This window comes from Sphingomonas sp., from assembly GCF_003248515.1.
Classification (GTDB): Bacteria; Pseudomonadota; Alphaproteobacteria; order Sphingomonadales; family Sphingomonadaceae; genus Sphingomonas_I.
On record NZ_QFOB01000003.1, the window covers coordinates 1 to 114,888 of the forward strand.

The following is a 114,888-nucleotide window of genomic DNA, read 5'->3' on the forward strand; positions in this document are numbered from 1 at the left end:
CGTCAGTATCTTGTGCGGATACGCCTGGTGACCAACATCCCAGATCAAACGATCCCGCGGCGTCTCAAACACATAGTGCAGCGCTACCGTCAGCTCCACTACACCAAGACCGGACCCGAGGTGGCCTCCGGTAACGGAAACGGCCGAGATCATTTCCTCGCGCAGCGCATCCGCCACGCCCTGAAGATCCGATTGCTTGAGGCGCCTCAGATCGGCCGGTGCATCGATGCCGTCCAGCAGCGCACTATCACGATTCGTCATCGGTCAATCCACTCGGCCCGGATACGGGGCCGCGTCAACCATCAATCCGGCCTGTCATCCTTTGTGCCACCATTCGGCCCGGAGCGGCGCCGCGTGCCCGCCCTTTGCGCGGGCAAAGGTGGTTAACGCATCGAAAACACGGTCGGATCGTCTTGCCGCCGCCCCGCGCTTGCGTCATCCTCGCCCCAGCAGGCTTGGCCGGGGGGCCCAACAAGCGTGGCGTCGGACTGTTCGAGAGAGGATCGCACCGCTTTCGCCACCGGCGGCGAGGAAACGGTCGCGGGTTGCTACGAAGAGATGCGCCGCATCGCGCGCCGCCTGCTCGCCTCCGAGAGCGACCGCCGCCTGTTTCAGCCCACCGAACTGGCGCACGAGGCCGCGATCCGTCTGCTGATGCTGGAGCCCGATCGCTTCCAGACCCGCGCCCACATGCTGGCCACCGCCGCCCGCATCACCCGCCGCGCCCTGCTGGACGAGGTGCGCAGCCGCCGCGCGGCGAAGCGCACGCCCGTGCTGCTCACCATCTGGCCCGAGCGCGAGCAGCCCGCCCGGCTGGACGAACTGGACAGCGCGCTGGAGGAACTGGCGGCGATGTCGCCCGACCATGCGCGCATCATCGAACTGCGTTTCTCGCTGGGGATGGACGTGGAGGAGGTGGCCGCCTCCGAACAGATTTCCCCGCGCACCGTGAAGCGGCGCTGGGCGGCGGCGCGCGCCTGGCTACAAACGCGGATCGAAAGCGGTGAGTGAAGCCCAGGCCAGCGATGCCGGCATCCAGCTGCGCGCCTTGCTGCTGTTCGAACGATTGTTCGAGGAGCCCGCCGCGCGCGAACGGCTGCTGAGCCGGGAGCCACCGGCTGTGCGCGATGCCGTGCTCACGCTGGAGGCCGCGTCCTCGCGCTCGCGCTCTTCCTTTCCCACCGTCGATGGCGAGCAGCCCGCGCGCACGCTGATGGCCATTCCCCGCAGCGTGGGCGACTATCGGCTGGGCGAGCTGATCGGCGAGGGCGGCATGGCACTCGTCTTCGCGGCCGATCGCGGCGATGGCCTGTTCGAGCATCGCGTGGCGGTGAAGCTGATCCACCCCGATTGCTTCACGCCCTCCGCCCTCACGCGCTTCGCGGAAGAGCGGCGCATCCTCGCGCGGATCGAGCATCCGGGCGTCGCGCGGCTGATCGACGGCGGAATCGCAGAGGGCTGGCCCTATATCCTGATGGAGCGGGTGGATGGCCTGCCCATCACCCGCTTCGCACAGGATCATGGGCTTTCCCCGCAGGATCGTGTGCGGCTGATCGTGGAGGTCTGTGCCGCCGTTTCCGCCGCCCACGGCGCGCTGATCGCGCATGGCGACATCAAGCCGGATAATGTGCTGGTCGAACAAAGCGGGCGCGTGCGGCTGCTCGATTTCGGCGTGGCGCGCCTGATCGAGGGCGATGGCGCGGGACAGAGCAGCCCGCTCACGCCCGCCTTCGCCAGCCCCGAGCGGCGCGCCGGCGGACTGCCCTCCGTCTCCGACGATCTCTATGCGCTCGGTCTGCTGCTGGCGGCCACGCTCGGCTCCGCCCCCTATCCCGCCGATCTCGCCGCGATCATCGCTCGGGCGGCCGCGCCGGATATCACCGCGCGCTATTCCGGCGCCGATGCGCTGCGCGCCGATCTGCTCCGCTGGCTGGAGCGTCGCCCGGTCGAGGCGCGGCGACACCGGCCCGCTTATGTGACGAGGCTGTTCGTCGCGCGGAACCGCCGCACCCTGGCAATCCTCGCGATGGCGCTGCTGCTCGTGGCGGGCGCGGGCGCGCTGGCCTATCGCGGCTGGAGCGAGGCGCGGATGCGATCCGAGCAGGCCGATGCCAATGCCGCCGGGCTGCGCCGCCTTTCCCGATATCTGCTGGGTGATCTCTACGATCGTCTCGCCGCACAGCCCGGCACGGCGCAGCGCCGTGCGGAGATCGCCGCCCAGGCCGCCGCCTATCTTTCCGATCTCCACGTCTCGCCCGATGCCGATCCCGGCCTGCGGCTGGAGACGGCGCGCGCCTATCGCCGGCTCGCCGCGGTACAGGGCCTGCCGAGCGTGACCAACCTCGGCCTGCCCGGTGCGGCGCGCGCCTCGATCGCGAGCGCGCAGCACCTGCTGGCGGGCGCCGGCGACGATCGGCGCGCGGAAATGCTCTCCGAGCGCGGCTGGCTGGCGATCGATCGCTGGGCGCTGGACGGCGAAGGGCGAGCGTCGATCGCGCTGACGCACGAAGCCCGGCAGGATTTCTCGGCCGCACGGGCGATCGATCCGCGCGACGATGCAAGCCGGCTGGGCCTGATCGCCGCCGCCGCCAACGAAGCCTATGATCTGATCTGGACGCTCGATCGCCCGGCCGAGGCGCGCCGCATGCTGGAAGCTTCGCTCGGCGCGGTGCGCGACCATACATGGCCTGCCCCGCTCGCGCGGCAGGCGGCCCTGCTGGAGATGCGGATGCTCGCGCGGCTGGGCGATGCCGAATATCAGGCGGGCCGGGTCGCGGAATCGCTGGACCATTTCGTCGCGGCCGATCGCCGGCTGGATGCCGCGATCGCGCTTTACGGCACGACGCCCCAGTTCGTGATCCTCAAGGGCGAATATGCGTTCGACATCGCCGGCACGCTGGAGGAGTTTCCGACGCGGCTGGAGGAGGCGATCGGCGTGGCGGATCGCGGCATCGCGGCGCTGCGGGCGCTGCTCGCGCAGGGCACGGATGCGGCCGCCGAGAAGAAGCTGCTCGTGCTGCTCGCCGAAAAGGCCGTGCTGCTGCGCAGGCAGGGGCGGATCGTCGCCGCGATCACGCCCTCGGCCGCCAGCGTGGCGCTGCGCGAGGCGCGGCTGGCAGGCACGCCCGCCGATCCGCAGCGCATGCGCGATCTCGCCATCGGCCTCGCCCCCCATGCCGAATTGCTGGGCGAGGCGGGCCGCCATGCCGACGCCTGCGCGGCTGCGGAGCGCGCGGTCGCCATGTGGGCCAGGATCGACGCGGCCGGCCATCTCGGCGCGCTCGACAAAAGGAAGAATCAGCCGAACGCAAAGGCGCTGCAAGGGCGTTTCTGCCGGCCCTGAACCGCTGCCGGAAGCGGCCACCCGGCCCCTCGCGCCATCCCGCTGAATTTTTTGTTAACCCGCTGGCCCCGCCGGCCGCGCGATCGCGCATTCCTCCATGAAACCTAATGCCGGCCCTTTCCGGGGCGGCTTTGAACGAGGGGCAGGTTCATGGTGACGATCGGCTTATCTGCGTTACATTCTTCCCGCCGGCGGGGGCTCGGGCTGGCGATGGCGGGCGCGATCCTGCTCGGCAGCCCGGCGACGGCGACCAATCTCGCCTTCACCGATTTCGCGGATACCAGCGCGCTGGCGCTGAACGGCAGCACCGCCACCGCAACCGATGCGCAGGGCCGCACCGTGCTGCGGCTGACCCCCGCTCTCGAGGGGCAGGCCGGATCCGCCTACAGCCTGAACCCGATCCTGCTGACGGGCAGCTATGCGTTCAGCACGCGCTTTACCTTCAACATCAACGATCCGGGCGGCCTCGCGCCCGCCGATGGCTTCGTCTTCACGATCCAGCCCGTCTCCAATTCAGTCGGCACCGGCGGATCGGGCATCGGCATCGCCGGCATCGCCAAGAGCTTCGGCGTGGAATTCGATACCTTCCCCGCCTTCGGCAACGATCCCGCGACCGATCATGTCGCGGTGGATTTCGGTGAGGCGCTGGATATCAATGGCGATCTCGCCTCGGTCGCCACGGCCGAGCTTGCCGCCGGCTATCTCTCCTCCGGCACCGATCTCACCGCCTGGATCGATTATGACGGCGCCACGCTGGAGGTGCGGCTGGGTGCGGCGGTGGAGCCTCGCCCGCTTTCGGCGCTGCTCTCCTACCAGCTGGATCTCGCCTCGGTGATCGGCGGCGATGCGGCCTATGTCGGCTTCACCTCCGCCACCGGCTCCGGCTACGAAAATCACGATATCGTGAGCTGGCAGTTCAACGACAGCTTCTCGCCCATCTCGGACGTGCCGGAGCCGGCCACCTGGGCCATGTTCATCGGCGGTTTCGGTCTGGTCGGCGGGGCGATGCGCCGCCGCCAGCGTGTGTCGGTAAGCGTCGCGTGAGCTGCCCGCCCCCGCTCGACTCCACAGGAGCGGGGGCGGGACTTTTCCTCCGCCCCCGATCCGCGACGAGACCGGGGCGGAAGATGCCGGACGAAGGCGATTCACGGCCACCGCCAGTCTGATGTCCGGATCGGCGCCACCGCCCGTCCCTTGGGTCCAGAGTCATACCGATCGCCGCCCGCTGGGGAGCCTTCGCCGCTGTCGCGCATTCGAGCAGTCAGGCGTAAGACGACGCAAGCGCATCAAGGGGCGGACGGGCGACCGAGATCCATGGCAGACAATGGCCCGCACGATCGCGAAGCGGCGCGCCTAGAGGCGCTCGATCGCTACGATATTCTCGATACCCCGCGGGAAAACGCGCTGGACGAGGTGGCGCGGCTGGCGGCGGACATTTGCGGCGCGCCGATCGGCGTGGTGAACCTGATCGGAAAGGAGCGGCAATTCTTCAAGGCCGAGGTCGGGCTCGGAGTGCGCGAATCGCCGCTCGAAACGTCCTTCTGCGCGCAGGCGATCCTGGAGGAGGATTTCCTGCTGATCCCCGATGCCACGCGGGATCCCCGCTTCGCGGGCAACCCGCTTGTCACAGGCAAGCCCGGCTTTCGCTTCTACGCAGGGGCGCTGCTGAAAACGCACGATGGCCACGCGATCGGCACGCTCTGCGTGCTCGATATGGCCCCCAAGGATCTCACTGAACTGCAGCAGCGCACGCTGAAGGTGCTGGCCCGCCAGGTGATGGACCAGTTCGAGCTGCGCCTCGCGGCCCGCATGCGGGGCGAGCAGGATGATCGCTATCGCACGCTTTTCGAGGCGATGGACGAAGGCTTCTGCATCATCGAATTCCTCGATGGCCCTCATGGCCCGCTGAGCGACTATATCCATATCGAGGCGAACGCCGCCTACGCCGTCAATGCCGGTATCCCGAACGTCGTGGGCCAGAAGGTGCGGGAAATGGTTCCCGAAGAGGCCGGCGACTGGGTGGAGCGCTATGGCACGGTGCTCGCCACAGGCATCCCGATCCGCTTCGAGCGCGAGCTGGAAGCCACGGGCCGCTATCTCTCCCTTTCGGCCTTCCGCATCGAGCCGCCGAGCCGGCGCCAGGTGGCCGTGCTGTTTCAGGATATTACGGCGCGCCGCCGCGTCGAGCTGGAACTGGTGCGGCTCAACGAAACGCTGGAGGCCCGCGTCGCCGTCGCGCTGGCTGAACGCAAGGTTCTGGCCGATATCGTGGATGGGGCGGACGCACACGTTCATGTGCTCGCGCCGGATTATCGGTGGCTCGCGATCAACGGCGCGGCGGCGGCCGCCTTCGAGACGTTTTGCGGAACCAGGCCCAAGGTCGGCGACAACATGCTGGATCTGCTCAAGGGCAAGACCGAGCAGATCGAGATGATCCGCGCGCTATGGGCGCGCACCTTCGCCGGCGAGGAATTCACGCAGATCATCGAAGTGTACGATCCCATTCTCGGCCCGCGACAGCTGGAAATACGCGCGAGCGTGCTGCGTGACGCGCGGGCAAGCCAGATCGGCGCCTACCATTTCTCCTATGACGTGACGGATCGGCTGCGCGAACAGGAAACCCTTCGCGAAACGGAGGAGGCGCTGCGTCAGGCGCAGAAGATGGAGGCTGTCGGCCAGCTCACAGGCGGCCTTGCCCATGATTTCAACAATCTTCTTGCCGGCATATCGGGCGCGTTCGAAATGATCGCGGCGCGGGTGGCGCAGGGGCGGATGGCCGATGCGGAACGCTATGTCTCGGCCGGCCAGGGCGCGGCGCGCCGCGCGGCGGCCCTTACCCACCGTCTTCTCGCTTTCTCACGCCGCCAGACGCTTTCGCCCAAGGCGATCGTCGTCAATCGGCTGATGGCCGAGTTGCTGGAACTGGTGCAGCGCTCGGTCGGTCCGTCGATCGAGGTGGAGACGATCGCGTCGGCCGGCCTGTGGCCCGCGCTGGTGGACGCCAACCAGCTGGAAAATGCGATCCTCAACCTTTGCATCAACGCGCGCGATGCGATGCCCACCGGTGGGCAGATCACGATCGAGACGGGCAACAAATGGCTCGACGAGCATGGCGCGCGCGAGCGCGGGCTGGATCCCGGCCAATATGTCACGATCTGCGTCAGCGATACCGGAACGGGCATCCCGAAAGAGGATCTCGGGCGCGTCTTCGATCCCTTCTTCACCACCAAGCCGATCGGCCAGGGCACGGGCCTGGGCCTGTCCATGGTCTATGGGTTCGCGCGCCAGTCGAACGGCCATGTGCGCATCTATTCGGAACTCGACCGGGGCACGATGGTCTGCATCTATCTGCCCCGTCATTTCGGCGAGGAAGATGCGATCCCGATCGAGGAGAAGCAGGATGCGGCCATCCCGGCGGACGCGGGCGAGACGGTGCTGGTCGTGGATGACGAGCCCACGGTGCGCATGCTGATCGTCGATACGCTGGAAGAACTGGGCTATGCCTGTATCGAGGCGGGGGATGGCCCCGCCGGCCTGCGCATCCTTCAGGGATCCGAGCGGATCGATCTTTTGATTACGGACGTGGGTCTGCCCGGCGGCCTCAACGGGCGGCAGGTGGCGGATGCGGCGCGCGCGATCCGGCCGGATCTGAAGGTGCTCTTCATCACCGGCTATGCCGAAAATGCCGTGTTGAACCACGGCCATATCGAGCGCGGCATGGAAGTGCTCACCAAGCCCTTCCGCGTCGCCGACCTGTCCGGCCGCATCGAGCGGCTGTTGCGCCAGCGGGATTAGATGCTCGATCCGCTCGCGCCGATGCGGCCGGCGCGGGGCGGAAACCGGCGGCCGCCCGTCACATCGCCGCGCGCAGCCATGCGCACAGCGCCTGCACCTGATTGGCATCCGGCCTTTTCGCGCTGGCCAGATCGGGCTGTTTCGGCCAGCCCGCATCGGCCACCGTCAGCCCCGCCTCGCTCCGCTCGCCCGCATAGCGCGGCAGGATGTGGAAATGGACGTGTGGATCGACCATCATCAGCATCAGATAGTTGATCTTCGCAGGCGCCACGGTGGCGCGCAGCGCGGCCTCGATCCGGCCCACCATCCGTCCGAAATCGGCGAAGGCGGCGGGTGGCAGATCGCCAAAGGCGGTGAAGGTTCCCTTGGCGGCAAGGATCATGCTGCCCAGCGTCGGCTGATCCGGCCGTAGCAGCAGCACCCAGGCGTCGGTTTCCGCGATCAGGGTGGCGGGATGGCCGAATCGGCGGATCGTTTCGTTCGGGCCATCGGCATCCATCCCGGCCTTCTGCCTTGCACGGCCCGCCACGCCAACCCATCTCGCCGGTATCGCGGGCCATCGCGGCGGCCGGCACCGAAATCCGATGTTTCCGGCTTGTTCAAATCGGGCGACAAGATGCGACAACTCCATTATGCCTCCGTTCATGGGCGCGATCGGCATCTCCCGACAGGAATCGCACCTCCGCCACATCGCGGCGGGGAAGAGCGACGCCCTTTTCCAGACGCACGGCCCCTCCGAGTGATCGAAGCGGGGGGGCGGGCAGCGTTGATTCTCTCCTTCCGGGACAGCGGAGCCTTGGGCTCGCGCGCCGCCCGGATCCATTCCCATCTCCAGGACGCCACGAATGTCTCTCACGCCTGAGCGGACGCGCGCGATCATCCTCGCGGCGGGCCGTGGCTCCCGCCTCGGCGATCTCACCAGGGATCGGCCGAAATGCCTGCTGGAGTTTGGCGGCCGGCCGCTGATCGACTGGCAGCTGAGCGCGCTGGCGGCCAATGGCGTGACGGACGTCGTGGTGATCGTCGGCTTCGGCGCCAAGCGCGTGGCCCATTATCTGGGCGAGCACTGGCCCTCGGTGAAGCTGCTGCACAATCCCTTCTACGATGTTTCCGACAATCTCGCCTCGCTGTGGCTCGCGCGTGAGCAGATGGCGGGCGACATGATCGTGCTGAACGGGGATACGCTCGTGTCGCCCGAAATCGTCAGCCGCGCGCTTGCGGGGGCCAGCGCGCCGATCACGGTGACGATCGATCGCAAGCCGGCTTATGACGCGGACGATATGAAGGTGCGGCTGGATGGCACGCGCCTGCTCGCCATCGGCAAGACGCTGTCGCCCGATCATGCGAATGCCGAATCGATCGGCATGCTGCTGTTCCGCGATGGCGGCACCTTCCTGTTCCGCCAGGCGATCGAGGAGGCGATGTTCGATCCCGCCACGGTCCGCCGCTGGTTCCTGAGCATCATCGACAGCCTCGCCGGCCGTGCCGAGATCCGTGCCTTCTCGATCGAGGGACTGGGCTGGGCCGAAGTGGATTTCCCGGCCGATATCGTGGCTGCCGAACTGCTCGTCTCCGGCTGGCAGCGCGCCGCCGATCCCGCGATCAGCAGCCTCACCGCCTGATCCGGCGGACAATCGCCGCACACCGGCGCTGACCGCGCTTGTGATCGTCGTGCGCCTTCCATATGCGCTGGGCAAATGACCGACGCCGCATTGCCTTTCGATCCCGTCGAGCTGCTGGCCAGGGGGCGGTCCGGACACCTGGTGGCGCTGGGTGCCGAATATGTCGGCCATGGCGAGGACTGGTGCGAACTGGCGCTCCCTTATGATCGCCGGCTGATCTCCGATCTGGCGACGGGCACGCTCGCCTCCGGCCCGATCGTGTCGCTGATGGATTCGGCCGCCGGAATGGCCGTGTGGCTGAAGCGCGGGCAGTTGCAGCCGGTGGTGACGCTGGATCTGCGCGTCGATTATCTCCGCCCCGCGCGGCCGGGCCGCCGTGTGATCGGCCGCTGCCACTGCTACAGGCTCACCCGGCGCGTGGGCTTCGTGGAAGGCGCAGCACATGATGGCGACGGCGAGGACCCGATCGCGCGTGTGGCCGGCAGCTTCCTGCTCGTCACCGATCCCGCATCGGCGGAGCGCCGCGCATGAGCGATGTGCAACTGCTCCCCTATGCCGATTTCCTCGGCATCACGGTCGTCCATCAGGATGGCGGCTCGCCGCTGCTTTCGATGCCCTATTCCGAAGGGCTGAGCGGCATGCCCGGCCGGCTGCACGGCGGCGCCATAGCCGGCCTGCTGGAAATCGCCGCCATCGCCGCGATCGATGCGACGCTGGAAGAGCCGGACGATCCCCGCCAGCGCTTCAAGCCGATCAACGTGACCGTCGATTATATGCGCCCCGGCCGGCCGGTGGAAACGTTCGCGCGCGGCGTGGCGGTGCGCGTCGGCTCGCACATCGGCAGCGTCCATGTCGAGGCGTGGCAGGAAAGCCCGGACAAGCCGATTGCGGCGGCGCGGATGAAATTGCTGATCGCCACCAAAGCCGAAGGGCAGGAGAAGAAATGATGCGCCACTGGCTGCTGCGATCGGAGCCGGACGCCTATAGCTGGGACGATCTGGTGCGCGACGGCGGAACCGAGTGGAATGGTGTGCGCAACTATACCGCGCGCAATTTCCTGAAAGAGATGCAGCCCGGCGATCGCGCGCTTTTCTATCATTCCAACACGCAGAAGGCCGCCGTCGGCGTGATGGAGATCACGCGCGCCTGGCAGCCGGATGGAGATGACGGCAAGTGGGCGTCGGTCGCGGTGAAACCGCTGGCCCCGCTCGCCAGGCCCGTGCCGCTGGAGGCGATCAAGGCGGAGCCCCGCCTCAAGACGCTGGAAATGCTCCGCCAGTCCCGCCTTTCCGTCACACCGGTGCGCGAGGACGAATGGGCCGTCCTGCTGGAGATGGGGGCGGGCTGACGCAGGAACCCCCGAGCAACCGGGTTCCTCCTTTCGGGCGCGCCACGAAATCCGCTGTCAGAACTGGCGGACGAGGCGCAATCCGGCGGTCGGCCGCAGAGCCTCGTGCCGCTGTTTCTCGAATCCGGCCGCGATCTGCACGTTGATTGCGGCCGATAGACGGCGATGGATCTGCGGGCTCACCTTGAGGCTCCGGTCCGCGCCGCCCGCCATATTGAGCTCCGCGCCCAGCACCGTATCCGCATTCGCATCGTAAAAGGCGGCGTGGTTGAACAACAATGCATTGCGCCCCGATCCGCCATCCAGGCTGATCCGGTCAACGCCCAGCATGGTCATCGAGCTCCAGCGCGACGAATAGCGATGGCCGAGCAGATAGAGCAGGCTGCTGGAATAATGGCGCGCGTCGCGATCATGGATGCCGAGATACTGGATGCCGTGCGCCGTCCGTCCATCTCCGGATACGCCGAGGCTCGATTGCAACCCAATCTTGAGCGCGGCGAGCCGCGCGCCGTCGAACGGCAGCTCGAATTCGATCGCATGGCCGTCCGCATAGGCATATTCCAGCTCCGGCGCCCATTCGGCCGAACGCGGGCGGAAGGGCGATACGGTCTGCGCGAGCGCGTTGATCTCCAGTTCGCCCTTCGCCGCGCAGAGCGGGCGCATCATGTCGAAGATCATCGGCTCGGGGATGGCCGGATAGGCAGCGCCTGCCCGCGCGGGCGTCGCCACGAGGACAAGAAGCGACAGGGCGCAAGGCAGGCGCATCGAATTTCCCGGAAAATTGAGCTTTTGCCAAGGCTAGCCCCCTCCCCGCTTCCGCTTCGCGCCCCGATCATTTCATTTGATTGCCGCCGTGCGGCACCGCCATCGCGCCCAGACAACGGCACGCAGCCCGGCGGGCCACAGATCGCCGCAACAAAAAAGCCGGGCATTTCCCTCAGGAAACGCCCGGCTCTTTCGTGCCGAAATGGCTTGCGCCTTACGCCGCCTTGGCGCGGCTCATGCGCTTGCGCTCGTTCGGATCGAGATAGCGCTTGCGCAGGCGGATGTTCTTCGGCGTCACCTCGACGAGTTCGTCATCGTCGATATAGGCGATGGCCTGTTCCAGCGTCATCCGCTTGGGCGGGGTGAGCCGGATCGCATCGTCCTTGCCGCCGCTCGCGCGGAAGTTGGTCAGCTGCTTGGCCTTCATCGGATTGACCTCGAGGTCGTCCGTCTTGGCATTCTCGCCGATGATCATGCCCTCATACAGGGCTTCGCCATGCGCCACGAACAGGATACCGCGCTCCTCGAGCGGCCCCAGCGCGTAGGACTGGGCCTCGCCCGCACCGTTCGAGATCAGCACGCCGTTCTTGCGGCCCTCGATATTGCCCTTGTGGGGGCCATATTTCTCGAACAGCCGGTTCATGATGCCGGTGCCGCGCGTGTCGGACAGGAATTCGCCATGATAGCCGATCAGGCCGCGCGAAGGGGCGGAGAAGGTGATGCGGGTCTTGCCGCCGCCGGACGGGCGCATGTCCGTCATCTCGGCCTTGCGCAGGTTCATCTTCTCGACAACCGTGCCCGAATGCTCCTCGTCCACGTCGATCACGACGGTCTCGTAGGGCTCGGTCTTCTTGCCGTCCTCATCCTCGCCGAACAGCACGCGCGGGCGGCTGATCGAAAGCTCGAAGCCTTCGCGGCGCATCGTCTCGATGAGCACGCCCAGCTGAAGCTCGCCACGGCCGGCCACCTCGAAACTGTCCTTGTCGGCGCTCTCGGTCACCTTGATCGCCACGTTCGATTCGGCTTCGCGGGCCAGGCGGTCGCGGATCATGCGGCTCGTCACCTTGGTGCCCTCGCGGCCCGCCATCGGCGAATCGTTCACGGCAAAGCGCATGGAGAGCGTCGGCGGATCGATCGGCTGCGACTTGAGCGGCTCGGAAACCGAGGTGTCGGCGATCGTGTGCGCCACGGTCGCTTCCGTCAGGCCCGCGATCGAGATGATGTCGCCCGCCTGCGCCTCTTCGGTCGGCACGCGCTCCAGGCCGCGGAAGGCGAGGATCTTGGAGGCGCGGCCCGCCTCGATCACCTTGCCATCCGCATCCAGCGCATGGATCTGCTGGTTGGTCTTCACGGTGCCGGAATAGATGCGGCCCGTGAGGATGCGGCCGAGGAAATTGTCGCGATCCAGCAGCGTCACGAGGAATTTGAAGGGCCCGTCCGCATCGGCGGTCGGCGCCGGCACATGATCGACGATCTTCTGGAAGAGCGGGCGCAGCGTGCCCTCGCGCAGGCTCGGATCCTCATTGGCATAGCCGTTGCGGCCCGATGCGTAGAGAACCGGGAAGTCCAGCTGCTCATCGGTCGCGTCCAGGCTCACGAACAGGTCGAACACCTCGTCCAGCACTTCCTGGATGCGTTCGTCCGGGCGATCGACCTTGTTGACGACGACTATCGGGCGCAGGCCCAGCGCCAGCGCCTTGCCGGTCACGAACTTCGTCTGCGGCATCGCGCCCTCGGACGAATCGACCAGCAGGATCACACCGTCGACCATGCTCAGGATGCGCTCCACCTCGCCGCCGAAGTCGGCGTGGCCGGGCGTGTCGACGATGTTGATGCGCGTGCCTTCCCACTCCACCGAGGTGGGCTTGGCGAGGATGGTGATCCCGCGTTCCTTTTCGAGATCGTTCGAGTCCATGGCGCGCTCTTCGACGCGCTGATTGTCGCGGAAGGTGCCGGACTGGCGGAAGAGCTGGTCAACCAGGGTCGTCTTGCCATGATCGACGTGCGCGATGATGGCCACGTTGCGGAGGCGCATGGTGGTCTTTCGTTGTTCGGTTTTCGGATCGAGGGCGCCCATAGCCGAAGTGCCGCGCCGCAACAAGGCGCCGTCGCGGCCGTCTATCGCGCCGGCCTGCCGCCGCTTATGCTCCCGCCTCCCGAAACCCGCAGGAGACGGCCGCCCGTGAACCCCTTTCCCGAGGATATCTTCACCGAGCCCAGCGATGTCGATCCCGATACGCTCGCCAATCTCGGCCCGCTCGCCCGGCTGGCGGGGCGGTGGGAAGCGCGCAAGGGCGTCGACATCAATCCCAAGGCCGAGGGGCCCGAACGCCGCACCTTCATCGAACGGATCGCCTTCGACGCGATCGATCCGCAGGCTAACGGCCCGCAATTGCTCTACGGGCTGCGCTATCACATTCACATCACGACCGAGGAAGAGGATATCACCTTCCACGATCAGGTGGGCTATTGGCTGTGGGAGCCTGCCACGGGCGTGATCCTGCAGACGCTGGCGATCCCGCGTGGCCAGGTGGCGCTCGCATCGGGCCACGGAAAGCCAGGCGACGATCACATCCGCGTCACGGCGGCGCGCGGCCAGACCGATTATGGCATCTGCTCCACCGCCTTCCTGGAATATGGTTTCCGGACGGACAGCTACGACATCGACATCTCGTTCGATGGGGACGATGCCTGGAGCTACGACATCCGCACGATGCTCCTCGTCCACGGGCGGACCGAGCCGTTCGAGCATCACGATACCAATCGGCTGCGTCGCACGGCGCCGGGAAAGCCCAACCCCCTCAAACAGATATTGGATCGGAGGAAAGCCGCGTCCTGACGCGATGCGAAGGCACTCCGATCCGGCCGATCGGCAACGTGCCCGATGACCGATGGTGACACCGGCCCGCCCCCCTGCCCACCCAGACACACTCGGGGCGAGGGCGCGGCCGGTGCCGCTTCAGGAAGGCACCCTTCCGCGCACGCCCGAACGCGCCCTCAAGCGCCCGGCACCACCAGATTCATGAACAGCAAGGCCGCCTCGATCGCGACGCCGCCGAACACCACCGTTTCCATCACCATTCCGAAAATACGCATCTTGCTTCTCCCTCATGTCGTGGGGAGCCTTCTGGACGCGCAAAGCCCTTTGGCGATCTCACCGCTGATCCGTGAAAATTCTTTTGTGAAATATCGTGTCGCCGTGCTCGCGAAGCCCTGCGAACGCCTCTCAGTGTTGCACTTGAGCGAGACGGACTAAACCGGGCGTCACGCCTTCGGTCTTCCGGGGTTGGTTGGTGGCGAGCCGCACGACGCTGTCGAGCGAGCTATCGACGACGATCTCGTTGACGCCCTTGGACACCGGCGTGACCGTCACGGAGCGGATCAGCGAGCGGATCTCGTAGGATTCCGCGTCCAGCGCATCGCCGGCCGGCAGCGCGCCGGCGACGAGCGCCTCTATCCGCGCGCGATAGGCTTCCACGATCTGCGGATGCAGGACGATGACGGGCGTCGCCGCGATCTCCGCCAGCTCGGCCTGCAGATCCACGCGCTCCTCGCGATGATCGCGCAGCGCCTTCACGATTTCGGGCACATCGGCCAGACCGCCCGCGATCGCCGCGACGAGGCGCTCTATCGCGCGATCGATCGTTGCGACGCGGCGCTCGATCGTCGCCCGCCGATCGGCCGCCGCACGCACGCCCTGCTCCCGGCCGCGATGATATTCGCGCACCATCAGCGAGAGCGCCTCGGCCGAAAGCAGCTCCGACTTCAGTCCTTCGAGCACGCGCTCGTTGAGCTCTCGCTCCCGGATCGTCTGCGAGTTGGCGCACATGCCGCCATCGGCATTGTTCCGGCAGCCGATCAGGCGATGGGTGCGCACGCCGAAATTGCCGCCGCACACGCCGCACCGCACGAGGCCGGACAATAGCCGGCGCGGCCGTATGCGCTGCCGGAGCGGGATGGTCGCGCGTTCGTCGAGCTGGCGCTGCACGCGATCCCAAGTGTCGCGATCGATGATCGCCAGATCGGGCATCTCGCCGGCGATGCGCGCGCTTTGCGGCGTCGTGCTGACAACGGCCCGACCGGTCTCCGGATCGCGGCGATGCTTGCGGCGGCCATGGACGAAGATCCCGACGTACATCGCGCAGCGCAGGATCCCGTCACCCCGGCTCGCTGTGCCGTTGATCGTCGCGCCACGCCAGGGCGCGCCGGTGAAGGAAGACACCCCCTCCTCGTTCAGCGCACGCGCGATACGATAGGCGCTCTGCCCGGCGAGATAATCGCGGAAGATCCGGCGCACGACCGCCGCCTGCGGCTCATTGATCGTGCGCAGCCCCCGCTCGAGCTGGCCGTTGCTTCCGATACGACGCACGACGTCATAGCCATATTTGTGGCCGCCCGGGATCTTGCCGCGCTGGAGTGTGCCGATCTTGCCGCGCATCACCTTGTCGGCATGATCCTTCAGGTGCAGCGCCGCCATCGTGCCCTTAAGGCCGATATGGAGCTCGTTCACCTCGCCTTCGGACAAGGTCACGAAGCGGACGTCGTGAAACTGGAGCCGCTGGTAGATGGTGGCGATATCGGCCTGATTGCGGGCGACGCGATCGATCGCCTCGGCCAATACGATATCGAAGCGGCCTTCACCGACATCCGCGAGCAGCCGCGTCATTTGTGGCCGTCGCCTGGTGGCGCCGGAAATGGCGATGTCGGCATAGACGCCGGCGACCTGCCATCCTTCGGCCTCGGCACGGGCCCGGCAGACGCGTTCCTGATCCTCGGCCGAGGAGGCGGATTGGCGATCGGTAGAGAAGCGGGCGTAGATGGCGCAACGGAGCACGCGGACCTCCTGGAATCGGGGCGGGATGCGGCGTCAGCATCCTCGCGCGCCATCTGGTGGGCAATGAGGGTCACGATCGACGCGACGGCGGGGTGAAGGCCCATCAGAAATATTCCTCCTCGAGGAGAGGAAGGGCCGCGATGCCTTCGAATCCCTTCGCCTCGGCGAAGGCGATCATCGCCTCAGCCCCGACGTCGGAACCGCAGCCACTCACCTGCCAGCGCTTACGATCCCCATCCGCCGAGGATGCGCGCCGCGTGAAATGGCCGGACAGGTTCAGAAACCGCATGGCGCTGATCGCCCGCCATTCCAGCCAGGCGCCGGCCGTGAGCTCCTCGGGCCGCACGGAATACAGCTCCATCAGCTCGAATGCCTTGTCGTGAGCCGCCCTCGCCTCGATCGCTATCGGGCTGGTCGAAAGCTCGATGAGGCTCTCGATCGTCCGGATCGCACGCGCACGACGCTGGCCATCGCTCATGCCGGCACACCATCGTGCTGGACGCCATCGAGCAGGCGGCCGGAGCGGCGCTTGCCCACCGCGTACATCGACATGGCGCGCTTGCCCTGGAGGAAGGCCCCGAATTCGTAAGCGCGCTTGCCGTCGAACCGCTCGCCGTCCGCATGCAGCACGGTTCGACCGACCCTCGGAAGGCGGGTGGCCTCCGGATGGTGCGCCGGCGCCGGATGATAGCAGGAGTCGACCAGCTCCTCGGACATCTCCGAGATCGGCGCCCACTCGCCCCACTGCTTGAAGAGGAAGGGGACCTCGGCGGCCGCGCATTGATCGCGCAGACTCCGCGCCCAATGCGGGTGCATCGGCCGCGCGCCAGGCCCGCTCTCACCGCCTACGATGATCCAGTCGATTGAGCGCATCGGCGTAGCCGGGGTGCCGAATTTCGGATCAGTGCTGATAGCCGGGATGCAGCCACGCCCATGACAATGGTGGCACCGCCCCTTCGGCCAGCGCGCGAGGGTTCCAGTGCCTCCACAAAGGTCGCAATGGAAATCCACGCGGGGAAGCTCGATGCCGCTCAACAACGGCTCGATGGAGAGGAACCGCCTCGCCGCCGGCGTTGCCAGCAGTTTCGGGATATCGCGATCCGCCTCCTCCTGGTTCACCACCGTGATCCCGAGCCAGACGTTCGCCGGCATGCCCATGATCGGCGTGCGGCCGCCGACATTGCCGATCCGCTTCGTCAGCAGCAGCCAGTCGAGGTGCGGCGTGTCGAGGATCAGGCGCCACAGATCGTCGCGCCATTGCGGATCCACGGCATTGTCGAACACGTCCGCCAGGCTCGCGCAGAACACGCGATAGCGGATGCCCTTCGCGGCCGCCTCGGCATTCCAGCGCAAGGGCTTCGCCCAATTGGCCGCGCTGGTGCGCCGGCGCGGCGCGCCCGGGCCCCAATTGATCGCCACGCCACCGGCGAAGCGGGCGTTGCGCGTCTCGGCATAGCAATTCTCGCAGCCGGGCCCGCATTTCTGGCAGCCCTCCCACGGATTGAAGGTGTGGTGCGCCCACTCGATCGTGGTGTTTTCACCCACGGGCCGCCCTCCAGTCCCGGTAGGCGGCGGCGTGTGTCCGGCACAGATCCTTGCCCGGCGCCGGCGACGTGGCGCAATCGGCGCAGATCGGGGCATCGCAGGTGCCGCCCGGCGTCTTCCAGTCGCACAGGAGCGGCGCCGGGCGGCCGCAGGCGCAGCGGGCGCGCCGGCGCGATCCGCAGACGATCGCCGAACCGCCGCCTGGCAGGGTGACGTGCTGGCAGGTCATCAGCCGGCACCGCCAACGGGCACATGTTTCGCGGCGGGCCCGACGGGGGATCCGTCGTCAGGGCCCGCCGCGCCCCCCCCGACGCCGCCGGGGGGCGGCTGTGTGTCGGTTCCGGCGTTGCCGCGGCCGAGGGCTTGAAGCGCCCGTAGAGTATCAAGCCGGAACCATCGTCCGCCAACCGATAGACTGCCGTCGATTCCTTCTTCAGCTCCTTGGGAAGGGCGGTGCGATCGAGGCCATAGTCATAGGCGCGCTCCATGCCGGCCGGAGCCTTGGGCCACGCAGGATATTGACCGAAGCCGGCGGCGGGCAGCGCCGACGCAAACCCGTCCTTCTTGGCCAGCTTCGGCAATTCCGCCGCGATCTTCTCGCGCGCGAGCTTATCGAGCAGCGACGGATCCACGATCCGCTCACCGCCCTCCGAGCCCAGGAACATTTCTAGCTCGATCCGGCCGCCGGCTTGGCGATAGACCTCGATCCCGACATAGACGGCCTGGGCGCACGCCACGGACAATGTCTTCAACTTCAGGGCGTCGCGGACCGAGCGAGGCTCATGCTTGACGCCCCAGGTCTTCTTTTCCTCGGCCGTGAAGACCGTTATCTGCAGCTTGTGGTCGGCCAGGCTGGCATAGGCCTTCGCGCTTTCGACGTTCAACTTTCCGTCGCGCATGGCGTCGAGGATATCCGGCGCGAGGCTCGCGAGGCGCAGACGCCCTTCGACATGAGCCCGGGAAACGCCGAAGCGGCGCGAGCAATAGGCGACCGGGTCAGGCTCGTCGGCATGCTCCTCGACGATCGTGCGATAAGCGATGAACTCGTCGGCCGGGTTCATGGCAACGCGATGCAGGTTTTCGGACAGGCTCGTCGGTCGCCCCTCGTCACGCGCCTCGACGCGCACCGGGATCGGGGCATCGAAAGGCAGACGCCCTTCGTCGACCAGGTGCATGAGGGCGTGAAGCCGCCGCCCGCCGGCGACAACCTCGTACCGGCCGTCGACAAGAGAGGGGACAACGACGAGATTCTGCTTCAGACCATGGGCATCGATATCGGCGGCCAGCGCCTTGATGTCCTCGTCCAGGTTGGTCTTCCGGACGTTCAGGGGAGAAACGGTCAGGGATTTCAGCGCGACTTCGGTCAGCGTAAGAACGGTCTCCATGGGGTTCGCTCCGGTGCTCGTGGTGAAGCGCCGCGGGCGATCGGTTCCGATCGGGGCGGCGCGAGCCGATCCCGGCGCCGGCGGGCTTGCCGGCGCGGATCGGGACGGGTTCGGGGAGCGGCGGGCTTGCCGCTCCCCGGTCTTCGCCGCGGCCCTCTGCGCGACGGAGATGCTGCTGGAGGTGGGCGGCATCATGCCTTCCACCCCATGAATGTCTTGAGAACGTCAGCCATCCGGGCCGCGACGGCACAGTGTTCAGCGGACACGCCGTATGTCGTCAGGTGCTCACCGTGCGGATCAGGATCCGCGCCGACCTTCCGGCCATAGATCACCACCTGGTCATAGCCGTAATCCTCGGCGATGCGCCGCGCGGCCGAGATCGGGATCGGCTTCATGCCGCCACCTCGAGATCGAGCTCGCCCGGAAAGGCGATGGGCAGCGGGATCTGCGGCGGATCCAGCGGGAAGGCGCGCGACCCGCTCCGGCAATCGGAGCAATGGCACGGCGGATTGGTCGCCAGCTCGCGCAGGCGCAGCTCGAGCCGGCCGACGATCTCGGCCAGATCCCGATCGGCTTCGGCGAGCGCGCTTATGCGATCGCGGGCGTGATAGACGGTGGAGTGATCGCGTCCGCCGAAGAAGCGGCCGATATCCGGGATCGAGCGATGAGTGAGCCGCGTCGCCAGATACATCGCGATCTGGCGCGGCCGCGAGATCGTCCGCCGGCGGGACGGCCCGAGCAGATCCGCCGGCCTGATCCGATACTGACGGCAGACGGCCGCCTGGATATCGGCCAGGCGCGGCGCGCGCGGGGTGGCGACGGCGGTCATGCGCCGAGCGCCTTCAATTCCTGGTGCGCGCGCACGCAGGCGATCACAAGCGCTCGCGCGCCTCGGACGATGACGACGACGACCAGACCAAGGGCAAGAAGTCGAAGGCGTCGGACGACGACGATGACGACGATCACGGCGACGATCAGCAACGGCGCCGCGAAGCTGGGTGCCATTACCGCAAGCGGCGTGTCCGCCGCCACGGTGAGCACGACGGGCAACGTGAGTGTGGGTGGCAACCTCTCGGCCAGTTCGGGCACCGGAACGTTCAACGCCGTTACCGCGATCGGGAACGTGGCAGGCGCGACAGTTACATCCTCGTCCGATGCGTCGGTCGGCCGCGATCTGGGTGTGACGCGAAACTTCTCCGCCGGGTCGATCGCCACCAGCGGAAATGTTTATGCCCCGAGTGGCCTGGCCACGTTGGGGAACATCACAACGCCGGGTTATCTCCAGGTATTTGGAACCGCAAGCTTTGGAGATCTCAGCTATTACGCGCAACTGCTGTCCGGAAATCCGCTGCTGAACTTCTCACCCGGAAATTACCTGCTCTACGACCGGACGACCAACGCCGCGTCCATCAACATCGGCAGCGCGCCCAGGCTTAGCGTCACCGCGACGGGTGTAAGCATCCCGGGCGATCTGGCGTTTCAGACGACAAGCAGCAATATCAACGGCGCGACGTCGCAGCTCGCCGATGCAGGTAGTGTCGTGCGCACGCTGCAGGCACGCATCGGCGAGCGGACCAGCGTCCTCGATTTCTGCCCTTCGACGATCGGCGCGGGCAGCACCGACGCGACGAGCTGCATTCAGGCGGCCATCACAGCCCTGTGCGCTCGCTCGAACAAGGGGGGCATCTTGTTCTTTCCCCCCGGTGCATATCTGATCAACGGGACGGTTCTGCTTCCATGCGCCGGTCTGACGATCGAAGGCGCTGGCGTCGGCAACCCGTACGGTGGCCAGGGCACGCAGATCATCGCCGGGCATCGCACGGATAGCGCACCCGTCATCCGGGCCTTGGTGACGAGTTATACCAGCGCGGCCGGTGAAGCGAACGCACCATCATCGCAGGCCGGCACGCAGCGCTTCTCATTCGGGCCAGTGATCCGCAACCTGAGCTTCGCCAATCTGAACGGAAGTGTCCCAAACGGGCGTCCGGGGCCGTTCGTCGAGCTTAACTACACGACCTATAGCTTGCTCGATCATGTGACGATGTATGCCGCGTGTACCGGTCTGAAGATATATGGCGGCTTTTTCGTGGGTGTGAGGGATTCTCAGATCGAAGGTTTCGCGGGAAACTGCAATGTGATCGATCTGCATGGAGATAGGTCAAAGACCTACTCTACTCTAGACGCAGTGTACTTTGATAAAGTTGAGATTACCAATTTCGGCGGTGCAGGATCTTGCTATAATATTTCCGATAGAGTCCAAACGGTATGGTGGACGAATACCACCTGTCAAACAGGAGGATTTGCTATCAATTCCGCCTGCCCCGGCATGTCATCGCTTCAGGATTGCCCAGGATTTTTTACACTGAGCGACTTTGAGGCTGAAAGCAACGGTACATCTGCTTCATTGATTAACATAACTGAACTTGCAGATGGCTTCACGATGACAGGAAGTTGGCTCAGAGGGTATTATAGCGGCGACGCGGCCAACACACTCATCTCGATTACACCCGGCCTGTTCCCATCGGCGCAGCGAGGCTTGCCGATAACCATCAGCAATAATTGGCTCAAGCACGCGGGTGGATCGTGCCTCTACATTCAAAACGAACAAGCAACGATCTCTGGCAACCACATCTACGGTTGCGGCCGCCGAGCGGATGGACCGAGCTACGCTGCTGTTGAGATCAGGGCGAACTATGCCACTATAAGTAATAACATTCTTTGCGGTGGAGATTACCTCAACGACTCAAGTTCTTTCGCTACCGGTGTGCTCTTAGCCAATAACGCGAACTATATATCGATTACGGGGAATATCATTGGCAGTGCCTGCACGAGCATCTACCTGAACCCCGGCACGGGGACATCAATTGCCTCGGCCGGGAATGCGGGGCCGTAAAGCCTAATAGCGGAACGATCCGAGATAGTGATCCGGGCCGCCGCTCCAGCATGGCATGTCGAGGGGGCCGGGGAATGTCTCATCAGTGTCGACGAGATCGTACACCGCCCGATTGGCCCAACTCACTTCCAGAACGTTAGCCACAGGTACACCAGCTATTACGCCAAAATCAGCGAAATTGTTGGCGTGTACGTGAACGGGGGCATAGTTCAGACTTAACTTCCGGAGCGCGCGATAAAAACCTTGTCGCCACTCAGATCGGACGAAATTCTCAAACCCGTGCATCTCGCACGTAATTTGAGTGAAACGTCCGAGATGCTCCTGCGGAGTGGCCTCGATGACCGACCACTCCGAATCTTCAATGTCCATCTTCAGGAATATGTTGGGCTTGGCCAGTCCCTTATCGTGCTCGTGCACGAGTGACTCCAATGTGGTGCAGCCCGTGGCAGGCTGAGCGGCAATCATGGTTTTGCTAAAAACCATGCGATGATCCTCGGGGGCTGGATCATCGACCGTGTGATCAAACTGGTAGATCCGTAAGCCACGATTGGCGGCATCCAGATCCCACGAAATGTCGTCCCGAATCCCCAGTGAAAGTGCAACATTGACACCGGAAAAATCGTCGAGGTGGGTATACCCGCCATCGTTGGGACGACCGAAACGCGCCTTGCGTTGGCCAAGGGCGCGTTGCGGCTTCATCAGGCGCAAGACGGTACGTATCTGCTCGCCCAGCTCAATTTCGTTCGAAGCGTTGAGCCCGCCAATCTCTTCAAGAGTAGGAATCCCAACGAGTCCTCTATCGGAAAAATGATCGACAACTGCAGACTGCATATTAAGAATCCTATTCCTCGAAGAGTTTGAGCCGTATGATGACAGCCTGCCCTGCGGTAGCGCATTCGAAGGCGCTAATTGAAGCAAGGGGTCATGGACATCTTCGCCCAGGGAACGAGCTCATACGGGTCACGTCGGCGCCATCCCAAGGTTAAGCAGAGAAAACCTCTCGCGGACAGAACTTTTCTCATGGGCCCGACGCGCCAATTTTGGCTTGTGCATAGCTAATCATGGCTAAGTGATACGCCCGCCACGATTCCCCGGCAACGGCTTATCGCACGCCGTGTGTACGGGGGCTTAAGCGGAGCCCCCTCCTCCACCAAGCCGCGGATGGCAAACATCGCGCAATCAGACACCGCCAGCCGCGCCGATCTGCGCAAGCAGCCTGGTTAACCGCAACTGCGAGTAGGCCGCCCGACGGCCGCCGCCACCTTCCACAAGGAGAAAATCGATGAAGATGCTCGCAAGGGCAGCCTTCTGGCTGTCCGTGATGATCGGATTGGCGGGGATCCCGTCGCAGACCGCGCTCGCGCAGGACGTCCAGACCCTGCCCAAATCGTTCACGCTCCCGATCACCGGATCCGAGGTCACATCGGTCGGCGTTCGATCCGGCACCGGATATTCGCTCCAGGCCGTCACGCTGAACCAGCTCGACAGCAACAGCGCGAAGCTGCGTCGCGCCGCCAGCCGCGCCGCCGCGAACAATGCGGAGGATGGCGCCACCTCCTCCTTCACGGTCTCGCTCGCGACGTCCGAGGATTCGTCGACCTATTCGAAGGTCTATAATTCGACGAGCACTCCCAAGCTTCCGGACGTGATGCGGGTGTCGGGCGCCGTCCCGTACCTCTACACCAACGGCACCTATTTCATGCCGTCGACCAACGTGTCTCCGGGCACCGTCGGCAATCTGTCGGGCTTCTTCACCGCCGGCACCTTCGACGCCGGCCGGGAGGCGACGGTGTGGCGCGCCTCGATCCAGACGGACACGGAGGCGGCGCTTCAGATCCGGGTGACCGGAACGAGCAGCACGCATTATTACCGGCTCGCGGTCGACGGCCTCTGGGTCAACAAGACACCCCAAGCCTTCGTCGGCACCGGCAATGCGGACACGATCACCGTGACGCTCGACGGCAAGCCGCATGTCGTGACGCTGGAAAGCTCGCAGACGGTTGCGATCCTGCGCATCCGCGTGGCGCCGACCGGGACCCTCTCCAAGCCCGTCCGTTCGCCGGACAGCATCGTCGCCCTCGTGACCGGTGACAGCTATTCCGAGGGCTTCGGCAGCGAATATCGCTTTCTCGGTGCATGGCCGACCACGGTGGCAACCCTGCTGGGCATCGACGACATGCGCATCGTTGCCCTTGGCGGCACCGGCTATATCCAGACCAACACCACGACGGGCGCGCCGAAGATCGCGGATCAGATCCCGGTCTGGAAGCTCTCCAACCCGGATCTCGTCGCCTCGGACGGCACGATGCCTTCCGTCGCCATGTTGCTCAATGGCGGCGGCTATAACGACTGGTCGAACACGTCCGCTGCCATCGCCGCCGCCGCCCTGGATGCATGGAAGAAGGAGCGGGCCACCGCACCGAATGCTCTCGTCGTTGTCCTGGAGCCGTGGGCCGGCGTCCATGGCGAGGCGGACACGAAGACGCTCGCGGACGGGGCGGCGCTGAAGGCGGCCTTCCTGGGCTGGGGCGATCCGAACTCGCTGTTCATCCCGATCAACAGCGATGCGGCGCCGTGGATCACGGGCACCGGAAAGGTCGGCAGCACGACCGGCGACGGCAATGCCGATATCTTCATGGCCAACGAAAGCCCGCGCGTGCATCCCAGCTTCGCCGGTCACCAGTGGATCGCCCGGCGCGTGGCCGCCGCGATCCGGGCCTATCTGGCGTCGCCCGTGCCGATCTCGTTCGGGCTCGACCTGCCGTCCATCCCCGCGGCCGCGAACGACAACACGCCCGACCGGATGGCGGCGTGACGACTGCATGGCGGCGGGCATCGCCCCGCCGCCATGCTCCCTCTTCCGGGAGAAACATGATGACCTGGCTTGAAGAGGCCGGCGGCCGCTATGGCCCGATCGCCGTCGGCCTGGCCGCCGGCACCGCCGCGAAATATGCGCGCGCGCTCAACGACGGACGGCCCATCAGCCGCAGGCAGGTGATCGCGGATCTCCTGCGCCTCGGCATCCTCGGGATCGTGGCGGCCACGATCTCGGGCAAGCTGGGCCTGAGCGGCAACTGGCAGGCGCTCGCCTCCGCCTATCTCGCCCTGGGATCGGATCGCCTGATCCAGCTGATCGCCGACCGGTTCGATCGCCGCTTGGTTGCAATGGTCGATGCGATGTTCGGGGGCCGGGATGGCGGCGCCTGACGAAGAGCCTTTTGATCTGGTGGGCGCGGTGACCAACGCGCTGCGCGATCTTTATCGCGAGGAGGTGGATCGTCCGCTCGAGCCGCTCCGCGACGACGAGCCGGCGCCGCGTCTCGCACCCATCGAACAACCCTAGCCTCTCGAGCCCAGGCGGAAAAGCGCCCCGCTGGCGTGAGGATCAGCGGGGCGCGCGGTTACCCTCGTAGTTTCCGCAGGTTTCTCCTGCCTCGCCGGCCTCGCGCCCGGCAACGGCACAATCATCAACAATCGTCACCATCTCCGGAGGGAATCCATGACCACCGAACCGGCGTGGCTCGCCCACGCACGGGCGACGCGAACGCGCGCGCTGCAAACGCTTCTGGCAAAGGAAGGGCTCTACAGCGGCGCGATCGACGGCGCCGACGGGCCGAAGACGAATGCGGCCCTGATCGCGCTCCAGATCAAGCGCGGTGGCTGCGCGCGCCGCATCAACCGGATCGTGCTCCATTGCACCGCGACCCGCGAGGGGCAGTTCGTGGACGCGGCTGAGATCCGCCGCTGGCATCAGGCCAAGGGCTGGAAGGATATCGGCTATCACCATGTCCATCTGCTCGACGGAACGGTGCAGCCCGGCCGCCCGGAGGTCCAGATCGGCGCCCACGCCGAAGGGTTTAACGCGGACTCGATCGGCGTCGTCTATGTCGGCGGCGTCGCCGCGAACGGGCAGACGCCGAAAGACACGCGCACGGCAGCGCAGAAGATGAGCCTTGGGCAGCAGCTTCTCGCGCTCTCCTATCGCTACCCAGGTGCTGACATCTGCGGCCACCGCGACCTTTCCCCCGATCGCAATGGCGACGGGAGGATCACGCCCGACGAGTGGATGAAGGCGTGCCCCAGCTTCGACGCGGCCGGCTTCGTGCGTGAAATCGGCCTGCAGGTGCTGGCATGAGCCTCTTCAACGCACTTCGCGGGATCGGCGGCGAGTACGAGATCCAGCGCCTGCTCGGCGCCCTTGGGACGGTGGTGTATATCGTCATGGCGCCGGCGCTGGTCTGGTTCCGGATGGTGACTGTTACCTTCGACACCTTCTGCATCGCCTATCCGGCAGGCCTTGCCGCGTGCATCGGCGCGTCGGCCGGCGCGATCGTTCTGAAGGATCGCGGAGTCGCCAAGGCCAAGGTGATTGAGCAGGGCACCCCGCAATGATCTCGACCTCGGGCACCACCCGCCTGGTCGCGCTCGGCGCGGCCGTGCTGGCCGCGATCGCGCTCGCCGCATTCCTCACCTGGTGGTTTCTCGTCCGCCCGCGCCAGGCGCAAACGCAGGCGGCAACATCGACCGCGTCTGCCGTCATCGCCGGCCATGGCGAGAAGGCGGCCGTGGAAGCGATGGGGATCCAGCAGGACGTAAACCAGCGGCGCGACGCCCGGCGCGCGCTCACCTCGGAGAATGACCATGCGCTCAAATCGGCCGCGGGCGCGTCGTCGCCTGTCGATCCTGCTTTCGCTCGCGCCTTTCACAATGCCGTCTGCCTGCGCGACGCCTATCGTGCTGAACCTGACTGCGAGGCCGTGCAAGCCGCTGGTGGACGCATCGGGGCTGCTGAAGCGGACGCCGGGAGCGACGCGGCCGACCGATGACACGATCGGCGAACTCGGCGCCTTTGCCGATCGGCAAACGGGCCAGCTCGACAGCGCCAACGCCGACAAGGATGGCGCCGATCGGATCCTCGCCACCTGCGAGGCGCAGAACGCGGCCGCGGCCGAGGAGTTGAAGAAGAAGCGCGGCTGGCGTTGATTGTGCTGCGGGCGACCGTCGCGCGCCAACGGCCCGTGCCGGGTTTCAATCCGCCGGGCTGATCATGGGTATGGAGTGATCGGTGTCGCCATCCCCGGCGGCAGCGTCACGAACTTGGGACCGGTGCAAACGCCGGGCCATGAAAACCGGAACTCATCTTGCCACCGATCCGCCATGCTCTTTTCGAAGTGGGATCGGTTATTGCCGGTCGTGTAGGTGATGCACCCTGCAGTGGATACCGAGCCGATCTGTTCGTCCAACACGGCTTTCAGTGCTTTCGGATCGATAATCCGCACGCAGCTTTCTTTGCCCATCCTTCGGCGGGTCATTCGAAGGTGACTGAGCGAATAGCACTCGATGTAGGAATCTTCATCGATGATGTTGGATATGCCGAAACCGATCGCCTCACCGTTGATCGTGCAATTATGCATAACCACTGTCCCCGCGCCCGCTCCGAAATAGCCTTGCATCGTCGCAAGCTGATCAGGTCGGACGCCGAACATTTGGGTCTGTCGCACTTCGTCAGGGGTGAACACGCCTTCGCGAAGTTCGGAGCGGTAATAGCTCGCCGGATTGACCGGAACGGTCCCGCCCTCGATCCAGGCGGCGGCAAACTCTCGCTTCGTCAGATATTTGAATAGAGAGGCTCCCTCGGGGAGAGGGCGAGGCGGGCGCGGATACACCCGCCGATCAGCGATGGTGGCGACCAGCTCCTTCTTGCCGTCTGGGGACGTGAGATAGATCGGATCGCTCACAATCCCACAGCCTTTCGCAGCGCCTCGTTCATGCGCGACTGCCAGCCCGCGCCGCCTGCACGGAAGCGCTCGATCACGTCGTTATCGACACGCAGCGCCACCTGCGTCTTGGCGGACGTGGTCGATCCGGCCGGACGACCAGGCTTGCGCCTCACCAGCGCCGCCATGGCATGAGGAGGCAACACCTCGCTCGCCGGTCGCGCGCGGGCGGTCGTCTCGTCGGTCCATTCCGGGTTTTCATCGAAGCCCTCGGGGGGCGGCCCCTTACTCATTGGATCAAGCCGCCTGCAGCGCCGGGATCTGCGCAAGCTCCCGCTCCATCTTCGGGGCTAATGTCGCCAGATCGTAGGCCTGCTGCATCCGAAGCCAGAGACCGGGCGAGCCACCGAGCATCTTCGCAAGCCGGAGCGCCATCTGCGAGGTTACCGGCTTCTCCTCGTTGAGGATATCGTACAGCGTCTGACGCGATACCCCGAGAAGGCGGGCGATCTCCGCCTTCGGCCGCCCCAGCGCCGGCAGGACATCTTCCCGGAGAATCGCGCCGGGATGCACATGAATGCTGGGATGCACCTTGATAGCCATCAGTGATAATCCTCGAGATCGAGATCGACGATCGCGCCGTCCTCGTTGACCTTAAATGTCATCCGCCAGTTCCGGGTGACGATCAGCGACCAAGTGCCCGCCCGATCACCTGCGAGCATGTGCGCGCCGAAATTGGGCGGAACCCGGAAATCATCTTCCGTTTCGGCCGCGAGAAGGAACGCGATCATGCGGCGGACACGGATCAATTCGGGCACGCCGCGCTCATTCCCGGTTTCCACGAACCGGCGCAGCGCCTTGTGAGAAATGGCCTCGATGTCCACGCAGCAATTGTAAGCTAGAAGCTTACAATTGTCAATCATCAGCTTACAGATCACGCCCAACCGCCGCGACCAGCGCCGGCAAGCTCATCATCACCGGCGGCGCAAATAGGTTGTACCCACAAAATGTTGAGTACAGCGCTTTTCGAGCCTGCGAAAATTCACGCCGTTTCAGCAGCTTAGGTTTTGGGTGGCGGAGGGTTCCTCCGCCATTCTCAGGCTACTCACCGCCCCTAACGCTTCAGCAGCGACGATGGAGCGGCTTTCGCCGAACCGCCAAATGGCCGAACGTTGAGATAAAAGTCAACGCGCCCGGGCGGCGCCATACCGGACTAGAGCGACAAGATGCTCCGCCTCCTCGTCCGTCCAACGTTGGCCTAGCAGAGCGCTCTCCGCCTGCCGGAACGGCGATGGTGGCGGCGCTCGGTGCGCTGAGTGTTCTGCGAGATGGCGATCGAGACTAGCCTGGCCGAAAAATATCGAGCTACATCGCCAGCACGCCTTCACGGTTGAAGAGCGGCGTCGATCGACCGCGCCCACACTTCCTGCTGCGAACAGGGTAGATCGCCGCATGACGCGATCATCGTGACCGTGGGCTCGCGCATCGCGGCGATCGCGGCGCGAGCGTATGTCATCCACTTTTCGCGGTCTTCCTGGGAGCCCGTCTCCCAGTCTGCCCACGGCGCCACAGCCGCGAGCAGGGCAACGGCCACTCGCTCGATTATGGTCTGCTCACTCATGAAGAATGGGTATCATGCCCGTTCCTCGGAGGGGAGGGTGGCGGAGGGCGCCTCCGCCACCCGCTGAGCGAATGTCCGCAACTGGTGGTTAGCGGTCGTTCTTCACGGCGAGTTCGGACATCTCTTTGTTGAAAGTCTCCGCGTATCGCTGCGCGTTCGTCCGAAGGTTCGAGCAAGCCAAGGGTTCAGTGTCGCTGGTGCCGGCTAACATCCGGCTTGGGATATTCGAGTTCTCGGCGCCGGGAATGGTCCCCACTATGCCGCCCATCATCAACAGCCGACGATCCCCTTGAGTGAATGCCTTGCGGGCGTCTACTGTCGGATCGCGTCCATTTAGAGACTCGATCGCGGGACAACTCGTAAGCGCCGGCCGACTTCCACAGCCACCCAAGACGATAATTACCAAGCCGAAGAGATGCTTCAACGTCATGCGAGTGCATAACGCAGTCGGCGGACGTCCGCTATTGGGGCGATTGCCGACGTCCCTCTTACCGTATTGAGGCTCCATCGACTTTACCCCCAAAAGGCGAGGGTACAATTGGGATGCCAGGGCTGGAGCGTGGCGGAGGGCATCTCCGCCACGGCTAAGGGAATTCGGGCAGAAAATCGCGAGCACCACCCGGAAGCGGCGCCCAAGCCTGGGGCGTCGCCCCACAATAAAGCCGGCGATATTCATCGCCGTCGCTGAAGTGCGAGGTCCAATCACCTTCCGCATTATCGGGGTCGTATGAGCCCCATCCCGCCTGGCTTTTGTAGAAGTTGGGCACCCTCACATCCCAACAGCCCTCGATCGCGCCGAAGTCCGAAGTGAGCAGCAGGATCCGGGTGCCGTCGCGCGGAGCGGTGTCCAGATCCTGCCACACGAAGACCGCCTCGCTCATAGCGCCCATCTACCCCATCTCGATCAAAACCGGATCAAGAAATATGCTGACAGCTGCCCGCATCCGCGCGGCCGCGCCGACGGCGCGCGCCTACAAGCTCGCCGACGCCGGCGGGCTGCATCTGCATGTCGCGCCGTCCGGACGGCGCACCTGGCGCTGGTCGTTTCGCCTGGGCGGCAAGCCGCAGCTGCTCACCCTGGGCGCATTTCCCGACGTGAGCCTGGCCGACGCGCGCGAGCTCCGCGACGAGGCCCGCCGGCGCCTCCGCGCCGGCGAGGATCCGCGCCGGGGGAAAGCCCCCGATCAACCTGTGGCCGACAACAATTTCGAGACGATCGCCCGCCGCTGGCATGCCGCGAAGCGGTCGAGCTGGTCGACGGCGCACGCCGGCGACGTGCTCGCCAGCCTCGAGACGCATGTCTTCCCCGCGATCGGCGCCATGCCGATCACCGCGATCAACGCGCCCGTCGTGCTCCAGCTGCTGCAGCGCATCGAGGAGCGCGGCTCGATCGAGACCGCGCGCCGCGTCTGCCAGCGCATCTCCGCCATCTTCGTGCGCGCGATCGCGGAAGCGATCGCCACCCATGATCCCGCCGCGATCGTGCGGCGCGCGCTCGCCGATCGGCCGGACACCCGCCGCCAGGCGGCGCTGACCGATATCGACCAGGTGCGCGGAGCCTTCGCCGCGATCGGCGCGGCCAGCGCGCCGGCGCCGGCGATCATGGCCGCCCAGCTGGTGGCGCTCACCGCCGTGCGATGCGGATCCGCGCGCGGCGCGCGCTGGGAGGAATTCGAGGGCATCGCGGCGGATCGTATAATTTTCACTTCCTCGGATGAGGCGGCGAAAATTAAACCCACCTGGCGCATCCCCGCGGCGCGCATGAAGCTGAAGCGATCGCGCAAGGCGGACGCCGCCTATGATCATATCGTCCAGCTGGCGCCGGCGGCGGTGGAGCTGCTGCGCCGGGCCCGGGCGGCCGCCGGCGGATCACCCTTCGTCTTCCCGCGCCGCGCCGGCGCCATATCGCCGATCGGCGAGAATGCCATTCTCGATGTCCATGCCGCAGCCGGCCTGGCCGGCCGCCATTCGCCGCACGGCTGGCGCGCCGCTTTCTCCACCATCCTGAACGAGCGCCGGCCGGCGGACCGCGCCGCGATCGATCTGACCCTGGCGCATGCGCCGAAGGACAAGGTGGAGGCCGCCTATAACCGCGCGCAGCACCATGCGACGCGGCGATCGCTGTTCGAGGAATGGGCGGAGATCCTCACGGCCCCGACGATCGAGCCGCCGGCGGCCGAATGATCGCGCTCCGCGACGGCTGATCCGGGCGGGCGGGCACGATAGGAGTGGCACGGATCGTGCTCGTCCCCCTCGCATAGCCCATGGGCGGCGCAAGCCGCCCCTGCCCCGAAAGCACGCCTGAGCGTGCGGGTGATCTGGCTGAGCCATTTCGGTGGGGGGACAATCAAATCAGCGCGACGCGAAGCGTCTCCTTATGCTCTTTTCGTCCGGGTAGAGCCTCTATTTGGGACCCTCGTTCTCGATTTCGTCGAGACTGCGGCCGAAGGCATTGCGCGCCGTCCGCTCGAGAATGGCCCGCAGGGCGGCGCTGGGCTGGCCAGGGGCGGGCGTCGGCGCCTCGGCCTCGATGTTGGCCGGGCGGCCGGGACGGGCCTCCACGGGCATCCTGGCGGGCTGCGGGGGCACCTCGCGGCGGGCACGCGCAACGAGGCGATGGACCTTGGGCTCGCGCGGCGAAGGCGCGGCGTCGCCGTTGAAGGTCGAGAGGATCCGCCGGGCGCGGGATTTGAACCAGCGGCCGAACTTCGCCAGCTCGGCCAGATAATGCTTCCACCAGGACGCATAGATGTCGGGCGCCATGCGGCGCTGCAGATCGAAATAGATCGCGGATGACGTCTGCTTGCGCTGGGGACGGCGCTGCCCCTCGGCGCCGTCGATCTTCACCGATCGGCGGACGTGGCCGAACAGGCCGTGACGTTCGCCCGCCTCGAGCGCGCGATCGACGGTCCCGCGCCCGCGGCCGCTCGCGTCGGCCAGCCTCTCCCAGGATGGATCCAGCTGGCCCGTCTTGTGGTCGAGGAAGTCGACCATCTTCTTCAGCACGATCGCGCGATCGGCGGTGATGCGATAGGCGCCGCGATGGCCGCCCTTGGTGTGCGCCATCTCGAGCTCATCGATGACGCGCTTCATCGCCTTCCGAAAGGCGATCCCCTCCTGGATCAGGCCGCCCCCGATTCTGCGCCACGGCTGCGCGCGTCGATCGTCGACGTCGTAGCTGTAGGACCGCACCGGATCGGTGGGATTGTCCGCGCTGCCGCGCTGTTTGCGCGCACCGATCGCGGCGCCGATGGGGAGGGCCGCGCTCACAGCGCAGCTCCGGAAAACGATGTGCAGAAGGTCATGCTCGGCCTCCCGGCTCTTCGGCCGGATCGAGGGACGACGGACGCACGAAATCGCCGGCTGAAACGCAGGTCTCAGCCGCCGATCAGGCGCGCCAGCGATGTGATGGAGATCAGCGCGCCCTATGGCGGCGCACGGACGCGCGAAGGCGGACCGCGCGCGCGCAGCCCCCTCTCACCTTCGTTATGCTGGCGAGCGCCCCCCGACGCCCGCAGGGTCACGCTTTAAACCGCGCGCCCGGTTCAGTCCGTCTCACTTGCACCATACAGCTTGAACGTCCATTTTGCGGGCATGACGAGTGGAGCTTCCTGACGATGGCGACGACGGCGACCGAGACCGAAACCGATCTGGTGCTGACCCCACCGACGCCGGTGCAGGCGATCGCGCCCGCCAGGGCGGCGGGCCTCGTTCCATTGAAGGACGAGCAGAAGAGCCAGCTGGAGGAGAAGGCCGAGGGCTTCGTCGAGGATCTCGCCGCGCTCGATGCCAATTCGCCCGAATTCGGCAAGAAGGTGGATCAGATCACCAATATGGGCCGGCGCGAGATTGCCGAGGCCGCCGGCCAGTCCAACCGTTTCCTCGATCGCCCGGTGCGCGCGATGGATGGGGAGAGCGGCGTCGGCGCGGACCTTGCAGAACTGCGCCGCACGATCGAGGATCTTGATCCCGGCCGGAAGGGCAATCTGCTCGCGCCCAAGAAGCTGTTCGGCGTGATTCCGTTCGGCAACAAGCTGCGCAATTATTTCGACAGCTACAAATCGGCCCAGACCCACATTTCCTCGATTCTCTCCTCGCTCTCCTCGGGCAAGGACGAACTCATCAAGGACAATGCCGCGATCGATGTGGAGCGGCAGAATATGTGGGCGGCGATGGGCCGGCTGGAGCAGATGATCCATGTCGCCAAGGCGCTGGATACGAAGCTGGAGGCCAAGGCGCTGGATCTCGACAGCACCGATCCCGTGAAGGCCAAGGCGATCCGCGAGACGGCGCTCTTCTATGTCCGCCAGCGAGCGCAGGATCTGTTGACGCAAATGGCGGTGACCGTGCAGGGCTATCTGGCGCTGGATCTCGTCAAGAAGAACAATGTGGAGCTGGTGAAGGGCGTCGATCGCGCCTCCACCACCACTGTTTCCGCGCTGCGCACGGCCGTCACGGTCGCGCAGGCGCTGACCAATCAGAAGCTGGTGCTCCAGCAGATCACGCAGCTGAACACCACCACCGCCAACATCATCGACAGCACGGGTGAGCTTCTGCGCAGCCAGACGGGCGAGATCCACAAGCAGGCGGCCGCCTCCACCATCCCGCTCGAAACGCTGCAACGCGCCTTCCAGAACATCTACGACACGATGGATTCGATCGATCGCTTCAAGCTGGAGGCGCTGGATTCGATGAAGACCACCGTGAACAGCCTGACGAGCGAGGTGGAAAAATCGCGCGGCTATATCGCGCGGGCGGAAGGCGCCGCGCAGGCGCGCTTGACGGGCGGGGGCACGACGCCCGAAGATCCGTTCAAGCCGGTCGGCTGAGGCAGGAACAGAGCAAGATGCCCGATCCCCATCGCGTGGTCGCCGATGCAGAGGCGCTGCTGCGCCGCGTTTCCGACGAGGGCCGCGTCCAGGCCCGCCGCGAACGCCGCAAGCGCAATGCCGCGGCGATACGCACGCTGCGCCGGCTGGCGGTCGCCACGGCCGCCGTCTTCGCCGCCGCGATCGTCTGGGCCATGGCGATCGGGCCGATCGGCATGATCGGCTTCACCGGCGCGCTGCTCGCGCTCGTCGCGGCATGGGCGATCATCCTCTTCTCGTCCCGCAGCATCGAGGAAACGCCCGAACGCCTTGTCCAGAGCGATCTCGCCCGCCTCGCCCCCCGCACCGAGACGTGGCTTCAGGCGCAGCGCCCGCTGCTGCCCCCGCCCGCCGCGCGCCTGATTGACGGGATCGGCGTGAAGCTGGATGCGCTGGGCCCGCAGCTCGCCGCGCTCGATCCCAACGAACCCGCCGCCGCCGGCATCCGCAAGTTGCTGGCCGAGGAGCTGCCGGAGCTGATCCAGGGCTATGCGCGCGTGCCCCTGTCGCTGCGCAAGGCGCGCGACGGCATCGGGCCGGACGTGCAGCTGATGCAGGGGCTGAGCGCGGTGGATGACGAGCTCGCCCGGATGAGCGAGGATCTGGCAGCCGGCGACATGCGCGCGCTGGCCACGCAGGGCCGCTATCTCGAGCTGAAATATAAGGACGAAACCGAAGGCTGACACCGCCCTTGCGTCGAATGGCTCGATCGATGCTCCGCGCCGGATTCATGAGTCTGTCGATCATGCAGGCGGCACTGCTGATGGCGTGCACCGACCAGCGCCCGCACGCCCCCGTCTCTTCGGACACCCCTCTGCCCCAGCGTCTTGCTGCCGCCGATCCCACCAACGGGGCACGTCTGTTCCGCCAGTGCGCCGCCTGTCACAGCCTCGGCGTCGGCACCGGGGATCGGGACGGGCCGAACCTGTGGGCCGTTCTCGGAGCCGCCGTTGCAACGAACAGTCCGCGCTTCGCCTATACGGCCGCGTTGAAGCGCGCCGGAGGGCGCTGGACGTGCGAGCGGATGGATGCGTGGCTGGCCGATCCGGGGCGTTTCGCGCCGGGCAGCGCGATGGCCTTTCCCGGGCTGAGCGATGGGGCCGATCGGGCCGACGTGATCGCCCTGCTGGCCCAAAGCGGAGGCACGATCACGGATGCCAGTTGTCGCGCCCTCGCCGTGGGGCCGGATGCCCGAACGGGAATGTGACGGCGAGATCCGGCGCAGCCGAAATGCTCACGGCTCGGCCACGTCCCGCGCCTCCACGCGTAGCCGCCCGTCCTTTACCCTCAGTTCGTTGAACGAAGGCGCGCTGGTGCGCGTGCGCTCCGATAGCGTGCCCGCGCCGATCAGGCGCACGCGCCGCCCGCCCGCATCCCGCGCCACATCGAAGGCGTCGTGCACATGGCCGGAAAGCACCGCATCCGCCCCGGCCTCCGCCAGCAGCGCCAGAGCGCCCTCGCCGCCCAGCGTATCGCCATGGCCCGCGAAATCGGTGCGGACGAGCGGATGGTGACAGGTCACCAGCGCAATCGCCCCCGCCGGCTTTTCCGCCAGCAGCGCCAGCGCGCGGATCAGCCCCGATCGCGAGACGCGCCCCCAGGACAGGCGGCGCGGCTGGATGCGCGCGGTTGTCTTCAGGGGCACGATCATCACGCCCGGCAGATCCACCGGGCGATCCATGGCGGCGGCAAGCCGCGCGAAACGCTTATAGGGATCCAGCAGGCGTTGGACCGGGTTGAAGTACGGCAGATCGTGATTGCCGGGCTCGATCGTCACCGGCACGCCCAGTGATTTCAGCCACTCCGTCGCGGCCGCGAATTCGTGGGAGCGCGCACGCATCGTGAGATCGCCGGTGCAGATCACGGCATCGGGCTTCTCCGTGCGCACGATCTCCGCGAAGCGCGCCACCGCGGCTTCATCCTCGCGGCCGAAATGCAGATCGGAAACATGGAACAGGCGGATCGTCATGCCCGGGGGGACGCGCGGGGCGCGATCGCGGTTCCCCCGGCGCCAGTCTGCCGTTCGCGTCACAGCTCCTTCAGGAAACAGCAAACGCTGTCCTACGAATAACCATATGGGTTATATTCTGCGTTTCTCTCAACCGGAGTCGCCCATGTCCACGCAGATCCAGGCCGAGCTTCCCGTGCCGTTTCCGCCCGAAGCCGCCGCCGATGGCTTCACGCGCCGCGCCCGCCCCACCTTCCTCTACGTGATGTATGTCCTGCTGCTTGCCGCCATGCCAGTCGGCCTGCTCGCCGCTTTCCGACCCGCCGCCGCGCAGGCGATCGCCGCGGGCATGCGCGCCTATTTCGCGGCGATTCCGGAGCCGCTCTATGCACTCTTCGGCACCGGCTATCTCGGCTATACGGTAGCCCGCGAATGGGGAAAGGCGCGTGCGCGATAGGCCCGGCCGCCGCAGGCGCGCATATGATCGCAAGCGGGTGCACACCTGCCGGGGAGGTGCCATTTCCGTGTGACTTTCCGTTTCCGGCGGGCTTGCGGATCGGCCCGCATTGCAGCCCCCGCGCCGCGCCACCATATCCGCCCCGCAACGAACCGGAACGGACATGAGCGAAGACAAGATTGGCTGGCACGGCACGACGATCCTCTCCGTGCGCAGGAACGGCAAGGTGGTGGTGGCCGGAGACGGCCAGGTTTCGATGGGCAACACGGTGATGAAGCCCAATGCGCGCAAGGTGCGCCGGCTGGGCGAGGGCGGCCACGTCATCGCCGGCTTCGCGGGCGCCACGGCGGACGCCTTCACCCTGTTCGAACGGCTGGAACGCAAGCTGGAGCAATATCGCGGCGCGCTCCTCCGCGCGGCGGTGGAACTGGCCAAGGACTGGCGCACCGACAAATATCTGCGCAATCTCGAAGCACTGATGATCGTGGCCGACAAGGACGTGACCCTGATCCTTACCGGCAATGGCGACGTGCTGGAGCCCGAGAACGGCATCGCCGCGATCGGTTCGGGCGGCAATTACGCGCTCTCCGCCGCCCGCGCTCTGGTCGATTACGAACAGGATCCAGAGACGATCTGCCGCAAGGCGATGGGAATCGCCGCCGATCTCTGCGTGTTCACCAACGGCAATCTCACGATCGAAACGATCGAGGAACCGAAGTCCGACGACTGAACCCGTCCCTGGAAGGAAGGGGTTGGGGCGGGTCGCCGCCTCGCGCGCCCTCTCCTTCTCTTCCACCCTCCCCCCGGCCCCTCCCTTTTCGGGAGGGGAGAAGGATGCAAATGAACCAGTCCCTTACCCCCAAGGCCATTGTCGCGGCGCTCGACGCGCATATCGTGGGCCAGACCGATGCCAAGCGCGCCGTCGCCGTCGCCCTCCGCAATCGCTGGCGGCGCCAGCGCCTGCCGGAGGATCTGCGCGACGAGGTCTCGCCGAAGAACATCCTGATGATCGGGCCCACTGGCTGCGGCAAGACGGAGATCAGCCGCCGCCTCGCGAAGCTGGCCGATGCGCCCTTCGTGAAGGTGGAGGCCACCAAGTTCACCGAGGTCGGCTATGTCGGCCGCGATGTGGAACAGATCGCGCGCGATCTGGTGGAGGAGGCGATCCGTCTCGAAAAGGAGCGCCGCCGCGCCGCCGTGAAGGACAAGGCGGAGGACGCCGCTATGTCCCGCCTGCTGGATGCGCTCGTCGGCAAGGATGCGTCCGAAGCCACGCGCACCGCCTTCCGCCAGCGTTTCCAGGACGGCCATCTCGACCAGTCCGAGATCGAGATCGAGCTGGAGGATACGGGCGGCGCGCAGATGGAGATACCGGGCATGCCCGGCCAGATGAGCATGATCAATCTGGGCGACATCATGGGCAAGCTCGGCGGATCGAAGCTCAAGAAGCGCAAGCTGCCCGTGCGCGCAGCCTGGGCCAAGCTGGTGGACGAGGAGGCCGACAAGCGGCTGGATCAGGACGAGGTGAGCCGGCAGGCGCTGGCCGATGCCGAAGCCAATGGCATCGTCTTCCTCGATGAGGTGGACAAGATCGCCGTGTCCGATGTGCGCGGCGGCTCCGTCAGCCGCGAGGGCGTCCAGCGCGATCTGCTGCCGCTGATCGAGGGCACCACCGTCGCCACGAAATATGGCCCGATGAAAACCGATCACGTCCTCTTCATCGCATCGGGCGCCTTTCATGTCGCCAAACCCAGCGATCTGCTGCCCGAGCTTCAGGGGCGCCTCCCGATCCGCGTCGAGCTGAAGGCGCTCACCGAGGCTGATTTCGTGCGCATCCTTTCGGACACGCGCGCCAGCCTCACCGAGCAATATCGCGCGCTGATCGCCACGGAGGGCGTGGAGATCGCCTTCACCGACGATGGCATCGCCGCCATCGCGCGCATCGCCGCGCAGGTGAACGATCAGATCGAGAATATCGGCGCCCGCCGTCTCCAGACCGTGATGGAGAAATTGCTGGAGGAAGTGAGCTTCGACGCGGAGGATCGCCAGGGCACGACGATCACCGTCGACGCCGCCTATGTCGAGGCCCAGCTCTCGGCCGTGGCGCGCGATACGGATCTGTCGAAATATGTGCTGTAGCGCCGCCGTGGTAGCGGAACGCTTCCGTTCCGGTTAAGTCTTCCCCTCGGTCGGGGGGCTGAAATTGGCGACAAAGGCGGATCTGTTTCGGGCGGCGTTCTACGCCTGGGCTCACAATAGCCGAGAGATCGATAGCACCGCAGTCCTCGCCCACCTCAACCACGGGCAACGTGCACGATTGCTGGAGATCCGGGAGGCGCTGAATGAGGTTGTCGAGACGGTCGACATCCACCGCCAGAACGGAACCTACACGCGGGACCGGCTGAAGCTGCATCAGACGATCATAAGCCGCATCCTCGATGTCGAAACGCTCGTCCGATCGACACCGAGGCCGGGCCGTCGGCCTATCATGATGATGCTGGGCGGCCGCGGAGGATCAGGGAAGAGTTGGTTTCGGAATCGGGTCTATGACGAGGCGTTTCTCGTCATAGACCCGGATGCCGTGAAAGCCGAACTGCCGGGCTATGAAGGCTGGAATGCCTTCGCCTTTCATGAGGAGAGCAGCGACATAGTCGAGGTTCTCGTGCGGACCGCCGCCGCGCTCGGCCTTAACGTCGTCCTCGACGTGACGATGAAGAGTCGAGCCGGCGCGCTTCAGAAACTATCCATGTTCGCTGGGACTCATGATATCTTCATCCATTACATGTTTCTTCCAAGAATAGATGCCGCCGTTCGGGCATCGATTCGCGCCGCTGCCCCAGGAGGGCGCTACGTTCCGATCGAAGTCATTCTCGATAACCGCGACAATGAGGCCGTATTCGACGAAGCGAGAAACGAAAAGAGCGGATGGTCGTTCAGGGACAACCTTGTTTCCATGGGCGAACATCCGAAACTCATTTCGGAATACTCCAAAAATACGCTTGACCCCCAAATCAGGAAGCCTAGATAAAGCTTATGGATGATCGGATCAGTCGGCTGATCGCTCAGCGCCCCGAAGCCGGGGATGCGGTCGAATGCCGGGAGATCGCCGCAAATTACCTTCTGGACGTCCTGCCCGCGCACGTTCTTCGAAAACTGGCCAAGAAGGTCACGGACAAGACCCTGGCCGCCAGGCCCGTGCCCGCCTCCACGGTCAGGAAGGCCACGGTGTCGGCCGCGACCCTGCGACGGCGGGTAGATGAGGTCAACGCGCGCAAGGCGGCGAAAAAGGTGGTCATTTCCCTTCAGGAGCAGGTAATCGCCGGGGAGGAATAGTCCTCGGGAAAACTTGCCACATGTCGATTGTCGAACGCATCCTCGCGCCCGTCGCCGCCTGGATCATCTCCGTCATCTCGGCGGGCGGCTATCTGGGCATCGTCGGGCTGATGGCGATCGAAAGCGCCTGCATTCCCCTGCCTTCCGAGATCATCATGCCGTTCGCCGGCTATCTCGTCTCCACCGGGCGCTTTTCGTTGCTCTGGGCGGCCACCGCCGGCGCCATCGGCTGCAATCTCGGCTCGATCGTCGCCTATGAGGTCGGCAAGCGCGGCGGGCGGCCGTTCGTGGAGCGCTGGGGCAAATATGTGCTGCTCAACATGCACGATCTGGAATTGGCCGAGCGCTTCTTCGCCCGCTGGGGCAGCGCGACCGTGCTGATCTGCCGGCTGCTGCCCTTCGTCCGCTCCTTCATCGCCTTCCCGGCCGGTGTGGCGCGGATGCCGCTCGTGAAGTTCCATATCTATACGTTCGTGGGATCCTGGCCGTGGTGCTTCGGGCTGGCCTGGGTCGGCATGAAACTGGGCGCGGCCTGGCACACCGATCCGCGGCTCGGCCGGATCCTCCACAGCGCAGACGCCGCGGTCGTGGCGGTGCTCGCGATCGGCATCGTCTTCATCCTCTGGCACAAGCTGAAGAAACCGGCGCGCTGAGACGCGTCCGCCCTTCCCTTCGTCCGCGCTGAGCCCGGGGCGGCACAAAAAAAGGGCGCTCCCGAAGGAGCGCCCCGTTCCGTTCAGCGACCGCCGGTGCGGCGAACCGCGCCCTTGTGGGCGCCGACCCCGCCGCCACCGCCGCCGGGGCGACGACGACGGTGCGAGGGGCCGCCTGCGGGACGCTCGCCGCCGGCACGCTCGGCTCCGCCTCGCTCGCCATCATGGCGGCGCTGATCGGGCCGGCGCTGGCCCTGCGGACGCGCCGGGCGCTCCTCCGCCTTGGGCTTGGGGAGACGCGCCATCTCCTGCATGAAATTCTCCGGCAGCGGATCGATCGTCGGCTTCACCCGGGTAAGCTTCTCGATCGAGCGCATGTAGGGCCGCTCGTCATCGGCGATGAACGAGATGGCAACGCCGTCCGCGCCGGCCCGCGCCGTACGGCCGATGCGGTGGACATATTGCTCCGGCACGTTCGGCAGTTCGAAATTATAGACGTGGCTCACGCCGCCCACGTCGATGCCGCGCGCCGCAATGTCGGTCGCCACCAGGATCGGCGACTGGCCCGAGCGGAACTCGGCCAGCGCGCGTTCGCGCTGCGGCTGGCTCTTGTTGCCGTGGATCGCATTGGCCGAGATGCCGGCGGCCGCCAGATGCTTCACCACGCGATCCGCGCCATGCTTGGTGCGGGTGAAGACCAGCGCGCGATCGATCGGATCGCTCTTCAGGCGCATCGTCAGCAGCGCCTGCTTCTCGGACTGATTGACGAAGATGGCGCGCTGTTCGACGCGCTCGGCGGTCGTCGAGGGCGGCGCGACCGAAACCTTGATCGGATCGGTCAGGAAGCTATCGCCCAGATCGGCGATCGTCTTCGGCATCGTGGCCGAGAAGAACAGGGTCTGACGCTTGGTCGGCAGCAGGCGATGGATCCGCTTCAGCGCATGGATGAAGCCGAGGTCCAGCATCTGATCCGCCTCGTCGAGAACGAGGATCTCGACATCGCGAAGCGACAGCGCATGCTGGTCGATCAGGTCGAGCAGGCGGCCGGGGGTGGCGACGACGATGTCGATGCCGGTCGCCAGCATCTTGATCTGGCGCGGGATCGGCACGCCGCCGAAGATGGTCGCGACCGAGAGCTTCAGGTTCTTGCCGTAAAGCGTGAAGCTGTCGGCGATCTGGCTGGCCAGTTCGCGGGTTGGCGAGAGAACGAGCATGCGGCACGCCTTCGGGCGGCGCGGCTTCATGTTTGCGGCGAGGCGGTGGAGCGAGGGCAGCGCGAAGGCCGCCGTCTTGCCCGTGCCGGTCTGCGCGATGCCGCACAGGTCGCGCCCCTCGATGACGACCGGAATCGCCTTCTGCTGGATCGGGGTGGGCGTGGTGTAGCCCTTGGCGGCGAGCGCATCGAGAATCGGCGCGGCAAGGCCGAGGGACGTAAAATCAGTCATGAAAAACTTTCGCGTAATCGCGTGGGGGCCGGCCGGTTTGGCGCGGTCCGCAAGCGGGTTCGTTAAGAGACGACCCGCGTGAAAGGGGAGCCTGTGGCTTGCGCCCAGGGACCGGACACGACCGCGGCCGAAGCCTTTCGCGGAGTTCACGCTGTCCGGACGAACGCTCCACCCATGGAATTGGGGGAACATCGGCGCTGCCCACGCATATCGTTCATCCGAGCCCAACTATCAAGCGATGATATTGTCCGACTTATCGATGGCACCCGACACACCCCCTCGCCCGGAACCCGTGCCCGAAAGCGCGGAGGGCCGGCCGCTCACGATCCGGGTCGGCCGCCGCCTGCGATCGCGGCTGGATGGCGCGATCGCCAGATCCTCCCTGATCCCGAACGATCCCGTGCTGGATCCGGATCTGTTCGACTGGGCGGCGATGCTGCGCGCCGAATGGGAAACGATTCGTGACGAGGCCGTGGTCGTGCTCCGGCGCCCGGACTCCGTCCCGCTGCTCGACGAGGTTTCGCCCGATCACCAGGATATCGCTCCGCCGGGCAAGTGGCGCTCCTTCTTCCTGCATGGCTATGGCTTTCCGGTGCCGGCCAATCTCGCCCGTTGCCCGCGCACGGCGGAGATCGTCGGGCGGATACCGGATCTCAACACCGCCTTCTTTTCGATCCTCGCGCCGGGCGCCCACATCCCCGCGCATCGCGGCGTGACCAAGGGGCTGCTCACCTGCCATCTCGGGCTGATCGTGCCGGAGGGGCGGCTGGAAATGGCGGTCGGGCCGGAGAGGGTGCGCTGGGCGCCGGGCAAGACGATCCTGTTCGACGACAGTTGGCCCCACGAAGTGTGGAACGACACGGCCGAGACGCGCGTGATCCTGCTCCTGCAGATCCGCCGGCCGCTGCGCGCGCCGGGCAGATGGCTGGCAAACGCCTTCCTGTGGGCGATCCGCAAATCCCCGTTCGTGGCGGAGGCCCGCCGGAACGTGGACCTGTGGAATGCGAGCCTCGACGGGATCGAGCGGGAGCACGGGCTGGACGCATATTAGGCTTCGGCCTCCGCAGCGCGTCGGTGCTTCAAATCCGCCATTTCCGCCTCTAGGCTCGCGCCATGCGCACCTTGCCCCTCCTCGCCGCCCTGCTTCTTTCCTCCCCCGCCCTCGCCGCGCTGACCGCGCCCGAAAAGGCGATGGTCGCCAGCGTCGACCGTCATGCCGATGGCGATGTCGCGCTGCTGGAGAAGATGGTCGATCTGAACAGCGGCAGCCGCAATTTCGCCGGCGTGAAGGCGATGGCCGATATCATGAAGGCCGAACTGGAGCCGCTGGGCTTCACGGTCGGCTGGACGCCGATGGAGCAGGTGACCGGCCGGGCGGGGCATCTGGTGGCCGAGCACAAGGGATCCGGCCGGGGCAGCCGCATGCTGCTGATCGGCCATCTCGATACGGTGTTCGAAAAGGACAGTCCGTTCCAGACGATGACGCGCAAGGGCGATATCGTGACCGGCCCCGGCGTGGACGACATGAAGGGGGGCCTCGTCGTGATGATCGCCGCCTTGCGGGCGATGAAGGAGGCCGGCACGCTGAAGCCCGCAGACATCCGCATCGTGCTTTCCGGCGACGAGGAGAGCGTGGGCAATCCGAAGGAGAAAGCCCGCGCCGCGATGATCGAGGCAGCCAGATGGGCCGATACCGCCTTCGAATTCGAAGGGCTGGCGCAGGAGGACGGGCGCGACGTGGGATCGATCGCGCGACGCGGATCGATCAGCTGGCGGCTTTCGACGAGCGCGAAGAGCGGGCACAGTTCGGGCGTGTTTTCCGACGGCGCCGGCTATGGCGCCAATTACGAGCTGGCGCGGATCGTCGACGCCTTCCGCCGCGACCTGCGCGAGCCGAACCTCACCTACAATGTCGGGCTGATCCTGGGCGGCGTGGACGTGACGGCGGATCCCAGGGATACGATCGCGGGATCGGCGCGCGGCAAATCGAACATCATCGCGGCGCAGGGCGTGGCGACCGGCGACATACGCGCCCTGAGCAACGAACAGGCGGATCGCATCATGCAGAAGATGCGCGCGATCGTGGCGCAACATCTGACGGGCACGTCGGCCGAAATCGTCTTCAGCGAAGGCTATCCGGCCATGCCGCCGACCGACGGCAGCCGCGCCCTGCTCGGCAAGCTCAACGCCGTGAATGCCGATCTCGGCCTGCCCGCCATGGCCGAACTCGATCCGATGAAGCGCGGCGCGGGCGATATCGCGTTCGCGGCGCCCTATACGGATGGGCTGGTGGGCACCGGCATCGGTGGCGCCGGCGCCCATGCGGAGGGTGAGACGGCATCGCTCTCCAGCATGATCCGGCAGGCGAAGCGCAATGCCATCCTGTTCAGCCGCCTCGCCGTAATGCCGCGCGAGGCCAAATGAATCCCGGCGCCGCGCAATCCGATGCGTGGCGCCCGATAGGAAAGCTTTTGCCGCCGGAATCGCGTCGCCCTTGATCGGCACCCGGCTTCGGCCCACATCGCCATCATGCTGATCGAAACCGAATCCACGCCGAACCCGGCGACCGTGAAATTCCTGCCCGGCCGCACCGTGATGGAGGCGGGCACCCGCGATTTCGCGGATCCGGAAGCGGCCGAAGCCTCGCCGCTGGCGCAGGGCCTGTTCGATCTGGGCGATGTTTCCAGCGTCTTCTTCGGGCGCGACTTCGTTTCGGTCACGGCGGGCGAGGGCGTGGACTGGGGCGACCTGAAGCCCCGCGTGCTGGGCGTTCTGCTCGATCATTTCTCGGCGCAGGCGCCGCTGTTCCGCCCGGGCAGCGCGGGCGACATCCTGATCGACGACGATGTGCCGACGGATGATCCCGCCGATGCGGACATCATCGCGCAGATCAAGGATCTGATCGAAACGCGTGTGCGCCCGGCCGTGGCGCGTGACGGCGGCGACATCGTTTATCGCGGCTTCGATCGCGGCACCGTCTATCTCGCGATGCACGGCGCCTGCTCGGGCTGCCCCTCCTCGACGGCGACGCTGAAGCAGGGCATCGAGCAACTGCTGAAGCATTATGTGCCGGAAGTGACGGACGTTCGCGCCGCCTGATCCTTCGGCTCCGCATTCCCCAGGGAGACAATGATGATCGATCCGCTCGACGATGCCGCGCTGGACCGCGTGTTCCGCACGGCACGCACCTATAATGGCTATACGGACGAGCCCGTCGCCGAAGAAGAACTGCGCCAGCTCTACGATCTGCTGAAATGGGGGCCGACATCGGCCAACCAATCGCCCCTGCGGATCGTGTGGTGCACGAGCGCGGAAGCGAAGGAGAAGCTCGCCTCCGCCTGTTCCGCGCAGAATGCGCCCAAGGTGCTGAAGGCGCCGGTGACGGCGATCCTGGGCATGGATACGGAATTTTACGAGAAACTGCCGGCGCTGTTTCCGCATACCGATGCCCGCGCCTGGTTCGTGGGCAATGAGGCGCTGATCGAGGAATCGGCCTTCCGGAATTCCACGCTGCAAGGCGCCTATTTCATCATCGCCGCCCGGCTTCTGGGGCTGGATACCGGGCCGATGTCCGGCTTCGACCGGAAGAAGGTGGACGAACTCTTCTTCGCGGGAACGCCGGTGAAGACCAATTTCATCGCCACCCTGGGCCATGGCGATCCCGCCTCGATCTTCGGCCGCCTGCCCCGGCTGGACTTTGCGGACGCGACGCGCTTCGCCTGAGACGTGAGCATCCTTGTCATCGAAACCGCCACCGCCGCCTGCTCCGCCGCTCTGGTGGCAGGCGATGAGGTGCTGGCGGCCGCGCATGAAGTGGTCGGGCGCGGCCACGCCGAACGGCTGGTGCCGATGATCGCGGAACTGATCGAACGACGCGCCCGGCCCGATGCGGTGCTGGTCGATTGCGGGCCGGGCAGCTTCACCGGCGTTCGCGTCGGCCTGGCCGCCGCGCGCGCCTTCGCGCTCGGCTGGGGCGTGCCGGTGACGGGCTTCTCGTCGCTGGCCCTGCTGGCGGCGATGGCCCGGGAAGAGGAGGCCGTTGGTGTCGCCATTCCCGGCGGGCACGGCGAATTGTTTTTCCAATCCTATGCGCCTTCGCTCGAAGCGCTTTCCCCGCTCCGATCCATGAAGCCGGACGAGGCCGCCGCCGCACTGCCGGAGCGCATCGTGATCGGCCCCGGCGCGCCGGCCCTGATCGAGGCGCGCGGCTGGGGTGAGGCGCGAGAGACGCTGCCCGACGCGCGCGACGCGGTGCTGCTGACCGAAGCGCTTGCCACGTTGCCGCCGACGCCGATCTACGGCCGCGCGCCGGATGCGAAGCTGCCGGCATGACGCGGACCACCATCTCCAGCGGCGCCATCGCCGATATCGAGGCGGTGATGCGCGTCATGGATGCAGCCTTCGATCCCGTTTATGGCGAAGCCTGGAATCGCGGTCAGGTGCTCGGTATCCTGTCGCTGAGCGATGTGTGGCTCATCCTCGCGACGCCCGAAGGCGAGGAACTGCCCGAAGGCTTCGCGCTCGCGCGGCGCACTCTGGACGAGGCCGAGCTTCTGCTGCTCGCCGTGCGCCCCGAAGCCCGCAGCCGGGGCATAGGCCGCGCACTGGTGGAGGCGATCGCGGATCAGGCGCGGGAACGCGGCGCGATCCGGCTGATGCTGGAGATGCGGGACGGCAATCCCGCACTGGCGCTCTATTCCAGCGCCCGCTTCACCCAGATCGGACGTCGCCGCGATTATTATCGCGGGCGGGATCATGTGCTCCACGACGCGATCACGCTGGCCCGCTCGCTGGCGGCGGATCCCCATCTTGTCGCGTGAGCACCCTTCCGTCCCGCGACAAAGATCATTAGGCTGAGCGCATGCCAAACATTGGAAGATCGGAATGAACCGCAAGATCGATGTCGAAGCGCTGTGCGCGGAGAAGGGTCTGCGGATCACGGACCAGCGACGCACCATCGCCCGCGTCCTCTCCGAATCGGAGGATCATCCCGACGTGGAGGCGCTGCACGAGCGCGCCGCCGCGATTGACGCGGGCATCTCGATCGCGACCGTCTATCGCACGGTGCGCCTGTTCGAGGAGGCCGGCATTCTCGAGCGGCACGAATTCGGCGATGGGCGCGCCCGCTATGAGGCGGCCGCCGATGGCCATCACGATCATCTGATCGATGTCGAAACCGGCCGGGTGATCGAATTCGTCGATGCCGAGATCGAGCTTCTCCAGCGCAAGATCGCCGAGAAGTTGGGCTTCCGCCTCGTGGATCACCGGATGGAACTTTACGGCGTGCCGATCGACCGACCGGCCTGACGGGCGGCGATGACGATACGCGCCTGGCTCCGCCTGATCGCGGCGGGCTTCATTCTCCTGTTCTGCTTCATCGGCTTTTCGATCGCGCGCCTCTATGGCGGTGAGGTGCGCTGGGTGCGGCGCTTCCTGCGCGCGATCGGCCGGCTGCTGGGCCTGCGGGTCACGATCGAGGGCCAGCAGATCACGGGCGATGTGCTCTATGTCGCGAACCATATTTCCTGGCTCGATATCCTGGCCGTGGGCGGCACGGCGCCGGTGCGATTCATCGCCAAGTCGGAGATTTCGAACTGGCCGCTGGTCGGCAAGCTGGCGGCGCTGGGCGGCACCGTCTTCGTCAGCCGCGACAAGCGTGGCGCCACGCGGGAACAGGCCGATGCGGTGGTGACGGCGCTGCACGGCAGCCGGCCGGTGATGCTCTTCGCCGAAGGCGGCACAGGCGACGGCAGCATCGTGCGCCCCTTCCGTCCCGCTTTGTTCGCCTCGGCGGTGGAAGCCGGCAAGCCGGTGCAGCCGGTGGCGATCGATTATGGCCTCAATCGGATGCGCTATGCCTGGCCGCCGGGCATGAGCTTCGCGAACGAGGCCAGGCGGATGCTCAATCGTGCGGAGCCCGTGCCCGTCACGCTCCGTTTCCTGCAACCGCTGGATCCGCATATGCTCGATCGCAAGGCGCTCGCCGCCCGATCGCAGCAGGAGATTGCGGAAGCCCTGGTCTAGGAAGCCCGTCCAGGAAACCGCAGGCCCCTGTTATCTCGCGGGAGCGATACGAGGCGGGTTCGGGCCGCCTCAGATGCCCGCATACCAGGCGTAATCGCCCACATCCTCCCACGTCCCGCCCCCGCCCCGGCCGATCCCGTCGAGGCTGGCGACGGCCTCCACCGCGCGCAGGAACTTGGCATGCTTGTAGCCCAGTTGCCGCTCCACCCGAAGGCGCAGGGGGGCACCATTGGGCACGGGCAGGCGATGCCCGTTGAGGCCCCAGGCGAGGATCGTCTGCGGATGAAGCGCATCGACCATGTCGATGCTCTCATAATATGGCGCGCCGCCGAACGAATCGTAGCAGTGAAAGACGATGTAGCGCGTCGAGGGGCGCAGGCCCGCGCGGGCGAGCACGAAACGCAGCGGGACGCCAGTCCAGCGGCCGATCGCGCTCCAGCCCTCGACGCAATCGTGGCGCGTGGTCTGGGTGCGGCGGGGCATGGCCTGCAAATCATCCAGCGACAGGAATTGGGGCTGGGCGACCAGACCAGTCACCTCCAGCCGCCAATCCCGAAAATCGTCGGCGAGCAACCGCGCATAATCCGGCGAGCCGGGCATGGCATTGCCGTTCGAGCGGAAGACGGGCGAAATATCCCCGGCGCCGAATTCGGGCGCCAGTGCCGCCCGATCCGTTATCAGGCGCTGGGCGCCCATCGTCAGCGACTCGGCCCCCTTGAAGGTCTTCTTCGCGACCGCGCTCGCCCCGATCCGATCGCATCCCGCCAGCAGCGCGCCACCGGCCCCCACGATCAGGCCGCGCCGGGTGAGCGCCGAGGATGGAAGCCCGTCGCTCATCGAGCGCGCAGCCGAAACCAGCCGGTTATCATCGATCGCAATTCATTGAACGGCCCCGCGAGCACGACCATCACGAGATGGACGCAGATGAAGCCGAGCAGGCCGAAGGCGCAGAGGAAATGGATCGAGCGTGCCGACTGGCGACCGCCGAACAGATCGAGCAGCCATGGCATGGCCGCATCGAAGCCCGGCCCCATCGTGAGCCCGGTGAGGATCATCAGCGGGATCAGCCCGAAGATCACCACGACATAAGAGAGCTTCTGGAGGATATTGTAGCGCGCCGCCGCCTCGCCCGACGGAAAGCGCAGGCGGGCATGATCCTTGATGTCCTGCCAGATATGGCGTGGCGAAAGCTCCGCCCGCCGGGGGCGCAGATCGCGCAGGAAATGGCGATTGAACAGGCTGGCGATCACGAAGGCGAAGCCCCCGCCCACCAGCAGCCCGGCGAAGGTGAAATGCCAGCGGCGGGCACCGGCCAGGCTGTAGCGGGAGGGGATCGTGGCCCAATAGGGAAAGGCGCGGCGCTGGATGCGTCCCTCCCTGTCCTTCCAGTGGCCCAGCACACCCGTCGCGGGAATGACCGTCCGGCCCACGATCAGCAGGCCGCGATCCTGCGTGCCGCCGATGGCAAGCCATGCCCGATCCCGATTCGCGCCATATTTCCCCCAATAGAGGCGCGGATGCGCGTTGAAGATCATCAGCCCGCTCATCAGCAGGATGAAGATGCTGAGCGCGTTGGCCCAATGCCAGAGGCGCGTCGGCAGCCTGTGGCGATAGACCAGCTTGCCGCGCGCGTTGCTCATCCGAACGAACGTAACCCGAAATCGCGCCCGCCGACACCGATGTTTGCACGAAACCCGGAACGATGCTCTCCCCGGCCCATCCGCGCCGATCCAAGGCAAATGCGATGAACCGAGCGCACCGCCTGATTCAATGATACATTATATCATTGCATTCTCGCCCCCGTGCTGCCATTTGGCCACCACGATGGCAAAACGATCCGATCTTGTGGAAAGCATGGCGATCGCGGCGGCGGCGGCGTGCCTCGCTCATTGCGTGGCTCTTCCCGTTTTGGTGGCGGCGCTGCCCGCGCTGGCAAGCGTGATCCCGATCCCGACCAGCTTCCATATCGCGGCATTGATCTTCGCCGTGCCGACGACGCTGTTCGCCCTGTGGATCGGCTATCGCCACCATCGGCGCGCCCTTCCGCTGCTGGCGGGGCTTGCCGGCCTCGCGCTGCTGGTGATCGCGGTGGTCGTTTATGAGCGGACGCCGGGCGAAGCGCCGGTGACGATCGCGGGCAGCCTGCTGATCGTGGCCGCGCACCTTTCCAACTGGCGGCTGCGCAAGCAGCCGGCCTAAGCCGGGCGGATCGGCACGATCCGCTTCCCCACCTCCGCTGCCCGGAAAGATGGGGGGCCGAAGCCCGCCCCCATCAATGGCGGAAGTGGCGCATGCCCGTGAACAGCATTGCCAGGCCGGCGGCATCGGCCGCCTCGATCACCTCGGCATCGCGGATCGAGCCGCCGGGCTGGATCACCGCCGTGGCGCCCGCCTCCACCGCCGCGAGCAGGCCATCGGCGAAGGGGAAGAAAGCATCGGAGGCGACGGCCGAACCGATCGTGCGAGGTTCACCCCAGCCTGCCTTGTCGGCGGCGTCCCTGGCCTTCCACGCGGCGATGCGCGCGCTTTCGAGGCGATTCATCTGGCCCGCGCCGATGCCCGCGGTAGAGCCGCCCTTGGCATAGACGATCGCGTTGGATTTCACATGCTTGGCCACCGTCCAGGCGAACAGGCAGTCCGCCATTTCGGCCTCGGTGGGCGCGCGCTTGGTGACGATCTTCAGATCGTCTTTGGAAACCATGCCGAAATCACGTGACTGGACGAGGAAGCCGCCCGCGATCGACTTCATCGCCTTGCCCTTGCGCGCGGGATCGGGAAGCGGCCCCGTGAGCAGCAGGCGCAGATTCTTCTTCCTCGCGAACACTGCCTTTGCCGCATCATCCGCATCGGGGGCCGCGACGACTTCGGTGAAGATGCCGGAGATCGCCTCGGCGGTGGGGCCATCGAGCGGCCGATTGACGGCGATGATGCCGCCGAAGGCGGAGACGCTGTCGCAGGCAAGCGCCGCCTCATACGCCTCGGCCAAAGTCGCGCCGGTGGCGACGCCGCAAGGGTTGGCATGCTTGACGATGACGACGGTGGGCGGCCCGTCACGGAATTCGGAAACAAGCTCCAATGCCGCATCGGCATCATTATAATTGTTGTAGCTCAGTTCCTTGCCCTGAAGCTGCACGGCGGCGGCGATGCCGCCCACCTGCACGCCCGCCGGCACGTAGAGCGCGCCCATCTGGTGCGGATTCTCGCCATAGCGGACCTCCGCCTTCTTGGTCATCGGGATCGAAACGGAGGCCGGGAAGCGCTCGCCCTGATCGACATGGGCGAACCAGCCGGCGATGGCCGCATCATAAGCGGCGGTGGAGGCAAAGGCCTTGGCGGCCAGCTTCCTGCGATCCTCGATCGTGGTGGAGCCACCGGCGACCAGTTCGTAATCGGCCGGATCGGTGACGATCGCGACATAGGCATGGTTCTTCGCCGCCGACCGCACCATCGACGGGCCGCCAATGTCGATATTCTCGATCACCTCATCCCGCTCCGCGCCCTTCGCGACGGTCGCCTGGAAGGGATAGAGATTGACGACGACGAGATCGATCGCGCCGATGCCGTGATCGGCCATCGCCTTCGCATGATCGGCATCGTCGCGCACCGCGAGCAGGCCGCCATGGACCATCGGATGCAGGGTCTTCACGCGGCCGTCCATCATCTCCGGGAAGCCGGTGAGATCGGAGACGTCGCGCACCTCCAGCCCCGCCTCGCGCAGCGCCTTCGCGGTGCCGCCGGTCGAGGCAAGCTCAACCCCCCTGGCGGCGAGAGCCTTGCCGAGATCGGCGAGGCCGGTCTTGTCGGAAACGGAAAGGAGCGCGCGGCGGATGGTGATGTCGGTCATGCGCGGAGCCCTTGGAGGAAGTGGGAAGGATTCGCCACCCGAGAATCGACCGGCGGCCTGCCCGGCAAGGGCAGAGAGACCGTGCCGGGTGTGGCCGAAGAAGGCAGAGCGGAGGCTCCCGATAGAAAGCCCGCAGCCCGTCCTAGTTCCGTCACGACTTTTAACATGCGCCCCCCTCCCCGGGGAGGATGCTTCCGTTCAGAGCTCGGCCCAGCGCCTCAGCAGATTGTGATAGACGCCCGTCAGCCGGATCACGGCATCGTCATCATGCCCGCGATCGGCGGCGACCGTCTGGATCGCACCATCGAGATCGAACAGCGTCGTGCGCGCGGAATCGTCGCGGATCATCGACTGGATCCAGAAGAAGGAGGCCCGCCGCTCGCCGCGCGTGATCGGCGTGACATGATGAAGGCTGGAGGCGGGATAGAGGATCATGTCGCCCGCAGGCAGCTTCACCTGATGGGCGCCATAGGTATCCTCCACCGTCAGCTCGCCGCCGTCATAATCGGCCGGATCGTTGAGGAAGACGGTGGCCGAAAGATCGCTGCGCACGCGGAAATCGTCCGAACGGCGGATGCGCACCGCATTGTCGACATGCGTGCCGAACGTATCGCCCACGCCATAGGCGTTGATGAGCGGCGGGAAGACCCGCGCCGGCAGGGCCGCCGCGATGAAAAGCGGGCTGCGGCCGAGCGCATCGAGGATCATGCCGCCAATCTCGTTCGCGGCGGGCGAACCCTCGGCCAGCTGCCGATTGCGCTTGGCCAGCGCGGACTGGTGGCCGGACGTCATGTTGCCATCCACCCAGGCCGCTTCATCCAGCAGCGTGCGGCAACGGGCAAGCGCGGCGCCATCGAGGACGCCCGGAACCACGATCATCATGTGCGAAACTCAGGTCAGGCGGAAGGGAATGCTGAGGAAGCCGACCGCCTCCACCGCGACGCCGGCCTGCTTGCCCGGCACGAAGCGCCATTTGCGCACCGTATCGAGCGCGGCCTTGTCGAGACTGTCGAAACCGCTGGAGCGGGCGATGCCGATTTCCTTGACATGCCCCTCCGGCGTGATGACGACACGCAGCCGCACCGTGCCCTCCCAATGATTGCGGCGGGCATCCAGCGGATATCGGGGCGAGGGATTGCCGAGATTCTTGGCCGAGCCATCGGGCGCGCTGATCGGCGCCGCCGCTTCCGAGACGACCGCCGATGGCGGGGCGGCGGAAACGACCGGCGGCGGCGGCGGCACAGCGACAGGCGTGGTCACGACCGGCGACGGCAGCGCGATCGTCTGCACGACAGGCGGAGGCGCCACGATCGGCTGCTCCACCGGCGGCGGCGGATCCTTGGAGGCCTGCGGCGGCGCGGGCGGTGTTTCGGGCACGATCGGCTCCGGCTGGATCTCCACCACCGTGAGCCGGGGCTTCGCCTTGTGCGAAATATGGATGACGTCGAAATAGCCGAGCAGCACGAAGCCGACGACATGGAGCGCGATGATGGCGAGCATCGCTTCCCAGCGGGGGCGATGCTGCTGATCGCAGAAGCCGCCACCAGCGCGCGCAAGCACCTCCGGCTCCGGCGAGGGCATGGCAACCGTGGCCGGGCGGATCGCACGGCGCTCGGTGGTACGGACATAGCCGGCCTGGATCATTCCCATCCGTCCAAAAAACATTTCCGGGAGGTTGCGACTCCCCGCTCCGCTCGTAGCGGCGCGCATACTGATAATCAATCGCATTAGCGCCGGGTTCGCGGGGCGATATGCCCGCGAACCCGGCGCCGCTACGGCATCAGAAGCTGTAGAAGAGGCTCAATATGGCCTGCCGCCCCTCGCCGGGCGTTGCCCAGCCATTGTTGCGGATGCCGGTATAATATTTCTTGTTGGTGAAGTTCTGGATGTTCACCTGCGCGGTAAGGCCGCCCATGATCGGGTAGGACAGCATCGCGCGATGGATCAGATAATCCTTCGACTTGTAGATGGTGCCGGTATTGTTGAGATTATAGTCACCCTGATAGGTGGCACCATACCCCAGTTGCAGACCGAAGGGCAAAGTGTAGGTGGTGAACAGGCTGCCCGAATTCTTGGGCGTCTGGTTGATCGCGGCACCAGACTGGGCATCGATCGAGCAACCCGCCGTGCTCGGCGTATCCTTGCAGATATCCGAGATGCTCTGGATGATCTTCGTGCTCAGATAGGAATAATTGGCGAAGATCGTCCAGTTCGGCGTGATCTTACCGGACGCGCCGAGCGTCACACCGTTCACGCGGCTGCGCCCATCATTCACCTGCAGCGTCGGGAAAGACGGATCGAAGCTCTGCACGGGGAAGTTCGTGCGCTCGTTGCGGAAGACGGAGGCGGTAAGCTGCAGCTTGGCATCCATCAGATCGATCTTGCCGCCGATCTCGTAATTCACCGCCGTCTGCGGCTTCGCCTGGCAGGGATCGACATTCGGTGCGCCCGCCGCGATCGTGCCGCAGCCCGAACGGACGGTGGACGATACCGGGGTCTTCGAATTGCCATAGGCGATGTACAGGCTGGCGTTCGTCACCGGCTTGTAAACGAGGCCGACGCGATAGGAGAAGAGGTTGTCCTCGCTACGCTGGTTCGCGCCGCGCGTGACCTGCCCGAACGTGGCGCCGGGGGCCGAGACGACCGTATCCGAGCGGAACTTGTTGTCGAAATTCTCGTAGCGGACGCCGCCGTTGATCTCGAAATGATCGCTCAGCTTGATCGCATCGAAGAGATAGACAGCCTTCGTGACGAGCTTGCCTTCCGAAGCGCCGCTCTGGACGAAGTTGACCGGGCCGCCATAGACCGGATCGGGATTGGCGATGTTGATCGGCGGCAGAGTCGGGTTCGGCGTCGCGCCGCCGATGTTGCGCAGGACATTGCCGTTGGCCAGGTCATAAGTCTCCCGCCCGATCGAGGCGCCGAGATTGATCGTGTGCTCGAGACCGCCCGTATCGAACACGCCGCGCAGATCGAATTGCGTGAAGAGATTGCGATTTTCGGACAGGCGCGTCGTGCCGCGTGGGCCCGAAGGATAATAGAAGCCGGGCGTCTGGCTGGATGAGCAGGCCGCTCCCGTCTGCGTCACGCCGCCGGCGAGGCAATAGGTGCCCTGCGGCGGATTGACATAGACATCCTGCTCCACGCGCTGCCAGCGGGTGAGATTGCGGATGGAGATCTTGTCCGTGAAATCATGCTCGAAAATCGCGGTCGCGACGTCCGTCTGCTGCTTCTGCCGGTCGACATCCTTGTAGCCATAATAGCCGCTGTAGCTGGCCCCCGGCAGCAGGCCGCCGAGCGAGGCATAATAGGGAATGCCGTACACCGGGATGTTGTTGTCTTCCTGGTGCGAATACAGAAGCGTGAAGCGCGTCGCCGTGTTGAGCCCCACCGTGATCGAGGGCGCCACGCCATAGCGGTGCATATATTCGACATCGCGGCGCGGAATATCGTTCTGGTGCGCCATCACGTTCAGGCGGAAGGCCACCGTGTCGCTGAGCTTGATGTTGCTGTCGACGGTGCCGCGGAAATAATTGTCGGTGCCAACGGCCCCCTGCACCACCGTGAGCGTCGTATCCTTCGGCCGCTTGGTGACGAGGTTGATCGTGCCGCTGATCGATCCGCCGCCGCCATAAACGGAGTTGGCGCCCTGCACGACCTCGATCTGCTCGAGATTGAACGTGTCGGAACGGCTATATTGCGCGCTGTCGCGCACGCCATCGATCTGAAGATCGTTGTTCACGGTCTGGCCGCGCAGATTGATGCTGTCGCCATAACCGCCGCCGCCTTCGCCGGCCCCGAAGGTGATGCCCGGAATGGTGGCCAGCGCATCACGCAGGGAAAGCAGGTTCTGCTGGCGGATCGTGGTGTTGCCGATCACGGTGATGGTCTGCGGGAGATTCAGCAGCTCACGCGTATATTTCGGGCTCTCGAGCTTGCTGACCTTCACCTCATCGGTGACGGCTGTATCGGTGACGGTGACGCCTTCCAGCTCGGTGCCATTCTCTTCGGACGGGCTCTTCTGCTGCGCGCTTGCGGGGGCCGCGATCAGCCCGACGCACGACAAAGCGAGGAAGGCCGATGCTGGCCGGGCAAGGTGGTGCGAACGCATTATCTGTCGATCCCCTTCAATTGCGAGTCATTCTCAATCTCAAGTTGATCGGGCTAATGCGAATCAATCGCATATTAGTCAATGATGTTTCGCCGTTGCAATGTTGTTGCAGCAACGACCGATATTTTAATCGTTTTTAATCAGATGCTTATAGAAGAAGAAAAATGCAGCCCAACGGCTTGCGTCGCGCGGAGGCGCGGTTTTGCGCCATTCCTTGATGGAGAGCGGCGGCCGGGTCTTCAGGCCGGGCGCGCGATGGGCGGCGCCGGCATCGCTCCAAAATCAGGTCAGGAGTGGCCCATGGCCCTGCGGAACAGCCAGACGCGGATCGCGCTGGCCAGATTGACGCCGGCTGCCCCCCCGGTGCGCTCCGCATCGATGCGGGCGACAAGGGCGCTCAGGGGAAGATGCTCGGACGCCGCGGCATCGCGCAGCGCCTCCCAGAATATCGGTTCGAGCGTAACCGACGTGGCATGACCGGCGATCATCACCGATCGCTTGACCGGGCCCTGCCCGATCGAGGCAGGGCCCGGCCGCGTCATCAGTACATGTGCTGGCCGCCGTTGATCGACAGGGTCGAACCCGTCACGAAGCCGCCATCCTCCGAGCAGAGGAAGGTTACGCCACGGGCGATTTCATGCGCCTTGCCGAGACGGCCGACAGGGATCTTGGCGACGATCTTGGCGAGCACGTCGGCCGGCACGGCTGCGACCATATCGGTATCGATATAGCCCGGCGCGATCGCGTTGACGGTGACGCCGAAGCGCGCGCCTTCCTGCGCCAGCGCCTTGGTGAAGCCGTGAATGCCCGATTTCGCGGCGGCATAATTGACCTGGCCATATTGCCCGGCCTGGCCGTTGATCGAACCGATATTGACGAAACGGCCCCAGCCACGATCCTTCATGCCCTTGAACGTGGCCTTCGCCATGTTGAAGCAGCCACCCAGATTGGTATCGATGACGGCCTTCCACTCGTCATAGCTCTGCTTCAGCATCGTGGCGTCACGGGTGATGCCCGCATTGTTGACGACGATATCGACAGGGCCAACCTCGGCCTCGACCGCAGCGACGCCCGCCGCGCAGGCCTCCGGATCGGCAACGTCCCACTTGAAGACGGGGATGCCGGTGCGGTCGGAAAATTCCTTCGCTCGCTCGTCATTGCCGGCATAGTTGGCGGCGACGAGCACACCCTGATCCTTCAGCGCGACGCTGATGGCCTCACCGATACCACGCGTCCCACCGGTTACGATCGCCACCCGCGCCATCAATAATCTCCCAACTTCCGGTCTTTGTTATGTTCCAGCCTAGGAAGCCGCGAGCCAGCCTGCAAGCTCCCGCAGGACCAGCATCTCAATCATTTTGTTTCCGGCTTCCGATGCATTGAGGCACGGCAAATAAGCGAAGTCGCGTCCGCCGGCACCTCGGAAAGTTTCGCGTCCCCGGATCGCCAGTTCCTCCAGCGTTTCCAGGCAATCCGCCGAGAAGCCGGGCGCGACGATGGCGACCTTCCGCCCGGCGCTGCCGAGATCCGCCAGCCTCACATCCGTGGCTGGCTCCAGCCACTTCGCCTTGCCGAACCGGGACTGGAAGGAGACGATCAGCTCGTGATCCAGCGCTTCCGACAGAAGGCGTGCCGTCTTCACGCACTGGCAATGATAGGGATCGCCCAGATCCAGCGTGCGCCGGGGCATGCCGTGGAAGCTCGCGACGATGGCATCCGGCACGAAATCGAGCCCCGCCAGCCCCGCCTTCACGCTCTCCGCAAGCGCACAGATATAAGCGGGATCGTCATGATAAGGCGGCAGGGTGCGAATGGCCGGCTGCCAGCGCATCGCCGCCAGCCCCGCGAAGGCCGCGTCATGGGCGGTCGCGGTCGTGGCGCCGGAATATTGGGGATAGAGGGGCGCCAGCAGAATGCGCTCGCACCCCGCCGCCTTCATCGCCGCGATGCGTTCGGCGATGGCGGGTCGCCCGTAGCGCATCGCATGATCGACGAGCACGCCCCGCTCCTCCAGCCGGCCCGCCAGCGCCTTCGCCTGCGCGCGCGTGATCGCCGCGAGCGGGGAGCCTTCTTCGCTCCACACCTGCTGATAGGCATGGGCCGACTTTCTCGGCCGGGTGGTGAGCACCACGCCGCGCAGGATCGGTTGCCACAGCCAGGGCGGCAGCTCCACCACGCGGCGATCGGACAGGAATTCCTTCAGGTAGCGCCGCACCGATCCCGTATCCGGCGCATCGGGCGTGCCGAGATTGACGAGCAGCACGCCGATCCGGGGCGACGGGATCGCGGGATGATCCGCCGGCCGCGTCATGCGAGATCCAGCGGCAGGGTGCGCAGCCGCTTGCCGGTGGCGGAGGCGATCGCATTGGCGATGGCCGGTGCCGTCACCGGCACGGCCAGTTCCGCCACCCCGCCCGGCGCCTCGCGGCTTTCGACCAGTTCGATCGCGATTTCGGGCGTTTCGATCAGCATCGGCAGCCGCAGATCCGCGAGCATGCGCTGATCCACCACCCCGCCCGTATAGCTGACGGCATCGCCCAGCGCCGCCGCCAGCCCCCAGACCAGCCCGCCCTCGATCTGCTGGCGCACGATGTCCGGATTGACGACGCGCCCGCAATCCACCGCCGCGACGAGGCGCGAAACCCTGATCGCCCCATCCTCCACATTTGCCTCGGCCAGCAGCGCGACATGGCTGCCGAAGGCCGAATGGATGGCGAGCCCCTGCCCCGATCCCGCCTCGCCCGACCAGCCGCCCGCCGCCGTCACCCGCGTAAGGCAACGCGCGAGGCGTGGATTGCCGCTCAGATGCGCCATGCGGAAGGACAGGGCATCGCTGTTGGTGGCCCCCGCCAGTTCATCCATGAAGCATTCGCCGAAGAAGGCGGTGTAGCTGTGCGCGACAGAGCGCCACATGCCCGTCTCGATCCCGATATCGGCGGGCGCATGCGCGATCGCGAAAGCGGGGATCGCATAAGGTGGCCGGCCGCCGTCGATCGCGCCCAGCTCCGCCCCGCCCCCGCCGCCATGGCCGAAGAGGCGCTGGCCCATTTCCCCCATGGTGGATGGCGCAGCGACGGTGGCGGCCCAGGCGGCGATGCGCCCGTCCGCCAGCCTGGCGCGCAGCCGTGCCTTCGCCGCCGGGCGATGGCGAGCGCGTTGCAATTCCTCGCCCCGGCTCCACATCAGCTGGACGGGGCGCTTCATCTCCTGTGACAGCAGCGCCGCCTCGATCGCCGCCTCATTTTCCACCTTGCGGCCAAAGCCCCCACCGACCGGCATCGGATAGACGGTGACGGATTCCTCGGACACGCCCGCCGCCTTCGCCACCGCCCGCCGGGTAAGCCCCTGCGCCTGGGTCGGCACCCAGATCTCGATCCGTCCGCCGGACGCGCGCGCCGTGGCGACAAGTGGCTCGATCGCCGCATGGGCCGCGAGCGGCACCGCATATTCGGCCACCAGCGTGGGCGCGGGGCCGAGTGCGGCATCGGCATCGCCCTGCTCGATCAGCCTGTCACCCCCGGCCGCCAGAGCGCGATCGAGCGCCCCCTTCACGTGTACGGCGCCCGGCAGCGTGCCCCTGGTCGCGAATTTCACGGAAAGCGCATCCACGGCGCGATCCGCCGCCCACCAATTGTCCGCCAGCGCGGCGACCCAGCCGGGACGACGCACCACGCCGAGCACGCCGGGCATGGCGCGCGCGGCCTTCTCGTCGATCGAAGCGACGCTGGTATCGCCCAGCGGCCCGTGGCGGATCGAGGCATAGACCATCTTGGGCAGGCGCACGTCGGCGGCGAAGCGGATGCTGCCATCCACCTTGGACGGCAGATCGGTGCGCGGCACGGAACGGCCGGAAAGCTTGCCCTCGCCGGGATTGCGCAGCGGCAGCGGGCTGGGCGGCGTGAAGGCGGCCGCCTCCGCCGCCAGTTCGCCGAAGCGCAGGCGATCCTCGCCCCGCGTGACGAAGCCGTCTTCGGTGTCGCACGCCCGCCAGTCCGCGCCGAGCCGCGCGCCCGCCGCCATGCACAGCAGGGCGCGGGCTGCGGCCCCCGCCTCGCGGAAGCGCTGCTCGAAGCCCCGTATCGAGCTGGAGCCGGCCGTCATCATCAGCGCATTGCGCGTGGCGAATTCGCGTGCTGCCCAGCGCACGGGGCCGCCGAGGAAGGCGGGCGCCTGCTCGCCGGCGGCCTCCTCGATCAGCAGGGTGTTTGCATAGAGCGGATTGATCGGCGCGGGCTCCACGCCGATCTGCCGCCAGTCCGCTCCCAGCTCGTCGGCCAGGATCTGCGGCAGCGCGGTCCACACGCCCTGCCCCATCTCCGCCTGCGGCACGATGACGGTGACGCGGCCGTCCGTGCCGATCTTGAGGAAGGCGTTGATGATCGTCTCGCCCGGCGCGGCGACGAGATTGGGCGCATAACTGCGCGGCCACACGCCCCATGCAAGCGCCAGCCCCACGCCCGCCCCGCCGCCGACCAGGAAGGTGCGGCGGGACAATCCCTTGCGCTTCGGGGTCGTGGAAGAAGGGGGCGGCGGCGCCATCCGGGCCTGATAAGGGGGGCGAAGGCCTGCGTCCACGGGGCGACGCAGCGGCCATGACGAAAGAGGCAAGGGAGTTTGGCCTCCATCGCGACACCTGCGCGACTGCGGCCCTCTACCGCCCCGGCGGGAATGCCGCGCTTCGCCGCACGCATCTTCCTGCTGCCCGCCATACCGGCTAAGCCGCGCCCGTAATGAGCCTTCTCGCCCTCGCCGCCGCGACCGCGGCCACCGCCGCCGAGCCGATCCGCTATGCGGACCTGCACCTGTCGCCGATCGCGCTCGATCTCGGTTTCTTCCAGATACGCTGGTATTCGCTCGGCTATATCGCCGGCATCCTGCTGGGCTGGTGGTGGCTGACGAAATTGATCGCGCAGCCGGGCGCGCCGATGGCGCGACGCCATGCCGACGATTTCGTTTTCTATGCCACGCTCGGCATCATCCTTGGCGGGCGGATCGCCTTTGTGATCTTCTACGATCCGTGGATGCTGAAGCAGGATCCGCTGCAGGCCTTCCGACTCTGGGACGGGGGCATGTCCTTCCACGGCGGCGCGTTCGGCACGCTCGTCGCCGTCTGGTGGCTGGCGTGGCGCAACAGGCTCTCGCCATTGCGGATGATCGATTATGTCGCCTGCTGCGCGGGCTTCGGCCTCTTTCTCGTGCGACTCGCCAATTTCGCCAATGGGGAATTGTGGGGGCGCATCACGGACGTGCCATGGGCGGTCGTCTTCCCCGGCGCGGATGCCGGCCCCTATCCCCGCCACCCGAGCCAGATCTACGAGGCTTTCCTCGAAGGGCTCGTCCTGTGGCTGGTCCTCAACTATTTCTTCTGGAAGACGCGCGCGCGCTACTGGCCGGGCTTCCTGCTGGGCGTGTTCCTCACCGGTTACGGCATCGCCCGTTTCCTCGTGGAATTCGTGCGCGAGCCGGATGTGCAGCTTGGCATCCTTCCCTGGGGGCTGAGCATGGGGCAGACGCTCTCCGCGCCGATGATCGCGGTGGGCATCTATTTCATGGCGACCGCCAAGGGGCGCCGCATCCGCACCGAGCCGATTGCGGGCAGTGACAGCATCTCCTGATCTGAGCACCGAAATCGCGGCGCTGATCGCGGCGGAAGGCCCGATCCCGCTCGCCCGTTTCATGGGGCTCGCCAACGCGCATTATTATGCGACGCGCGATCCCTTCGGCGTGGGCGGCGACTTCATCACCGCACCGGAAATCAGCCAGATGTTCGGGGAGTTGATCGGCCTGGCGCTGGTGGACATCTGGCAGCGCGCGGGCGGCGGGCCGGCCGCCTATGTCGAGCTGGGGCCGGGCCGGGGCACTCTTGCGGCAGACGCGCTGCGGGCGATGGGCAAGGCGGATCTCGCCCCGCCCGTGCACCTTGTGGAAACAAGCCCGCGCCTGCGCGAGATGCAGGCCGAACGCGCGCCGCAGGCAAGCTGGCACGATGCGATCGACACGCTGCCCACGGATATGCCCCTGCTGATCGTGGCGAACGAATTTTTCGATGCGCTGCCGATCCGCCAGCTGATCTCCACCGTGGCGGGCTGGCGCGAGCAGATGGTGAAAATCGACGATGCGGACGGCGGCGGCTTCGCACTGGTGCCCGATACCAAGCTGATGGATAGCCTGATCCCGCATCATCTGCTCGATGCGGCGCCGGGCAGCATCGTCGAGCAAAATCCGGACGCGCTGAAGATCGCCGCCGCGCTCGCCCGCCGGCTGGAGGCGCAGGGCGGCGCGATGCTGATCGTGGATTATGGCCATGACGGCAGCCGCCACGGCGATACGTTGCAGGCGGTGCGCGCCCATGCCTATGCCGATCCGCTGGCCTATCCCGGATCGAGCGACCTGACCGCGCATGTCGATTTCCTGGCGCTGGAGGCGGCTGCCACCGCCGCCGGCGCGCGCGTGGCCGGGCCAGTGGAACAGGGCCAGTGGCTGATCGCGCTGGGCATATCCGATCGCGCCGCATCGCTCGGACGGGGCGCGCCCGGGCGAAGCGGCGAGATCGCCTCCGCCTATCGCCGGCTCACCCATCCGGACGAGATGGGCAGCCTGTTCAAGGCATTGGCCGTAACGGCCTCGCGCTGGCCGGACATGGCGGGCTTCGCCTGAGCCGGCAGGCGGCCCGGGCGATCCGCGTTCGTGCCCCGGTCGCCGCTACGGGCGGCCCATCATCCGGCCCATCCCGGCCCGGCGCTCCTCCGGCGTCAGCGTGCCATCATGATCGGCATCCATCGCGGAGAAACGCGCGGCTTCGGCCGCTTCGAACTCGGCGATCGTCGCCTTGCCGTCACCATCCGTGTCGATCATCCGGAACATCATGTCGAGCCGCTCGGGCGGCGGCGCCTCGCCCATCCGGGCGGCCATCTGCGCGCTCATTTCATCCCGGGTGAGGATGCCGTCATGATTGGCGTCCATCGCATCGAAACGCGCCTTCTGCATCGCCAGATAGGCATCACGCGTAACCGGCCCCTGCGACCCCCGCTGCGCGAGCACCGGCGCTGTAAGGCCTGCCGCCAGCAGGCTCGTGGCCAACAGAATCACCTTCACCGCCCTCTCCTCGCACAATCCGGTCTGCGGTCTAGCGCGGGAGACTGTCGCAATACCTCAGCGCTGAAACAATCGACCGGTGACACGAAAAAGTGCGCAGATCCGGATCGCAAGAGCGTCCGGCATTCGACCTGCGGTGCGGACCGCATTAAGGCCGCGCGATGACCGATTTTCCCACGCCTGTCCGCGCGCGCATGCTGGGCGCGTTGCCCCATGCCTTTCTCGGCCGCGAGGGGGGCGTTTCCACCGGCATCCATGCCGGCCTGAACGTGGGGCTGGGATCGGACGATGATCGCGCCGCGATCGCGGAAAACCGGCGGCGGGCGGTGGATGCCGTGCTGCCCGGTGCGGGGCTGGTGACGCTGCATCAGGTGCACTCGGCCAATGCCGTGATCGTCGAGGCGCCCTTTGCGGACGAGGCACGCCCAAGGGCCGACGCGCTGGTGACGAACCGGCCCGGACTGCTGCTGGGCATCCTGACCGCCGATTGCGCGCCGATCCTGTTCGCGGACGAGGTGGCGGGCGTGGTGGGCGCGGCCCATGCGGGCTGGAAGGGCGCGATCGGCGGCGTAACCGATGCGACGATCATGGCGATGGAGAAGCTGGGCGCCGACAGGAGCAGGATCGTCGCCGCGATCGGCCCCTGCATCGCGCGCGCCTCCTATGAGGTGGACGAGGCCTTTCTCGTCCGCTTCTGCGAGGCGGATCCCGAGAATGAACGCTTCTTCGTCGACGGCAAGGCCGGCCACCACCAGTTCGATCTGGAGGGCTATGTCGCCGCGCGGCTGGCGGGGGCGGGTATCGCGCGGATCGAGGCGCTCGGGCTGGATACCTATGCGGACGAGGCACGCTTCTTCAGCTATCGCCGGGCCACGCATCGCGGCGAGCCCGGCTATGGGCGCGAAATCAGCCTGATCGGCCTGGGATCATAGGGCGAAGAACCGCATTCGCCCGGGCCGCCGCTGCCTCAGAAGGGCAGCCAGCGTGATTTCTCGCTGAAGCGCATGTAGCCGACATTGGCGCCGAGCCGCCAGCCAACGCCGAGCCGGATCGGTACCAGCACCACATCCTTGTACCGCATATAGCTCGCCGCGAAGCCACCGATCACGAACACGTTGCCCTCCACCGCACCGAAGCGGTGGAACAGATCCTGCGTGTCATAGAGCTTGTAGACGAGCACGAAGGTCTTGCCGCCATTCGCGCCGAGATCCAGCCCCAGCGAGGGTCCGGTCCAGTAAACGGGGCGCTGGCCCTCCACCTTGTGGAAGAGCGTGCCCGATCCGTAGCGGACGCCGACCGCTACCGCCGCGCCCGCCTCACGCCCGGCAATATATCCGTTGGGACGGCCATATTGCTTGAACGTCTTCTCGATGATCTTGGCGAGCCCCTCCGCGCCCTTGCCGAACACGCCCTCGGCGGCGGCGAGCACGTCATTCTCCTGATAGGTTCCCTGCTCGGAAGCCTGCGCGGCCTGCTGCTCGGTCGAGACAGCCGCCGGCGCCGCGGCGGGTGGCGCGTAGGGCGCGGGCTCCGGCTCGCTGACAGGCGCCGGCTCCGTTTGCACGGACTGGGCCGGCGCACGGCCGGCGCGCGTGGCGGCCTGATTGGGATCGATCGTCTCGACCTGGGCGAAGGCCGGAACAGTGGCCAGCCCCATCGCCGCCAGCGCTCCGATCCGCATCATGCCCGTCACCATCACCTCATCCCCTCTCGAAATGCGGGGCGAAATAGCCCTCCCCGCCCTTGCCTCACGATGAACGCGGACCTGCATTGATCCTGACGAATGTGCCCGCTATAGCCCGCGCCAGCCGCCGGTCAGGAGACGTGGGTGAGTGGCTGAAACCAACGCTTTGCTAAAGCGTCATACGGGAAACCGTATCGAGGGTTCGAATCCCTCCGTCTCCGCCAGGCCCTTGTTCGCAAGAGGCCGTAAAAGACCGCCTGGATTGATTTTTATCCCTTGAATCCGAAGCTTACCGCCCCGGCTCGTTCGGCCGCGTTCGCATGCCTCCGCCATATGCGAGGGCTCAAAACGTGGCTTCGATGCGCGAAAAACGTGGCTTCGGAGGTTGAGAGTGTTGAACGATGCGAAACTGCGCGGCGCCAAGCCGCGAGCCAAGCGTCGCCCGGAAGAGCTGGGGCTTGCCGAACGTCATATGCGGCAGCAATGTCCTGCTGTCACGCATCGCCTTGATCACGCCGATCCAGAGGTCGGGCGGCAGTGGCAGCGCTCTGATCCTCGCGCTGCCGGGTTTGTGCTTTGGAGTGTCGGGGCTGTCATCCACCGAACGGTGGAGGAACCAGACGCAATCCAGTCTTTGCGACTATTTGTGCGTGGCAGGAGGTCGTTCGACATTTGCCAGCCTCCACGCCCCCTCCCAAGCAAGCGGTTCAGCGGTTATGGACGGTATATGGCCATCGCGAACGACAGGCTCTCGACCCTGATCGGCTTGATCTACGATGCGGCGATCAGCCCGAAAGCGTGGGAGCCTGCCCTGGAGGCGATCCGATCCGCGTTGCGAGCCGAGATCGCGTCGGTCAACCTGCAGGCCGTGCCGGATGGAGACGTGCTTCTCAATGTCACGAGCAATATCCCGGCGCATTACGCCGAACAGATGGGCGATTATGGTCCTGAGGTGATCGAGATCTGGGGCGGTGCGACCACGATGATGAGCCTGCCGCTCGATCAGCCCGCGATCCTGAGCAGGCTCAATCCAGCCGCGCTCGACTTCGGGGTCACGCGGAATCGCTATGCCCTCGAATGGGCGCGCCCGCAGGCCGTGATCGATAGCCTTGCGATCGGATTGGCGCGCGATGAGAAATCGCTTGGTTCGATATCGTTCGGGCGGCACCGCAGCGTCGGCCCGTTCGATGACGCGGCGATCGCGCTCGCCCGTTTGCTCGTTCCCCATCTTCAACGGGCGGCCACGGTCAACCGCCTGTTGGAAATGAGCGAAGTCTCGCGTTCGAATTTTACGACCGTGCTGGATGCAATCGCCGTTCCGATCATAATCGTTGGTGCCGACATGCGGATCGCCCACGCCAATCCCCCGGCCCGCGCCCGGTTCGAGGCGCGCGATATCCTCGCTGAACGGGACGGTTGCCTCGCCGCCATCGATAGCGGGGTCCATCACGCACTCGCCGGGGCGATCGGGCAAGCGGTCACCCAGGAGGAAAGGATTGCGCGGCAGGGCCTCGGGATACCGGCCCGGCGAAACGATCAAAGCGCGGCGGCGCTCTACGTGATGCCGCTTGGCGGCCGCCTCGGCGCGCATCGGGGCCGGGCCGCTGCCGCCGTGCTGGTTGCCGAGTCCGGCAGCCGTTTCATCCCTTCCGCCGATCTTGTGACCGGCCTGTTCAACCTCACCAGCGCGGAAGGCCGGGTGTTCGATCTTCTTGCCGCCGGTAACGGGCTGGCGGAGGCGGCGGTGATCCTGAAGGTCGCACCCAGCACCGTGAAGACGCACGCGCTACGCGTGTACCAGAAGACCGGTGTCAGCCGTCAGACCGAACTCATGCAGTTGGCCGCGTCCTTTGCCGTACCGTTCTGACGCCGCATCGTCAGCCGATGAGCGGTGCCGCAAGTGACGTAGCGAGCAGGACCAGTTCGCTCTGTTTGCTGACCCCGGTCTTTTCGAACAGATGCAGCAGATGGGTCTTCACGGTACTGATCTTGACGCCGAGCCGTTCCGCCGCCTGCGGTGCGCTCGATCCCTTGCTGATCTGTTCGAAGACGCGGGCCTCGGCGGAGGTAAGATCGAACAATGTGGCGATAAGGTCCGTCGGCGCTACGATCGGCGCATCCGCTTCAGCGACGAAAATGGCGGCAACCGCGTCATGATCGATACCGAGCCCGCGGCGAAGCAGCGGCATGATATGCAAAGCGGCATGGGCGCCCGCATCGTCCTTGATGGGAATGCCGAAGCCCCGCCGTTCCAATCCCGCCTCGTTCTCCGCCGCTCCCGCGACGGCCGAAGCCAGCGCCGCGCCGACGCCGGGCGAACGCGCCCTGAGCATGCCGTTCCACACCGACAAGGCTGAACCGCCGTCGAGGGCCGCCTGTGCCGCGGGGTTGGCATGGATCAGGCGCAGATCCCGTGTCACCAGCATGACGGGGATGCGCAGCGTCGCCAGCACCTCCTCGAAAGCCGCTTCGGCGGCGCGGGCGCCGTCATAGAGGCGCGTGATCGTCGCGGCACGCTGCAGGTGCGGTATCAGTAACCGAAGAAGCTCGATCTCCCTGTCGCCGATCAGCCCGAAGCTTTCGTGCCGCCCGAAGTTGAGCGAACCGAAGGCGCGGGAATCCCTGGCCAGCCCGCAGGAAATCGCATCGACGAGGCCCTGCGGCTTCGCCCATTCCAGCGCATAGCGATTGGTGGTCGTCGCAAAGTCGATATGGCCGCCGGGGATACGGCTCACGACGTTCGGTTCGTCGAACGTCATGGCCATCACGGCGTCCTCGCCACCCCAGAGGTCGATCGCGTGGGGCGCGAGATCGGCCATCAGCTTGAGGTAGGGTTACGATATATTGGTGGCATGGTTGAGTATCGCCCGGCCATCGTCGAGAGACTGAAGCGCCAATACCGCGTTAGCACAATCGAGTTCGAGCCGGATCGCTTCGATCGCGATCGGCCAGCGGTCCCGATCGAGGGCGCTATCGTAGATCAGCCCGATAAGGTCCGACAGTCGCGATGGCGTAATCACTTCAGTCATCATGCTCCTCGCGTATCCGAATCGCGAGCCTACAGGTTCGTCAACGATGCCGCAGCGCACAATCGCGTCAAGGCGAAAGACGGCATCTCCACCGATCGGTGGATGCCTGTGCGGTGCTATTGCGCTATAAGGAGCGCAGCGAATTGGGGAATGTGCGCCGCTACGAGAGGTCGGGCCGACGCCAATTTTTCTCCACTCGAAACAAGGCCATGATCATAGGACGTAATTGGGGGGTTTTCGTGCGCGGAACCTTGTTTAGTGCAACCTTACTTGGTGCAGCGTTGTTCTCGTCGCCGGCATGGGCGCAAGCAACCACCCGCCCCTGTGGGGCAGACGAGGTCGTCGGTCCGGCCTGTCTTCTTAGTCGCCAGGAGATAGCGTCCCTTCCCACCGGTCAGATCTATTGGCATCTGGATCAGTTCAGCTCGAAGGACGCCGCGGAACGGGCCGCGACCGCTTCCAGTTCGGTGGTCGGGGCGTTCGGCAAAATCTGGTTGTTCACGATCGAGCGCCGGACATGGAGGGCAAAAGGCGGCCGGCATGTCTCGAAAATCGGGCCGCTTCCGGTTCTGCCCGCGCCGACCTATGCAGCCGAATATCTGCGGTCGGTCTTCGCACCTGGCATGATGGCACCGCTCCATGTTCACTCAGGTCCCGAAGCCTTTTATGCAGTGAGCGGCGACACCTGCCTGGAGACGCCGGATGGAGTCCAGCGTGGACGAGGTCCTGGGAACAGCCTCGTCATCAGGGGCGGGCCGCCCATGCTGCTCATGGCCACCGGCAAGGAGCCACGCAGAGGTTTCGCGTTGATCCTGCATGACGCCAGCCAGCCGCCGACCACCCTGATCCACGATTGGCATCCACAAGGCCTGTGCGAGCGCGGTCGCGCCGCCGACCGGTCGAGGCGAGATTGAGGGCGCGCTTATGAAATCTGCAGCCAAGGTAGTTTCCATGCGGGCAGCCTTGCTGGTGACGCTGTTCGGCGGGTGCCTCTCTCAGAGCGTTTTCGCCAAAACACCCGATCGCGACAGGACCAAGATCTTGCAGGTGAACGTGCCCCCTGTGCCGGGGCTCTGCTCGGCGCCGGTGCCGGCCGACCGCGAGACGGTGGGGTGCTACGAGACCGGAACCATCGATATCGTAGATGATCGGCCCGATCTCTATTGGCACATCTACGAGTTTCCGACTGAAGCGGCGGCCAAAGCCGAAGCCGAGCGGCACCAATGGGCAACGGCAACGCGGGTCCATGGCCGCGTCTGGTTATACGTTCTGGGCGGTCCCGCCGAGACGGTACCCGTCGGTATCGAGCGGGCCGTGATCGGCCCTTTGCGTATTCCGGCCCGGGAAACGACCGCCCACTTCTCCGAAGCCATCTTCCCTCCGGGGATGCGGACCCGCGTGCATTCGCATCCCGGGCCGGAGGCCTTCTATGTAGTTGCGGGCGAACAGTGCATGGAGACGCAGACCGACAGGCGGATCGTGCCGGCCGGCGGCACCTATGTGGTAGAGGGAGGGCTGCACGTCCAGGCCGCTCCAAAGGGGCGCCGCAACCTCGTCCTGATCTTGGCACCCAAAGGCGCCGCTGCGGTAACTCCGGGCGGAGCATGGCAGCCGAGCAGCTTTTGCGATTAGCGAGACGGCAAGCCCGGCTCTCGCTTGTTTCCCGAACCGTAACGGGCCTTCGAAATTCGAACTTTTTCGGAAGGGCCGCTAGGCCTCGTGAACAACGGGTATCCACAGGAGCGCTGAAGCGGGCCAACGAAGCCGAGATAGGAGGCGCGAGTTTTGTCGTAGCGGGTTGCGACGCGCCGCCAGTTTTTGAGCTTACTGAAGAGCTGTTCGATCATGCTGCGCAGCCGGTACTTTCGGCGAGGCGAAGCTGCAGATCCCGACCTGCATGCGCAGATTGACGGCCTCGTCGATCCGACCGATGCGAAACCGGCCTTCGCCAATCTCGGTCGGCACCATGGCGGCGCCATATGGCGGTGGGTCGATGCTCTCGATGACCTGATCGCTGGTGGCCGGCAGCAGCACGAAGTCGCCGGCCTTCACGATGATCGACGGCTGGTCCGCGTTCACCACCCGGCATTCGCCTTCGAGCACCGCGAAATAGACGGGCCTGCCCTCGACGTCGCGGCGTATCCGCCAGCGCCCGGCATACTCGACCAGCTTTGAGAAACTCGCCGACGGCTGCAGCAGGGTCACGATCTCGGCAAGCGGGTCGATAGTCATATCAGGACGATCGCTAATGGATTCAGGATTTCTGACGGTAGCAAGTCCCGATGCGGGTGGCCATCTCCCCGTTACCGTTCACATCATTGGAGCATTTCATGCCCAGCGTCCTCATCACCGGCTGCTCCTCAGGCTTCGGCCTCGAAACCGCGAAACTCTTCCTCGATGAGGGTTGGACTGTCGTCGCCACGATGCGCACGCCCGACCCGAACGTGTTGCCGGCGTCCGACCGCCTCACCATCCTGCCGCTTGACGTTACCGACCGTGACAGCGTCGGCAGTGCTATTCAGCAGGCAGGGCCGATCGACGTACTGGTCAACAATGCCGGCTTCGGCGCGGCGGTACCGATCGAGTTGATCGACTTCGACACGGCGCGACAACTGTTCGAGACCAACACCCTCGGCACGCTAGCGATGTTACAGGCGGTCCTGCCCTCGTTCCGCGAACGCCGTTCCGGCGTGATCGTCAACGTCACCTCGACGGTGACGCTGAAGCCGCTACCTTTGGTCAGCACCTACCGCGCGAGCAAGGCCGCGGTGAACGCCCTCACGGAGAGCCTGGCCGTCGAGATGCAGCCGTTCGGCGTGCGAGTCCACATCGTCCTGCCGGGGCGGTCGCCCACAACGCAATTTGGCGCGAACGCAATGCCGCACCTGCGCGGGCTCGATAATCCCGATTACAAGCCGCTTATCGAGGGAATGATGGCGCAGTTCCGCGAGGATATCGGGCCGGTAACACACGCTGAGGACGTCGCAGCCGCGGTATTTGAGGCGGCCACCGATCCCTCGGCGCCGTTCAAGATCCCCGCCGGCGCGGACGCAGTCGCCTGGATGGCGGACGCCGGCTGATTGGACCGGCGCCATGCCAAGATCGGCCAATTGGTCGTCGAGCGGGATTTTTTTAGCGAGAGTCTCCGGTCGATGAGCGTGGCACGGAGGCGGGATCTGATCGAGCCCGCTCACCACCGACTGCCGATCTCGGCGCAGCGCCGGCTGCTGTCGATCAGCCGGTCGTCCTATCATTATGTGCATGCGCCAGCGCTCGAAACCGAGGAGACGCTGCCGCTGGTACGGATGATCGATGCGGCATTCCTCGACATGCCCCGGTACGGCAGCCGCCAGATGGTCCGCCGCCTGCGGTGCAATGGCCATGATGTCGGCCGCCGCCGTGTGCGGAGTCTGATGGCGAAGATGGGGCTGTCGCTGATCTAACAGCGCCCCCCCCCCAAAACGAGTGATCCGCACCCGCAGCATCGGGTCGATCCCTGTTTGCTGCGCAAGCTGTAGATCGAACGCCCGAACCAGCTCTGGTGCGCTGAGGCGACCTATATCCCATACGGCGAGACTTCCGGCATCTCGTCGCCGTCATGGACTGGGCAAGGCGTTGGCCTGGCGGCTGTCGAACACGATGGACGCGGGATTCTGCGTGGCCGCTCTGGAGAAAGCGCCGGCGGCTTCGGCAAGGTCGGCGCCCATGATGCCGGCGATGGGGCGCTCGAACAGCCCGTCGTTGCATATCAGGGCTTTCAGGCGGATCTGCTCCCACCGTCCATCCACCTCAAGCAGCTTCGCGTTGATCTGCTCCGGCGTAAATCGCTGACGTTCCATGCCATCCTCCATTCCGGCTTCCCTCGCGGGCTCTCTTCAGGAATGGAGCGGATCTTCCAGGGCAGACCACCAGCTTCGGAGGCTCCCATGCGGCATGGAAAGACCCGTTCGCATGCGGCTGACAGCGCTTCTTAGAGCGGCAGACCGGCATAATTCTCCGCAATCGCGGTCTGCATCGCCTTGGACGACGCGACATAGGACAATTCGGCGATCTGCATGGCGCGATCAAACGCGTCGGTATCCGGAAAGCGGTGCATCAGGGAGGTCAGCGACCAGCTGAACCGCTCCGCCTTCCACACTCGCGCCAGTGCCTTGCGCGAATAATCGCCAATGTCGTTCCCGTCGTTCGCCCTGAAAAAGCGGATCAGCGCGTCCGACAGATAGGCGACGTCCGACGCCGCGAGATTGAGACCCTTCGCCCCCGTCGGCGGCACGATATGGGCAGCGTCACCCGCCAGGAACAGGCTGCCATAGGCCATCGGTTCAAACACGAATGAGCGCAGCGGCGCGATCGATTTCTCGATCGAAGGGCCGCGCACCATATGGGCTGCCGCATCCGGGCCGAGGCGGATCGCCAATTCATCCCAAACCCGCTCGTCGGGCCAGTCTTCCACTTTCTCGTCGGCGGGCACCTGCACATAATAGCGGCTGCGCGTGGCCGATCGCATCGATGCGAGCGCAAAGCCGCGCTCGTGATTGGCGTAGATCAGTTCGTGATTGCATGGCGGCACATCGGCCAGGATGCCGAGCCAGCCAAACGGATAGACCCGCTCGAACACCTTGCCCACGCTCGCCGGAATGGCCTTGCGCGAGGGGCCGTGGAAGCCATCGCAGCCGGCGATGAAACGGGCATCCAGCCTTTCCTTTTTATCGCCCCTGGTGAAGCTGATCCACGGCGCATCACCGTCAATATCATGGAGCGCGACATCCTTTGCCCCGTAGATGATCTCCAGCCCGCGCGCAGGCGCGGCGTCCATCAGGTCGCGCGTCACCTCCGTCTGGCCATAGACCATCACCTGCTTGCCGGTGAGCCCGGCAATATCGATGTGGATCAGGCGATCGCCATCCGCGAGATTGAAGCCGTCATGTGGCAGGCCTTCGGCCCTCATCCGCGCATCCAGCCCGAGCCGCGTCATGAGATCGGTCGTCACGCGCTCCAGCACCCCCGCACGGATACGGGACAACACATAATCCGCGGACTGGCGTTCCAGCACCACGACATCGATCCCCTCGGCCCGGAGCAGATGTCCCAACAAGAGCCCCGCGGGGCCGGCGCCAACGATCGCAACCTGAGTGCGCATTCCATCCTCTCGCTTTCCGTGCCGCCCGGGCCGGGTGGTGGAGAACCTAATCGAAGCCATCCGATTGGACATGGTCGGAGCGACGGATTAGTTGGACGATCCAGCAGGATGGGATCCGATGAAGAAGGACATCTTTCCTCTCTTTTACCTCTATGGAGAGGCGCATCGGCTGGTGGAGGACGATTTCGTCCACCTGGAGGCATTGGACGATCGTTCGCGCCCCAGCGATTGGCACATAACGCCGCATGCCCATGCCGATCTCTGCCATATCTTCATGCTGTGGGAGGGCGGCGGCAGCATGACGGCGGATGGCGAGGAGGTACGCTTCAAGGCGCCCTGTTTCCTCCTGATCCCGATCGCCACGCTGCACGGATTCGACTGGGACGATGGCACCACCGGTTCGGTCATCACCATGTCCGGTCGCTATATCGATAGTCTGCTACGCACCGATCCACTGGCCGATACCCTGTTTGCCCGTTCGCGCGCGATCGCCCTCGATCCACGCTACGATGCGAAGGTTCGCGCGCTATTCCTCGAACTGCGCGACGAACTCGGCTGGTCGGTGATGGGGCATCGCGCCGCCGTGGACGCGACGATCATCGCGCTGCTCGTCATTGCGGCGCGCAGCAATGTCATCGACACGCGGGAAGGGCCACGCCCGGGCCGGGCCGCACTGATCGTGGCCCGGTTCCGCGAGCGGATCGAGGCGCGTTTCCGCCTGCGCGAGCCCGTTTCGGTCCATGCCCGCGCATTGGGCATCAGCGAGACGGCGCTGCGCGAAGCCTGCATGCGCGTTGCCGGCCACTCCCCAGCCCGCCTGCTGGACCAGCGAGCCCTGCTGGAGGCGCGGCGGGCGCTGCTCTACACTAACCTGTCGGTCGCCGAGGTCGGCTTCGCGGTGGGCTTCGTCGATCCCGCTTATTTTTCGCGTTTTTTTCGCCGCCACGTCGGCCGCCCACCGATCCAGTACAGGGTGGACGGAGGAGACAGGCCAACGATGAGGTGAGCGAGCGTATCTGGATCCGCGCAGGGGATGCGGGTGGATCGAATAAGGACCAATCCCGTGGGACATCGTCCCTTCAATTCATCTTTGGGTTTGATCCGCCGCCGCGTTCAAGGGGCGCATCCCCAGCAGACAGCCCGCGTCGTTCGGGAAAGACCTCGGCTCTTCCTATTCACCAGGAACTTCGTCGGCATGGCGAAACTGGATCGCACGACGATGGCGCATTCATTGACAGACGGGCGAACGGACCACAATTGGACTAACCATTCTAATATATATTTGGACAATGAACGTTCATGGATGCCCAGGTCGGCCGCATCCTCGCCGCCCTGTAAGCATCGGGCCACGACAAGGACACGATCGTCGTGTTCACGGGTGATCGCGGCGATCTGCTGGGCGGACACGAAATGTGGGAAAAGAACCTGCTGTGGGAAGAAGCGGAACATGTGCCGCTTATCATACGGGGACCCGGCATCGCCCGCGGCAAGGTTTCGAAGAAGATGGTCGAAATGATCGATCTGTACCCGACCCTGACCGAGATGGCAGGCCTCCCCCATTATGCCCGCAACGAAGGCTTCAGCTTTGCGTCGCTGCTGCGCAATCCGAACGATCCCGCGTGGGATCGTCCCGCCTTTTCCCAGATCGTGGGCGGTCGCAGCGTGCGCTACGGGCCTTGGCGCTACACCGAATGGGTCAACGGCAAGCTGGGTCGCGAACTCTATAATCTTGAGGAGGATCCCCTTTCGCATCGCAATCTGGCGAATGAGGCGGATCAGGCCGCAACGGTCGCCAGGCTTGCCGCGATGCTGCCACAGGGAGAGGTGGAGGATCGCCCCGGATATACGGCAACCGATCCCCGGAACCCCCATCCGGGACGCGGCAACCCGCCCTTCCCGATGGTGCCCAACACCGGCAATTGCGCGCATTGGGGTGTCGGCTGAGGCGTTTCATGCGTAGCAAGCTCGTCGCCATGTCTCCCGATCTTCCACCACCTGATCGTTTTCCATCGATGCGCCGTATCGACGGCGGCGTCTTCACCATGGGCTCCGCGCTTTTCTATCCGGAAGAGGCGCCGGTGCGGCGCGTGCGCGTGGACCCGTTCTGGATCGATGCCGGCCCCGTGACGAACCGCGATTTTTCGTCTTTCGTGACGGCGACCGGCTACCGGACGTTTGCGGAGACCGCGCCGGACCCGGAGGATTATCCCGGAATGCCGGCGGAATTGGCGAAGGCCGGCTCGCTTGTCTTCGAGCCGACGAGTGGCCCCGTCGATCTCGGCGATTTCACCCAGTGGTGGCTTTTCCGCTTCGGCGCTGACTGGCGCCACCCGCTCGGCCCGGACAGTTCGATCGAAGGACTGGAGGATCATCCGGTCGTTCATATCGCCTATAGCGACGCCGAAGCCTATGCGGCATGGGCCGGAAAGGCGATCCCTACCGAAGCGGAATGGGAGTTTGCCGCACGCGGTGGGCTGGAAGGCGCTGAATTTGCGTGGGGAGACGAATTGGCGCCCGGAGGCGCCATGCTGGCCAATTACTGGCAGGGCAATTTCCCCTACGCCAACCAACTGCTGGACGGCTGGGCGCGAACATCGCCAGTCGGCACCTATCCGCCTAACGGATATGAGCTGTTCGACATGATCGGCAATGTCTGGGAATGGACGGCGGATTGGTATGCGCAGCCTAGGATCGAGAAGAAGAAGTTCAAGGGCGCCTGCTGCGTGCCGGCCAATCCACGAGGGGGCAGGCAGGCCGACAGTTACGATCCGCGCACGCCGCGCGTGCGGATCGGGCGCAAGGTGCTGAAGGGAGGCTCGCATCTCTGCGCGCCGAATTACTGCCAGCGTTACCGGCCCGCGGCCCGCCATGCGCAATCGATCGACAGTTCCACCAGCCACATCGGCTTCCGGTGTATCATTCGCGATCAGGCGCGCTGAACTGCGCCCATCGGACCCTGAATAATGCCGATCAGAATTTCCGAAGATCGCTCGCGACGATAACCGGCCCTCCGAAGACGCGCTTCACGCCATCTGAATATTGGGTCGTTGCGGTCTCGTCATCGAATCCCGGCACGATGTGGGTCAGGACAACCTCCTTCACGCCAGCCCTGGCCGCCATCGTACCAACCTCGTCCAGGCTCAATGCTGCATGAAGGCCGCGGGATCGACGTTCGCATTGCCCGCAACCTTGCGCATGGCGGCCACGTCGACCACCTCGGAGATGAGCATATCCGCGCCTTTGGCCAACCGCGTGACGGCCTCCAAAGGCCCGGTATCGCCTGTATAGACAAACGCCCGCCCGCGCGCTTCGATCCTGTAACTATAGGAGTGGGAAAGACGCGCGGGCCGCGAGCAAGCCATCATTAATAGAACGATTGTTCTTATTCTTGAACAAGCCGAGTCTTGATCGGACGTTCTTGTCAGTGAATGCCAGCTCGCGGACATCCGCGATGGAAAACTTTCGCCAACGCACATGAGGCCAGACAAGATTGCGGAGATCGCGAAAAAGGCGAACGTCAAGAAAGTTGTCCTGACCCATTACACCCCCACCCCCCCGAAAGATCAGAACGTATTGGATGCCGCTGTCGCGGAGATACGGAAGGATTTTCACGGAGCGGTTCAGGCCGCGCATGATCTGAATACCTTCAGCGCCGACTGATTACCCCCCAGTCCGACGACGAGAGAGGGCGATACCGCGGGTTCGACGAATGGCGAGCCTGCGGAAATTCGCCTCGATCCCCGCGAACATCCGCCGTCTCTTCCATCTCCAACGCCGTCTGATCGGCCAGGAACGGTATCGTGAGAGACGCTCGGCCATTCTGACCGAGCTGCGAAACCCGGTAGCGTGAGGCAGAGCTTCAAATGCCGGGCAACATCACGGAGAGACGAGTCCGCATTCGGCCGACGGGCGCTTGGTTTACATATAATAAACCCGAAGCCCGGACGATCATCAGGAAATACTTTCCTTCAAGGCTTCGAGAAGGAACGGCCGAACATCGAACCAGGCCGCTTTCCGTCCTTGCTGTGTCATTTGATTCGGTTAACCATATCGCCCAATTTCGGGTGCGACTCGCCCGAAAAAGGGGAGCGATGTATGGCAACCTACGATTTCTTCGCGATGGTCGGCCAGACCATCGCATTCAATCCCGCTACAGATCGTCTGTCGTTCGGCAGCATCGAGGGCTCGGCGTCCTTGAGAATCAGGCAATCCGGCGCCGATTTGATCGTGGGATACGTCGGCGGCCAAGAATCAACGGTACGCCTGAGTTCGACGGACTTCGCCGCCTTGACGAGCAGCAACCTCTTTTTCCCCTCCGGAGCCGCAGTCCGGCTGGATACGGCGGGCGACGACACCCTGACCACGCCTGGATATGAATATCGATATGGTTATGGCGAATATGTGGATATCCGGAAGGGCGGCTCGGATACGGTGACCACCGGTTTCAGCGCCGATACCATCTATGTCGGTGCGGCGCTGGATGCCGGCGATCGGATCAATGGCGGCTTGAACAGCTCGGATACCGTGATTCTGGGCGGCGTATATCAGAACATGGTCGTCCTCGGGGCGGATACGATCACGGGCGTGACATCGATCGTTGCGGAAGCCGGGAGCATCATTCGCCTGAAGCTGGATGCCAATACGGTGGCATCGGCGCCGACCTACGCCTTCAACGTCGATGCCAGGGCGCAAGGCGCGGGCGATCTGCTCGCGCTCGATGGATCGGCGGCGACAGGCTATTTCTACGCATATGGCGGAGGCGGAGATGACACGATCCAGGTCGGCTCCGGTGGAAGCAGGCTGTATGGCGGCGCGGGCAACGACACGCTGATCGGTGGCGCCGGTGCCGACGCTCTCTATGGTGAAGAAGGCTCGGACACGCTCCACGGCGGCGGCGGCAATGATGTGCTGGATGCCGGCTATGATGCGGCCGGGGTGGTCAACCAGCTTTATGGTGATGCGGGCAATGATACACTGACGGGCGGGATCGGCGATGATCTGCTCGATGGCGGCGACGATAACGATTCGCTTTCCGGCGGAGCGGGCAACGACACGCTTTTCGGCGGCGCGGGCAACGATACGTTGAGCGGCAACGCCGGCACCGATCAACTGACCGGCGGTGCGGGCGCCGATCGGTTCGTCGTCTCTGCGGAGAGCAGAAATACGGTTCTGGCGACGATCACCGACTTCAATCAGGCCGAGGGCGACCGGATCGTCCTGGACTACAATTCCTACAATTATGCCGTCAGACCGGCCATTCTGCGCGGCGTGGTCGCGGCCGGCTTCACCCTGACTGAGGGCGCGCATCTGGGCGGTGAGGATGCGGGGAAGGGCTTCTCGCAATTCTGGTCCTACCGCGATGGATCGACCACCTATCTGATCGGCGACCTCAACGATAATCGGGTCTTTGATTCCGCCGATTCCGTCCTGGCTCTCACGGGGCCGGATACGCCGGCCATTCTGACGCTCGCCGACTTCACGGCCACCAGTTTCTCGTCCGCGCGCATTGGCACGGGCGGTGACGATGTGATCGACGGTACGTCCGCCGCCGACTGGATCTACGGGATCAGCGGCAACGACACGATCAACGGCTATGGCGGTGACGACGCCCTCTACGGCGGCGACGGCAACGACACGCTTTACGGGCAGGACGGGCGCGACCAGCTTTATGGCGAGGCCGGCAACGACACGATCCATGGCGGCGCGGGCGACGACATCCTCTCCGGCGGCACCGGCGACGACCTGATCTATGGAGACGACGGCCAGGATCTTCTCAACGGCGATGACGGCTCGGATACGCTCTACGCCGGCAATGGCGACGACTATCTGTTTGCGGGCGATGACGCGGCGGGCGTGGTCAACCAGCTTTATGGCGAGGCCGGCAACGACAAGCTGACCGGCGGCTTCGGTGATGAGCTGCTCGATGGCGGAGCCGGCAACGATCTGCTCCAGGGCAATGATGGCGCCGACACCCTGCTCGGCGGCGACGACGATGATACGCTGATCGGCGGAGGGGGACGCGACGTTCTGAACGGCGGCGCGGGCAATGATGTGCTCACCGATGGCCTGCAGGGAGACACGCTCACCGGCGGCTCCGGCGCGGACACGTTCTTCGTCTTTTCCAATCTGGCGGCGATCGCAACCGTCACCGATTTCAATCGGGCCGAGGGCGACAAGCTCAGCGGCATGAGCAATCCGGCCGTGTCGGCCTTCGTGGGCCCGGTGGCGGCGGGCTTCACGCTCACGCTCGGCGCGCATTTCGGGGGCGACGATCTCCCGTCCTATCTGGACCTTTTCTTCTCCTATCGCAGCGGATCGACCACCTATCTGGTGGGCGATCTGAACGGCGATCGGGTGCTCGATCCCGCCGATTTCGTCGTGGCGCTGGCCGGGCCGACCGCGCCTGCCGCGCTCATCGCCACCGATTTCGCGGCCGGCGCACTCGGCGTCCGAACGGGCACGGCCGGAAACGATTCCGGCGGGGCGATGGACGGCACCGCCGCCGCCGACATCATCCTGGGCCTGGACGGCAATGACACGATCAACGGGCTGGGCGGCACCGACTGGCTCTATGGCGGTGCCGGCAATGACGTGATCGATGGGGGCGCCGACGCCGACCTGATCTATGGCGGCACCGGCAACGACACGCTGCGCGGCGGCGACGGCGCCGACACGCTCTATGGCGACGATGGCGCCGACACGATCCATGGTGGCAACGATAATGACGTGCTCTGGGCGGGCGACGATGCCGCGGGCGTCGTCAACCAGCTATACGGCGATGCCGGCAACGACGTGCTGAACGGCAGCATGGGCAATGACCTGCTCGACGGCGGCGACGATGACGACACGATGATCGGCTGGTTCGGCACCGACACGCTGCGCGGCGGCAACGGCAACGACATCCTGCTCGGAGGCGAGGACGATGACGTGCTGGAGGGCGGCGCGGGCAACGATCGCCTGCGTGGCGACGGCGGCAGCGACACGATGACCGGCGGCACCGGCGCGGACACGTTCGCGCTCCGGCTTTACGACACCGCCCATTATATCTCGACGCTGGCCACGCTCGATACCATCACCGATTTCAACGCCGCCGAGGGCGACCGGATCGATCTCGAATATTCGGTCGCCGCGCATGACAATCAACCGACTTTGCTGCGCGGTTCGGTGGCGGCGGGCTTCTCGCTGACCGACGGTGCGCATCTGGGCGGCGAGGATGCCGGCGCGGGCTTCTCGCAATTCTGGTCGTATCGTGATGGTTCGACCACCTATCTGATCGGCGATCTCAACGACAATCGCGTGCTGGATACCACCGATCTGGTGATCGCGCTGACCGGCCCGAACACCCCGACCCTCTTCACGGCGAGCGATTTCGTGCCCGGCACCTTCGTCGCCGGGACGCTCGGCACGTCCGGCGACGACACGATCGACGGCACCACCGGCAATGACGTGATCTACGGCCTCGCCGGAAACGACACCATCAATGGCCTGGACGGCAACGATGTGATCAACGGCGGCGCCGGCGCCGATCTGATGACCGGCGGCGAGGGTGACGATATCTATTATGTCGACAATGTCGGCGACAAGGTGATCGAGTTGCAGGATATCACCCCCGGCAGCCATACCGGCAGCGACACCATTTATTCCACCGTCAGCTACAGCCTGTTCCAGCAATTCGTGGAGACGCTGACGCTCGGCGGCACCGCCAATATCGATGCCACCGGCAATGCGCAGTCAAACAGGCTCAACGGCAATAGCGGCAACAATGTGCTGAACGGCATGGCCAATGCCGACGTGATGGCGGGCGGCAAGGGCGACGACACCTATTATGTCGACAATGCCGGAGATCAGGTGATCGAGGCCGATGGCGAGGGCAACGATACGGTCTATGGTTCGGTCAGCTTCAACGCGGGCACGGCCTCGATCGAGACGGTCAGGCTGACGGGCGCCGCCAATATCGACGTCATCTATGCCAATAGCGGCGCCAACACCCTCTACGGCAACAGCGGCAACAATGTGCTGAACGGCGGCGGCGGCGGCGATACGATGATCGGCGGCGATGGCGACGACACTTATTATGTCGATAATATCGACGACAAGGTGATCGAGCTACAGGGCAATGGCACCGGCAACGACACGGTCTATTCTTCGATCAGTTACAGTCTGGCGGGCCAGTTCATCGAGACGCTGACGCTCACCAACGTCGTTGGCGACAATGCCCTCAACGCCACCGGCAACAGCCAGGCCAACACGCTCAACGGCAATGATGGCAACAACGTGCTGAACGGCATGGCCGGCGCCGACATCATGGCGGGCGGGCGCGGCGACGATACCTATTATGTCGACAATATCGGTGACAAAGCGATCGAGTGGGGTGCGCAGGGCCATGACACGGTCTATTCGTCGGTCAGCTATGATCTGGCCGGGCAGTTCATCGAAGTGCTGGAGTTGATCGGCTTCAACGCGATCAACGCGCTCGGAAACAGCCAGGCCAACACGCTGATCGGCAATAGCGGCGACAATGTCTTCACGGGCAGGGCAGGAGCGGACACGTTCGGCTTCCGTGCGGGCTTCGGCCACGACGCGATCACCGATTTCACGAGCGGCGGCGGCGTGGATGGAGACTTCATCGCCTTCGCCAGCGGCACCTTCAGCTCCTATGGCGACGTTATGGCGCATACGGCGATGGTCGGGAATGATACCGTCATCACCCTTGATGCGAACAACAGCATTACCTTGAAGAACAAGCAGATGAGCGCGCTCTCCTCCGCCGACTTCGTCTTCGGCGGCTTTTGACGAGCCCCCCGGGGCGTTTTCGGCTCCACGAGCCTGTCGCCATCGAAGGGGATCAGCCGTCCATTTCGCACGAAGGCCGCTGCGAAACGGGGCGCTGACACATGAGCGGATCGGTGGCGGCATGGTCAGGGAAGCCGCCGGCAGGCGTATGGGAGGCGTGAAGGCTTTCGCCTGTCGTTTCGACGCGAAGGCTCGCTTCATCGAGGTCGTCGCTTTGACACCCTATGGCGAGCAAACCTCACGAAGGAGGCGGCCTTCCTGACGAAGCGATCGGGCGGGACATCCCCTTCTCTAACGATACAGGATCGATAGCGTGAGTGCGGTGGTGACTATTGTCAGCAGCACCAGCAACGCCCCCATGCGCGCATAGTCCGTGAACCGGTAACCTCCCGGCCCCATCACCAGAAGATTGTTCTGATGGCCGATCGGGGTGAGAAAATCCGACGATGCACCGATCAGCACCGCCAGCAGCGCGGCGTCAGGGTGCACGTCGAGCAGCCTCGCGACATCGATGGCCAACGGCCCCATGATGATCGCCGTCGCGACATTGTTCAGGAAGATGGAGAGCAGCAGCGTGACGAGGCACAGCGCGCCGATGACGACAAACAGCGCCTGACCCTGCAACATTCCCCCAAGCCATTGGGCCGCGATCGCCGCCGCGCCGCTATCCTCGAAGCTCTGACCCACCGGAATCATGGCGGCCAGCAGCACGAGCACGCTCCAGTCGATCGAACGGTACACATCTTGTGGCGGAATGAGCCGAAGGGCCGCCAGTGCGATCGCGGCGCCCACGAAGGCCAGCGCCGGCGCCACGCCGCCAGCCACGATCGCGAGGATCGCGATCAGGAAGATGCCGATGATCGCAACGGCGGCGCGCCTGGCCACCGGGGTCGGATCCAGCCGATCGATTTCCAGGAGCCGGGCGCGGCCGACAAACTCGGCGAGATCGGACTGGCGTCCTCGCAGATAGAGCTGGTCACCGGGGCGAATGCGCATCCGGACGAGCGGCTTGCGTTCACGGGCGACACGAGGGCCGACCGCCACCACTTCGAGCCGCTCCTGGCTGCGGGTACGCACCTCATCGTAGCCAAGGTCCGCCAGCGGCGATCCATGCGCCACCGTGACGCGTGCCGTGATGGCATCGGATGCAACGTTCATGGGGGCGGCCGTCAGCAGGCCGGTGCGATCCGCAACATCCCACTGGTTCGAGCGGGACATGATGAGCAGCCGATCACCCTCCTCCAGTCGGGCGCCGGCAGGCAATATGTTCAGGCCGCGGAAGGCGGCAAGCGCTCGCGCACCTGCGGCCCGCAATCGCGCCAGGCGATCCTCATCACGGTCGTTCGCAGACAGGGAAAGCTCGAACACGCGCCATGGAGGCCGGGAAAGATGCTCCGATCGCGCTCTCACGGGAAGGAGGCGCCAGCCGATCACGGACAGGTACAGGAGCCCGGCCCCGGCCACCGCGATCCCGACGGGTGTCATGGCGAAGAAGCCGAACGGCTGCCCCAGTTCGCTCTCCCGAACGGAGGACAGGATCAGATTGGCCGGCGTTCCGATCAGGGTCGTCATGCCGCCAAGAATGGTCGCGAAGGCAAGCGGCATCAGCGTAACGGTTGGCGGAAGCTTCGCGTCTCGTGCGATGGCGTTCGCGATCGGCATGGTCACCACCAGCGCCGCGATATTGTTCATGAAGGCAGACAGGAGAGCCCCGACGAGCAGCAGGCTCGCCAGCCGCAGACTGAACCCGGCAGAGGACGGGATCAGCACCTTGGCGACGCCTGATGCGAAGCCCGAAAGCTCCACGGCCCGCCCGATCACAAGCACGCCCGCGACCGCCAGGACCGCCGGATCGGCAAAGCCCGAAAATGCGTCCTTCGGTGCGACAAGGCCGGTTGCCAGGCAGGCGAACAGCGCCGCGAAGGCCACGAGATCGTGGCGCACCCTTTCCGATACGAACAGGATGAGCGCACCGACCAGAATGAGAGCGCTCATCATCGCGCTGTTCATCCCGGTCCGCTCCCCGTCTGTTATCTGCTATCTCGCATCCACGATATCGTGGATGCCTGCCAACGGATCGCGCCCACCCCGGTTCCGGCGCCCGCGGCCGGTTTTGGGCATTCGCCGTCAGTGGCGGCTGTTCACTCTCCAACGAAGCCGGATAGCAATGCCATTGCGAGTTCCCTCGCACTGGGCTCGAGAGCATCGTCTGGCAACTCACCCGCCGTCCAGAACGACAACACCCCGCGAAACGCAAATGCAAGGTGCGTCGGCAGGGACTGCAATGCCCCCTCTCGTCGGACAATCAATCCCTCGCCGGATCCAAGCGCCAGGGTCCACAGGGCCGAAGAATGCGCGAGAACCTGACCCGTATTGGGTGTCGCCGCGCCGATCCATCCCATCACGGCGCGGTTTACCCGCGCGTCCTCCAGCATCACGTGCGCGGCAATCGAGGTTGCAAGCAGGATGCGATCGACCGCGTCCGGCAGGGGCGGCGCGTCCGCGAACCTTGCGGCCATCGTGTCGATCCGCCGCGCCGACAGCGCATGCATGATCGCCGCCTTGCTGCCGAACTGATTGAAAGGCGTCGCAAAGCTGACGCCGGCCCGCGCAGCAAGATCGCGCATCGAGAAATCGGCCTTTCCATCGCGTAGCAGGGTTTCCGCCGCGTCGAGGACGGCCTCACGCAGTTTCTCTCCCCGGATTCCGGTTGCGGATGGTCGGCCCTTGATGCTGCTCATGCAATTTCTATATCATGATATAGATGTTTCGATAAGCGGAGATATGACATGGCAAAGGGCGCCGCAAAGACCCTCCTCATCACCGGTGTCAGTTCAGGGCTTGGACGCGCCTTCGCCGCTGGCGCGCTGGCGGCCGGCCACCGGGTGATCGGCACCGTGCGTAGCGAGGAGGATGCGAGAATGTTCCGGGCTCTGGCCCCGGACCGGGCCTTCCCGCTCGCACTGGATGTTACCGACTTCGACGCGATCCCGGCAGCCATCCGCGATGCCGATGCCAAAGCCGGCCCAGTCGATGTGCTGGTGAACAATGCCGGCTATGGGCACGAAGGCGTGCTGGAGGAATCGTCTTTGAACGATCTGCAGCGCCAGTTCGCCGCCAACGTCTTCGGGCCGGTCGCGATGATCAAGGCAGTGTTGCCGGGAATGCGCGAGCGGCGTGGCGGCCACATCATCAACGTCACCTCGATGGGCGGCTTCATCACCATGCCCGGCATCGCTTTCTATTGCGGCAGCAAGTTCGCGCTGGAAGGCATATCCGAGGCACTTGGCAAGGAGGTGGCGGGTTTCGGCATCCGCGTCACCGCGCTGGCACCCGGCCAGTTCCGCACCGACTGGGCCGGCCGCTCCATGGACCGCACCGCCCGCAGCATCGCCGACTATGACGGCGTGATGGACCCGATCCGCGCCGCGCGGCAGGCAAAGAGCGGACGGCAACCCGGCGATCCGGCGCGAGCGGCGCAGGCGCTGCTCGCGCTGATCGAGGCGCCGAGCCCCCCGGTGCGGCTGTTTCTGGGCACGGATGCGCTCGGCCTCGTCGAGCAGAAGCTGCAGGCCATGGCCACCGGGATTGCGGAATGGGAGCCCCTGTCCCGCTCGACCGACTTCGCCGCCTGACCAACGGCGGGTCCGTTGCGGGAAAAAATTGGCGAAGGTGGTGACCGATCCGGAATCGCCGTCGAATAAGCGGACATGATCAGCCGCTCCATCTCGAGACTGATGCCGCAGCGGGCGGCCGCGCGACAGGAGCACGGTTACCCGTCCCATATGTCGAAGCGGGATGGCTGGGATGCGCTGATGGTGGCCGCGCAGGATGGCCATGGCGGCACCTATCAACGCCTGCTCACCGAAATCTCGCAATGGCTGCGTCGCTATTTCGAACGACGTCTGCCCTTCGGCGATGTCGATGACGCAGTGCAGGAAACCCTGATGGCCGTCCACCGGCGGCGACACACCTATGATGCGCGCTATCCGATGGGCGCGTGGCTGGCGGCGATCGCCAGGCGCAAGTGGATCGATCAGCTGCGCGCGCTGGGCCGACGGCCGACGGAAGAATTGCCGGGCGATCTTGCGGCGGGAGATCATGAGGCCTCGGTCATCAGTGCCACCGTGCTTGAGCGGCTGCTGGACGAGCTGCGCCCCGCGCAGGCGCAGGTGATCCTGCTGGTGAAGATCCAGGGCTGTAGCATCGAGGAGGCGTCGCACCGGACAGGCCAGTCCGTCTCCGCCGTGAAAATGAACATCCATCGCGGCCTCGGCCGGCTGACCGCTTTCATCGAGAATAGCCATGACGTCGAATGATGCGCTGATCCTGGATCTGGCGACCGGTCTCGCGCCGGTGAGGCGGCGCAACCCTTGGCGTGAAGCGCTGTGGGTGCTTGCGCTCGCCGGTGCCGAGCTCGCGTTGCTGCTCGCGTTCGGCGCGATGCGGCCGGATATGGGGCGGGTCATCCTGTCGCCCTTCATGATCTGGAAGATGGGCAGCCTCGCCATGCTGACCGGTATCAGCCTGGTGGTGGCGATGCGCTCCTTCTCGCCGCCGGTATCCGCGCGTCACGGCATGACCGTCGCGCTCGGGCTGGCCGGTCTGGCGATGATCGGCGGGATGGGAATGGCCCCGCCGGTGGAAGGCGGCGGGTCGCTGCTCGATCGCCTGGCGCCGGCGCATGGCCTGCTCTGCGTGACCGCGATCATCGTGCTCGCCTTGCCCCTGATGCTGGCGCTGGCGTGGCTGATGCAGCGGGCGGCACCCGTGCATCCGAGGAGAAGTGCTTTCGCCTCGGGCTTCGCCGCATCCACCTGCGCCGGGCTGGTCTTCACGGCCTGCTGTCCGATGAACGATCCGCTCTACATCATCGTCTGGTATTCGGTCGGCGTCGCCGCCGTGACCCTTCTCGCGCGCTGGCTCCTGCCCGGACGGCTCCGCCTCTAACGTCCGGGCGTCGACCCGACGCCTTCTTTCCCCATCGCCTTCTCTTCCGGCGGCATCGCGCGCCGGGATGGATGGCGCGCGCCCTCACTATTTCGAACAGGAAAGCGCCATGACATCGCATACCGCACTCTCGCAAATCCATGGCGCGCCATCGGTGGCACGCTGGCTGAAACGCTATTATGCCGGCCGGGCGCTGTTTTCCGCCGTCTGGGTGGCGGGTGCGTTCACCATCGGCAGGGCAAACCCCGCGATCGGCATGGCCCTGCTCATCGCCTATCCCGCCTGGGACTGCATCGCGAACTGCGTCGACGCCGCGCGGAGCGGCGGCCTGCGCGCCAACCCCTCCCAGTTTTTGAATGCTGTCGCCAGCGCGATCGTGACGCTCGCGATCGCGGTCACAGCCGGGCACGATCTTCATATCGCCATCGGCGTGATCGGCATCTGGGCGGCACTCGCGGGTGTTCTCCAGCTGGCAACCGGCATTCGCCGATGGCGGAGCGCCAGCGCGCAATGGCCGCAGATCCTGAGCGGCGCCCAGTCCGCGCTGGCCGGCACGCATTTTCTGTTTAAGGCGTTCGATCCGGCGCTGGCCGTCGGTGTCGCGGACGTGGCGCCCTATGCGGCGTTCGGCGCGCTCTATTTCGCAATCTCCAGCGCAGTGCTCGCTTTCCGGCGCTAGCCGCATACCCATGGGGCCGCGCAACAGCGCTGTCGGATCTGCGGGGCATCCCTGAGCTGAAGCGATGCCCCGCAGATCCCGCGCGGGGCCACCCTCTCCCCTTGCGTTCCTATCGCATGGGGGGTGGCGGCAGGTTCGCGAGATTATTATCGCTGGCCCGGTCGGCGTGCGTGCGCATGTAGCGCCGTCCGCTGCGCATATGCACCACCAGCAATGCGGCCTCCGGCTCGGTGCCCTGCTGCACGAAGAAGCGGAAGCGCCCGCTCTCCTGCAATTGCACCGCCTGCCCCACCGGCATGGTGAAAACGGTGCCGTCTTCGTTGAGACCGCCGATCGTTTCGATCGCGCCGCTCCGGGCGCGTGTCGCATAGCGGATGCGCACGCCGATCGCGCCCTCGCGATAGTCGCCATCGGGGATCAGCTTCACCTGCAGCCAGCCGTCGCTTGCCACCACCGCGCTTTCGGAAAGCTGGGCGGCGGTCGTCGCCGGCACAACCTCGTCGCTCGTCCAGCTCACCGGATCTGGCCGCCTGTGCCACAGCCAGTCACCACGTATGTCGCTCGCCACCGGCAGGCGCGTGGCCTGCGGATCGCGCAGCACCGGGCCGAACCGCAGGGTCGGGGAGAGCCGCGAAAGCGCCGCCGAGGTCCATTCCCGCCGCAGCCCGATCTCCTTCTGCGGCAGCACCCCCGTCGTCACCTGCGCGCCCGCGCCCGGCTCCATGATGAGCGTCAGCGGCACGGAGAGGCCCGGATTGATGTAGAAGACCCCCGATCGATCCACGAACGTCTCGGAGAGCGGCGCGCCGTCGATCGTCTCGGCCAGTTCCGCCACGCCGGGATCGATCAGATGCAGCACCGAATAGTCGCCCGCGACGAAATAGCCGAGCAGGCCATCGCTCGCCTGCGCCAGCGTCCCCAGCCGCACCGGCACGGCCGTGGTCGCATTTTCGGGTGGATCGCGCCGGTCGAAGATGTCGATCGAGATCGATGCCTGCACCAGCACGGCCGGCCGGCCGAGGATCAGGGAGAGATGCTCGTCCCCGCTCGCCCCCGTCAGGTCGGTCGACCAGCGCGTCGCATCGATGATCCGGAGCAGCGCCGAAAGCGCGCCCGGAATTTCCCCTCGCAGCTTCGCCGCGACATCGATGTCGAGCAGCCTGTCCGCGAACCCGCCCAGAACGGCATTGCCGATCTGGTTGCCCGGTCGCGCGCCAAGGCCGCTGGGCTGCCCCGGCGCCTCCTCCCACGCCGCGCCGTCCACCCCATCGGGCCGTAGCGCGCCGAGCCCGATGCCGGCCGCGTCGAACAGAGCCAGCGACCCGTCGCGCGGGGAAGGAAGGAGGAAGCCGCAGACCGGCGTGACGGCTTCGCTCGCCTCCGTCGCCGAACCCGCCGCATCCATGAAGCGCAGCAGCACCTGCGCCGGCGCGGTGAAGCGCGGGCGCAACGCCGCGAGCGACGCATGCCCCGGCGTCGCGAGGCTGCTCCCGATCGCCACCACCGGCGGGGCGGCAAGGTCGACATATTGCCCGAAGCCGTCGACCAGCCGCAGCCTGTCCACCCGGAGGAAGCCCGATCGCAGCGGCCGGAAATGGGCGGGCCGGGGATCGATCGGTGCCGGCGCGTCGAGCCGGCCATGATCCGCCGTCACCCGCGCCGTCAGCGGATCGCCTCGCAATTGCGCCGTAAAGCTCTCCAGCGCGCCACCGACCAGATCGAAGGCGTCACCACCGTCGGCAATGGCGAATTCCAACAGCCGCGACGGGGCCGCGCTGAGCAGGGATCGCCCGGAAATCGCCACCGCCGCATCGTCGGCCGGCACGGCCGGCGTCGACGGCAATGAGAAGTCGCTGTCGCCCAGATCCCAATCGTGCGTACCGTGAGGCGAAGGAAGGTAGCTGACCGTCCAGTCCAGATGGAGCGGCGTCCACGGCCGCAGCGGCGGCGTGATCGCCACCGGACTGGGCAGGATGCCCGTGATCTCGGCTCCGGCCAGCGCCATCGCCTCGTCCGCGCCCGCCGCAAAGGACTGCCACCAGCGCGCGCGCGCCGCTGCGATCGGGGAGGGATCGGTCGCGGTCGCCTGGTCCAGATCGGGCGCGCTTCCCGGATCGAGGCTGGCCAGTTCGCCGAGCAGTGCCACCACTACCGCCGGCATCCCGTAATCGGCAGGGATCGGCGCGAGCGGCGCCGCCGGCAGCATCGATGCCCCGGCTCCCCCTGCACCACCACCGGTGATGCCGAATGCCGTCACCACGTCTGCCTCCAGCCGGCAGATCAGATCGTCATTCTCGCCGAAGCGGCCATCGCCACCATGTTTGGCACTGCGCGCCGCACCTTGCAGCACGATCGCGGGGTTCGTCGCCTGCCAGCGGCGCGGGCCTGTCCGCGCGGCGGCGCGAAAGCTGCCGGTGCCATCGGCATCGCCCGGCTTCCACACCGTCTCGCTGCCGCCCTCGGTCGGCGCCGATCCGAAGCGCGCGGCGCTCAGCGCGGCATCCAGCTTGGCGAGCCCGTCCATCCCGGTCGCGTCGCCGATCAGCCCCGCAAGCCGCGCCTCCAATATGCGCGAAGCGGTCGCGTCCAGATCGTTGGCGACGATCGCCACCACCGCCTCGGCCAGCGTCTCGCCGATCGCCACCTCGATTCCGGCGAGATCCGGCTTCTGTTCGCCTTCCTGTCCCGGATCGCCCACGGTCCAGTCCGCCTTCGGCCATCCCAAAGCGAGCGCGGCGGCATGGAACAGGCAGCGATCGGGAAATGCCTCGCCGGTCGCGAGCGGCCGCGCGAGCGACCAGTCGCGATCGTCGAGCCGATCGAGAAAATCGCTCTCGGTGCTCGCGGCAACCGGATCCTTCGCCGGATCGGCATACCAGCCGCACACCAGATAGGCGACCGGCCCCGCGACATCGACGAGATCGTCATAGAGCGCGAAACGCCCCGCGACATTGTCGAAATAGGCGGCCCAGCCGAAGCTGCCGATGCCGAGCGCGGTCAGTTCACCCTTCGGCGTCGAGGGCTGGACTGCCGGCGGCACTGCCGCCAGCAGATCGCCGACCACCACAGGCATGTCCGCGCCGGCATCGGGAATGATCCACGCATCCACCTTCCGCTGCACAGCACCCGGCGGCGTCGTCAGCCGCAGCACCATCCAGCGATCGGGCACCGCCGGCATCTCGACCCCGTTTGCGTCGACGACGCCGCTGGTCAGCGCGTCGGGCAGCGCCCAGTGGAGATAGGCGCCCGGCGCGCGCCCTTCCGCCATCGTCTCGAACGGATCGGCGTCCAGTTGCTGGCGCACGACGCGATTGGCCTGCGCCTTCGGCGCGCGCATCGCCGTCTCGGCCCAGTCCGCCCCCGCGCCTTGCGAGCGGACGATCAGCACATCGAGCGCAATGGGGACCAGCAGGCTCGCCATCGTCAGCCCCCGAACCTCTGTCGCGCCGGCGGGCGCAGCAGTTGCACGGCGAGCGCACCCGATCCGCGCGGCTGGCCCAGCGGCCGCCGCTGATCCAGCGCCGCCGCCAGCGCCGCCACGTCGACCACGCCCCCGATGGCTCCCGCGCGCAGCGGAAGCGGCACCGAATTGCCCGTCTCGCCACCCGCCTCGTCGCGCACGTCAATGGCGGTGCCGGCGGTCGTGCCTTCGAAGCCGAACTGGACGGCCCCGTGCGGCTCCTCCAGCCACACCATCTCGGGCACGCCGTCGAAGAGGGCGAGCAGCAGCGAGGGCGCGAGCCGCTCCATCCGGAGGATCGGCACGACCAGTTCCGGATGATCCGCCTCCAGCCGCGCCGGATCGGCGCCGATCGGCACATCGGCCAGCGCCTTGCTCGTCCAGGCGCGCAGGCCGAATCCGGACCACTGGCTGACGATCTTCGATCGGATCAGCAGCCCCGATACCGTTCCCGGCGCGACATCCTGATCACCCGCCACGGCCAGATCGAAGCCGATCCGGCCGAGCGCGACCTTTCGCACGCCGTAGCGAAGGCGGTTCGAACTCGCGATCGCCGATCCCGCCGCCTTCTTCGCGCGGGCAAGCTCGCGCGATCCGTTGGAGGCGGAGCCCAGCGCGCCTTCGATCAGCGCATCCAGCCACGCATCGTCGAGCGTGAAGAAGCGGATCGCCTCGTCGGGCAACAGGCGGGCATCGGGCACGAGATAATGGAACGGCATGTCGTGCAGCAGACGCAGCCGCGCGAGGCGAAACTGGAGGTAGGGCGTCAGCGCCGGTGCGGTCGTGCCATCCACCCCCGCGGTCGGCACGCCTGCCGCCAGCGCCAGATCGGCACGCGCCTTCAGGAGCTTCGCCCCCATTGTCGGCTTCAGCGTCATGGCACGATCCTCGGGATCGTCAGGCGGCCGATATTGGCGATCGGCACGCGCGACCGATCGATCTTCGCGAGCAGCATGTCCTGCAATTGCGCGACCGATCCGATCGCGCCCACAACATCCACCATCGTCTTCATCTCGTCCGCCTCGATGCCGGCGCGGATCGCCGCCTCGGCCTTGCGGTGCCACTCGACCAGTTCACGCAGGAAGCGGCCGTCCGCGATCCCCAGCAGCCGCCCGATCTCGCCCGCCGCCGCCAGCGAGATGTCGCCCCCGCCAGCCGGCAGCGTATCGTCGCTCACCCCCACGAGCGGCCCGCGATAGAGCGACGTGGCGGTCGTGCCGTCATGATCCGTATGGTCGACGGAGAGCCGCCCGAGCGCATCGAGCAGGGCCTCGTCGCCCGCGGCGCCACCAAAGGGCGCGGCGTCGAGCTTTGCGGCCACCTCGGCAAAGGTGCCCCCCTCGTCCGCCGTCGTGAAAGGCCAGCTGTGGAGCAACACCAGCGGCGGCGGGGCCTGCCCGTTGGGCACCGCCCAGATATCGTCACGAGCCTCCAGCGAGACGAGGCAGGCGATATAGCCCGTCTCCGCCCCCGCCTGCCCGATCGGCAGCCGGTTCGCGGTCAGCAGCGCGAACCAGCCGTCATCGTCATTTCCGGCCATCACCGTATCGGCGAGATTCACCTGCCGCACATGCGCCAGCAGCGCCGCCTCGCGCCGGCTCGGCAGGATCGCGCGGAACGTGTCGAGCTGCTTCAGCTTGAGCAGGCTCACCAGCGGATCACCGACGAGCGGGTCGCGCGCGTCCAGCTCGCTCACCACCGCCGGGGGCAGCGAGGTGCGGACCGTCCCGCTCGCCACCTCCGCCTCATCGGCGCGCACCACCAGAAGCGCCAGCCACGACGCGCTTCCCGCCGCATCCGCGCGCCCGATCTTCCGCTCCCACGGCAGGGTCCGGCGTCCGAGCGCGACATGGGGCAGATAGGCCGCGAAGGCTCCCTTCGCGCCGGACGGCGGGAAGCTGTCGGCAACGTCGCTGCTGGCGAGGCCGAAGCGTGGCGCCACCACCTCGACGAACGCCTCCTGATCGGCCGGCGCGGCAAGCGGGGTGGCGCCTTCGGCCACCTTGAGCCCCGAATGGATGCGATAGAGCCCCGCCGCCAGATCGGGCACGACCGCATCGTGGAGGCGCATGCCGCCGATCGAGGGCACGTCGGTCATCGGACGATCTCCAGCACCGGCGTGGTCGTCATCGCGGCAGCGCGGAAGGCCGGCACGAAACGGGTGAAGGGCTCGGCCCGGAGCCGCCTGGCGACATCGGCGCTCTGGCCCTTCGTTGCCACCAGCCCGGCCAGCCGCCATCCCCCGCCTGTATCGACCTTCGCGGTGATCGCATCGGCATCGGCGTCGATCGCAAGCGGCACGACGATCGTCACGCGATCGCCATTCGGGTCGATCGTCGTACGTGCGCCCGCCACCGCGCCGGCGAGCTCGATCACGACATCTTCCGGCGCGGCGGCGGGGGTCAGCCGATCGAGCCGCACGATCAGCGCGGTCGGCCTGTCGGCGCCGATGGTGAAGCGGGTCGAAAGCCCGCTGAGTACCCGGCTCAGTTGCGCCGCGGCAAATGTCTGCTGCGTCGCGCCGCTCCGCTTCGGCGCGCGTCTGGGCGACCAGGGGCGCGGCGCGGTAATCACCACCGCCGGCCCGATATAGGTAGCGGGTCCTGCCTGCACGAGCTGCGTCATCGTATCCCAGCCGATTTCCGCCGTATTGGCCGGCTCGGTCAGGATCAGCGATTGCACGCCTTCGGGCAGCGGCACCTGCCCCGTCGCCGGCTCGCTGTCGCCGAGCACCGCGCCGGTTGCCGAAAGCGCGATCATGCGCTGGCCGGCGTCCGCAATCTCGATCCGGTGGGCAACCTCGGGCGCCAGCGTCCAGATCTGCGTCCGGCTAGCAGCCGGAAGCGGGGCCGTCGCCACTGCCGTCACAGATGCGGCGATCCCGCGCGGCAGCACCGTCGCGGAAAGGATGGGCTGCACGAACGCGGCCGGCGCCGCCGCGATCACGCCGCTGGTTGCCTCCAGCCGCCGCAGCGCGTTGATCGCCGGCAGGCCGGCGGGCTGGACGACGCGGATCACCGGCACGGGCGCAGGCGTTGGTGCGGGCGCCGCGCTCGCCTTGCCCCGGAAAGAGAGCGGCCGCGCCGCCTGCTCGTCGACCATCGAGGAGAAACGCAGTTCCCCGATCCGCCCGGTCGCCTCCCGGATCGCGGGGGCACTTTTCAGTTCCAGCGAGGCGAGCGCCGCAAGCATGGGCCGGCTGGTATCCACCACCTGGTTGCCCGCCGCATCCGTATGGCTCGCGGCGCCATCCCACACGGCCGCCGGAAAATGGCCCAGCACGGTCTTCGCCTCGAGCGCTGCCATCTCCGTTGCGCTCAGATCCTGCCACGCCCCCCCGTTGCGCCGCGCGATGATGATCTCCAGCCGGTTGGTGACCTGCCCGTGCGCCGGCCCGGCCGGCACCAGATCCACCCGGCCCGGCGCGCCCGGCGTCGCTAGGTTCGCGCCATTGAGGCGCAGCGCCGTCGCCGGCATCTTGCTCTCGATCCGCAGCGCAAATTCGCTGGCGACGAGCCAGGGCTTCGCCTCGCTCCCGTCCGGCTGGCCGCTGCCCGCGAGCCCGCCCGCCGCGACCGACGCAACGCTGCCGGCGCCCAGATATTTGTCGCGTATCTGCTCCCAGCTGAGGAAGGGCTGGGGCTTCTTCGTGCCGAACGGTATCGGGAATTTCGCGACGCCGACATCCACCGTCACCAGCCCGCTCAGCGGCGGCCCTTCCATGTCCAGCGTCGCGCCGATCGTTACCTGCAGCGTGGGCAGCTCGATGCAGATGCCGAAGGCGCAGCCCCGCAGCTTCACCTCCACGCCCACCTGAACGATCGCGCTCGCCTTGTAGAAGAACGGATCCCACGAAAGAATCATGTCGAGATCGGCGATGAACCAGGCGCGGATCGGCCCCAGCTGGTAGCTCGCCTCCAGCGACCCGCCGACCATCACTGCCGAATGGGTGATCGCGAAGAACTGGCCGCCCTTGATCGCGATCCCCTGGCCCACCTCCCAGTGGAAGCCCACGCGCGGCACGACCGGATAGTGATCCGGCGGCGTGAAGTAGCGCGAATAGCCGCCGACCGTCAGCAGCACTTCGGGTCGGTTGAACCAGATCACGAACGCGAAGCCGCCCGTCAGGTGGCAGTCGCGGCTCAGCAGCCAGCTGTTGTTGGTCAGCTCCGCCCGGATCGAGAGCACCTGATCGACCGTGCTGTATTTCGCCGCCAGCGCCAGCTCCAGCGAGACGATCGCCGCTTCCTCGGCCGGCGGCAGCGTCAGCCGCATCAGCCCCATCAGCGTGATCTCGAAGCCGCGATCGACCGCCACCGTCAGCAACGCGGTCGTGTGCAGCAGTTCGAACGTGCTGAACCGCACCCCAGCCGCGATCCAGAAGCCACCACGCGAGGGCGGGATGTCGGTGCCGATCCGCTGGAGCTGCTCCATCGGATCGCCGCCACCGCCGCCATCCATCGCGCGCACCAGCGGGAAGCCCGGCACGCCCGCCGGATCGCGCGGCGTCAGCAGCCGCCGGTTGAAGCCCGCGCCCCCCGCCAGCCCCGTGATGAACAGATAGGGCGGCCCTCCGATGGGCGCCGAAATGGCGAGGAACACGAACAGCGATGTATATTCGCCCGAGGCATCCTTCGGCCGCGCATAGGCGCCGATCGCCGACAGGCCGTAGCCGGAGACGTCCACCGCCAGCGATCCGCGATATTCGATCGATCCGTCCGGCAGAGTCGCCTTCAGAAGGCCGCCGCTGATCGAGAGCGAGCTGTTCGAATAATCGACCGCAAGGCCCGAAAGATCGATCCGCCACTGGGAAAGATCGGCGGGCCGGTCGAGCGGCACGTAAAGCCCCAGATCGTCCGCCGCGATCTCCAGCCCGGCAATCGCCACCGACGCATCGAGCGTGATGCCCACCTCGCCCGGCCGATTGGGGATGGGATTATAAAGGAGATCGATCTCCTGGATGTGGAGCGGACCGAGCGTGCGGTTGATCTCGATCCGCAGCCTTGGCTGGCCGGAAAAGCTGATCGCGAAGCCCTGCGGCCCCTTGCCGACGAAGATGTCGAACGGCGGCACGGAGGGAGCCGGATCGCCGCCCCCGTCCGATTTCACGAGCGAGGCCGCAACCGCATTGCCACCATCCCCACCGGTCGAGATCAGCATCCCGATCCCGCTCGCCTCGATGGCGCCCAGCACCTCGCCCTTCAGCGAAGGCGCATCCGGCCCGGTCAGCGCCACGTCCAGCGCGAGATAGCCGCCCGCCCCGCCCAGCTGGAAGCCGCCGGCCTTCACCAGCGGCGTATCGGCCTGCTTGCGCCCGAACGTTGCGCCGATTCCGCCCAGCCGCACGATCGGCGTGAAGGCCGGCCGGTTCGTGTCCGTCAGGTCGAGCAGCAGCAGCCCAACACCCTTGCCCTGATCGCCCCAGCCGAGATCCACATCCTCCGGCAGGCCGAACATCAGGGTCAGCGCATAAGGATCGATCTCGAAGCGCTGCGATCCCGCAAGACCGATGCCGTGGACGCTGCCAGAGCTGAGCACCGTCAGCGCCAGATCGCCCGCCAGCGGAATTCTGAGGTTGGTGAGCAGCCCCAGCGCGCCGTCCACCACCGCCAGCGGCCTGGGCAATGTCGTCGCCAGCAGATAGGGCGCCGTGCTGTTGGCACGGGTGACGAGCCTCGTCGCCACCACCAGTTCGCCGATCGTCTTGCCGCCGGTCCACATCTCGATCGCCAGCACCGGATCTGCGACCTTGAGCAGGATGTTGCCCGCCAGCGGCAGCAGCCAATGTTCCAGCAGACCCAGCAGTTGCGCCTCGCTCGGCGGCGTCGGCACGGGCGCGAGCTGGATCTGCATCTGCCCGCCTCCGATGGGATCGAAGGTCAGCCCCAGCCGCGCCGGCTGGCCCGCCAGAGGCACGTCGAGCGAGGCTGCCATCCTCGGCGCGAGCGACACGCCCGGATAGGGATTGATCGCCACTTCCACCGCGACATCAGCGACGAGATCGCCGGATGCGATCCCCAGATCGAAATCGATCGTCACGGGCTCCAGCATCAGCCCCGTGGCGACGAATTTCACGTCGATCGGCTGCGACCCGAAATCGCTCTCGATGCCGATCGATCCGCCGAGCACGCCTCCCATCGTCAGCGCGACCTTGCCGCCCGTCGCCGTCGCCGCGATCTGCTGCCCCAGGATGCTGTTGAGGACGGTGGCGCCCGCCGCCGCAAGGCCCGGCGCCAGCGCGATCAGGTTGCCGGTGCGGATCGTGGTGACGAGCGCGCCGAAATTCGCCGCCTTCGCCTGGAAGCCCTGGCCCGCCGCCGCCGCGCGATCGTAAAGGTCCATCGCGACCGCGACGTCCAGCACCTCGTCGATCACGCTCGCCTGCGCCAGCTCGGCCGCCAGCTTGTCGAGCACGAACGGCAGCAACAATTGAACGCCCGCCGTCGCCACGCTCTCGAAGCCGGAAAAAGCCGGCAGGATCGTCAGGTTCAGGCCGCTGGTCGTCGTCACCGAAAGGTTCAGCCCCTCGGCGGCGGCGGCGAAATGGATGTCGACCGATCCGAAGCCGCTCGTCGCAGGCAGGGGAAGCGAGAGCGTCACCGATCCGCCAGGCGCCACCTGCCCGGCCGCCCCGATCGAAAGCGACAGGCCCAGCGCCAGCGTCGCGTCTGTCCCGCCCTCGTCCCACAGTGCGATCGGCGCCAGCGTCTCGATGCCGAGATCGAAGCTCTGCCCCCCGCCCGATCCTACCGAAAGGCCAAGCAGGCCGGGAATGCGGATCGCATGCGCCGTATCGCCGTCGAGCCCGGCGAGCGTGCCGACCGCGCGGATGAGCCCATCGATCCGGGTCGCGTCGGGCAGGCCGCCGGTGGTCAGGAAGGTCTCCGCCAGCCAGCGTTGCGGATCCTCGATCAGGGTGCGCAGCGAAGTGAGCCGGATCGTGCCGCCGAACGCCTGTTCGGTCAGCAGACGGATCGCGCTGTCGGCGAGGAAGCCGGGGATCGCGCCAGCGAGCGCCGCCGCCAGCGCATCGGGATCGGGCGGCGAAAGCGCCACCGGCTGTCGCAGCCAGCCGCCCGCCAGCGACACGCCGCCACCCGCATCACGCCGGATCGTCGTTCCGCCGAGCGCCAGCCCGCCATCACGATCGATCGCGAGATTGCCCGCCTGCACCCCCGTCGTGCCGGTCACTTCCGCGATCGAGGCTAGCGTCAGGCCCGCGCCCGTCGCCGCGATCCGCACACGCCACGGCGCCTTCTCGATCCGGCATTCCAGCGGCAGGCCAGCCAGCGCCAGCGCCCACGGCCCGCCCTGCGCAGGTGCGCCCGCCGGTTTCACGAAGCCCAGCAGGCCCTGCGCGCGATCGAACAAGGCAGGCAGGCGCGCGCCGAACCACCCCATCCCGTCCACGCCGGCCGATCGCACCGCATCCGCCAGCATGATCGCGGGTGCCGCCGCCGTCCGCCGCCGCACGAAACCGAGATCGGCGAGCGCCGCCAGCACCGCCTCGATCGGGGCCGGGATCGGCGATGCACCGTCAAGCGTCGAGACGAGCAGGTCGAGCAGACCGGCCGCGCGCGGATCCGCGAGCCCGATCGCTTCGCTCGCACCGTCCCCGCGCAGGCAGGTATCGTGCAGCCGCACGCCGATCGTCGTCGCCGCACCGGTTCCCTGCGGATCGACACTGGCGATCAGGTCGGCGCGACGGATGCGCCCCACCTCTCCAGCGCCGAGTGCCGGCCCGCCGATCAGCCAGCCGTCGTCACGCCAAAGGCGCGCGCATATCCGGATCTGTCCCCTGGGGCTGGGCGGCGGCGCCGTGGTGGTGAGCGCGATCTCGCCAAGTTTCAGCCCCAGCGTCACTTCAGCCTGCGCCCCGCCGGCGGCGGCGGGCGGCACGCCGAGCGCCACCTCCATGCCCCAGCAGAGTGTTGTGGGCGCCGTCCGCGTCCGTGCCTTCCCATCCGCCGAAAGCGCGGCCGCCAGCGCCTGCTCCAGCCGCGTCGGCAACACCGACGGGATCGCCAGTGCCGGCACGATCAGATCGGGCGGCGGCCCCACGCGGCGCCAGCGGGCGGAGGACAGCAGGCCCGGCGCCGCCGTGCTGCCGCTTTCGGAAGAGCCGTCCAGCAGCCGCCCCAGCAGACCCAGTGCCCGGCCGGTCGCGTTGCTCGCCGTGGCGAGGCTGATCGGCGCCAGCGCCTGCGCGAGGCGCACCGCCTCGGCGATCCCGGCCTCGCCCCAATCGATCGTGATGCCCGGCCCGAGCGGTGCCGCCAGCGCGATCAGCCCCAGCAGGTTCGCGCCATTGTCAGCTGCATAGGCTTCGGCGACGAGGCCCAGGAAGGAATGGCTGACGATCACCAGCTTCGCGCCGGGCTTCGCCTGCCGGATCGCGGACACCGCCCGGCCCAGTGCAGCGACCGAATCCGCCAGCGCCATCTGGCCGTCATCACCCAGATCGAGGCTGTAACAGGCCGCCGCCGGCACCGCGCCGAGATCGACGAGCCGCGGCGGGATGCCGGGCGTGCGCAGCGAAAGCACCGCGTGATCGGCCGCCGCCACGCCTGTCGCCGCCAGCAGCGCATCCCAGCAGCCGGCGCCGGCCAACTTCGGTGCGAGGAGCAGCACCGCCGTGGCGCTCGCCGCCTGCCCGCTCGTCAGCGCTTCGATCCACGCCTTGGTTTCGGCGACGGCCTGCGCGTGGGAGGGCACATCGGCATGGGCCACGCTGGCGATCCGGCCGACATTCCAGGCTCCTCCGATCGGCACCGTCGCCTCGATCGGAAGCAATCCATCGCTGGCCGCGATTCGGGTGGAAAGCAAAGCCAGCCCATCGGCCGCCGCCGCGAGATCCCGGCCTTCCAGCGCATCGGCCAGCCACGGCGCATGGCCGCGAAGCTGCCCCGCGAGATCAAGCAACCGCGCCGCCGATGCGTCGGCCACCTGCTCCGGAAACGCATCCAGCCCATCGAGCGCCGCCGCCGCCCACGCCGCCGGTGGCCCGTCCGGCGTCAGCCACAGCGTGACGGCGGCGGGGCTCTCCTCCCCGTCCAGCGGCAGCCGCCACGGATCCTCCGTGGTGCCTCCGCCGATGATGGTCAGGCCATCAATATCGGAAAGATCGTTGAGCGCGATCGCGCGTGCCAGCCGCAGCAGCGCGGTCGCCGCCGGGCCGCCCGCCGCGATCACGGCCGCCTCGGCCTCGCCGCCCAGCCCGATCAGCCAGGCGCGAAGCGCGCCCGCAGGATCGCGGAGCAGATCGCCGATGCCGCCGCCTGCCGGAATCTCCAGCGGCGGCAGAATGGCGTCGCCCGCCGATATGCCCAGAGCAGCCAACAGCGCCCGCGCGCCTTCGCCCAGCAACGATTGCGCGCTCCGCGCGATCAGCAGCCTGAGCGCCGGCCACAAGGCCGCCGCATCGAGGCCCAGCCCAAGATCGGGCTGCGTCGGATCGATCGCCAGCAGATCGTCGACGGTGAGCGTGCCGAGCGTCAGTTCGGTATCCCCGACGGCCAGCGCGATATCCGCCACCGATGCACCGACCTTCACCGTGGATCCGGGCGCCCACCCCGCGCGCAGCAGGAGCGAGGAAGCGGAAAGCGCCACCCCGCCCACGCCCGGCTGCAACGGCTCCGGCGCGAGCCCCGCCGAAAGTTCGATCGAGGGCAGGAATCTGGGCGCGCCGCCCCCGATCGCGATCTCCAGCAAGCCGATCAAGAGTGCCGCCGCCCAGCCGTCGCCGCTTGTCGCCGCCCGCAGCGCCAGCACGAACCGGGGGTGGGTATCGTCCCCGCCATTCCAGCAGGCCAGCTCGAAGCTTACGGGCGATTCCGCCGGCGTCGGCAGCGCCTCGATCCTCACCCGCCATGGCTGAGAGGCCGTGCCCGCCCCCGCCACCTGCCCGGCAGCATTGCCCAGCAGCTCTCCCGCCGCCGCGACGATCGTGCCCCACCCTGCTGTCGTGGCCAGAAGCGCCCGATAATAGGCCCCGATCGCGCCAAGCGGATCCCGCGCGAAGACGGAGAGATCCAGCGCCGGCGTGCCCTTCAGCCCCACCAAAGTCCGCAGCGCATCGACCGCCTTCGCCCCCGCCGCGCCAAGCCCGGCCTCCAGCGCATCCTCCAGCACGCCTTCGGCGGCGCTCGTCAGGCTGCCGGCCCGGGTGAAATCGATCCGGTCGAAATGGGAGGATTGCGATCCGATCCCGACGGTGACGTCGGTCAGCTCCAGCACCGGCGATATGGCGGGCGTCCCGCTTTCCAGCGAGCAGCGCACCCCCGCTCGCAGGCCGCCCACCCCGAACCGGGCCATGCCGGCCCCCGTCGCCGGCACCAGCGGCGTCCCCGATGCTGTGGCATCGACGCGCAGTTCGAACCGTTCGAGCACCCGGACCCGGCCGCCCCCGCCCAGCGGGATAGCAAGCAGCTGCGCATCGGCCCGGAGCGCGGCATCGACCGCCGCGCTGCCCGCATAATCGATCGCCAGCCCGATCAGCAGCTGCCGCACGCCGTCCGCCGGATCGGCTGCCAGCGCGAAGCTCAGCGTCAGTCCGGGGGCGGTGGTGGTCCCCTCCAGCAATGGCAGCACGAACGGCCCGGCAGCCGATCCCGCCGCCGGCGCCGCAACGCCCATCAGCGTGCCGATCGCCACAACCCACGCGCCGAGCGCCGCCCGACCATCCGGCAGCTGCGCCGTCGCCAGCGCCGCCAGCCAGTCGCGGAAGGCGTTCGGATCGGTGAAGAGCGCCGAGAACGGAAAGTCCGGCATCCCCTCGGCCAGCCCGACCATCCCGGGCAGCGCATGGGCGATCCGGCCGACGACCGGCGGCAGCGGATCGATCTGCGCCAGCGCCAGATCGAGCAGAAGGGTCGCCAGCCGCCCGATCGGCGATCCCGCGCCCGCCAGATCGAAGGCGATGGGCTCGCCATCGCCCAGATCGAGGGTGATCGCGAAGCGGCTCCGCTCCTCGTCCGGCGGCGCCACCACCTTGGCCGTCGCCGCGATGCGCGCGCCACCGGCCGAGGCGGGCGCGGAAACGGTGATCGTCAGCGGATGATCCGGCGTGCCGCCGACCGGCGTGACATGCCCGTTCTCCGCCTTGAGCAGCACAAGCTCACCAGTGGCACCGGGGCCGTCATTGGCGGCCTGCACCTCGCCCGCGATCGCGAGTTGCATCGCAGATCCCGGCGCCGCCCCCGCGCGCGTGACGATGACATAGATCTGCCCGGGCGCGTCGGCGTCGAGCAAGGGATAGGCGCTGCGCAGTGGCGTTCCGGTCGGGGGCGGGCCGCCGCCGCCGCCCGACGCACCGATGGCGTCCAGCAGCAGGGGCTCGGCCCGCTCGATCAGCTCTTCCATCGCCGAAACCAGAGCGGCCCGTTGCACATCGTCCGAGAAGATGCGCGAGAGCTTGCTCCAGGGCGCGCGGAAGAAATCCTCGTTCAGCGTGATCGCGCCGCCATTGCCCGGCCGCACGATCCCGATCGCGATCGCCAGATCGCGAACAACCGGATCGAGCTGAACACTTATGGCCAAATGCGCCCCTCCCCGTCCGCCGCAGCGTCAGCTGTTATTCGGTGAGGGGTAATTACGGGGCGGCGGCTTCGGCCCGCTGATGGGCCGAAGCAGGATCGTCAGCTCCACCACGCCATCGGCGATCACGAATGTGCTGCCCATCCGCACGCCCTTGAAGCCGGGCACCTCGATGTCGATCGTCGTGCCGGAAAGCGGATACATCCAGAGCGTCGACAGGAAGGACTGGAGTACCGGCGTGTTCGTGTTGCGCGCCCGCATCGCCGGGTTGAGCGCCTCGTCCATCGAGGTGAAGAAGGGCATGTTGCGCGGGAAGTTCGTGAAGATGGATGCGGTGAAGGCCGCGGCCTGGCGGGCGGCCGAGGCCGAACGACCGGCGCCGATCTCCGGCTCCAGTTTCGCCTCCACGATCGGCGTGAGAATGGTCCTGAAGGTTTCGACCAGCCTCTGGTCACCCGCCGGAATCGGCGCCTTGATGCTGATCGATTCGATGGCCTTTTTCCGATCGGCCGGGAAGCCGTGCATCGCGCGCCGCTTGATCGACAGGATCACGTCCTGGGCGAAATCCCGGAGCGGGGCGAGCCGCTCGTCAAGCGCGCGCTTGATCGTGTCGGCGGCATCGGAACCGAGCTGGCCGATCTTGTTGTCAAGCTCCTCGAGGCTGAAGCTGCGACGGAGCTTGTCGGCCTGCTCATAGGCGTCGTTCGCCGATTTCATCAGGGCACCGCCCAGCATGTGGATCGGCAGGACCAGGAAATCCTCCAGTTCCTTCTCGAACGCCTCGACCGTGCCCTGCGCCGATCGCGCCATCCCGAGAAACTTGTCGTGAATGGTCTCCACCGCCTGGTCGATGGTGGTGATGCCGGCTTCCAGCGCCTGCGAAAGCGCGCTCGTGATGAGACCCTTCATCGCGGGATCGAGCGGCTGAAGCTCCCAATCCATATATTCCGGGTCGATCGAATTGGCGGTCCAGTAGATCAGCCGCGCCTGCCCCGTCTGGTCGATCTCGACCGCCCAGATCACGCCTTCCATCCAGCCCGCCGTGCCGGTGTTGAAATAGTTGGTCTTCAGCGACGGGCGGGGGAGATTGGGGAACAGCCGTTCCAGAGCGGACAATACGGGTGCGAACGGCAGGACCAGGCTGTTCAGATTGCCGAGCGTCATGAACGGCTGGCTCTGCGGATTGTGGGTATGCCCCAGGCAGATGTGGTTCATGTGATGCCGCTTGATGTAGGTATAGGCATCGAACGGATTGAGCGCGTTCATGTCCGCGCGGCTCTGCGCCGGTGTCTTGATCTGGCCGTTCACGGTCGTGTTGAGCGCGAGCCCCAGTGCGCCCCACGCGCTGGGGATCGACTCATAGAACATCACATTGTCGCTCAGCGTCCGCAGGCGGCTGGGCATATGCTGGACATCGTGGGCGAATTTGATCGACGATTGCTTGTCCGGCCAGGAATTGAACACCGGCATGGCGGAGAGCTTGTCGCCGAAATCAATCAGCGGATTGCCTTGCAGCGCGATGCCGCGCGCATCGAGCAGCGGATCCATCATGCCATCCGCCGTCACGCCCACCGCGTTGGCGATGAGCATGCCGAGCATCTCGTTTTCCGGGCAATTCCAGAAATCGAACTGGTGGCCGTGGCAGACCAGCATCTGGCACGTATCGGTATAATCGTTGGAATCGAGGCCGAGTTTGCCCTTGGTCAGCCGATCTACGGCCTGCTGCACATTCTGCGCGCTCATCACGCTCGGCAGGCTCGCCAGTATGTCGAGCGCCGAATTCTCGAACATCGTCTTGACGCCTTTGATCAGACAGGCGTCGTAGATTTCGAACGGAGCCGCGCTGTTGCCCTTGATGGCCCTTTCCAGCTTGGCGCGGAGCGCGGCATCCTTGAGAAAGGAATCGTGATTGCCCTGGATGCGCACATAGCGGCCCGCCGCATGAAGGGTGGCCAGCTTGGCGTAGATGTCGGCATTGGCGTCGATCGCGAGTTGCAGCTTGGCGGCCACATCCAGATCACCGTTCGCCGTCTTGGGATAGGCGGTCGTATCGCCGACGAACCACAATTCTTCGCAGTCGCCACCTTCGACGACGGTGTAATCATGGGCGAAAGCATAATCCAGAAGCCGCTTGTAAAGCCCCTTGTTCGCCTTGAAATGATCGATCGAACCGGATTTGAACGGCCCCTTGTCATCGATCGCGGCATCGCGATGCACATCGCTGAACAGCAGATATTTGCGTGTCGCCGTGGGCGGATCGAGGCTCTTCACCTTCCACACCGGCTCGCTGTTCTGGGCGTTCGCCGCGGGAACCGTGATGTTCCCGCTCGCATCCTGCTCGGCGAAGTGGAGGCCCCACCAGAAGGGGCAGCGCCGCAACATCACGCCCGGCAGGACGAGGATGACGAGCATCACGCCGAGCATCGGATCCTCGTTGACCGCCTTCAGGATCCCGAGGCGGGTGGCACTGTCGGTGTTCGAAAGTGCCTCCTCCGCCTTCAGCTTCCAGCGGTCGAGGTCGGCCGGGAGATACGTACGGTGGGCGATCGGCTTCAGGAACGCTTTCCACTGGTTGGCGAGGTCCAGCAGATCGTCCGTTGTCGGCGCATTCGCGCGGGTCAGCAGGTTAAGCGAAGAAATCGCTTCCTCGAGCACCGAATCGGCCACTCAACGCCCCTCCCTACGCCCCCGATCATCCTTAACAGATGTGGTTACTGGAAAGTACAGATATTTTCATCTTCCAGTAGCTGGCACCATAGGCTGGCGAGACGCCGCCAGATCTGCGGATACCCGCAAGTTGGCGGTAATGAGCCGTAAATCCCGTATGAATTGGCCTTCCCGTTTCTGTGTTTCAATTCATTGCTCAGGATGACCGCCCTCGTGGCGATGATGCCGTCGCGCTTTACGCCGTCGCAGCGGAACATGGGGGATGGGCCGTTAGGGCGACGATCGACCCGCCTTTGAACAACTCACGACGCAGGCATCATTTCCTGTTCCGGATCAACAGGTTCCGGGCCTGATAATTCTGATCCTTCACCGTCTCCATGGCAACGAAGGTCGATGTGCTCGCGACATGGGGCAAGCTTGATATCTTCTCGCCGAGCACGATCCGGTAACGGCGGATATCGGTTGTGCGGACCTTCAGCAGATAATCGAAACTGCTGGCGATCATGTGGCATTCCTCGATTTCCGGAATGCGCAGCACGCCGGCATTGAATTCACGCAGCGCCTGTTCGCGCGTGTCGGATAATTTGACCTCGGCAAAGGCCACATGTTCGAGGCCCAGCTTGGCCGGATCGACGATCGCCGAAAAGCCCTGGATCACCCCCGCTTCGCTCAGCCGGCGCATCCGTATCTGGCAAGGCGTTTTCGACAGGCCCACCCTGCTGGCGAGATCCGTCACCGTCATCCGGCCATCGTCGACGAGGGCGGCGATGATCTTGCGATCGAATTCATCCAGATCAACCATAGACTGCCAGCCATCTACCCATTTCGTCTATAAAAGCCACGATTTATAGCCATATCGACCATCATGGAAGCATCAATAAGTCGATCCGGATTTCGATTTCCGGCTATCGTGACGGTATGAGCCACGAACGTCCCTTCGCTGCCTTCGCGCCGGCCATTCGCATGCCTTCTCCCCTGCGAGAGGCGATCACCGCCGCCTATCGCGGCGACGAACCGGCCGCACTCGCGCCGCTGATCGCGGCGGCCACGCTCGACGAAGACGGCAGAGCCGCGGTGCGGACCACCGCGCGCGCGCTGGTCACCGCGCTGAGGGCCGAACAGGGCGACGGCGGCGTCAAGGGACTGCTTCAGGAATATTCCCTGTCGAGCCAGGAAGGTGTCGCGCTGATGTGCCTTGCCGAGGCGCTGCTGCGTATTCCGGATGCCGCAACCCGCGATGCACTGATCCGCGACAAGATCGCGGATGGCGATTGGAGCGCGCATCTCGGCAGCGGCAGATCGCTGTTCGTCAACGCCGCCACCTGGGGTCTGGTCGTTACCGGCAAGCTGGTGGGGAGTGTCGACGATACCGGGCTGGGCGCGGCGCTCACCCGGCTGGTCGCCCGCGCGGGCGAGCCGGTGATCCGGCGGGGCGTCGATTTCGCGATGCGGATGATGGGCGAACAATTCGTCAATGGAGAAACCATCGCCGAAGCGCTGGACCGGTCCGGCGCGATGGAGGCGAAGGGCTTCGGCTATAGCTACGACATGCTGGGCGAAGCCGCCACCACGGGGGCGGATGCCGATCGCTATCATGCCGATTACGAGCGCGCGATCCATGCCATCGGCAGGGCATCGGGCCGGCGTGGCGTCTATGATGGCCCGGGCATCTCGATCAAGCTTTCGGCCCTGCACCCTCGCTATGTTCGCGCGCAGGCGGAGCGGGTGACAGGCGAATTGCTGCCGCGCGTGAAGGCGTTGGCGCTGCTCGCCAGGGGCTATGATATCGGCTTCAATATCGATGCGGAGGAGGCGGACCGGCTGGAGCTGTCGCTCGATCTGCTGGAGAGCCTGGCGCTGGATCCGGAGCTTGCCGCTTGGAACGGGCTCGGTTTCGTCGTCCAGGCCTATGGCAAGCGCTGCCCGTTCGTGATCGACTGGATCATCGATCTCGCCCGCCGGGCCGATCGCAGGATCATGGTACGGCTCGTAAAGGGCGCTTACTGGGATGCCGAGATCAAGCGCGCGCAGGTCGACGGGCTCGCCGATTTTCCGGTCTACACCCGCAAGCTCCACACCGACATCGCCTACATCGCCTGCGCCCGGAAGCTGCTCGATGCGCGCGACGCGGTCTTCCCGCAATTCGCGACCCACAATGCGCAGACGCTTGCGACCATCCACCATCTCGCCGGCCCGGACTTCGCCCTCGGCGACTATGAATTCCAGTGCCTCCACGGCATGGGAGAGCCGCTCTACCGGCAGGTCGTTGGGAAGGACAAGCTTGCCCGGCCGTGCCGCATCTACGCACCGGTCGGCGCGCATGAGACGCTGCTGGCTTATCTGGTCCGCCGGCTGCTGGAGAACGGAGCCAACTCCTCCTTCGTCAACCGGATCGCCGACCCTGCCGTCTCGATCGACGAGTTGATCGCCGATCCGGTGGAAGCCGTCCGTGCCATGCCGAATCCCGGCGCCCGGCACGATCTGATCGCATTACCCTCGGCCCTCTATCCCGATCGCCGCAATTCGGACGGCATCGATCCGAGCGACGAGAGCGCGCTGTCGGCGTTGACCAGATCGCTGTGCCAGAGCGCCGAGACGATATGGACAGCGGCGCCCGCCGACCGTCTCACCGTATCTCGCCCGGTCATCAATCCAGCCGATCATCGCGACCTCGTCGGCGCGGTGTTCGAGGCAATCCCGGAGCAGGTCCGGGCGGCTGCGCATATCGCGGCCAGGTCGGCATGGCCGGCCACACGCGTCGCCGATCGCGCTGCCATGCTGGAGCGGGCCGCCGATGCGATGCAGGCGCGCATGCCCATCCTGCTGGGCCTCATCATCCGCGAGGCCGGAAAATCGCTGCCAAACGCAATCGCGGAGGTGCGCGAGGCGATCGATTTCCTGCGCTATTATGCGGCGCAGGCCCGCGCCGGCCTTGGCCCCGAACATAGGCCTCTGGGGCCGATCGCCTGCATCAGCCCCTGGAACTTCCCGCTCGCGATCTTCACGGGCCAGATGGTGGCGGCGCTCGTCGCCGGCAATCCGGTCCTGGCCAAGCCCGCCGAGGAAACCCCGTTGATCGCGGCCGAAGCCGTGCGCTTGCTCCACGAAGCCGGCATTCCCGCCGATGCGCTGCAACTGCTGCCGGGCGACGGCGGCGTCGGGGCCGCTCTTGTCTCCTCACCCGAAGTCGCGGGCGTGATATTCACCGGATCGACCGAGGTGGCGCGCCTGATCCAGCGCCAGCTGGCGACCCGGCTCTCGCCGCAAGGCAGACCCATCCCCCTGATCGCCGAGACGGGCGGGCAGAATGCGATGATCGTCGACAGCTCCGCGCTTGCCGAGCAGGTGGTGGCGGACGTCATCGCCTCGGCCTTCGACAGTGCCGGCCAGCGTTGTTCCGCGCTGCGCATCCTCTGCTTGCAGGATGACGTGGCCGATCGCATCCTCACGATGCTCAAGGGCGCGCTCGGGGAATTGCGGATCGGCCGCCCGGATCGGCTGGCGATCGATATCGGGCCGGTCATCACAGCGGAAGCACAGGCGACGATCACCGCCCACATAGAGGCGATGCGCGCGCTCGGCCGCCGCATCGAGCAACAGGCGCTGCCGCCCGAAACCGCGCACGGCACCTTCGTTGCGCCCACCATCATCGAACTGGACAGCATCGCGGACCTGACGCGCGAGGTGTTCGGCCCGGTGCTCCACATCATCCGCTTCCGCCGCGAGACGCTCGACGAGCTGATGGAAGCGATCAACGCCACGGGCTACGGCCTGACATTCGGCCTCCACACCCGGCTCGATGCAACGAGCGCGCAGGTCACGACGAAGGTGGAAGCGGGCAATCTTTATGTGAACCGCAATCTCATCGGCGCGGTCGTCGGGGTCCAGCCTTTCGGGGGGCGCGGTCTTTCGGGCACCGGGCCGAAAGCGGGCGGACCGCTCTATCTGGAGCGTCTGGTCATCAATCCACCCGGCCAGCTCGCCAGTGGCGGGGCCTCGATCCCAGCGCTGCGCGATCTGGCCGAATGGCTGGTGGAGCAGGGCGATGCCGATGCCGCGATCATGGCGCGGCGTTTTGGCGCGGCGTCCGCACTCGGCATGACGCGTGAGCTGCCTGGCCCTGTGGGGGAGCGCAATCTCTACGCGCTTCGTCCGCGCGGCTGCATCCTGATGAAGCCGACGACGCGGCAAGGGCTCCTCGCCCAGATGGCGGCGGTTCTGGCGACCGGAAATCGCGGCATGATCGATGGCATGGCGCTGCCGGGCGGGTTGCCGCCGCGTGTAGCGGCGGCGTTCCGGCCACGCGGGGACGCGCCGTTCGCCGCCGCCCTCGTCGAAGGGGACGAGGCCTTTATCCGTGCCGCCGTCGCGGAAATGGCGGCCTTGCCCGGGCCGATCGTGTCGGTTCACGCGGCCGATCCGAACCAGCAACTCCCCTATCCGTGTCAGTTTCTGCTGGAAGAAACCTCCACCTCGATCAACACGACCGCCGCAGGCGGCAATGCCAGCCTGATGATGATCGCGCCTTGAAGAGCGCTTTCGGATCGCGGAGTTGCGGGCTCGAATGGGGACCACATCAGCCCGATCTCGCATCCGGTGACCAGCCGCCTCCCAGCGCGGTCATGAGGCGGGCGCTCGTCTGGAGATGGCGGGTTTCGAGGCCGATCAGCGCCAGCCGCGTCCTGAGCGCCGTGGTCTGCGCGGTAATCACGTCGAGATAGATGGCCGCGCCCTTGGTATATTTGCTGACGGAAAGGGATTCGCCCGCCGCCGCCTGCCGGACCGCATCCCGCTCCGCCGACAGCTGGTCTTCCAGATAGTGAAGCGACGCGAGATTGTCCTCCACCTCCTGGAAAGCGACCAGAACCTTCCCGCGATAGGAGGCCGTCGCCTCGGACCAGCGGGCCTTGGCCACCGCCAGCGAGCCGCGCCGGCGGCCGCCATCGAACAGCGGCGCCAATCCGGACGTTCCGATCGACCATAGCGTGTTCGGCGCGGTCATCAGCCCGGAAAGCGCCGTCGCCTGATATCCGATGCCGCCGCCCAGCCGGATCGCGGGAAAGAATGCCGCACGCGCGACCCCGATCTGCGCGTTGGCGGCGAACATGCGCCGCTCGGCCGCGGCGATGTCGGGCCGGCGCTCCAGCAGTGTCGACGGGAGGCCGGAGGGAATGACCGGCATTGTCGGCTCGCCCGCATCCACCGCCAGCGTGAACCGGGACGCGCTTTCGCCGATCAGGGTCGCGATCGCATGATCGGCTTGTGCGCGCTGGGATTGCACGTCCGCGAGCTGGGCACGCGCCTCCGCCAGCAGGGTGCCGGAGCGGGCCGCGTCCAGCTCCGATGCGACCCCGCCGGAAACGCGGCGCCTGGTCAGGTGATCGGCCTGTGCGAAGGCATCCACCGTCTGCGTCAGGACGGCGATCTGCCGATCATAGCCGCGCAGCGCGAAATATTGGCGGGCGAGTTCGGTCTGCAGGCTCAGCCTGATTTCGGCCACGTCGTCGGCCGATGCCTCGGCCTGCGCCTTGCCCGAAGCGATCAGATTGCGAATCCGCCCCCACAGATCCAGTTCGAAACCGAACTGCGCCTCCACGGCATGCGCGCCATAATAGGTGGGCTGGGCGGCACTGCGCAGCGGCCGATCGGCCGATTGCCGGTTTCGGGTCAGGTCGGTCGCGATGGAGACATCCGGCAAAGCGACCGATCGCGTCTGCGTGAGGCCGCCGCGCGCCTGATCGTACCGTGCCATGGCAATGGCGAGATCGGTATTCGAGGCCGCGACCTGCGCCTGCAGGCGATCGAGCACGGGATCGCCGAAGGCGCGCCACCAGTCCGGCGCGATGGCGCGATCAGCCGGGCGAGCCTCGCGCCAGGGACCCTCTTCGCGAAAGGCGGGGGCGATTTCGGCCTTGGGGGGATGATAGTCCGGCGCGAAGGAGCAGCCGCTCAGGGCGAGCAGCCCGATACTGCCCCACGCCGGGCGCTGGCGATTACGCATTGCCGGGCGCGCCGACTTTCACGACATCGCGCTCCGCCAGCGAGTCCGGCGGATTATCGACGATCCTGTCGCCGCTGTGCAGGCCGGAGAGCACCTCCACCACCCGCCCCAGATCGCGGCCGAGGATCAAGGGGCGCATGTGAATCCGGCCGGCGGCATCGACGGTGGCCACCTGCGGTGACGTGCCTCGGAAGATGAGCGTGCTGGACGGCACTTCCACGACATCGCCGCGCGCCGGAAGGGCGAACCTCACCTGCGCGAAGCCGCCCGGCTTCAGCGCGCCATCGGCATTGTCGGCCGCGAGCTGCACCTGGAGATTACCTGTCTGGCTGTTGATCGCGCCGGAATTGCCGATGATCTCGGCCGTAAAGGTGCGGCCGGGATAATCGGGCACCACCAGCACCGCCTTCAGGCCCGGCTGCATATGCGCGGAATAACTCTGCGGCACGTTGGCGTAGATCCGCATGCGGCCGGTCTGCGCCACGGCGAAGATCGGGCGCGGATTGCTGGCATTGGGGCCAACGAGATCGCCGATATCGGCGTTGCGGGCCGTCAGCACGCCCGCGAAGGGCGCCCGGATCACCGCGAAGGATTTCATCGCCATCAACTGGCCGAGATTGGCCTTCGCCGCATCCACGGCCGCCGTCTTGGTCGCCAGATCGCCATTCTTCTCGTCAGCCTCCTGTCGGGAAACCGAGCGATCCGCCAACAGATCGTTCCACCGCGCCGCGGTGCTGCGGGCAAGCTTCTCGCTGGCCGCGCTCATCGCCAGCTGGGCGCGCGCGGCCACGATCTGCTGGTCCAGCTCCGGCGTGTCGATCACGCCCAGCGCCGTACCGGCCGCCACGTGCGCGCCGATATCATGCTGCCAGGACCGCACATAGCCGGGCACGCGCGCAAATAGCCGCGATCCCACCCATGCCTGCATCGTGGCCGGCAGCACGAGCGGCTCCCCATCCTTGCTGCCCGAGACCGTGACGAGATGAACGGTGGGTATCGCCGCACCGTCAGACCATTGCTGCGCCTCTTTCGTCTGGCTGGCGCGCGATATGGTGCCGGCGACGACCACGGAGAGCGCCACGGCAGCGGCGATGGCGCCCGCCACCCGCAATCTGCGCGGGACGGGACGGCCGGAAAGGCTGTCATTCGGCATAGACGATGTCTCCAGGGGATCCGGCGGCATCCTCGGGCGCGGGCGTCTGACCGTGCCTGCGATGCGCGAGACTGAAAAGGGAGGGCACGAAGACGAGCGTGGCGATCGTGGCGCAGATGAGACCACCGATCACGGCGCGGCCGAGCGGCGCGTTCTGCTCGCCCCCCTCGCCCAGCCCCAGCGCCATCGGCCCCATGCCGATGACCATCGCGAGCGCCGTCATGAGCACCGGGCGGAAGCGCGTGCTGCCCGCCTCGATCGCCGCCATCACGGGATCGCCGATCTCCGCCAGCCGCTCCCGCGCGAAGCTGACCACCAGCACCGAATTGGCCGTCGCCACGCCCATGCACATGATGGCGCCGGTCAAGGCCGGCACGGAGAGCGGCGTCTCCGTGCCGAACAGCATCCAGGCAATCCCCGCGAGCGCCGCCGGCAGCGCGGAGATGATGATCGCCGGATCGATCCACGACTGGAAATTGACGACCAGCAGCATGTAGATCAGGATCACCGCGCCGGCGAGGCCGAGGATCAGGCCCAGGAAGGCCGTGTTCATCGTCTGAACCTGGCCGCGCAGGACGACCGTGGCGGTGGCCGGCTTGTCCGTCTTCGTTTCCTCCAGGATCCGGTTGATCTCGGTGGCGACGCTGCCGAGATCACGGCCCTGCAGCGTCGCATAGACATCGTAGGATCGCTTGGCCGAATAATGGGACACCACGGCGGGCGAGGTTTCGCGCGAGAGGGAGCCGAGCGCGCCGAGGATCTGGAACCGATCGCTGCCGCCCCCGGTGACGGGCAGATTTTCCATCTGGTCCATCGATGCGATGCGATGCGGCGGCACCTGCGCGACGATCGGGTAGGAGACGCCGTTCTCCGGGTTCAGCCAGAAGACCGGGGCGGTCTGGAGGCTGCCCGCCAGATTGATCGAGAGGCTGCGTGTCACGTCATTCTCGGTCAGCCCGATCATGCTGGCGCGGGTACGATCCACGTTGATGTCCAGCTGCGGATAATCGTCGGCCTGCTGGAGGCGAACGTCGGCCAGACCCGCCACCCGCTTCAGGCGCGAGACGAGCAGGTCGGCATAGGCTTTGTTCGCCGCCGCATCCTTGCCGGTAACCATCACGTCGATCGGCGCCGGCGCACCGAAGTTCAGAATCTGGCTGACCATGTCGGCCGGCAGGAACGAGAAGGTCGTTCCGGTGAACTCGACAGGCAGCGCCGTCCGCAATTTTTTCACGAAGCCTTCGGTCGGCGCATGTTCCTTGGAAAGCGACACGAGAATGTCGCCATCCTGCGGGCCGACGCTGCCCGTGTTCATATAAGCGCGGTTCACGTTCGAAACCGGCAGCCCGATATTGTCGACGATCGAGCCCAGTTGATCCTTCGGGATGACCGCACGGATGCGATCCTCGATCTTGTCGAACAGCGCCGCCGTTTCCTCGATCCGCGTGCCCGATGGCGCGCGGACATGCATGTTGATCTGGCCGGCATCGACGGCCGGGAAGAAATTGCGCCCCAGGAAGGGAACCAGCGCGAAGGATGCCAGAACGATCGCCATGAAGCCGGTGAGGAATCGCGCCCGCCCCGCCAGCGCGAGACGCAGGAGATCGACATAGGCTTCGCGGATCCGCTCGAAGCGCTGCTCGAAACCGTGCTGGAAGCGGCGGAAGGGATTGCGCGTGCCGGAATGGCCGACCTGCGCATCATGCGACACCATCTGCTCGGCCGTGTGCGGCGCGCCATGCTCGCGCAGCAGATAATTGCCCATCGTCGGCACCAGCGTGCGCGAGATCACGAAGGACGCGATCATCGCGAACACCACGGCCTTCGCCATCGGCGCGAACAGGAAACCCGCAATGCCTGGCAGGAAGAACATCGGGATGAACGCGATGCAGATGCACAGCAGCGAAACCAGCGCCGGCCGCACGATCTGCTCGGCGCCGTCGAGGATGGACCGCCGCACGGATTTGCCCTGCTCGAGATGCCAGTTGATATTCTCGATCGTCACCGTGGCATCGTCGACCAGGATGCCGACCGCCAGCGCGAGGCCGCCCATCGTCATCACGTTGAGCGTTTCGCCCGATAGGGCGAGCCCGGCCACGGCCGACAGCACGGCCAACGGGATCGACGCGGCGATGATGACGGTGGAGCGCCACGATCCGAGGAACAGCAGGATCATGAGGGAAGTGAGTGCGGCGGCGATGACTCCTTCGTGGATCACGCCCGACACCGCCGCGCGCACGAAGATCGATTGATCGGACAGCAGATCGATCTTGAGCGACGACGGCAGCGACAGCTTCACCTGCGGGATCAGCGCCTTCACATTGTCGACGATCTCCACCGTGGAGGTGAAGCCGCTTTTCAGCACCATCATCAGCACCGCGCGGCCGCCATTCACGCGCACGATATTGGCCTGTGGCGGCGATCCATCGCGCACATGGGCGACATCGCCGATATAGACCGTGCCGCCCTCCCCCGTCTTGATCGGCAGTTCGTTGAGCGCGCTGAAATCGGATGGGCTGTTGTTGAGCTGGATGTTGAATTCGTGGCGGCCGATCCGCGCGGTGCCGGCGGGAACGATCTGGTTCTGCGCAGCGAGCGCGGTGCTCACGTCACTTGCGGAGAGATGCCGCGCCTCAAGCTCGGCGGGATTGAGATCGATCTGGATCTGGCGCTGCCGGCCGCCATACGGCGTCGGGATCGAGGCGCCCGGAATCGCGGCCAGCGAAGGGCGGATCGCGGTCTGCCCGAGATCGAAGATCTTCTGTTCGGACAGGTCCTTCGACGAAAGCGCGAGCTGGACGATCGGCACCGTCGAGGCATTGTAATTGAGGATCATGGGCGGCGTGATGCCCGGCGGCATGTTCTTCAGCACAGTCTGCGAGATGGAGGTGACCTGCGCGGTCGCCGTGCGGATATCGACATTGGGCTGAAAGAAGATCCGGACGACGCCGACCCCGCCCAGCGACTGGCTTTCGATATGATCGATATCGTTGACGGTGGTGGAGAGTTCCTGCTCGAAGTAGGTGATGACGCGGCCGGCCATATCCTTGGGCGGCAACCCGTTATAGCTCCACACCACCGCGATCACCGGGATCCTGATGTTCGGGAAGATGTCGGTCGGCGTGCGGATCCAGGCGATCGATCCCGAAAT

At 66.2% G+C, this 114,888-nt stretch carries 102 protein-coding genes, 1 tRNA gene and 5 pseudogenes (1 of these 108 only partly in view); 56 read left to right on the forward strand and 52 right to left on the reverse strand.

The genetic code is table 11. The features are described from left to right. Nucleotides 1–261, reverse strand: a 261-nt coding sequence (locus DI605_RS05350) for a 1-deoxy-D-xylulose-5-phosphate synthase N-terminal domain-containing protein (protein ID WP_293970209.1), incomplete at its 3' end; no start/stop codon positions are given. Nucleotides 262–477: 216 nt separating this feature from the next. On the opposite strand from DI605_RS05350, the gene DI605_RS05355 reads away from it, so the two are divergent. The 4 genes from DI605_RS05355 (at nt 478) to DI605_RS05370 (ending at nt 7,138) form a co-directional block, all read left to right on the forward strand. Further along, a complete protein-coding gene (locus DI605_RS05355) occupies nt 478–1,011 on the forward strand; it encodes an ECF-type sigma factor (protein ID WP_293970211.1) in 534 nt (177 codons plus the stop codon). Next, nucleotides 1,004–3,343 carry a serine/threonine-protein kinase gene (locus tag DI605_RS05360; RefSeq protein ID WP_293970214.1) on the forward strand — a complete coding sequence of 780 codons (2,340 nt, stop codon included), beginning with the start codon at nt 1,004–1,006 and terminating at the stop codon, nt 3,341–3,343. Before DI605_RS05355 ends, DI605_RS05360 begins: the two co-directional genes overlap by 8 nt. Before the next feature lie 210 nt (nt 3,344–3,553). After that, nucleotides 3,554–4,387, forward strand: a complete 834-nt coding sequence (locus tag DI605_RS05365) for a PEPxxWA-CTERM sorting domain-containing protein (protein ID WP_293970218.1) — start codon at nt 3,554–3,556, stop codon at nt 4,385–4,387. A gap of 270 nt (nt 4,388–4,657) precedes the next feature. Continuing rightward, complete coding sequence (locus tag DI605_RS05370; protein ID WP_293970220.1) at nt 4,658–7,138, forward strand: ATP-binding protein; 2,481 nt, start codon at nt 4,658–4,660, stop codon at nt 7,136–7,138. Between the two features lie 58 nt (nt 7,139–7,196). On the opposite strand, the gene DI605_RS05375 is transcribed toward DI605_RS05370, so the two are convergent. Then, complete coding sequence (locus tag DI605_RS05375) at nt 7,197–7,637, reverse strand: HIT family protein (protein WP_293971376.1); 441 nt, start codon at nt 7,635–7,637, stop codon at nt 7,197–7,199. Between the two features lie 346 nt (nt 7,638–7,983). Between DI605_RS05375 and DI605_RS05380 the strand changes: the two genes are divergently transcribed. The 4 genes from DI605_RS05380 (at nt 7,984) to DI605_RS05395 (ending at nt 10,108) form a co-directional block, all read left to right on the forward strand. Next, on the forward strand, nt 7,984–8,760 hold the full coding sequence (locus tag DI605_RS05380) for a phosphocholine cytidylyltransferase family protein (protein ID WP_293970223.1): 777 nt from the start codon (nt 7,984–7,986) through the stop codon (nt 8,758–8,760). Between the two features lie 75 nt (nt 8,761–8,835). Continuing rightward, complete coding sequence (locus DI605_RS05385; protein WP_293970226.1) at nt 8,836–9,291, forward strand: PaaI family thioesterase; 456 nt, start codon at nt 8,836–8,838, stop codon at nt 9,289–9,291. Next, a complete protein-coding gene (locus DI605_RS05390) occupies nt 9,288–9,707 on the forward strand; it encodes a PaaI family thioesterase (RefSeq protein WP_293970229.1) in 420 nt (139 codons plus the stop codon). The genes DI605_RS05385 and DI605_RS05390 overlap by 4 nt, the downstream gene beginning before the upstream one ends. Beyond that, complete coding sequence (locus DI605_RS05395; RefSeq protein WP_293971379.1) at nt 9,707–10,108, forward strand: EVE domain-containing protein; 402 nt, start codon at nt 9,707–9,709, stop codon at nt 10,106–10,108. Before DI605_RS05390 ends, DI605_RS05395 begins: the two co-directional genes overlap by 1 nt. Nucleotides 10,109–10,165: 57 nt before the next feature. Here the strand turns inward: DI605_RS05395 and DI605_RS05400 are convergent, their stop codons facing one another. Together DI605_RS05400 and typA are read right to left on the reverse strand one after the other, a co-directional pair. Then, complete coding sequence (locus DI605_RS05400; protein WP_293970232.1) at nt 10,166–10,873, reverse strand: hypothetical protein; 708 nt, start codon at nt 10,871–10,873, stop codon at nt 10,166–10,168. 214 nt (nt 10,874–11,087) lie between these two features. Next, nucleotides 11,088–12,908, reverse strand: a complete 1,821-nt coding sequence (gene typA, locus DI605_RS05405; RefSeq protein ID WP_293970235.1) for a translational GTPase TypA — start codon at nt 12,906–12,908, stop codon at nt 11,088–11,090. A 147-nt stretch (nt 12,909–13,055) separates the two neighbouring features. On the opposite strand from typA, the gene DI605_RS05410 reads away from it, so the two are divergent. After that, nucleotides 13,056–13,712: a heme-binding beta-barrel domain-containing protein gene (locus tag DI605_RS05410; RefSeq protein ID WP_293970238.1), complete on the forward strand. Its 657-nt coding sequence runs from the start codon at nt 13,056–13,058 to the stop codon at nt 13,710–13,712. Between the two features lie 387 nt (nt 13,713–14,099). Here DI605_RS05410 and DI605_RS05415 read toward each other — a convergent pair whose 3' ends face one another. The 4 genes and pseudogenes from DI605_RS05415 to DI605_RS05430 form a co-directional block, all read right to left on the reverse strand. Continuing rightward, nucleotides 14,100–15,707, reverse strand: a complete 1,608-nt coding sequence (locus tag DI605_RS05415; RefSeq protein ID WP_293970241.1) for a recombinase family protein — start codon at nt 15,705–15,707, stop codon at nt 14,100–14,102. 103 nt (nt 15,708–15,810) lie between these two features. After that, nucleotides 15,811–16,185, reverse strand: coding sequence for a hypothetical protein (locus DI605_RS05420; RefSeq protein WP_293970244.1), 375 nt, complete (start codon nt 16,183–16,185; stop codon nt 15,811–15,813). After that, nucleotides 16,182–17,348: a phage Gp37/Gp68 family protein gene (locus DI605_RS05425; RefSeq protein WP_293970247.1), complete on the reverse strand. Its 1,167-nt coding sequence runs from the start codon at nt 17,346–17,348 to the stop codon at nt 16,182–16,184. The genes DI605_RS05420 and DI605_RS05425 overlap by 4 nt, the downstream gene beginning before the upstream one ends. A 1,079-nt stretch (nt 17,349–18,427) precedes the next feature. Continuing rightward, a pseudogene (locus DI605_RS05430) lies at nt 18,428–18,637 on the reverse strand (ParB/RepB/Spo0J family partition protein); the annotation flags it as partial. Between DI605_RS05430 and DI605_RS05435 the strand changes: the two are divergent. Next, a complete protein-coding gene (locus DI605_RS05435; RefSeq protein ID WP_293970250.1) occupies nt 18,636–18,848 on the forward strand; it encodes a hypothetical protein in 213 nt (70 codons plus the stop codon). The pseudogene DI605_RS05430 and the gene DI605_RS05435 sit on opposite strands and share 2 nt — an antisense overlap. Here the strand turns inward: DI605_RS05435 and DI605_RS05440 are convergent. From DI605_RS05440 to DI605_RS05450, 3 genes are read right to left on the reverse strand one after another with little or no spacing between them, the layout of a single operon-like run. Continuing rightward, nucleotides 18,829–19,032 carry a hypothetical protein gene (locus DI605_RS05440; protein WP_293970253.1) on the reverse strand — a complete coding sequence of 68 codons (204 nt, stop codon included), beginning with the start codon at nt 19,030–19,032 and terminating at the stop codon, nt 18,829–18,831. The two genes, DI605_RS05435 and DI605_RS05440, sit on opposite strands and share 20 nt — an antisense overlap. Further along, complete coding sequence (locus DI605_RS05445) at nt 19,029–19,466, reverse strand: helix-turn-helix domain-containing protein (RefSeq protein ID WP_293970256.1); 438 nt, start codon at nt 19,464–19,466, stop codon at nt 19,029–19,031. Before DI605_RS05445 ends, DI605_RS05440 begins: the two co-directional genes overlap by 4 nt. After that, complete coding sequence (locus tag DI605_RS05450) at nt 19,463–19,603, reverse strand: hypothetical protein (RefSeq protein WP_293970259.1); 141 nt, start codon at nt 19,601–19,603, stop codon at nt 19,463–19,465. Before DI605_RS05450 ends, DI605_RS05445 begins: the two co-directional genes overlap by 4 nt. Between DI605_RS05450 and DI605_RS05455 the strand changes: the two genes are divergently transcribed. After that, nucleotides 19,590–21,530 (forward strand): glycosyl hydrolase family 28-related protein, encoded by a 1,941-nt coding sequence (locus DI605_RS05455; protein WP_293970262.1) that lies wholly within the window; start codon nt 19,590–19,592, stop codon nt 21,528–21,530. The genes DI605_RS05450 and DI605_RS05455 overlap by 14 nt on opposite strands. A gap of 3 nt (nt 21,531–21,533) precedes the next feature. Here DI605_RS05455 and DI605_RS05460 read toward each other — a convergent pair whose 3' ends face one another. Next, nucleotides 21,534–22,361, reverse strand: coding sequence for an FkbM family methyltransferase (locus DI605_RS05460; protein WP_293970265.1), 828 nt, complete (start codon nt 22,359–22,361; stop codon nt 21,534–21,536). Between the two features lie 451 nt (nt 22,362–22,812). Between DI605_RS05460 and DI605_RS05465 the strand changes: the two genes are divergently transcribed. From DI605_RS05465 to DI605_RS05495, 7 genes are all read left to right on the forward strand, one after another. After that, nucleotides 22,813–24,345, forward strand: coding sequence for a hypothetical protein (locus DI605_RS05465; RefSeq protein ID WP_293970267.1), 1,533 nt, complete (start codon nt 22,813–22,815; stop codon nt 24,343–24,345). Nucleotides 24,346–24,404: 59 nt separating this feature from the next. After that, nucleotides 24,405–24,737 (forward strand): hypothetical protein, encoded by a 333-nt coding sequence (locus DI605_RS05470; RefSeq protein ID WP_293970270.1) that lies wholly within the window; start codon nt 24,405–24,407, stop codon nt 24,735–24,737. Continuing rightward, a complete protein-coding gene (locus DI605_RS05475) occupies nt 24,724–24,873 on the forward strand; it encodes a hypothetical protein (RefSeq protein ID WP_293970273.1) in 150 nt (49 codons plus the stop codon). The genes DI605_RS05470 and DI605_RS05475 overlap by 14 nt, the downstream gene beginning before the upstream one ends. A gap of 156 nt (nt 24,874–25,029) precedes the next feature. After that, a complete protein-coding gene (locus DI605_RS05480) occupies nt 25,030–25,665 on the forward strand; it encodes an N-acetylmuramoyl-L-alanine amidase (protein WP_293970276.1) in 636 nt (211 codons plus the stop codon). Further along, nucleotides 25,662–25,922 carry a hypothetical protein gene (locus DI605_RS05485; RefSeq protein WP_293970279.1) on the forward strand — a complete coding sequence of 87 codons (261 nt, stop codon included), beginning with the start codon at nt 25,662–25,664 and terminating at the stop codon, nt 25,920–25,922. The genes DI605_RS05480 and DI605_RS05485 overlap by 4 nt, the downstream gene beginning before the upstream one ends. Continuing rightward, on the forward strand, nt 25,919–26,356 hold the full coding sequence (locus DI605_RS05490) for a hypothetical protein (protein WP_293970282.1): 438 nt from the start codon (nt 25,919–25,921) through the stop codon (nt 26,354–26,356). The genes DI605_RS05485 and DI605_RS05490 overlap by 4 nt, the downstream gene beginning before the upstream one ends. Next, a complete protein-coding gene (locus tag DI605_RS05495; RefSeq protein WP_293970284.1) occupies nt 26,301–26,513 on the forward strand; it encodes a hypothetical protein in 213 nt (70 codons plus the stop codon). Before DI605_RS05490 ends, DI605_RS05495 begins: the two co-directional genes overlap by 56 nt. 62 nt (nt 26,514–26,575) lie before the next feature. On the opposite strand, the gene DI605_RS05500 is transcribed toward DI605_RS05495, so the two are convergent. The 7 genes from DI605_RS05500 to DI605_RS05530 all read right to left on the reverse strand — a co-directional run bounded on the left by DI605_RS05500 (nt 26,576) and on the right by DI605_RS05530 (nt 29,749). Beyond that, nucleotides 26,576–27,268 (reverse strand): hypothetical protein, encoded by a 693-nt coding sequence (locus DI605_RS05500; RefSeq protein WP_293970287.1) that lies wholly within the window; start codon nt 27,266–27,268, stop codon nt 26,576–26,578. After that, on the reverse strand, nt 27,265–27,540 hold the full coding sequence (locus tag DI605_RS05505) for a BrnA antitoxin family protein (RefSeq protein WP_293970290.1): 276 nt from the start codon (nt 27,538–27,540) through the stop codon (nt 27,265–27,267). Before DI605_RS05505 ends, DI605_RS05500 begins: the two co-directional genes overlap by 4 nt. 4 nt (nt 27,541–27,544) lie before the next feature. Beyond that, the gene (locus DI605_RS05510) at nt 27,545–27,850 is read right to left on the reverse strand and encodes a HigA family addiction module antitoxin (protein WP_293970293.1); all 306 of its coding nucleotides are present in this window, start codon (nt 27,848–27,850) and stop codon (nt 27,545–27,547) included. Next, nucleotides 27,850–28,170, reverse strand: coding sequence for a type II toxin-antitoxin system RelE/ParE family toxin (locus tag DI605_RS05515; RefSeq protein ID WP_293970296.1), 321 nt, complete (start codon nt 28,168–28,170; stop codon nt 27,850–27,852). The genes DI605_RS05510 and DI605_RS05515 overlap by 1 nt, the downstream gene beginning before the upstream one ends. Nucleotides 28,171–28,631: 461 nt before the next feature. Continuing rightward, nucleotides 28,632–28,868 (reverse strand): hypothetical protein, encoded by a 237-nt coding sequence (locus DI605_RS05520; RefSeq protein WP_293970299.1) that lies wholly within the window; start codon nt 28,866–28,868, stop codon nt 28,632–28,634. 88 nt (nt 28,869–28,956) lie between these two features. Further along, nucleotides 28,957–29,298: a hypothetical protein gene (locus tag DI605_RS05525; RefSeq protein WP_293970302.1), complete on the reverse strand. Its 342-nt coding sequence runs from the start codon at nt 29,296–29,298 to the stop codon at nt 28,957–28,959. A 154-nt stretch (nt 29,299–29,452) separates the two neighbouring features. Beyond that, complete coding sequence (locus DI605_RS05530; RefSeq protein ID WP_293970305.1) at nt 29,453–29,749, reverse strand: hypothetical protein; 297 nt, start codon at nt 29,747–29,749, stop codon at nt 29,453–29,455. 43 nt (nt 29,750–29,792) lie between these two features. Between DI605_RS05530 and DI605_RS05535 the strand changes: the two genes are divergently transcribed. Next, nucleotides 29,793–31,052: an integrase arm-type DNA-binding domain-containing protein gene (locus tag DI605_RS05535; RefSeq protein WP_293970309.1), complete on the forward strand. Its 1,260-nt coding sequence runs from the start codon at nt 29,793–29,795 to the stop codon at nt 31,050–31,052. Nucleotides 31,053–31,271: 219 nt separating this feature from the next. Here the strand turns inward: DI605_RS05535 and DI605_RS05540 are convergent, their stop codons facing one another. Further along, on the reverse strand, nt 31,272–32,138 hold the full coding sequence (locus DI605_RS05540) for a hypothetical protein (protein ID WP_293970312.1): 867 nt from the start codon (nt 32,136–32,138) through the stop codon (nt 31,272–31,274). Between the two features lie 347 nt (nt 32,139–32,485). Between DI605_RS05540 and DI605_RS05545 the strand changes: the two genes are divergently transcribed. The 3 genes from DI605_RS05545 to DI605_RS05555 are packed head-to-tail and all read left to right on the forward strand — an operon-like array spanning nt 32,486 to nt 34,943. Then, the gene (locus DI605_RS05545; RefSeq protein WP_293970315.1) at nt 32,486–33,697 is read left to right on the forward strand and encodes a toxic anion resistance protein; all 1,212 of its coding nucleotides are present in this window, start codon (nt 32,486–32,488) and stop codon (nt 33,695–33,697) included. Nucleotides 33,698–33,714: 17 nt separating this feature from the next. After that, nucleotides 33,715–34,419: a hypothetical protein gene (locus DI605_RS05550; RefSeq protein WP_293970318.1), complete on the forward strand. Its 705-nt coding sequence runs from the start codon at nt 33,715–33,717 to the stop codon at nt 34,417–34,419. A gap of 47 nt (nt 34,420–34,466) precedes the next feature. Continuing rightward, nucleotides 34,467–34,943: a c-type cytochrome gene (locus DI605_RS05555; RefSeq protein WP_293970321.1), complete on the forward strand. Its 477-nt coding sequence runs from the start codon at nt 34,467–34,469 to the stop codon at nt 34,941–34,943. A gap of 27 nt (nt 34,944–34,970) precedes the next feature. On the opposite strand, the gene DI605_RS05560 is transcribed toward DI605_RS05555, so the two are convergent. Further along, nucleotides 34,971–35,705 (reverse strand): metallophosphoesterase, encoded by a 735-nt coding sequence (locus DI605_RS05560; RefSeq protein ID WP_293970324.1) that lies wholly within the window; start codon nt 35,703–35,705, stop codon nt 34,971–34,973. Between the two features lie 196 nt (nt 35,706–35,901). Between DI605_RS05560 and DI605_RS05565 the strand changes: the two are divergent. From DI605_RS05565 to DI605_RS05590, 6 genes and pseudogenes are all read left to right on the forward strand, one after another. Continuing rightward, a pseudogene (locus DI605_RS05565) lies at nt 35,902–36,141 on the forward strand (3TM-type holin); the annotation flags it as partial. Between the two features lie 163 nt (nt 36,142–36,304). Continuing rightward, a complete protein-coding gene (gene hslV / locus DI605_RS05570; RefSeq protein ID WP_293970326.1) occupies nt 36,305–36,871 on the forward strand; it encodes an ATP-dependent protease subunit HslV in 567 nt (188 codons plus the stop codon). A 110-nt stretch (nt 36,872–36,981) separates the two neighbouring features. After that, complete coding sequence (hslU, locus tag DI605_RS05575; protein ID WP_293970329.1) at nt 36,982–38,280, forward strand: ATP-dependent protease ATPase subunit HslU; 1,299 nt, start codon at nt 36,982–36,984, stop codon at nt 38,278–38,280. Nucleotides 38,281–38,344: 64 nt separating this feature from the next. Then, the gene (locus DI605_RS05580) at nt 38,345–39,169 is read left to right on the forward strand and encodes a zeta toxin family protein (protein ID WP_293970332.1); all 825 of its coding nucleotides are present in this window, start codon (nt 38,345–38,347) and stop codon (nt 39,167–39,169) included. A 5-nt stretch (nt 39,170–39,174) separates the two neighbouring features. Then, nucleotides 39,175–39,474: a hypothetical protein gene (locus DI605_RS05585; RefSeq protein WP_293970334.1), complete on the forward strand. Its 300-nt coding sequence runs from the start codon at nt 39,175–39,177 to the stop codon at nt 39,472–39,474. Between the two features lie 26 nt (nt 39,475–39,500). Next, nucleotides 39,501–40,127 (forward strand): DedA family protein, encoded by a 627-nt coding sequence (locus DI605_RS05590; RefSeq protein WP_293971382.1) that lies wholly within the window; start codon nt 39,501–39,503, stop codon nt 40,125–40,127. Between the two features lie 83 nt (nt 40,128–40,210). On the opposite strand, the gene DI605_RS05595 is transcribed toward DI605_RS05590, so the two are convergent. Beyond that, nucleotides 40,211–41,572, reverse strand: coding sequence for a DEAD/DEAH box helicase (locus DI605_RS05595; RefSeq protein ID WP_293970337.1), 1,362 nt, complete (start codon nt 41,570–41,572; stop codon nt 40,211–40,213). 259 nt (nt 41,573–41,831) lie between these two features. Between DI605_RS05595 and DI605_RS05600 the strand changes: the two genes are divergently transcribed. The 8 genes from DI605_RS05600 to DI605_RS05635 all read left to right on the forward strand — a co-directional run bounded on the left by DI605_RS05600 (nt 41,832) and on the right by DI605_RS05635 (nt 47,596). After that, the gene (locus tag DI605_RS05600; RefSeq protein WP_293970340.1) at nt 41,832–42,623 is read left to right on the forward strand and encodes an aspartyl/asparaginyl beta-hydroxylase domain-containing protein; all 792 of its coding nucleotides are present in this window, start codon (nt 41,832–41,834) and stop codon (nt 42,621–42,623) included. A 62-nt stretch (nt 42,624–42,685) separates the two neighbouring features. Beyond that, entirely contained in the window at nt 42,686–43,996 is a 1,311-nt protein-coding gene (locus tag DI605_RS05605; protein WP_293970343.1) for a M20/M25/M40 family metallo-hydrolase, read from the forward strand. Between the two features lie 105 nt (nt 43,997–44,101). Continuing rightward, complete coding sequence (locus DI605_RS05610; protein WP_293970346.1) at nt 44,102–44,671, forward strand: NifU family protein; 570 nt, start codon at nt 44,102–44,104, stop codon at nt 44,669–44,671. A 33-nt stretch (nt 44,672–44,704) separates the two neighbouring features. Continuing rightward, on the forward strand, nt 44,705–45,295 hold the full coding sequence (locus tag DI605_RS05615) for a malonic semialdehyde reductase (protein WP_293970351.1): 591 nt from the start codon (nt 44,705–44,707) through the stop codon (nt 45,293–45,295). Between the two features lie 3 nt (nt 45,296–45,298). Further along, a complete protein-coding gene (gene tsaB, locus DI605_RS05620) occupies nt 45,299–45,904 on the forward strand; it encodes a tRNA (adenosine(37)-N6)-threonylcarbamoyltransferase complex dimerization subunit type 1 TsaB (RefSeq protein ID WP_293970354.1) in 606 nt (201 codons plus the stop codon). Continuing rightward, entirely contained in the window at nt 45,901–46,392 is a 492-nt protein-coding gene (locus DI605_RS05625) for a GNAT family N-acetyltransferase (RefSeq protein WP_293970357.1), read from the forward strand. Before tsaB ends, DI605_RS05625 begins: the two co-directional genes overlap by 4 nt. A gap of 64 nt (nt 46,393–46,456) precedes the next feature. Continuing rightward, nucleotides 46,457–46,879, forward strand: coding sequence for a Fur family transcriptional regulator (locus DI605_RS05630; protein ID WP_293970360.1), 423 nt, complete (start codon nt 46,457–46,459; stop codon nt 46,877–46,879). Nucleotides 46,880–46,888: 9 nt separating this feature from the next. Then, on the forward strand, nt 46,889–47,596 hold the full coding sequence (locus tag DI605_RS05635) for a 1-acyl-sn-glycerol-3-phosphate acyltransferase (protein ID WP_293970363.1): 708 nt from the start codon (nt 46,889–46,891) through the stop codon (nt 47,594–47,596). A gap of 69 nt (nt 47,597–47,665) precedes the next feature. Here the strand turns inward: DI605_RS05635 and DI605_RS05640 are convergent, their stop codons facing one another. Further along, nucleotides 47,666–48,433, reverse strand: a complete 768-nt coding sequence (locus DI605_RS05640) for a molybdopterin-dependent oxidoreductase (protein ID WP_293970366.1) — start codon at nt 48,431–48,433, stop codon at nt 47,666–47,668. Further along, the gene (locus DI605_RS05645) at nt 48,430–49,236 is read right to left on the reverse strand and encodes a cytochrome b/b6 domain-containing protein (protein WP_293970369.1); all 807 of its coding nucleotides are present in this window, start codon (nt 49,234–49,236) and stop codon (nt 48,430–48,432) included. Before DI605_RS05645 ends, DI605_RS05640 begins: the two co-directional genes overlap by 4 nt. A 184-nt stretch (nt 49,237–49,420) precedes the next feature. Between DI605_RS05645 and DI605_RS05650 the strand changes: the two genes are divergently transcribed. Next, nucleotides 49,421–49,795 carry a MerC domain-containing protein gene (locus tag DI605_RS05650; protein ID WP_293970372.1) on the forward strand — a complete coding sequence of 125 codons (375 nt, stop codon included), beginning with the start codon at nt 49,421–49,423 and terminating at the stop codon, nt 49,793–49,795. Nucleotides 49,796–49,868: 73 nt separating this feature from the next. Here DI605_RS05650 and purH read toward each other — a convergent pair whose 3' ends face one another. The 8 genes from purH to DI605_RS05690 form a co-directional block, all read right to left on the reverse strand. Beyond that, a complete protein-coding gene (gene purH / locus DI605_RS05655) occupies nt 49,869–51,440 on the reverse strand; it encodes a bifunctional phosphoribosylaminoimidazolecarboxamide formyltransferase/IMP cyclohydrolase (RefSeq protein WP_293970374.1) in 1,572 nt (523 codons plus the stop codon). A gap of 198 nt (nt 51,441–51,638) precedes the next feature. Further along, entirely contained in the window at nt 51,639–52,322 is a 684-nt protein-coding gene (locus tag DI605_RS05660) for a Fe2+-dependent dioxygenase (protein ID WP_293970376.1), read from the reverse strand. Nucleotides 52,323–52,331: 9 nt separating this feature from the next. After that, complete coding sequence (locus tag DI605_RS05665; RefSeq protein WP_293970378.1) at nt 52,332–53,084, reverse strand: energy transducer TonB; 753 nt, start codon at nt 53,082–53,084, stop codon at nt 52,332–52,334. A gap of 136 nt (nt 53,085–53,220) precedes the next feature. Next, nucleotides 53,221–55,551: a TonB-dependent siderophore receptor gene (locus tag DI605_RS05670; protein WP_293970380.1), complete on the reverse strand. Its 2,331-nt coding sequence runs from the start codon at nt 55,549–55,551 to the stop codon at nt 53,221–53,223. A 287-nt stretch (nt 55,552–55,838) separates the two neighbouring features. Beyond that, nucleotides 55,839–56,093 (reverse strand): ribbon-helix-helix domain-containing protein, encoded by a 255-nt coding sequence (locus DI605_RS05675; protein ID WP_293970382.1) that lies wholly within the window; start codon nt 56,091–56,093, stop codon nt 55,839–55,841. After that, nucleotides 56,093–56,815 (reverse strand): acetoacetyl-CoA reductase, encoded by a 723-nt coding sequence (phbB, locus tag DI605_RS05680; protein ID WP_293970384.1) that lies wholly within the window; start codon nt 56,813–56,815, stop codon nt 56,093–56,095. The genes DI605_RS05675 and phbB overlap by 1 nt, the downstream gene beginning before the upstream one ends. Nucleotides 56,816–56,854: 39 nt before the next feature. Continuing rightward, nucleotides 56,855–57,862 (reverse strand): ferrochelatase, encoded by a 1,008-nt coding sequence (gene hemH, locus DI605_RS05685; RefSeq protein ID WP_293970386.1) that lies wholly within the window; start codon nt 57,860–57,862, stop codon nt 56,855–56,857. Beyond that, nucleotides 57,859–60,090 (reverse strand): molybdopterin cofactor-binding domain-containing protein, encoded by a 2,232-nt coding sequence (locus DI605_RS05690; protein ID WP_293970388.1) that lies wholly within the window; start codon nt 60,088–60,090, stop codon nt 57,859–57,861. The genes hemH and DI605_RS05690 overlap by 4 nt, the downstream gene beginning before the upstream one ends. A 191-nt stretch (nt 60,091–60,281) precedes the next feature. Between DI605_RS05690 and lgt the strand changes: the two genes are divergently transcribed. Continuing rightward, the gene (gene lgt, locus DI605_RS05695) at nt 60,282–61,166 is read left to right on the forward strand and encodes a prolipoprotein diacylglyceryl transferase (RefSeq protein WP_293970390.1); all 885 of its coding nucleotides are present in this window, start codon (nt 60,282–60,284) and stop codon (nt 61,164–61,166) included. Further along, nucleotides 61,150–62,208, forward strand: coding sequence for an SAM-dependent methyltransferase (locus tag DI605_RS05700; protein WP_293970392.1), 1,059 nt, complete (start codon nt 61,150–61,152; stop codon nt 62,206–62,208). The genes lgt and DI605_RS05700 overlap by 17 nt, the downstream gene beginning before the upstream one ends. A gap of 45 nt (nt 62,209–62,253) precedes the next feature. Here DI605_RS05700 and DI605_RS05705 read toward each other — a convergent pair whose 3' ends face one another. Further along, nucleotides 62,254–62,646 carry an EF-hand domain-containing protein gene (locus tag DI605_RS05705; protein WP_293970394.1) on the reverse strand — a complete coding sequence of 131 codons (393 nt, stop codon included), beginning with the start codon at nt 62,644–62,646 and terminating at the stop codon, nt 62,254–62,256. Nucleotides 62,647–62,807: 161 nt separating this feature from the next. On the opposite strand from DI605_RS05705, the gene pgeF reads away from it, so the two are divergent. After that, nucleotides 62,808–63,578 carry a peptidoglycan editing factor PgeF gene (gene pgeF / locus DI605_RS05710; protein WP_293970396.1) on the forward strand — a complete coding sequence of 257 codons (771 nt, stop codon included), beginning with the start codon at nt 62,808–62,810 and terminating at the stop codon, nt 63,576–63,578. Nucleotides 63,579–63,613: 35 nt separating this feature from the next. Here pgeF and DI605_RS05715 read toward each other — a convergent pair whose 3' ends face one another. After that, nucleotides 63,614–64,342 carry a DUF1134 domain-containing protein gene (locus DI605_RS05715; protein WP_293970399.1) on the reverse strand — a complete coding sequence of 243 codons (729 nt, stop codon included), beginning with the start codon at nt 64,340–64,342 and terminating at the stop codon, nt 63,614–63,616. Between the two features lie 122 nt (nt 64,343–64,464). Here DI605_RS05715 and DI605_RS05720 point away from each other — a divergent pair. Continuing rightward, nucleotides 64,465–64,554 (forward strand) — tRNA-Ser (locus DI605_RS05720). Between the two features lie 167 nt (nt 64,555–64,721). Next, complete coding sequence (locus DI605_RS05725; RefSeq protein WP_293970401.1) at nt 64,722–66,197, forward strand: helix-turn-helix transcriptional regulator; 1,476 nt, start codon at nt 64,722–64,724, stop codon at nt 66,195–66,197. A gap of 10 nt (nt 66,198–66,207) precedes the next feature. Here DI605_RS05725 and DI605_RS05730 read toward each other — a convergent pair whose 3' ends face one another. Together DI605_RS05730 and DI605_RS05735 are read right to left on the reverse strand one after the other, a co-directional pair. Beyond that, nucleotides 66,208–67,149, reverse strand: a complete 942-nt coding sequence (locus DI605_RS05730; RefSeq protein WP_293970404.1) for a helix-turn-helix transcriptional regulator — start codon at nt 67,147–67,149, stop codon at nt 66,208–66,210. Between the two features lie 15 nt (nt 67,150–67,164). Next, nucleotides 67,165–67,362: a hypothetical protein gene (locus tag DI605_RS05735; protein WP_293970407.1), complete on the reverse strand. Its 198-nt coding sequence runs from the start codon at nt 67,360–67,362 to the stop codon at nt 67,165–67,167. A 110-nt stretch (nt 67,363–67,472) separates the two neighbouring features. On the opposite strand from DI605_RS05735, the gene DI605_RS05740 reads away from it, so the two are divergent. Further along, a complete protein-coding gene (locus tag DI605_RS05740) occupies nt 67,473–68,273 on the forward strand; it encodes a hypothetical protein (protein WP_293970409.1) in 801 nt (266 codons plus the stop codon). Between the two features lie 10 nt (nt 68,274–68,283). After that, entirely contained in the window at nt 68,284–68,991 is a 708-nt protein-coding gene (locus DI605_RS05745; RefSeq protein WP_293970411.1) for a hypothetical protein, read from the forward strand. Nucleotides 68,992–69,116: 125 nt separating this feature from the next. Here the strand turns inward: DI605_RS05745 and DI605_RS05750 are convergent. Beyond that, a pseudogene (locus DI605_RS05750) lies at nt 69,117–69,221 on the reverse strand (IS5/IS1182 family transposase); the annotation flags it as partial. Then, the gene (locus DI605_RS05755) at nt 69,184–69,591 is read right to left on the reverse strand and encodes a cupin domain-containing protein (RefSeq protein WP_293970414.1); all 408 of its coding nucleotides are present in this window, start codon (nt 69,589–69,591) and stop codon (nt 69,184–69,186) included. The pseudogene DI605_RS05750 and the gene DI605_RS05755, both read right to left, overlap by 38 nt. 98 nt (nt 69,592–69,689) lie before the next feature. Between DI605_RS05755 and DI605_RS05760 the strand changes: the two genes are divergently transcribed. Together DI605_RS05760 and DI605_RS05765 are read left to right on the forward strand one after the other, a co-directional pair. Continuing rightward, a complete protein-coding gene (locus tag DI605_RS05760) occupies nt 69,690–70,439 on the forward strand; it encodes an SDR family oxidoreductase (protein ID WP_293970417.1) in 750 nt (249 codons plus the stop codon). Next, nucleotides 70,440–71,043 (forward strand): annotated as a pseudogene (locus DI605_RS05765) (IS3 family transposase); the annotation flags it as partial. It lies immediately after the preceding gene. Between the two features lie 286 nt (nt 71,044–71,329). Here the strand turns inward: DI605_RS05765 and pobA are convergent. Next, nucleotides 71,330–72,499 carry a 4-hydroxybenzoate 3-monooxygenase gene (gene pobA / locus DI605_RS05770; RefSeq protein ID WP_293970420.1) on the reverse strand — a complete coding sequence of 390 codons (1,170 nt, stop codon included), beginning with the start codon at nt 72,497–72,499 and terminating at the stop codon, nt 71,330–71,332. 118 nt (nt 72,500–72,617) lie between these two features. Here pobA and DI605_RS05775 point away from each other — a divergent pair, with 118 nt between their 5' ends. From DI605_RS05775 to DI605_RS05785, 3 genes and pseudogenes are all read left to right on the forward strand, one after another. Then, nucleotides 72,618–73,505, forward strand: a complete 888-nt coding sequence (locus DI605_RS05775; RefSeq protein WP_293970423.1) for a helix-turn-helix domain-containing protein — start codon at nt 72,618–72,620, stop codon at nt 73,503–73,505. Between the two features lie 347 nt (nt 73,506–73,852). Then, nucleotides 73,853–74,443 (forward strand): annotated as a pseudogene (locus tag DI605_RS05780) (sulfatase/phosphatase domain-containing protein); the annotation flags it as partial. A 68-nt stretch (nt 74,444–74,511) separates the two neighbouring features. Next, nucleotides 74,512–75,438, forward strand: a complete 927-nt coding sequence (locus tag DI605_RS05785; protein WP_293971384.1) for a formylglycine-generating enzyme family protein — start codon at nt 74,512–74,514, stop codon at nt 75,436–75,438. 31 nt (nt 75,439–75,469) lie between these two features. Here the strand turns inward: DI605_RS05785 and DI605_RS05790 are convergent, their stop codons facing one another. Further along, entirely contained in the window at nt 75,470–75,619 is a 150-nt protein-coding gene (locus DI605_RS05790; RefSeq protein WP_293970426.1) for a hypothetical protein, read from the reverse strand. A gap of 354 nt (nt 75,620–75,973) precedes the next feature. Between DI605_RS05790 and DI605_RS05795 the strand changes: the two genes are divergently transcribed. Beyond that, nucleotides 75,974–76,159: a hypothetical protein gene (locus tag DI605_RS05795; protein ID WP_293970428.1), complete on the forward strand. Its 186-nt coding sequence runs from the start codon at nt 75,974–75,976 to the stop codon at nt 76,157–76,159. Nucleotides 76,160–76,602: 443 nt separating this feature from the next. Here the strand turns inward: DI605_RS05795 and DI605_RS05800 are convergent, their stop codons facing one another. Next, a complete protein-coding gene (locus DI605_RS05800; protein ID WP_293970431.1) occupies nt 76,603–76,800 on the reverse strand; it encodes a hypothetical protein in 198 nt (65 codons plus the stop codon). On the opposite strand from DI605_RS05800, the gene DI605_RS05805 reads away from it, so the two are divergent. Further along, entirely contained in the window at nt 76,787–81,292 is a 4,506-nt protein-coding gene (locus DI605_RS05805; RefSeq protein WP_293970434.1) for a calcium-binding protein, read from the forward strand. The two genes, DI605_RS05800 and DI605_RS05805, sit on opposite strands and share 14 nt — an antisense overlap. Before the next feature lie 291 nt (nt 81,293–81,583). Here DI605_RS05805 and DI605_RS05810 read toward each other — a convergent pair whose 3' ends face one another. Together DI605_RS05810 and DI605_RS05815 are read right to left on the reverse strand one after the other, a co-directional pair. Then, a complete protein-coding gene (locus tag DI605_RS05810; RefSeq protein ID WP_293970437.1) occupies nt 81,584–83,287 on the reverse strand; it encodes an SLC13 family permease in 1,704 nt (567 codons plus the stop codon). A 146-nt stretch (nt 83,288–83,433) separates the two neighbouring features. Further along, nucleotides 83,434–84,033, reverse strand: a complete 600-nt coding sequence (locus tag DI605_RS05815) for a TetR/AcrR family transcriptional regulator (protein WP_293970440.1) — start codon at nt 84,031–84,033, stop codon at nt 83,434–83,436. Between the two features lie 48 nt (nt 84,034–84,081). Between DI605_RS05815 and DI605_RS05820 the strand changes: the two genes are divergently transcribed. From DI605_RS05820 to DI605_RS05835, 4 genes are all read left to right on the forward strand, one after another. Next, on the forward strand, nt 84,082–84,927 hold the full coding sequence (locus DI605_RS05820) for an oxidoreductase (RefSeq protein WP_293970443.1): 846 nt from the start codon (nt 84,082–84,084) through the stop codon (nt 84,925–84,927). A gap of 150 nt (nt 84,928–85,077) precedes the next feature. Beyond that, nucleotides 85,078–85,611 (forward strand): sigma-70 family RNA polymerase sigma factor, encoded by a 534-nt coding sequence (locus tag DI605_RS05825; RefSeq protein WP_293970446.1) that lies wholly within the window; start codon nt 85,078–85,080, stop codon nt 85,609–85,611. Continuing rightward, nucleotides 85,598–86,242: an NrsF family protein gene (locus DI605_RS05830; protein WP_293970449.1), complete on the forward strand. Its 645-nt coding sequence runs from the start codon at nt 85,598–85,600 to the stop codon at nt 86,240–86,242. The genes DI605_RS05825 and DI605_RS05830 overlap by 14 nt, the downstream gene beginning before the upstream one ends. Nucleotides 86,243–86,351: 109 nt before the next feature. Further along, a complete protein-coding gene (locus DI605_RS05835) occupies nt 86,352–86,921 on the forward strand; it encodes a DUF308 domain-containing protein (protein WP_293970452.1) in 570 nt (189 codons plus the stop codon). Between the two features lie 109 nt (nt 86,922–87,030). On the opposite strand, the gene DI605_RS05840 is transcribed toward DI605_RS05835, so the two are convergent. The 6 genes from DI605_RS05840 to DI605_RS05865 all read right to left on the reverse strand — a co-directional run bounded on the left by DI605_RS05840 (nt 87,031) and on the right by DI605_RS05865 (nt 105,385). Beyond that, nucleotides 87,031–90,342 (reverse strand): DUF3892 domain-containing protein, encoded by a 3,312-nt coding sequence (locus DI605_RS05840; RefSeq protein ID WP_293970455.1) that lies wholly within the window; start codon nt 90,340–90,342, stop codon nt 87,031–87,033. A gap of 2 nt (nt 90,343–90,344) precedes the next feature. Continuing rightward, the gene (locus DI605_RS05845; RefSeq protein WP_293970458.1) at nt 90,345–91,259 is read right to left on the reverse strand and encodes a hypothetical protein; all 915 of its coding nucleotides are present in this window, start codon (nt 91,257–91,259) and stop codon (nt 90,345–90,347) included. Beyond that, nucleotides 91,256–92,479 (reverse strand): hypothetical protein, encoded by a 1,224-nt coding sequence (locus DI605_RS05850; protein WP_293970461.1) that lies wholly within the window; start codon nt 92,477–92,479, stop codon nt 91,256–91,258. The genes DI605_RS05845 and DI605_RS05850 overlap by 4 nt, the downstream gene beginning before the upstream one ends. Beyond that, nucleotides 92,476–101,919 carry a DUF6603 domain-containing protein gene (locus DI605_RS05855; RefSeq protein WP_293970464.1) on the reverse strand — a complete coding sequence of 3,148 codons (9,444 nt, stop codon included), beginning with the start codon at nt 101,917–101,919 and terminating at the stop codon, nt 92,476–92,478. Before DI605_RS05855 ends, DI605_RS05850 begins: the two co-directional genes overlap by 4 nt. Nucleotides 101,920–101,946: 27 nt before the next feature. Beyond that, nucleotides 101,947–104,583, reverse strand: a complete 2,637-nt coding sequence (locus tag DI605_RS05860) for a hypothetical protein (protein ID WP_293970466.1) — start codon at nt 104,581–104,583, stop codon at nt 101,947–101,949. 316 nt (nt 104,584–104,899) lie between these two features. Then, nucleotides 104,900–105,385: an Lrp/AsnC ligand binding domain-containing protein gene (locus DI605_RS05865; protein WP_293970469.1), complete on the reverse strand. Its 486-nt coding sequence runs from the start codon at nt 105,383–105,385 to the stop codon at nt 104,900–104,902. 116 nt (nt 105,386–105,501) lie between these two features. Between DI605_RS05865 and putA the strand changes: the two genes are divergently transcribed. Next, on the forward strand, nt 105,502–109,113 hold the full coding sequence (gene putA, locus DI605_RS05870; protein WP_293970472.1) for a trifunctional transcriptional regulator/proline dehydrogenase/L-glutamate gamma-semialdehyde dehydrogenase: 3,612 nt from the start codon (nt 105,502–105,504) through the stop codon (nt 109,111–109,113). A 46-nt stretch (nt 109,114–109,159) separates the two neighbouring features. Here the strand turns inward: putA and DI605_RS05875 are convergent, their stop codons facing one another. The 3 genes in view from DI605_RS05875 to DI605_RS05885 are tightly spaced (each overlapping or abutting the next) and all read right to left on the reverse strand, a layout consistent with a single transcriptional unit that may run on beyond the window. After that, nucleotides 109,160–110,584, reverse strand: a complete 1,425-nt coding sequence (locus DI605_RS05875; protein WP_293970475.1) for an efflux transporter outer membrane subunit — start codon at nt 110,582–110,584, stop codon at nt 109,160–109,162. Next, nucleotides 110,577–111,737, reverse strand: coding sequence for an efflux RND transporter periplasmic adaptor subunit (locus DI605_RS05880; protein ID WP_293970478.1), 1,161 nt, complete (start codon nt 111,735–111,737; stop codon nt 110,577–110,579). The genes DI605_RS05875 and DI605_RS05880 overlap by 8 nt, the downstream gene beginning before the upstream one ends. Continuing rightward, nucleotides 111,727–114,888 carry the 3' portion of an efflux RND transporter permease subunit gene (locus DI605_RS05885; RefSeq protein WP_293970481.1) on the reverse strand. Its footprint extends 69 nt past the window's final position, so only the last 3,162 of its 3,231 coding nucleotides appear in the window; its start codon lies beyond the right edge, outside the window; it ends in the stop codon at nt 111,727–111,729. Before DI605_RS05885 ends, DI605_RS05880 begins: the two co-directional genes overlap by 11 nt.

Excerpts from the sequence above, each read along its gene's own strand:
- DI605_RS05790 (WP_293970426.1), bottom strand. The coding sequence starts at position 75,619 with ATGGCGGCCAGGGCTGGCGTGAAGGAGGTTGTCCTGACCCACATCGTG.
- DI605_RS05635 (WP_293970363.1), top strand. The coding sequence starts at position 46,889 with ATGACGATACGCGCCTGGCTCCGCCTGATCGCGGCGGGCTTCATTCTC.
- DI605_RS05690 (WP_293970388.1), bottom strand. The coding sequence starts at position 60,090 with ATGGCGCCGCCGCCCCCTTCTTCCACGACCCCGAAGCGCAAGGGATTG.
- purH (WP_293970374.1), bottom strand. The coding sequence starts at position 51,440 with ATGACCGACATCACCATCCGCCGCGCGCTCCTTTCCGTTTCCGACAAG.
- DI605_RS05640 (WP_293970366.1), bottom strand. The coding sequence starts at position 48,433 with ATGAGCGACGGGCTTCCATCCTCGGCGCTCACCCGGCGCGGCCTGATC.
- DI605_RS05745 (WP_293970411.1), top strand. The coding sequence starts at position 68,284 with ATGAAATCTGCAGCCAAGGTAGTTTCCATGCGGGCAGCCTTGCTGGTG.
- DI605_RS05605 (WP_293970343.1), top strand. The coding sequence starts at position 42,686 with ATGCGCACCTTGCCCCTCCTCGCCGCCCTGCTTCTTTCCTCCCCCGCC.
- typA (WP_293970235.1), bottom strand. The coding sequence starts at position 12,908 with ATGCGCCTCCGCAACGTGGCCATCATCGCGCACGTCGATCATGGCAAG.
- DI605_RS05660 (WP_293970376.1), bottom strand. The coding sequence starts at position 52,322 with ATGATGATCGTGGTTCCGGGCGTCCTCGATGGCGCCGCGCTTGCCCGT.
- DI605_RS05380 (WP_293970223.1), top strand. The coding sequence starts at position 7,984 with ATGTCTCTCACGCCTGAGCGGACGCGCGCGATCATCCTCGCGGCGGGC.
- DI605_RS05480 (WP_293970276.1), top strand. The coding sequence starts at position 25,030 with ATGACCACCGAACCGGCGTGGCTCGCCCACGCACGGGCGACGCGAACG.
- DI605_RS05775 (WP_293970423.1), top strand. The coding sequence starts at position 72,618 with ATGAAGAAGGACATCTTTCCTCTCTTTTACCTCTATGGAGAGGCGCAT.
- DI605_RS05595 (WP_293970337.1), bottom strand. The coding sequence starts at position 41,572 with ATGACTGATTTTACGTCCCTCGGCCTTGCCGCGCCGATTCTCGATGCG.
- pgeF (WP_293970396.1), top strand. The coding sequence starts at position 62,808 with ATGACCGATTTTCCCACGCCTGTCCGCGCGCGCATGCTGGGCGCGTTG.
- DI605_RS05525 (WP_293970302.1), bottom strand. The coding sequence starts at position 29,298 with ATGACGTTGAAGCATCTCTTCGGCTTGGTAATTATCGTCTTGGGTGGC.
- DI605_RS05365 (WP_293970218.1), top strand. The coding sequence starts at position 3,554 with ATGGCGGGCGCGATCCTGCTCGGCAGCCCGGCGACGGCGACCAATCTC.
- DI605_RS05815 (WP_293970440.1), bottom strand. The coding sequence starts at position 84,033 with ATGAGCAGCATCAAGGGCCGACCATCCGCAACCGGAATCCGGGGAGAG.
- DI605_RS05375 (WP_293971376.1), bottom strand. The coding sequence starts at position 7,637 with ATGGATGCCGATGGCCCGAACGAAACGATCCGCCGATTCGGCCATCCC.
- DI605_RS05850 (WP_293970461.1), bottom strand. The coding sequence starts at position 92,479 with ATGACCGACGTGCCCTCGATCGGCGGCATGCGCCTCCACGATGCGGTC.
- DI605_RS05820 (WP_293970443.1), top strand. The coding sequence starts at position 84,082 with ATGGCAAAGGGCGCCGCAAAGACCCTCCTCATCACCGGTGTCAGTTCA.
- DI605_RS05845 (WP_293970458.1), bottom strand. The coding sequence starts at position 91,259 with ATGACGCTGAAGCCGACAATGGGGGCGAAGCTCCTGAAGGCGCGTGCC.
- DI605_RS05555 (WP_293970321.1), top strand. The coding sequence starts at position 34,467 with ATGAGTCTGTCGATCATGCAGGCGGCACTGCTGATGGCGTGCACCGAC.
- DI605_RS05670 (WP_293970380.1), bottom strand. The coding sequence starts at position 55,551 with ATGCGTTCGCACCACCTTGCCCGGCCAGCATCGGCCTTCCTCGCTTTG.
- DI605_RS05630 (WP_293970360.1), top strand. The coding sequence starts at position 46,457 with ATGAACCGCAAGATCGATGTCGAAGCGCTGTGCGCGGAGAAGGGTCTG.
- DI605_RS05370 (WP_293970220.1), top strand. The coding sequence starts at position 4,658 with ATGGCAGACAATGGCCCGCACGATCGCGAAGCGGCGCGCCTAGAGGCG.
- DI605_RS05465 (WP_293970267.1), top strand. The coding sequence starts at position 22,813 with ATGAAGATGCTCGCAAGGGCAGCCTTCTGGCTGTCCGTGATGATCGGA.
- lgt (WP_293970390.1), top strand. The coding sequence starts at position 60,282 with ATGAGCCTTCTCGCCCTCGCCGCCGCGACCGCGGCCACCGCCGCCGAG.
- DI605_RS05610 (WP_293970346.1), top strand. The coding sequence starts at position 44,102 with ATGCTGATCGAAACCGAATCCACGCCGAACCCGGCGACCGTGAAATTC.
- DI605_RS05520 (WP_293970299.1), bottom strand. The coding sequence starts at position 28,868 with ATGAGTGAGCAGACCATAATCGAGCGAGTGGCCGTTGCCCTGCTCGCG.
- DI605_RS05585 (WP_293970334.1), top strand. The coding sequence starts at position 39,175 with ATGGATGATCGGATCAGTCGGCTGATCGCTCAGCGCCCCGAAGCCGGG.
- DI605_RS05755 (WP_293970414.1), bottom strand. The coding sequence starts at position 69,591 with ATGACTATCGACCCGCTTGCCGAGATCGTGACCCTGCTGCAGCCGTCG.
- hslV (WP_293970326.1), top strand. The coding sequence starts at position 36,305 with ATGAGCGAAGACAAGATTGGCTGGCACGGCACGACGATCCTCTCCGTG.
- DI605_RS05390 (WP_293970229.1), top strand. The coding sequence starts at position 9,288 with ATGAGCGATGTGCAACTGCTCCCCTATGCCGATTTCCTCGGCATCACG.
- DI605_RS05625 (WP_293970357.1), top strand. The coding sequence starts at position 45,901 with ATGACGCGGACCACCATCTCCAGCGGCGCCATCGCCGATATCGAGGCG.
- DI605_RS05785 (WP_293971384.1), top strand. The coding sequence starts at position 74,512 with ATGCGCCGTATCGACGGCGGCGTCTTCACCATGGGCTCCGCGCTTTTC.
- phbB (WP_293970384.1), bottom strand. The coding sequence starts at position 56,815 with ATGGCGCGGGTGGCGATCGTAACCGGTGGGACGCGTGGTATCGGTGAG.
- DI605_RS05835 (WP_293970452.1), top strand. The coding sequence starts at position 86,352 with ATGACATCGCATACCGCACTCTCGCAAATCCATGGCGCGCCATCGGTG.
- DI605_RS05665 (WP_293970378.1), bottom strand. The coding sequence starts at position 53,084 with ATGATCCAGGCCGGCTATGTCCGTACCACCGAGCGCCGTGCGATCCGC.
- DI605_RS05435 (WP_293970250.1), top strand. The coding sequence starts at position 18,636 with ATGGGGTTCGCTCCGGTGCTCGTGGTGAAGCGCCGCGGGCGATCGGTT.
- DI605_RS05760 (WP_293970417.1), top strand. The coding sequence starts at position 69,690 with ATGCCCAGCGTCCTCATCACCGGCTGCTCCTCAGGCTTCGGCCTCGAA.
- DI605_RS05385 (WP_293970226.1), top strand. The coding sequence starts at position 8,836 with ATGACCGACGCCGCATTGCCTTTCGATCCCGTCGAGCTGCTGGCCAGG.
- DI605_RS05645 (WP_293970369.1), bottom strand. The coding sequence starts at position 49,236 with ATGAGCAACGCGCGCGGCAAGCTGGTCTATCGCCACAGGCTGCCGACG.
- DI605_RS05490 (WP_293970282.1), top strand. The coding sequence starts at position 25,919 with ATGATCTCGACCTCGGGCACCACCCGCCTGGTCGCGCTCGGCGCGGCC.
- DI605_RS05425 (WP_293970247.1), bottom strand. The coding sequence starts at position 17,348 with ATGCCCCGATCTGCGCCGATTGCGCCACGTCGCCGGCGCCGGGCAAGG.
- DI605_RS05560 (WP_293970324.1), bottom strand. The coding sequence starts at position 35,705 with ATGACGATCCGCCTGTTCCATGTTTCCGATCTGCATTTCGGCCGCGAG.
- DI605_RS05455 (WP_293970262.1), top strand. The coding sequence starts at position 19,590 with ATGACGACGATCACGGCGACGATCAGCAACGGCGCCGCGAAGCTGGGT.
- hemH (WP_293970386.1), bottom strand. The coding sequence starts at position 57,862 with ATGACGCGGCCGGCGGATCATCCCGCGATCCCGTCGCCCCGGATCGGC.
- DI605_RS05445 (WP_293970256.1), bottom strand. The coding sequence starts at position 19,466 with ATGACCGCCGTCGCCACCCCGCGCGCGCCGCGCCTGGCCGATATCCAG.
- DI605_RS05420 (WP_293970244.1), bottom strand. The coding sequence starts at position 16,185 with ATGAGCGATGGCCAGCGTCGTGCGCGTGCGATCCGGACGATCGAGAGC.
- DI605_RS05875 (WP_293970475.1), bottom strand. The coding sequence starts at position 110,584 with ATGCGTAATCGCCAGCGCCCGGCGTGGGGCAGTATCGGGCTGCTCGCC.
- DI605_RS05825 (WP_293970446.1), top strand. The coding sequence starts at position 85,078 with ATGTCGAAGCGGGATGGCTGGGATGCGCTGATGGTGGCCGCGCAGGAT.
- DI605_RS05475 (WP_293970273.1), top strand. The coding sequence starts at position 24,724 with ATGGCGGCGCCTGACGAAGAGCCTTTTGATCTGGTGGGCGCGGTGACC.
- DI605_RS05470 (WP_293970270.1), top strand. The coding sequence starts at position 24,405 with ATGACCTGGCTTGAAGAGGCCGGCGGCCGCTATGGCCCGATCGCCGTC.
- pobA (WP_293970420.1), bottom strand. The coding sequence starts at position 72,499 with ATGCGCACTCAGGTTGCGATCGTTGGCGCCGGCCCCGCGGGGCTCTTG.
- DI605_RS05510 (WP_293970293.1), bottom strand. The coding sequence starts at position 27,850 with ATGGCTATCAAGGTGCATCCCAGCATTCATGTGCATCCCGGCGCGATT.
- DI605_RS05460 (WP_293970265.1), bottom strand. The coding sequence starts at position 22,361 with ATGCAGTCTGCAGTTGTCGATCATTTTTCCGATAGAGGACTCGTTGGG.
- DI605_RS05865 (WP_293970469.1), bottom strand. The coding sequence starts at position 105,385 with ATGGTTGATCTGGATGAATTCGATCGCAAGATCATCGCCGCCCTCGTC.
- DI605_RS05505 (WP_293970290.1), bottom strand. The coding sequence starts at position 27,540 with ATGAGTAAGGGGCCGCCCCCCGAGGGCTTCGATGAAAACCCGGAATGG.
- putA (WP_293970472.1), top strand. The coding sequence starts at position 105,502 with ATGAGCCACGAACGTCCCTTCGCTGCCTTCGCGCCGGCCATTCGCATG.
- DI605_RS05545 (WP_293970315.1), top strand. The coding sequence starts at position 32,486 with ATGGCGACGACGGCGACCGAGACCGAAACCGATCTGGTGCTGACCCCA.
- DI605_RS05715 (WP_293970399.1), bottom strand. The coding sequence starts at position 64,342 with ATGGTGACGGGCATGATGCGGATCGGAGCGCTGGCGGCGATGGGGCTG.
- DI605_RS05600 (WP_293970340.1), top strand. The coding sequence starts at position 41,832 with ATGGCACCCGACACACCCCCTCGCCCGGAACCCGTGCCCGAAAGCGCG.
- DI605_RS05810 (WP_293970437.1), bottom strand. The coding sequence starts at position 83,287 with ATGAGCGCTCTCATTCTGGTCGGTGCGCTCATCCTGTTCGTATCGGAA.
- DI605_RS05880 (WP_293970478.1), bottom strand. The coding sequence starts at position 111,737 with ATGCCGAATGACAGCCTTTCCGGCCGTCCCGTCCCGCGCAGATTGCGG.
- DI605_RS05675 (WP_293970382.1), bottom strand. The coding sequence starts at position 56,093 with ATGACGCGGCCGGGCCCTGCCTCGATCGGGCAGGGCCCGGTCAAGCGA.
- DI605_RS05730 (WP_293970404.1), bottom strand. The coding sequence starts at position 67,149 with ATGGCCGATCTCGCGCCCCACGCGATCGACCTCTGGGGTGGCGAGGAC.
- DI605_RS05830 (WP_293970449.1), top strand. The coding sequence starts at position 85,598 with ATGACGTCGAATGATGCGCTGATCCTGGATCTGGCGACCGGTCTCGCG.
- DI605_RS05650 (WP_293970372.1), top strand. The coding sequence starts at position 49,421 with ATGGCAAAACGATCCGATCTTGTGGAAAGCATGGCGATCGCGGCGGCG.
- DI605_RS05840 (WP_293970455.1), bottom strand. The coding sequence starts at position 90,342 with ATGGCGAGCCTGCTGGTCCCCATTGCGCTCGATGTGCTGATCGTCCGC.
- DI605_RS05440 (WP_293970253.1), bottom strand. The coding sequence starts at position 19,032 with ATGAAGCCGATCCCGATCTCGGCCGCGCGGCGCATCGCCGAGGATTAC.
- DI605_RS05530 (WP_293970305.1), bottom strand. The coding sequence starts at position 29,749 with ATGAGCGAGGCGGTCTTCGTGTGGCAGGATCTGGACACCGCTCCGCGC.
- hslU (WP_293970329.1), top strand. The coding sequence starts at position 36,982 with ATGAACCAGTCCCTTACCCCCAAGGCCATTGTCGCGGCGCTCGACGCG.
- DI605_RS05795 (WP_293970428.1), top strand. The coding sequence starts at position 75,974 with ATGAGGCCAGACAAGATTGCGGAGATCGCGAAAAAGGCGAACGTCAAG.
- DI605_RS05735 (WP_293970407.1), bottom strand. The coding sequence starts at position 67,362 with ATGATGACTGAAGTGATTACGCCATCGCGACTGTCGGACCTTATCGGG.
- DI605_RS05515 (WP_293970296.1), bottom strand. The coding sequence starts at position 28,170 with ATGATTGACAATTGTAAGCTTCTAGCTTACAATTGCTGCGTGGACATC.
- DI605_RS05395 (WP_293971379.1), top strand. The coding sequence starts at position 9,707 with ATGCGCCACTGGCTGCTGCGATCGGAGCCGGACGCCTATAGCTGGGAC.
- DI605_RS05550 (WP_293970318.1), top strand. The coding sequence starts at position 33,715 with ATGCCCGATCCCCATCGCGTGGTCGCCGATGCAGAGGCGCTGCTGCGC.
- DI605_RS05615 (WP_293970351.1), top strand. The coding sequence starts at position 44,705 with ATGATCGATCCGCTCGACGATGCCGCGCTGGACCGCGTGTTCCGCACG.
- DI605_RS05485 (WP_293970279.1), top strand. The coding sequence starts at position 25,662 with ATGAGCCTCTTCAACGCACTTCGCGGGATCGGCGGCGAGTACGAGATC.
- DI605_RS05535 (WP_293970309.1), top strand. The coding sequence starts at position 29,793 with ATGCTGACAGCTGCCCGCATCCGCGCGGCCGCGCCGACGGCGCGCGCC.
- DI605_RS05400 (WP_293970232.1), bottom strand. The coding sequence starts at position 10,873 with ATGCGCCTGCCTTGCGCCCTGTCGCTTCTTGTCCTCGTGGCGACGCCC.